Below are 115,343 nucleotides of genomic sequence, written 5' to 3' on the forward strand. Positions count from 1 at the left end.
TTCGCACAAGCTCAGAAATCGTTTCGTCAATAATTTCAAGTTTACAGTGATTTGGTAAATAAATATCAATCTCTACTCCTGCTCTTTTTAACGCCTCTAAGAGCAAGAACTGGAGCGGACTGAAGTCGTAATAACCATCTACTATAACCTTTGAAATTAGTGGGGCGTCCTGACTCTCACTCAATACATGAATCGCATGTAAAATAACATGTTCAGGGTCGAGGAGATTTCTCTTATATGTTTGTTGCTCATATGCTTCAAATAGAGAAACCAACCTGTTCAAAGATTCGGGTACTTCATTGAGTGTTAAGCCTAGACGCTTTATTTGTCCGTACGTATCGGCATACCCTCTAATTTTCCCTTGAGTGATATGCTGCTTGTCAAAAAATTGTTGAAAAAACAAGGTGCGCTCTTGCTCAGTTAATGCGATAAAGGTCTCACCTACTTGGTGAAGAAGGTAATCTGCTACGTCATCAAATGTCGTAAATAGTAGACCTGGTTGGCGATTACGTGCTGTTTGTAGCCACTTCATAGAAGGAAGCAAATAAAAAACAGGTTTTTCTGCTTGTCGTTGCCATTTAAATGCCTCGGCTAACCGATTAGGATGTGCAATCATTGTAAGTTCTGTTCCGTAAATTGCTGTCATTTCCTTTTCACCTCTCGTATCATGTCAACATGTGGAATCCCCTCATCATCATAAACACCCGAGACGGTAATAAAACCAAAAGATTGATAAAAGCGCTCTAAGTAATGCTGTGCCATAATTTTGATAGAACTCGTCCCACATTGCTCTTCTAAATAATGGATTGAGTGATTTAATAGTTCTTTTCCGTACCCTTTATTTCGTTTTGAAGCCCGAACAAGAACGCGTCCAATTGAAGCTTGTTCACACAATACCCCATGAGAAAACAAACGACTATAAGCTACCACTTGCTCTTCATCTCGCCCAATTACGTGAAAAGCCTTTTCATCAAGTCCGTCTAACTCACGATATGGACAATTTTGCTCAACTACAAATACATCGATCCGTAGTTGCGTGATCTCATAAAACTCTTTAGTCGTTAACTGTGTAAATGGCTTGATTTCCCACTTCATTTAACCCGTCCTCCCCTTTAACATTGCTTTAATTTTACCAAACTTTTTATAAAAAAAGAGAGGATGACACAAAAGGAAATTATTACCTTTTGAGTCATCCTCTGCAATTAATTATTGCTATACCCAATTACAACTACTACAATTAGCGATACAGCAAACAAAATCCAATACATACTCGCTTTCGAGCCGAGTGTACCTTTTTTCGTCCCGACAAGGATCATTTCCATCGCATACAGAAGCACTAGTGCTAGTACACCTTTGAAAACAAACAGAAGAGGGAACTGATAAATAACTAACATGCCAACCCCAGATACAATCATAATCAAATAAAATAATCGTAAAATCATTTGAATAATTTTCGCACCCTTTTCTTTTCTAGCTTTTAGCAAGAAATAGCTAACAAAGAAAAGAATGATCATTATCGCCCAAGAACCGATGTGTGACTGATAATACATACTTAACATAATAATCCCCCTGTTTCATAGTCATCCTTCCCTATTATACCCACTTAAGAGAAACAAGGGAAGTCTGACTACTGTGCAGCTCCTCCTCCTGAACTAGTAGCTGATTGATTTCGACTCTGAATCGCACTAATCCCCATTACAACAGCAACCCACTCATTTGTTGAGATCTCTTTACTATTGTTCATTAAACGAAAAGCGGGTGAGGTAAAGAACCCATTTATCTTTTCAAAGTGGACGACCAACTGACCAGATTCATCCCACACTTTATATTCGCGAGAAAATGCCTCAGATTCAATCATATAGTTGCCATTAGCAGTAGCATATTCAAATTTTTTCGTAAAAAATGAAAATCGTTGCCGGACAATACCAAGTTCGTCCTCCTCCCTATCAACAACCCTCCACTTATTTGAGAAAAATGGAAAAAAGCCTTTTACGATAGTTACCTCATTTTCATCTAGAATATCAACACTGGAAGAGAACGCGCTTTTTAAATCAAGCCACCCTAGTAATCTTTGATCTTCGTCAAAGATTTCAGTTTGCCCTGCTGAAAAAAAATTATCACGAAAATAAACAATATCATTCATCATTCTCACCTCTCCTATTTTTATACGAGTCAGTTTGGGTTTAGTTTCACCCTATTGGAAAATTTTAATAAGTATTGACAAAATAACCCTACTACACATATAGTTAATTACATAACTAACTAACCAACGAAGGATTGGGGGGTAAAAATGGATTCCCACTTAAAAGAGGATAAACCAATTTTTCAACAAATCGCAGAAGTTGTAGAAACAAGTATTTTAGATGGCTCGATAAAAGAAGGGGATAAAATTCCTTCAACCAATGAATTTGCTAAGCATTACCAAATCAATCCAGCTACTGCAGCAAAAGGCATTAATCAGTTGGTTGATCAAGAAATCATTTATAAGAAAAGAGGGATCGGGATGTTTGTATCAATTGGAGCTAAGGACATTATTCTTGCAAAACGAAAAAAAGATTTTTTTATTGATTATATTGTTCCTTTAAAAAACGAAGCGAATAAACTAGGTTTATCTTGTGAAGAAATCATTGATTTACTACAGAAAGGAGACTAAAAATGAGCATTGAATTTGTTGAAGTCACAAAAAAATTTGGAACGAATAAAGCTTTACGTAACTTAAATTTAACTCTTGAAAAAAACAAAATATACGGCTTATTAGGTAAGAATGGTGCTGGAAAAACAACGTTAATGCAAATATTAGCTGGTCATGTCCTGCCCTCAAATGGAAAAGTATTCATTGATGGAAGTAACCCATTTAACAATCGGTCTATTTTAAGTCAAATTTGTTTAGTAAACGAAAGTCAAAACTTCAAACGTCGTTTAAAAATTAAAGAAGTATTAAAAATTGCTTCCCTTTTCTATCCAAATTGGTCAGAAGAAACAGCCACTTTTTTATTAGAACAATTCCATTTAGATCGAAACATGAATACAAAAGGATTATCAAAGGGAATGGAATCGGCCCTTGGGATAACGGTAGGCCTTGCTAGCCGCGCAAATTTCACCATTTTTGATGAACCTTATATTGGCTTAGATGCATCATCACGTTATCGCTTTTATGAGTTGCTCCTTGAAGAATACGAGCAACATCCTAGAACGATCATTTTATCTACTCACCTAATAGATGAGGTCAGTAATTTGTTTGAAGAGGTTGTAATACTAAAAAAGGGAGAACTTCTCCTACAAAAAGAGCTTGATGAGCTAATAGAGCTTAACCTAAAGGTTAGTGGGAATAAAGCGGCAGTAGATCAGTTTATAAAAGGCAAACATATTCTACATGAGACAGAAATTGCCGGAAGAAAGACAGCTATTTTATTTGGGGATGTATACTCGATTGCAGATGCAAAGGCTTGTCATTTAGAAGCAGAACGGTGCCCAATTCAACAATTAATGGTTTATTTAACAGAGGAATCAGGAGGAGAAAAATATGTTTAAAGACATTCGTGCGATTCTTTATTATCTACTCGTAGATTTTAGATTTAGTTTTACCGTGTTTTGGTCGATTCTAATTTCTAGTTTGGGACTGATGTTTATACTAGCTAAATCATTCGATACACATGTTATAGCTTCACCAAGTCTTGCTATTTTTATTTATTGTGGCGTATCTGGTTTTTTATTAACAAAAGATACCTTTCCTAATTGTATCAAACTTGGTGCGACTCGAAGTCAATATATAATCGGTGCAACGATTTTTAATTTAGGGTTAGCGATGGTCATGTCTTTCGTTCTAGTTCTAGTCAATTTACTATTTGAATCAATCCTTACGTTAAATCAAGTAGAGAATGTATCACTTTTATATTCTGTTCAAGCTACATCATTACCAAACTCCTCCTTTCATCAATTTTGGTTTGACTCGTTAATCAGCTTTCTATTTATTTCAATAGGCTTTTTCATAAGTTCTGTATTTTATCGATTAGGTCTAGTTGGTGGATTAACACTTTTAGCAAGTCTTACAGTTCTATTCATCCTCCCATTAACAAGAGAGCTTATTGTTAACAACTTTGTGGAATTCAAATCTCATTCACTTGTCGTCAATTATGGAGGGCTCCTCGCTCTTTCACTCCTAGTCATTTTCCCAAATTGGGGTCTATTACATCATGCATCCACTGTCCAGAAGCACTGACATAAGCGTTAATTGTAAACAAAAAGTTAATTTTGTTAAGTTTTTATAAAATGATTTTCGACAAATTGCATCGATATTTTTGATTTGATATAATTTTTTTGAATACTTCTCATCCCAATTAGTATTCATTCGACAAACTGAAAAACGACTGGATCCCCATCCAGTCGTTTTTCTTATATTATGCTAGAAAAGAGATAAAACACTCCATCAACTGCCTCAGCGATTTAGTCTTCACCGATAACGACTTCAGCAATATTTACTGCATGATCTCCAATACGTTCTAAATTACTGACAATATCCACATAGGAAATCCCTGCAGACCCGGTACAACGATTTTCATTAAGACGTATGATGTGTTTCTTTCTAAGCTCACGCTCCATTTTGTCAATTCTATCTTCTTTCTCAAGAACCGCCCTAGCTTCCTCTACATTGCGTGTTTCTAATGCTTTAATAGCCTGTCTATAAGTGGATAATGTTAAATCAAACATTTTATCTAGATCTTCAACTGCCGAATCAGAAAATTTCACTTTATTAACTATTTTCCCTTCAACTAATTCCATAATATTTTCCATATGATCGCCAATTCTCTCTAAGTCCCTTACGGTGTCTAAAAGCGTGGAATGTAGTTTTGAATCCTCTGTAGAAAGCGAATGTGATGATAGTTGAACTAAATAATCTGTTATTTTTCTATCCAAATTATTAATTGCGTCCTCAAATTGTGGAATTAGTTCGCCATGTTTCTTCTCTTGTGTTTTCATATAAAGTCCTACTTCTTCAAGTCCCTTTTCAGCTAATTCAGCCATTCTTAATACTTCTTTCTGTCCCTGCCCAAGGGCTATTGAAGGTGATTCCCTTATAAAACGTTCATCTAAGTGTAGAGCTTTATATTCTATAGCAGACTCTTGACCTGGTATGATTTTAATTACAATCAATGCCAAAATTGCAATAAAAGGTAACTGAATAATTGTATTCGATACGTTAAATATACCGTGTGCAAATGCAATGGTCATTTCAGGATTAAGATCCATCGACACTTGAAGTTTAGAAATTAAAATAACAAAAGGTTTAAATAGAATTAGGACAATTACTGTCCCTATTAAGTTAAAGATAACATGAGTTAATGCAGCCCGTTTTGCAGTAATAGAGGCACCTATAGCGGCTAAAACAGCGGTTATCGTTGTACCAATATTATCACCAAAAAGTACTGGAAGTGCTGCATTTAAATCCATTAACCCTTGAGAAAACAAGGTTTGTAATAAACCAATTGATGCGGAAGAACTTTGTACAGCCATTGTAAAAATTGTTCCAATTAGAACACCTAATAAGGCATTTTCACTCATACTTACAGTTAAGTCTGCAAACGCTTGTACTTCTTTTAATGGCTTTAAAGCATCCCCCATTAGATTCAGTCCATAAAAAAGAGCACCAAACCCAAAGAGAACTTGTCCATAATTATTTACTTTATTATTTTTAAAGAAAAATATTAGGAACGTACCTACTGCAATAATAGGCAGTGCATACTTTGAAATTTTAATACCGATAATAAAAGCTGTGACGGTTGTACCGATATTAGCACCCATGATGACACCGATAGATTGTTTTAAGGTCATAAACCCAGCATTTACAAGACCAATTGTTAAAACTGTAGTACCAGTACTTGTTTGAAGCAGAATGGTAACAACAATTCCCGCAAGAACCCCCATAAGCGGATTTGTAGTAAAACGGTCTAAAATTTCTCTCAAACGATCTCCTGCTGTTCTTTGGAGACCATCCCCCATATACTTAATTCCAAATAGAAAAATCCCTAATCCCCCAAAAAACATAAACAATAATGTTTGTAAATCCAAAACAATCATCCCTTCAGTTCGACATTTTTCAGCACATACGTACAATGTTAAAAAAGTATTAAGAATATGTAAATATTAATATTATTAATTTTTTGTAAAGAAAATGTAAGCGCTTCTTTAAAGCCATTTAACATAAGTTTTGTTTACGTTCTGTCTAACATATCTGACAGTAGCTTTACCTCCCCTTACCGTTATTAATCTAAAATCAATAACTTATTACTTATTATGCTCAATTAACCCGCGCCTATTAATAACAAGAGGCAAATTAGGGAGTTATTATTTAAAATTTATGTTAATTTATTTTGAATCAATTGAATCAGCAAAAATATCTTGTTATGCTCGTAATATCGAATTTCGATATTGAAAAGGAGATGAACAGTTTGGAGGATAGAGTATTACGAAAGCTTTTCTTAGGCTTTATTCAAATACATATCTTACATCATGCGCTAGAACATCCTATTTTCGGATTATGGATACTAGAGGAGTTAAAGGAACATGGTTACGACATCAGTGCGGGAACCCTATATCCTATTCTTCACAACATGGAAGCAGATGGACTACTAAGTAGAGAAGAACAAAAGGTTGAAGGGAAAATTAGAAAGTATTACTCAACCACTAAAAAGGGAGAAGCTCTCTTAAGAGAAGCCAGAAAGAAAGCCTTTGACCTGTTTAAAGAAATTAAAGATTAATACAGAAAGGAAGATGATTATGAATAATACGAGCAAAAATAAGTTAATTTTATTATTCGAAATTTTAATGGTTTCAACTAGATTAGGGCTCACCTCATTCGGAGGTCCAATTGCCCATTTAGGTTATTTCCACGAAGAATATGTTCGCAGAAGAAAATGGATGGATGAAAAGAGTTATGCCGATTTAGTTGCATTATGTCAATTTCTTCCTGGTCCAGCTAGTAGCCAAGTCGGAATTGGAATTGGTGTTATGCGTGCTGGTGTTTTAGGTGGGGTTGTTTCATTTCTAGGATTTACCCTCCCATCAGTTATTGCTCTAATCGTTTTCGCTTTGCTACTTAACAGCTTTGGATTTACTGATGCAGGTTGGATTCATGGATTGAAGATTGTCGCTGTTGTCGTAGTAGCTCATGCAATATTAGGAATGGCCAAAAACTTAACACCTGATGTTAAGAGAAAAACTCTTGCACTTTTTGCAATCGTTGCAACTTTACTATGGCAAACCGCATTCACACAAGTTGGAATCATTTTATTAGCAGGTTTTATTGGCCTTCTATTATATAGAAACCAAACGATTGATTCAGAATCAGAAAAAATCAATTTCCCTATTTCGCATCGTTTTGCTATCGTTTGTTTAACACTATTTTTTGGATTACTTATTATTCTACCAATACTAAGAGAAGTCACAAATTTAACTTGGATTGCAATGTTCGATAGCTTTTATCGCTCAGGTTCTCTTGTTTTTGGTGGAGGACACGTTGTCTTACCTTTACTCGAGCGTGAATTTGTTCCAACAGGTTGGCTTACTGAAGAAGAATTTCTTGCTGGATATGGTGCTACCCAAGCAGTACCAGGACCGCTATTTACATTTGCTGCTTATATTGGTGCAGTTGTTAACGGTTGGCAAGGTGGTCTATTAGCTACGGTTTCCATCTTCCTCCCAGCATTCCTTCTAATTTTAGGAACTTTACCTTTCTGGAACTCATTGCGCCGGAACCCTAAAATAAAAGGAGCTTTAATGGGTGTTAATGCAGCAGTTGTCGGCATCTTAATTGCTGCACTTTATCATCCTATTTGGACGAGTTCAATTTTATCTACAATTGATTTTGCCTTAGCAGCTGTATTATTCAGTATGCTAGTGTTTTGGAAGCTACCACCTTGGGTGATCGTTTTAACAGGGGCCATTGGCGGTTTCTTATTAACATCCTTATAACTACTTTAACCAGGATGATTGGAGCATCCTGGTTTTTGCATTTTTCAACTTTCTTTTACATAACTTGTCAATAATTGACGAATTTTTACTAAAACTTAATAGTTCCTTAATAATCAACTGTTACTATTTAACTAATAGATATACAAATGAAATCATATGGGGGTTATTTATTTGGGAACTAATAGTTATAATTTCTTACTTCAGACCAAAAAAAATTATTTGCATTTTTTTAATAAGATAAGTTTACGTAACCGATTGTTGAGCATTTTTATCTTATTATTAGTCTTATCAAGTGTAACAGTTGGTATCAGTTCATACGAAAACGCCAAAAATATGACAGTTGAATCAATCGAAAATCGTTTACTTCGCGAAGTTGAGTTAATGGGATATATAGCTGCGAACTTAAAATTTCTTTATGTTAGTGATGATGACTATTTTAATCAACAATTAGAATTAAATGTTCGCTCACAGCATAAAAAACTCGAATCAGATGGGATGGCGGCTGACTTCTTTTATATAGTTGACAGTCAGTATCACCCTTTCAAGGTGAGTGAATCCTCTCTTCCACCTTTATCTGATTCACTCATAAATAAAATAGAGCATAAAAAGAACGGTATTTTTAAAGACACGATAAATGGACAAGACTTCACAATCACCTTTCATGAAATGGCAGAAATAAACGGAACCTATGCACTAATCGTAGAAAATAAATCATTTATGGGCCCCGTAACACAGATGGCCAATTTCACACTTATCGTGATTATTACTAGCATTGTTTTGTCTACGATTATTATCTTACTTTTCGTTCGCTCGATAACTAGACCCTTAACTTTACTTAGAAAGACGATGCGTGAAGCTCGTGAAGGAAATTTATCATCATCTGGATCACTTAATACAACGTTACCCGAAATTAACTCCTTACATAAAAGCTACGAAGCGATGATTAAACAGATGAGAATTATGCTTCAAGAACTTAAAGACACTACCGAGGAACTAGATCAAACGGGTGGTGAATTAAAAGACTCATCAGATAATGCCCTATCCTACAGTCATCAATTAATAGAAGCGATAAATGTTGTAAAGCTAGGTGCTGAAGAAACAGCCAGTAGTTCTGAAGTTAGTGTAAATAGCTTTAAAGAAATGAAACAAAAAGTTGAACGAATCATGAATAATATGGATGTTATATTTAGTCACTCTGAAGATATGACTCTTTCTGCCAACCGGGGAGAAACGAAGGTAACTGAGTTAATCGAGACCATCCGCACCTTTGAAAAAGATTTTACACACTTAACGAGCACTATTAAGCAAGTAAAAGAATACTCTCTCTCAATCACAAGTCTTGTCGGCCTCATTCAAGGAGTTGCGGAACAAACCAAGCTTTTAGCTTTAAATGCAGCTATCGAAGCGGCTCGAGCTGGTGAATCTGGTAAGGGATTTGCTGTAGTTGCAAATGAAGTCCGAAAACTAGCTGAACAGTCATCCACCGCGACTGAAGAGATTACAGTATCGATTACCAACATGGAAAATGTAACAATTGAAGCTACTCAAGAATTCGAACAAATGCTAACAAAAACAAAAACAAATTTAGGAATGGCAAATGAGTCCAAGGACTCATTTGATGAGTTAATGCAAGAAATTTCAGGAGTTAGCTCTAATCTTAAAGGAATGAAGCAAGAGTTAAACGTTTTAAAAGATATTTTACCTGAACTTGAACAGGCATCACTAAGCTTTTGTTCCGTATCACAGGAAACATCTGCTAGCGCAGAAGAAATGCTAGCCACAAGTGAAAGTCAAATACAACAAGTAGAAACAACTCATCAAATTGGTTTAAAATTAACAAGTCTTTCACGTTCACTTTCTACCATGACACAAAAGTTCAAGGTTAACTAAGCGATACAGGGTGTACCACAAAAGATTATCCTTTTTGGTACACCCTGTTTATCTTGTTTATCTGGAGTTAATATAACATTTCATTTTGTACACTATAAATTAAAATGGATAGGCTACACTTAGTTGGACAGATTTTTTAAGGTCAAGTAGACTACAATTAATACGATTGAGGAGAATCTATAATGACCAAAAGAAAACGTCGAACGTTTAGTGAAGAATTCAAAAGACAAATCGTACAACTTTATCAAAGTGGCAAACCCCGTAAAGAAATTATTCGTGAATATAACTTAACACCTTCGACTTTTGATAAGTGGGTCGCCCAAAGTCAGAATTCAGGTTCTTTCAAAGAGAAAGATAATCTTACTGCTGAACAAAAAGAGCTACTAGAGCTGCGTAAGAGAAACAAGCAGTTGGAAATGGAGAATGACATTTTAAAGCAAGCCGCGCTGATCATGGGACGAAAGTAGATGTGATTCGTAACAACAAGCACAAATACTCAGTATCAGCAATGTGTGACGTCCTACAACTCCCAAGAAGTACGTACTATTACGAAGCCAAAACAAGACCAAATGTAGATCCACTAATGAACGAAGTCACCCGTATCTTTCATGAAAGTCGTCAAACCTATGGAACTCGTAGAATCAAACAAGAGCTACAGAAACTTGGACACGTTGTGTCCAGACGACGGATTGGAATGATGATGAATGTTCAAGGACTTGTGTCCGTCTACACAGTCGCTCAATTTAGACCACACGCTTCAAAACCAAATGAATCCAATGATAGAAATGAACTAAATCGTAAATTTGGACAAGACGAGGCACTAGCTGTCGTTGTCAGCGATTTAACATATGTACGAGTCGATAAAAAATGGCATTACATATGCTTATTTATTGATCTCTTTAATCGTGAGTTAATCGGTTATAGTACGGCTGAAAAGAAAGATGCACATCTTGTTTATCGAGCATTAGCTTCGATTAAAGCGGACTTAAATCAGATACAAATGTTTCACACTGATCGTGGAAGTGAATTTAAAAATCAGTTGATTGATGATGCATTGAAGACATTCTCGATTCAACGCTCTTTAAGTATGAAAGGTTGTCCCTATGACAATGCGGTTGCAGAAGCAACGTTCAAGGTCATTAAAACCGAGTTTATTAAAGGCAGACACTATGAGAGTCTAGAAGAATTAAATCGAGAATTAAGTGATTATGTTCATTGGTTTAATCATCACCGAATTCACAGTACGCTGGGTTATACAAGCCCAGTTACTTATAAATTGAAACACCTTAAAAATATTGTCTAGTTTTGTGTTGACAGTCCAAAATGCTTCGTAAAACATTATAGACTATAAAACCATATCGATAATAGAATTTAAAGCAAGTGGTTGTTGTTCTTAGCTACTGCTATTAATATTCATGTTCATTTCAAAAAAAGAAAAGAAACCTAATTAGTAGTGTAAGTACTAATTAGGTTTCGCTTTTCCTTTAATCATATTCCTTTGCTCTAGCGCGAAAATCGTTTAATAAAGTTGAATCAATTTAAATCAAAATGCTGACCGTTCACTTCATAAACGACCCATTCCGCAATATTTGTTGCATAATCCGCTATTCGTTCGATATAACGACCAATAAACGCAAGTTGAGTCACTTGATCAACTTCTAATTGCTTGTGACTAATTTGAAAAAGAGCTCGAATAAATTCTCCATATAAATGATCTACCTTATCATCCATAGTTGCAATTTTTTGTGCCATTAAAATATCCGTGTTCTCAAATGATTCTAATGATATTCGAATCATATCTTGAGCAATTAAAAACATCGTAATAAGCTTATCTTCATATGGAATAATTGATTCTTTTTTTAAACGCATAGACTGTTTTGCAATATCAACGCTTAAATCAGCTACTCGCTCCAAATCACTTGATATTTTTAAGACAACGATTAGCTTACGTAAGTCTGTAGCGACTGGTTGTTGTTTAGATATTAGCAATGTAACTTGGTCGTGTAATTCTAACTCTTTCTGATTTATTAAATAATCCTTGTTTATTATATTTTCCATTGTTCCTTGATTCAATGAGATAAATCCCTTTATCATCTCATCTAATACACTTTCAACTCGCTTACCCATTTTGATTAAATCATTTTTGACATTTTCAAGTTGAAAATGAAAACTCCGCACAACCAAATTAGCACAGCACCTTTCTTACCCAAATCGGCCAGTAATATAATCTTCTGTACGACTGTCAGTAGGATTAGAGAAAATTGTATCTGTATTGTCAAATTCGACTACCTCACCATTTAAGAAAAAAGCAGTTTTATCAGAAATACGTGCTGCTTGCTGCATGTTATGAGTTACGATAATAATAGAGTATTCTTTCTTAAGCTCCTGTATTAATTCCTCAACTTTTAAAGTCGATTTCGGATCTAGTGCTGATGTTGGCTCATCCATTAAGATAACATCTGGCTCAATTGCTAAACAACGTGCTATACAAAGACGTTGTTGTTGACCTCCGGATAAGCCATAAGCATTCTCGTTCAGACGATCCTTAACTTCATCCCAAATAGCCGCACCACGCAAACTACGTTCAACAATTTCATCTAAAATCTTTTTATTTCTAATCCCATGAATTCTTGGACCATAGGCAATATTATCATAGATAGATTTTGGAAATGGATTTGGTTTTTGAAAAACCATGCCAACACTCGTACGTAAATCCTCTACTTTATATGATTTATCAAGAATGCTTTTTCCTCTATAAGTAATGTCCCCTGCAATTCTAACAATTGGGACTAACTCTACCATACGATTTAGTGTTTTAATATAAGTTGATTTTCCACAACCAGAAGGTCCGATAATTGCTGTCACTTCTTGTTCATGAATTGAAAGATTAATATTTTTTAACGCATGGTCCTTTCCGTACCAAAGGTTTAAATCCTTCGTATCATAGACGAGACTCTTCTCTAAAGTATTTGCTTGAACCAGTTCATCACTCTGCCTAAAAACAACATCCTTCTTTTCACTCGCTAAAAGACTCATTTTTATGCCCCCCTATAAAAATTAATATCTTCGTTGGAATTTATTTCTAATAATAATCGCCACAGAATTTAAAAGGAATAAAACAACTAATAGTACAACAATTGTAGCGGCTGCCAAGTTTGCATATTCTTCAACAAGTGCCGAGTCTATTGTCCAATAATAAATTTGCATTGGTAGAATCGTAAAACGATCCATTACACTTCCCGGAAATGGAATTAGCAAAGCAGGAATTCCTAAAACAATTAATGGTGCCGTCTCGCCAATTGCTCTTGAAAGAGACAAAATAGCACCAGTTAAAATCCCTGGAAGCGAAGCAGGTAGCACAACATTTTTTATCGTTTGCCACTTCGTTGCTCCCATTCCGTAAGATGCTTCACTTAAAAATTGAGGTACTGCTCTAATTGCTTCTTGACTAGCAACAACAACAATTGGTAGTACTAAGAGGGCCATCGTTAATCCCCCTGCTAAAACAACGTTCCCTAATTCTAATCCTCTTGCAAAAACCGTTAACCCTAATATACCGAATACAATCGAAGGCACCCCTGCTAAATTTGAGATGTTTGCTTGAATAAATGATTGAATCTTCCCTTTTTTCGCATACGATTCTAAATAGATTGCCGTACCTACTCCTAAAAAGAGTGTTACAGGCGCTACAACAATCATTAACCATAGCGTCCCTAATATAGCCCCCATAATACCCGCTCTGTCAGGAGAGTTAGAAAGCTTACCCGATAAAAAACCAAGGTCAATCCAACCAATACTTTGTGACCAAACCCGATATATTAATACAACCAGAACAACTAGACCAAAGATAGTTGAAAGTAGAAAAAGCATTTTTGCAATGTTATTTGCTAATAACCTAGTGTTCATTTTCTTCTGAACTAGATTTGTATCAACATATTTCATTTTAATATTCCTCCCTAAATTTACGAGAGATATATCTAGCAAGTAGATTCATTAAAAAAGTAAAGACGAATAACGTCATTGCTACAGCGTACAAGCTATAATATATAGTCGAACCGGCAGGCGCGTCCCCACCAGTTACTTCAACAATGTATGCAGTCATTGTTTGCATAGATTGTGTAATGTCGAAAGTAAAGTTTTTAGAGCTTCCACTTGCAATCGTAACAATCATTGTTTCTCCAATTGCCCGTGAAATTCCAAGAACGAAAGAAGCTATAATACCAGAGATTGCAGCAGGAATCACGACTTGTCTTGTTACTTCTAGACGAGTAGACCCTAATGCCAATGCCCCTTCTCTCATTGAGTTGGGTACCGAACTCATCGCATCTTCGGAAAGGGATGCGACCATCGGGATAATCATAATTCCCATTACAATTCCCGGACTTAGGATGTTGGTAGCTTCTAAACCAGGGATAAATGCTCTTAGAAGCGGAGTAACAAATGTAAACGCAAAAAATCCATAAACAATTGTTGGTATACCAGCAAGTATTTCTAATACTGGTTTTAACATTCTTCTAACTTTATCGGATGCATACTCACTTAGGTAGATTGCTGTCATAAGACCAATAGGAATCGCTACTGCCATAGCAATTATAGACGAAATAACAGTGCCCGTAATAAGTGGTAGCACACCAAATTCAGGTGTCTTACTTAACGGTTTTAAAACTGTTCCAGTAAAAAATTCAAAAATCGAAACCCTTTTAAAAAATTCAACTGTTTCAGTTAATAATGTAAATAAAATTCCAATCGTTGTAAGAATTGATATTGTTGCAATTGCAAGAAGAAGCTTTGGCATAATTGTTTCTATAACACTAGTAATGCTTTTTGATCTCTTTTTCTCTTTGATCATCCCTCTTACATTAATCGCTGTCCCTTTGTTTGAAGCACTGTTTATTTCCATCAGATGGAGCACCCCTTTCAGCCTCTAATACTGCAATAAGATGAGAACTTACAAAAGCTCTCATCTATTGCACTGATACTAACTTTTTATTTTAATCCTTCTAAAAATGCAACTGCCTCTTCAACTTCAGCCTCAGGAATAGGAGCGAACCCTGTTTCTCCTGCAAAAGTATTTACATTATTCATTGCAAACAATGCAAAGTCTAATACTTGTGGCTTTTCTTTCGCTAAATCAACATTTAAATATGTGAAAACTGGACGAGTAAATGGAGCGTACTCTCCGTCTTCTGCAATTGTATCAAGTGAAGGTTCTACTGGACCGTTTCCAAAGTCGACTTTTACTGCTTGAAGCTTATCTTGATTGTTTACATAGTAACCGAAACCGAAGAATGCAATTCCGTTCTCATCTTCAGATACAAGGTTCACAAGTGTTGAGTATTCTTGCTGAAGATTAACACCCTCAACTAAATCTGCCTCGTCAAGAATACTTTCATAGAAGAATTCATATGTTCCATGATTCTCATTTGGTCCATATGTGTTAATTTCCGTATCAGGAAACTCAGGGTTGATATCAGACCATTTAGTAATACCACTGTCTGCACGGAAGATTTTTACTACTTCCTCTTCAGTAAGCTCTGTTGCCCAATCATTTTCTTTGTTAATAACAAATGTTAATCCGTCTAATGCTACTTTAAGTTCTTTCACTTCCATACCAAGTTCATCTGCTGTAGCTTTTTCTTCGTCTTTAATTTGACGAGATGCGTCATTAAAATCTGTTCCATTTTCAACAAGGAATTTTTTAAATCCTGCACTAGTACCTGAACGACTAACTTCAACAGATACATTCTCTTGTTCGTTAATCATGTATTCTTCTGCTAGTACTGCCATTAAAGGATAAACTGTACCTGAACCATCAACAACAACGCTTCCTTCTAAAGCAGCTTCCTCTTCAGCAGCATCTTCAGTTTCTTCTGTGTCTACATTTTCAACCGGTGTCTCTTCAGTGCCTCCATTTTCGTCAGTGCTTGCATCATCTGTACCGCCGCCTCCACATGCTACTGCAACAACCATTAGTGCAGCGATTACTAAGAACATCAAATACTTTTTAAAATTCACTGAATTGTCCTCCCTTTTCTATTTAAGAAATGTTTGTGTTTTGTAGAGGTTTGTCTCCCTCTCACAATTGCTAGTATAGTAGGCTAATATTAAGAAGGTATGTTTCGAATGTAAAGCTTTTGTAAATCTATGTTGAATCTTGTTTAAAAAGAGAAAAAGGAGGCAAAAGAATCATCCTTTTGCCTCACATTGCTATGGTTTTAATATGACCTTTATACAATTATCCTCATGACCATTAAATTTTTTATAAGCATCATCTGCATCTTGAAGAGCCATCTTATGAGTAATAATATCAGTAGGGTCAAATTCATTATTTATGATTTTTTTGTACAGCTCTGGCATAAAGTGAATAATAGGAGCTTGTCCCATTTTTAACGTTATATTTCTAGCAAAAAAAGCACCTAAAGGGAATTGATTATAGTTGGACCCATATACACCGGTAATTTGAACGGTGCCGAATTTTCGGACGGCCTTCATTGAGATTTGAATGGGCCCAAGAGTACCGCCTTGAAGTTTCAGCTTTTGTTCTATAAACTCCAATGGAGACTTTTTCCCGTCCATACCTACACAATCAATGACAACATCAGCTCCACCAGACGTTATTTCTTTTAAGTGTTCACCCATATCTGGATATTCAGTAAAGTTGAACGTTTCAACTTTATTTACTTGCTTCGCTCGATTTAAACGATAAGGTACATAATCAACAGCAATTACACGTTTAGCACCTTGCATCCATGCAAATTTCTGTGCCATTAATCCGACTGGTCCACAGCCTAAAATAATGACGGTATCGCCTTTTTTCACATCTGCGTTAATAACACTCCAATAGGCCGTTGGAATTACATCCGACAAAAATAATAGTGATTCGTCCTCAAGTTCGCATGTTTCAGGGATGACAAACGGTGTAAAATTGCCAAATGGTACTTTCAAGTATTCTGCCTGACCACCTGGGTGATTCCCGAATTTTTCTGAATACCCCAAATAACCTCCTGAGTCGTAATGTGGATTGGAATTATCACATTGACTTTCCATTTCATGCTCACAATAGAAGCAACGACCACACGACACATTAAATGGTACAACAACACGGTCTCCTTTTTTTACCTTTGTTACATCAGGTCCAACCTCTTCGACAATTCCCATCGGCTCGTGGCCAATAATATAGTTATCAGGTAAAGGGAAGTTTCCTTGATATAGATGCAAATCAGATCCACAAATAGCGGTACTCGTAATTTTTACAATTATGTCTTCTTTATGCTTTAAAGCTGCGTCTGGTACCTCTTTTACCTTAACTTGGTTAGGCCCTTGGTATGTTACTGCCTTCATATTCCACCCCAATCATTCACATGTGCGTGTTCTTATTTCATTTCATTCACCTTCTATTTTTTGTTTATATCCTCTGTCCTATACACAGCTTTAAAAACAGGTTTTTTCATCCGATTTCTTACAACGTACAATGTGCATATTTCGGGTTGATTTTTGCCATGATAACATTGAAAGGAGAGATGTTATCATGGCAGAAAGCCTAAACAATCTTATGACTACTAATGTAGTTACAGTAAGTCCTGAACAAACCGTTCAAGAAGCAGCAAATTTAATGAAACAAAATGACATTGGTTCATTACCTGTCGTTGAAAATGGACAGTTAGTAGGGATTCTTACAGACCGTGACATTGCTTTGCGTTCTACTGCAGAGGGGGACGCAACGAGTGAATCCGTCCGTAATTGTATGTCTACAAATATTGCAACTGCCTCACCTTCAACAGATGCTGAGGACGCTGCTGAAATGATGGCTCAACATCAAATTCGTCGTTTACCAGTAGTAGAAAACGGACAACTTGTTGGCATGATTGCGCTTGGGGACCTAGCTCTAGATAATACAATTCAAGATGAAGCGGGCGAAGCATTAAGTGATATCTCTGAACACACACAAGCAAACCGCCGTATGTAATACGAAAGAGAGGGTGCTCCATTACGGAACACCCTCTTTCTCTTATGCTTTTTTCCATTCATGTAATTCAAGACGGCGTACACCTTCAATGACATAAGGATCTGCCTCTGCTAACTGTGTTGCCTCTTGAAGTGACTCCGCTTCATAGATGACCATTCCTCCAGCACCATCAATAAATGGTCCTTTGGCATGAACCTTTCCTTCTGATTCAAGGTTTGCTAAATAGGCTAGATGCTGAGGTCGGTACTGGTCATTTAGCTCTGGTTTTTCCATATACAAAATTGCTGCAAACAATGCCATATCTTTCTCTCCCTTACGCCTTCGATTAACCTAATTCTACCACAAAACATTAGATAAAGGTTTTCAAATGCTGATACCCAACAGAAAAATCATGTCTCCACGGAACAAGAATTGTTTTTTTCGCCAATTTCGATTGAACGAGAGAAAGCCATCTTCCTTCACCTTGTGCCCGAGCTTTTAAAATTGGGTCTGTTGTTTTTGTTGCACTAAAGCTTTGGTTAACAATCCACGCTGTCGGCTCAATCCCCGCTCGATTCAAGTCTACCTGTAATCGTTCTGCCTCATGAACTGGGGTTGCCTCTGGAAGCGTTACGATAAATACATCGGTTTCTGCAGGATTTCGTAATCGGGGCAGAAGGTTACTTACCGATGCTGGAATATCCCCCGTTGAACGTTCAAGCTCTTTATGGTACGACTCTGCAGCATCTAACAGTAAGAGCGTATGTCCAGTTGGTGCAGTATCGATAACTACAAAAGCATCATTCGCTTCTTCCACTACTTTAGCAAATGCACGAAAAACAGCAATTTCCTCTGTACACGGTGAACTTAAATCTTCCTCTAGATATGCTAAACCATTTTCATCAAGATGTTCTCGCGCCTGTTCTAGAACTTCTTTTTTGTAATGTTCAACTTCTACTTTAGGGTTAATTCGACTTATTGATAAATGGTTCTCTATAACTGAATGATTAAAAAGAGATGAAAGATGTTCTGCCGGATCGGTTGTTGTTAAATGGACAGTATGACCCATTTCCGCTAAACCAACAGCGATAATAGCCGCCATCGTCGTTTTACCGACGCCACCTTTTCCCATTGTTAAAATGACCCCTGATTTCTTTGCTCCTGCATGCTCAATCATTTCTCGAATAGTCTCAGTATCACCGAGTTTTTCGAAAAATTCAGCTTTTGTATCAATCATTTGTTCAGCTGCAAATAAAGTAGTCAAAGAATGAACCCCCGTCAATTGGTAAGGAACAAATGGTAGTTCATACGTTTTTAATTTCTTTAACTCATCAGGAAGAAGCTCTAATGCCTGTTCTTGACGATTGTAAAAGGCTACAGACGTAGGGTCATCAGCTACAAACTTCTGTAGCTTTCCATTAATAATAAGACATTGATTTTCTAAGCCGATTTCACGTAACTCAGTTGATGCTCTAGCTGCCTCACTTAGAGCAGATTCATCTGGACGAGTAACGAGGATTAGAGTAGTTAATGTATGATTTGAAAGAGCCTCTACTGCTTCACTATAAAGCTCCTTTTTATCTGCTAATCCTGAAAGCGGTCCGAGACAAGACGCCCCATGGGTACTTTCATCAAGGAAACCAGACCACGCAGTTGGAAGTTGAAGAAGGCGTAATGTATGTCCAGTTGGCGCTGTATCAAAAATAATATGATCATATTGCGCTGTACGCTCTCGGTTTGTTAGTAACGTTGCAAACTCATCAAATGCTGCAATTTCAACCGTACAAGCGCCCGACATTTGTTCCTCCATTTGAGCAACAACCGTTGCGGGGAGCTTATCTCGATAAGGGCCGACCATTTTTTCCCGATAAGCAGCCGCTGCTTCTTCCGGGTCAAGATTAATGGCTGTAACACCCGGAATGTCTTTTAGAACCGTCTCATTATATTCAATTGGTTGTTCAAATACATCTTGCAGATTTGAAGCTGGATCTGTACTTACAATTAATACTCGTTTTCCTTCATTAGCTAAAGCAACAGCGGTTGCACATGCCGTTGATGTTTTTCCGACTCCGCCTTTTCCAGTAAAAAATAAATAAGGTGTTACCTGATCTGATGTTGGTTGAAAGCGTGGATTCAATCTGAATCGCCTCTTTCTATAAATTATTAAAGTAATTTAATACCTTTTATTTTATCCGAAGTTTTCGTAAACTCTTCAATCGCTATCCCAGTCCATTTTGCTAATTCTTCGTTCGTTGGATAGCTTCCTACTTTTACAACATCTCCATTTAACATAATCGCCGGTAAGGCCTCTGTGCCTTTTTCATTTAATAAAGCACCTATTTTGGCTTCATCAATAAAGGCTTGTGGCTCTGAACTAAGATTATAACGCTTAATATCCATCCCCTTCTTTTCTAACATAAAAACGGAAGTAGCAATCCTCGTTAATTCAGGGTCAACGCTCGGACCACAAACGCCTGTCGGGCAACAAAGTGCAGGATCATAAATGCGTATGCTCGCCATTTTCTATTCCTCCTTAAAGAGATAAGCCGAGTTTCCTGAGGGCATGAAAAAAGGTGCTTTTCCCTTTTTCAGTGCCCTCGAAGCAACGTGCGGAGCCGTTGTCATCTTTTTAAAAGCCTGCTATGAGTGGATTTCTCATAGCAGGCGAGCAACGTGTGGAGCCATTGCTCCTTAATAAGAGGCACTGAAAAAGGTTGATTTTTACCTTTTTCAGTGGCTTCAGTTTCCTCGGCTTCCCTTTATCTATTTTATTATTTCCCAGTTTCTCCATATCGCTTGATTCTTTCACCAATTTCATCACGTACACGTTGGAAAAATGCCCATTTTTCTTCATCAGTTCCTTCAGCCTTCGCGGGGTCATCAAAGCCCCAATGAACGCGGTCTTTATTCGGAGGCGTTGCCGGACAAACATCGTTTGCATGACCACATAGTGTAACCACTAAATCCGCTTTTTGAAGAATGTCTCTATCAATTGTATCTGATGTTTGGTTTGAGATATCAATCCCTACTTCCGCCATCGCTTTCACAGCGTTTGGATTCACACCATGTGCTTCAATCCCTGCAGAATAAACCTCATACCGGTCACCTAATAATTTTTTTCCCCAGCCTTCAGCCATTTGGCTTCGGCAAGAATTTCCAGTACATAAAAAGTAGATAATTGGTTTTGACATTAAAAAAACCTCTTTTCATTTAATATTTTATTTGCTGTAAGTATGGAACCTACTTTACAAAAGAATGGATAACCAAACATATAAACCGATTAATGTAATGAGTAATGTTGGTATTGTTAAAATAATGCCGACTTTAAAATAATAGCCCCATGTAATTTTTACCCCTTTTTGTGATAAAACATGTAACCATAACAGCGTAGCTAGAGAACCAATTGGAGTAATTTTTGGACCTAGGTCAGAACCTATTACATTTGCATAAATAAGCGCTTCACGCATCGCTCCTGTTGTATTGGTATCCGCAATCGCCAATGCGTTTATCATCACGGTTGGCATATTATTCATAATCGATGATAAAATTGCTGCAATAAAGCCCATTGAAATGGTACTAACAAATAACCCTTGCTCTGAAACGGCTATAATTACATTTGCTAGTACATCCGTTAACCCTACGTTTCGTAGACTGTATACGACTACATACATACCAATTGAAAAGACAACAATCGTCCAAGGTGCGCCTTTAATAATTCCGGCTGCGCTCAAGTCTTCATTTTTAGCACTAATGTAACGGAAAATAAAATAAAAGATAAACGCAATAGGCATCGCTATAAACGAAACCGGCATATGCACGAATTCACTTACAAAATATCCTACGAGTAGTACAACGAGAATCCACCAAGATAAATTAAATAGTGCTTTATCCTTTATCGCTTCTACAGGTTTCTTCAGTTGACTCATATCGTATTGCTTCGGAATGTCTTTTCTAAAATAAAGATACAAAACTAAAATGCTCGCTCCAAGCGCAAAAAAGTTAGGAATCACCATTCTTGTAGCATATTCCACAAAACCAATTCCAAAAAAGTCAGCTGAAACGATATTTACTAAGTTACTAACAACAAGTGGTAAAGAGGTCGTATCAGCAATAAAACCACTTGCCATTATAAATGGTAGCACCATCACTTCTTTAAAACGTAATGCTCGTACCATCGCGAGTACAATCGGTGTTAAAATTAACGCAGCTCCATCATTTGCAAATAGCGCCGCAACTACAGCACCAAGGATGGCAACATACAGAAACATTTTCACACCATTCCCATTTGCAAAGCGCGCCATATGTAAAGCCGACCACTCAAAAAAACCAATTTCATCTAAAATTAATGAAATGATAATGATAGCTATAAAGGTAAGTGTGGCATTCCACACAATTCCTGTAACGGTTACCACATCGCCAAAGTCAACAATCCCAACAATATAAGCTAACACCGCGCCAATCGTCGCCGACCATCCAATCGATAAGCCTTTAGGTTGCCAAATAACTAAGACGAGGGTAAATAGAAAAATAAATGATGCAAGTAATACGTCAGACATACTTTCTCCTTCTCCCTCTTTGTTTAATCACAGCATACTCGCAAACCACGCTTTTCCAACTCAATTAGTCTCATTTTTTGACTCGGAATATGCTGCAGTAAGCCTTTAACAAGTGGATATGATTCATGCTCTTTGTTTACTCGATAAAAAATCCATTGACCTTTACGCTCTTCAATTACTAAACCTACATCACGAAGCTTTCTTAAATGCTGGCTAACTGATGGCTGACTCATATTAAATAATTCGACGAATTCACAGACACAACATTCGTCCTCTTCCATAAGCGCCATCATCGTCAAGCGTGTTTTATCCCCAAGCAACTTTAAAACTTTTGCTGTTGCATCAATGGTTACCGCTGCATTCATGTGAATCAATCCTTTCTTCTCTACCAAAATTATATAAGCATATACTTATATAAGCAAGTAAAAAAATATTTTAGTTACATTTTGAATGACAGTCTCTAAAATGCAAATAGTCTTTTCCCGAAAAAAAAAGAGGAGTCAGAGTGCTCCTACTTATAATTCAATTGAGAAACCTTGTTTCGCTAGATAAATCTCACCTGAAAATTGTTCGGAGGCCTCTACCTTTAGCTGTTGATGTTCCCCGTAATGTGGAAGGTGAGTTAATATGAGACTTTTTGCCTGAGCTAGTGCTGCCAGTCTGCCCGCATCTTCACTATTCATATGACCAAACTCAGAAACCGTCTCACCTGCATATGCGCTGCATTCACTAATTAATAAATCACACCCTTTTGCAAAGGAAGCCAATTCCTCACTGAAGCTAGAATCAGCTGTATAAACAAGTATTTTACCTGCTAATTCAACTTTCATCGCATAGCATGGTACGGGATGATTCGTTCTTTGAAAGAAAAACACAAATGGACCAATGAGCAAACGATCGTAATCGTTATAGGGTATCGCCTTAACAACATCGCGAAAGGGCAATTTTGAAAATTCAGCCTTATCATCATTATGACCATAAATAATTGGTGTTTTATAGCCACTTTTTTGTGCATTTAAAATTCTTGAATACTGAAAGGGAGTAATATCTGCTTTATGGTCACCATGATAATGAGAAAGAACAATACCATTCAAATCATCAAGCGAACAAAATGATTGGACATTTGATAATACACCGCTTCCACAATCTAATAGAAGTTTATACTCATCATGTTCAAGCAAGTAGCCTGATGTTGCACTATTAGCCTCAGGGTAACCATGCCAAAAACCAACGACCGTCACTTTCATTCCTTCTCACCTTTCCTACTTTTCGCGCTCCCACTAAAACGTCGATTCTTTTTCAATTGTCGTACATGAGCTCTTTCATAAATAAGCGTCATTTCTGTCACTAGTTTTTTCGTTTGTTTATCATCCTTAGCCTGCATTAATCTATCTTGTAGATTTTGGATAGCTTTCCGTTCTTCATGATTTACTTCAGTCAGGTCATTCACCTGAGATAACTCCTTTCTTTCGTGAATTTTGAATGAAGTTTTTCCTCTTCCTAAGGTTGACTACTTTTCATTTTTTAAACGGATATCCGCCAATCCCATCCATATCCTAATTCTTCTACTATTTTTATTATAAAAGCAAGGTGTTACACACTCAACAGGGGATATCCCAAAAGGTTCGTTCTTAACCTTTCGGGACACCCCCTATACAATCGATTCAACTGTTTTTTCGACTTGATCCTGTTTTTGATTAAGTAACTCTAGTCCGATAACATCACCAACCTTTAACCTTCGCTCTTGATCAACATGCACAGTAATGGTCGTGTTGTTTATTTTTATTCTGTAATGGCTTTCCTTACCTTGAAACATGACGTTTTCAATGATGCCTTTTAGTCCAAACTTATTTGTAATAGTTAACTGTTCAGGACGAGCAGGAAAAACACCGGCTCTTCTAAACGAAAGGGGAATTTCTGAGCCATTCCAGGGGACGGTTTTATTATGAAATGGAAAAAAGACTGACTCCTCCCATGTGCCCTTAATTAAATTTGCCTTTGATACAAACGTTGCGACAAATGGCGTTTTCGGATGAAAGAAAATTTCCTCGGGTGTCCCAATTTGTTCTATGCTTCCTTCCTTCATTACAACGATCTTATCGGCCATAGCTAATGCCTCACTCTGATCGTGTGTTACATACAGAATCGACGGTTTCATTAGCCTATGGATCGTTTTAATTTCGTGACGCAACTCCATTCGAAGCTCAGCATCTAAACTACTTAACGGCTCATCCATCAATAGTAATGATGGTTGTGATGCAAGCGCTCGAGCAATGGCAACTCGCTGCTTTTGTCCTCCTGATAATTCATTTGGCAAACGCGTACCAAAGTTTTCAAGACCAACGATTTTAAGCATTTCATTAATCCGTTGCTCTTGATGTAGCTTTAAAATTCGCTTTGAAGAACGGTGATGCTGTAATGGGAAACGTATATGTTCTTTGACTGTTAAATGTGGCCAAAGTGCAAACGATTGGAAAACCATTCCTATATCTCGTTTCTCAGGAGGGATGTTCATTAACTTATCAGAAACCTTGATACTTTCCATGACAATTTCACCTTCATTCGGTCGTTCAAATCCGGCTAATAGACGTAGCAATGTCGTCTTGCCACATCCAGATGGTCCTAAAATCGCAACAAACTCTCCCTCATCTATTTCCAAATCAATACCTTTTAAAGCCAGTGTTTTCGCAAATAACTTTGAGACATTTTTTAAAACTGTCGTCATACTTGACCTACTTTCTTTTGATAAATTCCTTGTAACCAAATCAGGGACAATCCACCCATTAGTAACGCTACGACAATTAAGCTAGAAAATGCTGTTGAAAATGTTGTATAACCTGCCTGTTCAAAGTTAAAAATCGTTAAACCGATCGTTTCTGAACCACTTGACCATAGAAGGGCCGATACGGTTAACTCTGTTAATGCCGTTAACATGACTAAAAAAGTTCCACTTAAGAGTCCTGGTAACAACAAAGGAAGCATTATTTTACGCCACTTGCTGAATCCTTTTGCCCCAAAAACCTGTGCCGCCTCCTCCATGGCAGGATCTATTTGTGACATTGCCGTCATGCTTCCTCTTACTTGTAAAATCATAAATCTCGTTATGTAAGCAATAAACAGGATCCAAATACTACCGTATATTCCTGGATTCCAGCCTGGGATTGGCTGCATCCATGACAAAATCATCGCAAGTGCTAAAACCATTCCTGGTAGTGCATATGGTAAACCAACACTTAACTCCATCCCTTTCCCTACACGATTTTGCCGTCTTATTCGATAGTAGGCAAGAGCTGTACCAGCAAATAAGCAAAATAACGAGGTACCTATTGCGAGCTTAATACTAGTCAGAATCGCTCCTTGTACTTTACTGTTTTCTAGCAATAAAAACTTATAATGATTAAACGTAATGTTGTCAATCGTAAACGGTAAACCATATGCGCGTATTACTGATGTTGCGAACATCGAAAACAAAGGAATGATACTAATAAAAATTAAAATAGCCCATAGAGATATTTCAATTAATATGCGTTTTTTTCCAAAGGTGACACGCGGCCGCTTATCAATCACGCTTTCACTATAATTTGCCTTTCGTAAAAAAAACCATTGCAAGACAGTACCTATTAGTGCAATGATTGCAAGTATAACGGAAAAGGTTGCTGCCCTTGCAAAAGCCGTTGGACCAAATCCAACAACTTCTTGATAAATGGCTGTGCTTAATACTGTAATCTTCGCAGGAATTCCTAAAAAAGCAGGAATACCAAAATTATCGAGGTTGGCTAAAAAAGCCAGCATCCCTCCACTCGCAATGCCAGGCAATGCTAACGGAAGAGTAATCTTCCGGAAGACCGTCCAACGATTCCCTCCTGAGGCCTGAACAGCCCATTCTAATTCTCTCGGGATTCTCCTTAACACGCTCATCGTAAGTAAAAAGACCAAAGGGTAATGAGATAAGCCTAATATGATGATAATTCCGGTATGACTATATAAATTAAAGGGCTCAAAACCAACCATTATTTGACTAAATCCTTGTGCTAACCAACCTTTCTTACTTAAAAACTGAGTCCAAGAGAGCGTGACAATATAAGATGGAATAATAAACGGGATCATTACGAGCAGTATTAACCATCGCTTCGCTCGAATGTCACTATATGATATTAACCATGCTAATAATACCCCAACGACAAGTGCAATTGTCGTTGAACCAACAACGATGATAGCCGTATTTGCGATGATTTTCCATGTCCTTGCTTCATGAAGTATTGAATAATAATTCGAAAAGATATGACCGCCCTCAACTGAAAGGCTTAATAAGAACAGACGAATAATTGGGACCAGAAAGAAAATAAATATGAGAACAAAAGATAGAGTAAGCCAGATTTGCTTTCCTGCTTTAGTCGTAATTGAAAAAAAGGAAGACTTAAAGAGCCGTCTCCCTTGTTTCATATCAGTCATCAGATTTCACACCCCAGTTTTTATTCTCCAAGAATGTTTGAGAACATTTGTTTATCATGTTCACGTGCCTCTAGTAACTCTTTTACATCGTGAGAGAGTACCTTTAGTTCATTGATTGATTTTAAACCTTCAGGGGCATCAATCCCCTCTCGAATTGGGGTATAGCCTAAGTTAGCTGCTAATTGCTGCCCCACATCTGACAAGACAAAATCAACAAAAGCTTTAGAAGCAGCTTCATTATCCGTGTTACTCATAATGCCAATTGGCTCTGTAATAACAGGGACACCTTCGTCAGGGTAGATAATATCAACGGGGGATCCTTCAGACTTTGCACGAGTAACAATAAAATCAACAACCATCGCGTAGGCCTTCTCTCCACCAGTCACAGCTTGTAAAGCTGCACCATTTCCTTGAACAACTGTCATTCCATTCTCTGAAAGCTGTTCAAAGTAATCCCATCCAAATGAGGATTGCCTTGAAAAAACACCTACATTATAGGCAGCAGCTCCTGAGTATAGCGGGCTAGGCATAATCGCTTTCCCTTTTGCTTGATCACTTGTAAGTACACTCCAAGAAGAAGGTAATGCTTTTACATCATTTGTATTAACAGCCAGTACTGTCGCCATTACCTTCGTTCCTGTATACATTTTATCTTGATCGATAAATTCAGTTGGAATGAAAGCATGTTCGGATGAATCATGCTTCAATAGAAGATCTTGCTCCTTTAATGTTTCAAACGTAACCGCATCTGCAACTAACAAAACATCTGCCTGTATGTTTCCAGCCTGCTGTTCCGCCATTACTTTACTTATTACTTCCTCCGTTCCAGACCGAAAAATGTCAACCTGAACATCAGGGTATTTTTCATTAAATGCATCTACTAACTCTTTCGCATCTGCATCAGGCTGGGACGTATAAAAATTAACCGTCCCTCGAACACCTTCTTCTCCCCCCTCTGCCTGACTTGATTGAGAAGAAGTTAAAGCTTCTCCGCAAGCAGAAAGCACCAGCATAGACGATACCATCATTGAAACTACGATTTTTTTCATAGATTATGAACTCTCCTCTATTAATATTGTTGTTTTAGAACTGAACCACTTTTCCACTTTCCTGACATGCCGTTTATAAGTACGCATTCCATCTAATGGAGTAATCGTTATATAGCCTTCCTTTAATCTCCGGTAATCACTTTCATCTATTTGTGGAACGTTTTGAGTATCACGTAACGAATAGTATAGCTGCCCATGCTGATCCTTTAAGCCAACATACCTGAAACGATTAAGTTTTAAATCCAAAGGGACAACTGCAATACCCGAACATGTTTCCTTTGTCATATAAGGCAAATTTATATTTAGAAAAACGCCTTTTGGAAATTTATTTTCCAATATTGACTCCATGACATCGTAGAATAGTCTTTTTGGGTGCTGAAAGTTTACATCCTTTGTATCTTTTCGACTAAGTGACACAGCTATAGCAGAAATACCATATAACGATGCTTCAGCTACTGCGGCCATAGCTCCAGAATAATAAACATCCCTCCCTAAAATGGGACCAAAATTAATTCCTGAAATAACGTAGTCAGGCCTTTCCTTTAACAGAACCTCTAATCCAAGCTTTACGCAGTCGGTAGGTGTTCCATTAACGACCCATGCTTGGACGTTACTGCCGAAAATCGTGACTTGTCTTGCTTCTAACAGTTCATTCTTCGTAATGGAGTGGCTAACACCACTTTTCTCCTTGTCAGGACAAACTACATGGACCTCAGCAAAATGCTGGAGGACTTCGGCAAGTGCTGCTACACCAGGAGAAAATATTCCATCATCATTTGTTACTAGTATGTTCAATAAATGATTCCTCCATTTTCAAATGTCCAAGTTTAAAGTAAGCATGTATAAAAAATTTCAAAATGAAAAATCTAGTAATCACTCTACATCTTCAATCCTACTAACTTAATTTCAACTCTGAATTAAACAAGTGTATTATTTATGTAAAATAAGTGTAAAGTACTTCACTTTACTAATATCTATCAACTGGCTTCACTCAAACAATATATAAAAGCGCCGTCCTCTATAAATAGAACGGCGCCCTCTTAAAATGATTCTTATTATACTTATAATGAAAAAGACAGATAAAAACTTGTCCCCTTTCCTAGCTGACTTTTAACGTTTATCTTCCCATTAAAATGCTGTACTAATTTATAAACCATAAATAGTCCAATTCCTTGTCCGGGGACTTCCTCATTTAGCTTCTCGTATTTCCCAAAAATCTTCTCAAGCTGCTCAGGCGTCATCCCGACACCACGGTCAATAATATGTAAATGTAAATGATTATTTTCGATAAACCCTCTTAATGTTACTACATTGTTTTCATGACTATATTTAATCGCATTACTAAGAATATTCGAGAGAATAAGCTTAAATCCCATCAAATTTCCCATTATAAGTTTATTCCGTGAAATGTCTAGCTGAGTTTCTAAATAAATATTTTGTGTTCGTGCTTTTACGGTCATCACATCAACCACTTCTTCGATCACAGGTAACGCTTGTATTAACGTCATTTTCCATAAAGAATCAATCGATAGCATTTGTTCTGTTTGAATAATATGGTGAATCTCATGATCAATTGCAACTGAATAATCCTCAATTAAGCTTAATTTTGCTTGAATATCCGGATTGTCTAGCTCGGATTTTAAAATCGTTGCAAATGATTTAATAACTGTTAATGGATTTCGAACTTCATGTGCAACCACATGGATAAAATCTAGCTTTTGTCGATAAAAATCCAGTTCAGTTTCAATTTTATCTTGTGTAGCCAAGGAAGGAAAAACAGGCTGATCCGTATGGTTATATAATGAAGATTTTACTAGTTCTTTATCTGTCATCAAATAAGCATGGGTTTTCATCATTTCCATTTGAACAGCGGCGGTAACTTCGTTTGCGTCGTAAGTGCAAACGGTCATATATCCAATCTCGTTCAACGTTAAATCCGCCATGCATTCATAATTTATCATTTCTTTCTGACTACTATGTAAATCCGTCCAAGATACTTTACCCCAAATTCTTACTGATAGTGTTTCATCAACAAAAGGTTGAACAGTTTTCTTAAAGTTATTTAATGCTCGTTCAAAATGAAAATCTCCGTACGTTTGATAAAATTCTCTATTATTAAGAAAATGCAAAAACCTACCTACATCTATTAACGGATGTTGGACTCGTAATCTATTTAAAATTTCAGCAAAACATTCATCACTTTCAATAACAATAACGTGCTGTTCCATTTTTTTAGCAGATAGAATAAATGATATTAAATTATCTAAATAGGCTTCCTCTGATTGATAGAAGTAGGCGATATGCGAACCTTCATTTACTTGGATGTTTTCCGTTAATGAAATCGATCTAGTCTTAGTTTTCATGTTCTCCCTCCCTTCTAACAGTTTAAACTTCCTACCGTTCTTTGTTAATAAATGTTCCTTTTTTGGTAATAAAAAAGATCTCTAACAGTTTCCTATTAGAGATCTAAATTATTAAGCTGGGTATACGCTCACTTGCTTACGGTCACGACCAACGCGTTCAAACTTAACAACGCCGTCTACCTTAGCAAAAAGAGTATCGTCTCCACCTTTACCTACGTTAACACCTGGATAGATGCGTGTACCACGTTGACGAACAAGGATTGATCCACCAGAAACTAGTTGACCATCAGCACGCTTTGTACCAAGACGTTTCGCTTGAGAATCACGACCGTTCTTTGTACTACCTACCCCTTTTTTCGATGCGAAAAATTGAAGGTTCATTTTTAACATGTCTTTCACCCCCCAGTTATTTAGTTATTTCAATATACGCACTGTACTCCTCTGCCATCGACTGAAGAGCCACAATCATTCCTTCAAGAAGAAGTTGTACTTTCTCATATATTCCTGACTCTAAACCTCTCGGAACAGAACAGCGGAGAAAGCCTCCTTCATCCTCCATCTCAATGTCAAGCTCTACACCACAAAGTGCAGCAATCGCATTAATGGAACCGAATGAAACAGCTGAAGCACCAGCGCAAACGAGATCGTGTCCATGCGGACCAGAGTCTGCATGTCCACTCATCGTAAAAGAGACTATGTCATTTGATTGATTACGTTCAACACTGACCGTGATCATCCGACACCTTACGCGTTAATCTTTTCGATTACAACTTTCGTATAAGGTTGACGGTGACCTTGCTTACGACGGTAGTTTTTCTTTGCTTTCATTTTCCAAACGATGATCTTCTTTTGACGACCATGCTTTTCAACTTTAGCTGTAACTGTAGCACCCTCAACAAATGGAGCACCTACCTTTACATCACTACCACCGACCATAAGAACATTGTCAAAGCTAACTGTTTCGCCAGCCTCTGCATCTAATTTTTCGATGTAGATTTCTTGACCTTCTTCAACCTTGATTTGCTTACCACCAGTTTCAATAATTGCGTACATACTTGCACCTCCTCATATACTCAGACTCGCCATCATAGGCAAAGTTTTTGATAAAACTTTTTTAAAAAAACCTAGTCTGTGCGGTTGTAGTCGTTTGGGTGCGACCAAATAACTAACAAGAGCTATTTTACCACAAATGAAAAATCACTGTCAATTGACTTTTCATTAGAATGTGGACATCCCGCTCCATTCTTGAAAACGATAAATAGCTTGATTCAATATAGATGGATCTGCAAATTCTTCGTACTCAAGCGTAAAGCGCTCATCATCCCACATCACATCAAAATAGGTGCGCACTTCTTTGCTTAGCTCATCATCTCGTTTCATTGTAATTTTAAGATTAGTTTCTAGATTAAAATCAGCCAGATTCCGCTTCGTAAAATTAGCGGAACCACCAATCAAAACTACTCGCTCTGCTTGTTCGACCAAAAGTAGCTTTGCATGATACTGCTCTCCAGATGTGCGATACCATCTTACTTGAAGGTTTCCATTCGTAGTGTTTACTAGTTCATGGGCGACAGGTCTGTTGGGAATTCCATTTTTCTCACGGCCAAAAGCGTCTTTATTTGGATCTAGAATCAAGCGAACATGAACCCCACGACCAGTAGCGCCTTTTAACGCAGAAATAATATCTCGATCCGATAAATAAAAAGCTCCCATTGTTACACTATCCCCAGAGTCCGTCATACGAATCTCCTCTAGTATATGATCTTTTATTTTTCCTTCAGTTAATAATTGCACACCATATCTATCTCCGTTTTGCTTCATTTCATTGATTTGCAAGGACTCAAATAATTCTGGGTTCGCTCCTGACATGACGGCAACAGCACGTTCACTCTTCAGCAATTCATGGAGAATCTCTCCAGAGAAAGCAAAAGCAATATTAGAATGTTCAGCACTTCCATCATGAGGATTAGCGGAAGAAACAACAGCTTGTCGTTCAGTAATTACCAGCTTTCGATGATTAGCTTTAAAATTTAAGAGCTCTAAATAAGAACGAAGTGTAACGTCTGGAGAATCTGGGCTAAATGGATTTGGCAACCAACCATTCCCTTCTGTACCAAACCACTGCAGAAATGCTCTCCATCCTCCAGAATAAACCGGGTTGGAATCTCTTGTTTTTCTCATATCGGTTAATATTACTGTAATCCCATTTTCCTCTAATTGATGTATAAGATTAGACGCATAGGAGCCGTAAAATGTATTAATTCGATCTGTAATCATTATCATTTCTATGTCTGGATTTTGTTGCTTTTTGCCAATCAATGCATTTACTAATGTTTGCGACAGAGGGGGCAACGTCATCGAACGGTCATAATCATCATTAAATAAAAACATATCAACGACAATAAACTGTTCCGCTTCCTCTATTACCTTATAGATATACTCAAATATCTCTTGCTCCTGATACTGGTCACCATCAGCTTCATACGTTCGATCTGTGAGAAATTCAATCTCATTAATATATTGAACCTCACCTTCGTAAGATAACCCCTTAGGCAACGGCTTAACATATCCATAAATGGAAGAAATACATGTGATCAAAACGACAATACAACATAAGATAAGACCTATTCGTCTTTTTCGGGTTCTTTTTGACTTTGTAATAATAGTGCTTCCTATTTTTATAATAAAAATCTCCTCCATTTACGACCCTTCTTATATTATACATTAAATGGGATGTGAATAGATTTCATTTCTTTAGATTTTATATTACTTGTCAAAAAGCGAACAAAAAAAGGCTGACTCAACAGTTGAGGGCACTGAAAAGGTGGGTTTCCTTTTTCAGTGCCCTTGCTAGGAGGAGGGTACTGAAAAAGGGTGGGTTTCCCTTTTTCAGTGCCCTTTAAGTAATGTGCGGAGCCGTTGCCTGGTTTTGAAAGCCCTGCTATGAGTGGTTTTCTCATAGCAAGGCGCGCAACGTGCGAAGCCATTACTCTTCTTTGAGTTACAAGAAGTAGTTTTTCAGTGCCCTTGCTATGAGTGAGTTTCTCAAAGCAGCCGAGCAACTAACGAAGCCATTGCGCTTCAGAGAGCTACGTGAAAGGAGTTTTTCAGTGCTCTCTCAAAAGTTTATAGATACTTTGAGTCAGCCACTCGCCTTATGTTTATTATCCATACGACTTTCAAAACATAATATGCACATCTTCTCTATACTCAGCTTCTTTTACTTGCCTTAATTCGTTCTAATTGCTCTACTGCGCCTTCCTGGCTTCCAATATAACGAACCTCAAACTTATCTTCAGCGAGTAGACGATTAGCAAATACAAAAATCCGGAACCCTAAAGCGACCTCTAATCGTTTTAAATGCTCACCCTTTGTTCCGAATAAAACTGGAGCAATACGTGAAGGGATTTCTAACACGAGTGCATCTTCATCCATCCCTTTATACTCCCAGAGAATCCGCTCAATTTTATACGCGTTTGCTTCATCGGAAAGGACGGTTCCTTTTCCTTGACAGGTCGGGCATGTCTTTGAAAGGCTTGCCTGTAGGTTTTGTCTTACTTTTTTTCGAGTCATTTCAACGAGGCCTAATCCAGTAAGCCCAACAACATTCGTTTTCGTTCGGTCATGCTTTAATGCATCTTGAAAAACTTGCAATACTTCAAGCCGATCCTCTTCACGTCTCATATCGATAAAATCAATGACAATAATCCCTGCGATATCCCTAAGTCTAAGCTGGCGAGCTATTTCTTTTGCTGCTTCTTTATTTGTACTGCGGATCGTTTCGTCCAAATCAGTTTTCCCTGTAAACTTCCCCGTATTTACATCAATCACTGTAAGCGCTTCTGTTTGATCAATCATCAAATAGGCACCGTTCTTTAACCATATTTGTCTTCTTAATGCTTTTTCTAGCTCCTTATCGACCTGATAAGCAGTAAAAATATTTTCACGCTCACGATAAAGCTTTAGCTTTTCCCGTAAAGTAGGATATGGTTCTAGAAGTTCCTTTAACACTTGATAATCACGATGACTATCGATCACAATTTCCGATACATCAGAAAAAGAAAAGTCACGTACGACTCTTTCTAATAACCCAGAATCCTGATGAATAAGCGATGGCGCTTTACGATTTTTTCCTTCTTTCCAAATTTCCTGCCAGCACTTTCGTAAGAAGTGTAGTTCCTGCTCAATTACTTCAGGATCCTGTCCTTCACAAACAGTTCGAATAATGATTCCTTCCTTATCATTAATTAGCTGTTCGCCAATCTCACGCCAACGCTCCCGCTCAATTTCTGAGGAAAATCGTCTAGAAATGCCCACATAGCCTCCCTCAGGCATATAGACGATATAGCGGCCAGGAAACGAAACGACCCCTGTTAAGCGTGGTCCCTTTGAGCCAAATCCTTCTTTTGTAACTTGTACTAGAATTTCTTCCCCTTGCGTAACAAACTCTGATACATTGCGTTGTTTCTTTCGTTCTTCATCCTCAGGAGATAAATAAAAGGATAAAAGATGATCTCGATATAAAAAACCATTTTTATCCCGACCAATATCAACGAATACTGCTTGCATGCCTGGCAACACATTAATGACACGTCCTAAGTAAATATTCCCTACAATACGGTTTTCAACTGGTCGCTCAATCATTAACTCAACGACGCGATTATGTTCAATAATTGCCGCTCGTCGTTCCCTTGTTGCCATGTTAAAGACGATTTTTTTCACATCACGCAGCCCCTTATGCCATTCTTTTTTCTATTGTACCTTAATTCGAGGCGATGATGTTTTACTCCTATTATTTTTCCTTATTAAATCGACTAAGCGTGCCTGAAGCTGTTTTTCCTCGAACAAAGAATGCAGAAGCATAGGTTCTTCAAGCGCAATTAAATGTTTATTTTCATCAAAAACCATAATACGATGAAAAAACCCCCTCTGGAATAATTTAACGGTATCCCGGACAAGCCAGGTCTTTGGAGCACGAATCGTTTTGTAACGGAATGATTGCTGTTTAAATAAAGATTGTCGTGCCATCAAAAAGCGCATAAAGCGAAAATGTCGCTGTCTCCATTCAAGATAATTAGCAAGAATTAAAAAACTTAGGACGACCCATAAATTCAAATGAAATGGAAATAGAAAGCCACTAATGATGACTAAGCTTACTAAGGTCGCTCCTGATAACCACCGTGACACCGCTAACGCCTTCTGATAAGGCCAACGATATGTACACCATAGTTGAACAAGACGGCCCCCATCTAAAGGGACGACGGGAATTAAATTAAAGAATAATATTGTGAGATTATGCCATATGAAAAGTTGATGATCCGCAACAGTCCAAAAAGACGTATCGATGAAAAGAAAAGAAAGACCAATTAACCAAAGGTGTTGAATTGGTCCGGCAATGATTATAATAAGTTCTTCGCGAAACGGTCGATTGCCATTGTCCTCTACTTCCGCTACCCCACCAAATGGGAGCAATTCAATTTTAAGAATTCTCCATTTAAAATAATGGGCCGCAAATGCATGCCCTAGTTCGTGAATAAATACGATAAAAAAAACCATGATGACTTCACGGAAGTAACCTGTTACAATACCCATTCCTAGTACAAACCAAAAAAAGGGATTGATTTTAATTTTTCTAATGAGTTTCAAGCAATCAGTCAAATGAAATCACTTCACTTGGGTCCACATACGTGTCATTTTTTTTCAGGGCAAAGTAGAAAATCCCCTTTTCAGCCTGATCGCTTGTTGAGACGACCCCGATTTTATGTCCTGATTTAATATGGTCATATATATTCACTGATACTTCTTCAAGCATGCCGTAAATCGATTCAGTTCCATCAGCATGTTGAACAACTACTGTTTTCCCTAATCCTTGCTCACCATCGCCTACTGAGATAACCTGACCTCCCTTTACTGCTTCAACCTCTGCATTCATCCCTGTTTCAACCATTACTCCTCGTCCATTTTGTTTAAAATCTTCACGTATTTTCCCACCTGATGCAGGGACAGCATACACTAGCTCCGCTTCTGGTTGCTTAGAATTTACATCACCTAAAGCAAAGTCTTCAGTTAAAGGTAAAAGCGCAAGTGGTCTTCCAAATTGATTTTCATACCAATCGGCAATGGCTGCAAATTGAAACTGTTGTTCATATGAATTTTTTATAAATTGGCGTGCCCCCTCAAGCTGAGTAGAATTATTATTAAACAAAATAGCAATGGCAAGAAACAAACTAGTAGCTAATAATGTTCGCATAAGAAAAAAATCTTGTCCTTTTGTTGATGGGGGACTTTCTTGCCGATTCAAAGGCTGATAGTAAAAGTCAGGATCCTCTCTCGCTTCCTCATGACGGTTCATTAGCATTGATACGGAACTGCGTTGCTTTATATTTTGATCAATTGACCGTCTCCTTGTTTCCAACCGTTTTCGAACCTTATTAAGATGCTTGGACATTGGCTACCCCTTCCTTTTTTTACGGACTTCTTACCCTAACTATATGACTTGTCCGTTTTTGTTATGACATAATAGTAGAAAAGGGGGAGTGGTTATGGAAAAATCCATAATTGGAATTCTTTTAGCAGGAGGACAATCGAGAAGATTTGGAAAGCCAAAAGCATTTGCTACATTTCATGGGGAACACTTCTATCAATACAGTTTGAACGCTCTTTCAGTTATATGTGAGCAAACATGGGTTGTTAGTCATCCTACTCTTTCAAAGCGATTTGAACAAAAACAAGCTCATCCTGTTGTAGAGGATCTAAAAACCTATCAAGGGTGTGGGCCACTTGCTGGAATATACACTGTGATGAAGATGACAGATGCAACATGGTATGCAACCGCTCCATGTGATAGTCCTAATATTAAAGGCAAACTCTATTCCATTTTAACGTCATATCAAAGCAACGATACGTATGCCATCGTTCCAATTGTGAATGGGCGAAGACAACCTTTAATTGCGCTTTACCATCGTTCTTGCCTTCCTTTTATTAAACAACTATTAGATGAGAAGCGTAATAAGGTTGGATTTTTATTTGAGCAAGTAAACACAAGATTTATCGAACACCCTTTTTTTGAAGAACATTCAGATTGGTTCATTAACATAAATGATGCAGGAGAACAACAACGACTTGAAGAAAACTCTAGTAATCAAAAGGAGAATAGGAGTGAGTAAAATGGAAACACGCAGACTTGGAAATTCGGATCTCGACGTAAGTGTGATAGGGTTAGGCTGTATGTCAATTGGAGCTGAACGACAACAAGCGAAAGCGATTATAGAAAGAGCGATTGATTTAGGGATCAATTATCTTGATACAGCTGATTTATATGACCAGGGACTAAATGAGGAAATGATTGGTGACGTAATTAAAGACAAACGCCAGGAAATTATTTTAGCAACAAAGGTTGGGAATCGGTTTGAAAAAGGCAAAGAAGGCTGGACTTGGGACCCATCAAAACAGCATATTATTCGTTCTGTCAAAGAAAGCCTTCTTCGCTTACAAACTGATTATATTGACTTATATCAGCTACATGGTGGGACAATCGAAGACAATATTGATGAAACAATTGACGCTTTTGAAGAATTAAAAAAAGAAGGTCTGATCCGTCAGTATGGTATTTCTTCGATTCGACCAAATGTCATTCGTGAATATGTAGAACGCTCCTCCATTGTAACTGTGATGATGCAATATAGTCTACTCGATCGTCGTCCAGAGGAGCTTTTCCCTTTATTACAGGAGAAACATGTGAGTGTTGTTGCTAGAGGCCCTCTGGCTAAAGGACTTTTAACAGAGCGACCACTTTCAGAAGCATCTTCGATAAGAGAAAAAGGCTATCTTGATTATACGTATGAAGAGCTCTATCACGTTCAGGAAGCAGTGAAGCAAGTTGGTAGTGTTCGTTCTCTTCAAGCAAATGCACTATTGTACGATTTATCCCATCCGGTCGTCGCATCAGTCGTAACAGGAGCGAGTAAACTAAGTCAGGTTGAAGCAAATGTTCAAGCTGTTGAAGAACCCGCATTATCAAATGATGAGCTATTAGCCTTGAAATCATTAACTAAAGCCTCGACATATCAACAACATCGGTAAACTAAAAAGCCTTACGATGAGAAATACCACTCATCGTAAGGCTTAGAAAAGAGCCATATCCTTAAGTACTTCTTTTGAAAGCCTCTTTATCCTTAAGATTCTTTATCTTCTTCCTTTAACTCTTCAGAAGTTTGTGCTGTTTCTGCCTTTTCGGTCTCCTTGTCAGCGGCAACCTCAGGCTTAGCGTCATAGTAATGATTATTCACACTACCCCGAGAGACAAAACTTTCAAGCATAGCCTTCAAGTCCATCCCGGTACTTTCCTTTAAGCTTTCCTGTAATCCAAGCATCGTTTTCGTAACATTGTTTGTAATTTTACTTGCAGCTCCATTTGAGTCTGAACCACCCATATCAATCACTTTCATTCCTTCAATTTTAGAAAGAGGCTGAGCAATCTCATGTGCATACTTCGGTAGCATGTCAATAAACATTTCCAAAATTGCCGCTTCGCCGTATTTTTCCATCGCAGCTGCCATAAGCTCTTTCGCCTCTGCTTCTGCACGACCACGTTCACGGATAACTTCGGCCTCGGCAAAACCTTTTTCTTTTTCGATTGCCGCTTTCGTTTCCCCATCAATTCGCGCTTTAGCTGCTTCAGCTTCTGATTTTGCCTTAATGTCATAGGCATCAGCATCGGCTTGTGTTTTACGACGCTTTTGTTCTTCTAGCTCTAACTCAACCTGTCTTTGACGCTCGATATATTGAATTTTCATTTCTTCTTCTTTCACTTGCTGTGCAAGTCTTGCTTTTTCCAATTCGTACGCTTGCTCCGACTTCGCTCTTGCTCGTTCAGTTTCTTCTTTGATTTGCGCTTCCTTCACATCTTTTTCTTTTCTTGACTCCGCAATAGCCGTTAAGCGTTTATTTTCCTCATCCTGAGCCTCTTGGTCGTTTTTCGCTTTATACATTCTTGTTTCTTTTTCAGCATCCGACTCAGCCATATCAGCCTTTTTGCGAATTTCAGCGATCCGAGGACGCCCTAAATTATCTAAGTATCCATTCTCCTCATCAGCATCTCGCAGATCATCTAAACCAAATGACGTAATCTTAAAGCCCATGTTATCTAATTCTTTTTGAGCAATATCTTGAACTTGATGATTAAATGATTCACGGTCATTATTAATTTCTTCAACCGTCATCTTAGATAAAATAGCACGAAGATTTGTTCCTAACACTTTTGAAACTTCTTCTTCAATTTCATTCTGTTTCTTCCCGAGAAATTGCTCCGCATAATTGGCAATGCCAATTAATGAATCAGAAATCTTGACGGAAGTAATCGCATCAGCTATAACTGGTACCCCTTGCGACGTGTATACTTTTGGTGTTGTTAACTTGATTTGAAAGGAATTTAAGTCAACTGGGGTGCACGTTTGAAAGAGCTTTAAGCGAACCCCACCACCACGAATGATTTTCAGGCTTCTTCCATTTTCATCTGTAAATATTCGAGTATCACTTTCTGGATTACCGAGTTTCGGACCGGTAATGATTAGCGCTTGGTTAGAGCTAGCTGTCTTATAGCGTTTTTTGAAAATAAAAAAACCAATTGAACCTACGACAAGTAAAATAAACAGAAAAATACCAAGTAAAATGAGCCAAATCAAATCTACAATAATAAAGCATCACTCCTTTATTTTAATAAACACACACTATTTCCTTGTGTGCTACTTTATGTACGTTAGTGACATAAAAAAAGTTTCACAAATAATCCCTTTTCTACAAAAAACAACACAATTCTTCCTTCAATCTTAACATATTAATACAATAAATATAAACTTATATCCTTTTTTTACTCTTTCTTGAATTTACCTACAAAAATAAAAAGAGTTGTTCCAGGTTAAAGAACGAACCTTGGAACAACTCCCACTTAAACTGGTAAATATTCGAACCAATCAAAATCAGCTACATTTTCACTTTTCTGTCCATTACTACTTGCATACATTCCAATATAGGCACCAACAAATCCTCCTGCGACATCACTACTAAGAATTCGGCCATCTACATTCTCAACTAACGTCTGCCATTGCTCTGCTTTACTCGCAAAATAATAGCTATAATCTTGCTCAAATGCTTCAACTTTTAAATACAGACGTTGCGTGTTAGCTGTAATTTCCCGTTCGGCCACGACGGTTTCCACTCCACCTTCCCGCCTTATCAGTCGGATAACCTTTCCTTCTACATTTTGTGTTATCTCCATTCGAAAATGGTAATCATTATTTTGTAAAAGCACAACTCCAGCGACTTCATTTTCGTTAGCTGCTTCAAATTCAATCGCTGTGCGAGCCGCAAAATTAATATGTTGCTGACGTCTACCTACAAAGCTAGGATTACAAAGCTCAGTTATTGATTCAGGCTTTAATTTTAACCTTAGAAAACCAGGACGTTCAGTTAATGAGCAAAACTCACCACGAGGCGTTCGGATAAAATTCCACCCATCCCCTAGATAAGGCACATCAAAATGGTCGCAAGCTGATTGCGTATCCCACCTATGCTCTGGTAAAGATGGTCGGGACATTTCCATTTCAATAAACCCTTTCCCTGGGTTAACGAGCGGCCAACCGTCCTCCCAGCAAAACGGAACAAGAAAGGTCTCTCTTCCTAAATTACGATAATAGCCACCATAAGGTCTTGATGCAAGACAAACCATCCACCATTCTCCTGCTTGTGTCTCAACGATATCTGCGTGACCTACATTAACGATAGGATAATCTCTCCCTAAATGACGATGCGTTAAAATTGGATTCCTTTTGCAATTCTCATAAGGTCCTGTAATGGTTTTGCTTCGCGCGATCGTTACAGAATGTGTATGTCCTGTTCCGCCTTCAGCTATAATCAAATAGTAATAGTTATTAATCTTATATAAATGGGGTGCTTCCTGAGCGTGAATTTGTTTCAACGCCCCGTCCCACAAACTATATGAATCTCCAACTAGCTTTCCATTTTTCAAATCTACCTCTTGCAGCCAGATTTCCATATGTTTTGGATATTCTTGCCCGCCTGGTGGACGACGATTCGCCATACAATAACAGGTTCCATCTTCATCGAAAAAGAAAGAGGAATCAATTCCGGGTGCATCCTCCAGCCAAATCGGGTCAGACCAATCACCAGCAGGATCGGTAGTCGTTACATAAAAATTTCGTCGTGCTCCTGTTGCACTTTCTACAAAGGTTGTAATCATATAAAACACACCTTGGTGATAACGAATCGTAGGAGCATAAATTCCTTTGGAACAAGGGGTTCCATCTAAATTTAATTGTGAGGTACGATCAAGCACATGTCCTAGCTGGCACCAATTCACTAAATCTCTACTATGAAAAATCGGAACACCAGGAAAATACTCAAATGTTGAGGTGACAAGATAATAATCATCTCCAACACGACAAATGGACGGATCAGGGTAAAAACCTGGAATAATTGGATTTTGAAACGTCTTCATTTCTATAATTCCTCCGTTTCTTTTACCTTTATCCCTTACAGTTTAGTATAATCATTACAAAAATACTTAGTTGTCTATGCGTTTTTTCGGATTTTTTTTAGTGATTTATGCTCTAATCAGGAGGGAGACTCATGGTTAACGAACAAAAATATAGCATTGATGAACAATTTTCGATTCAATATATGTACCAAACGGGTTATTCAACGATGGTACGACCACATACTCATTCAACGTATGAACTTTTTTATGTATTAAACGGGGGCAAAGTCTTCTTTATTAATGAAACTGTCTATATTGCACAAAAAGGAGATTTAATATTAATTCAACCAAATGATATCCATCGAACAAATAGTTCCGATGAATTAAAGTGCGAACGGATTCTTCTAAACGTATCAGATTCGTTTATCGATAAAGAACTTACTCGTTTTCATTTTCGCTTTTCTTCTTTTTCACGCTCTTTGTTTCGTTTTAGGCTTAATAAACAAGCCATTATTGAAGAATTGCTTCAAAAAATGCTAGAAGAGTGTCAAACAAAACACATAGGCTATGAAACGTATCTCCGTGCATTGCTCATGGAGCTCCTAATCCTAATGCACCGGTTTGATCAACAAGTGTCAAAGCAGCTTGAACCGCCAACACATCCGTTGTACCAAAAGATCTCTGAAATGGCCCGTTATATGAGGAAGCATTACCAATCGAAGTTAACCCTTGCTGAAATAGCACAACGCTTTTTTATTAGTCCTTCTTATTTAAGCCGAAGCTTTAAACTGATTACAGGATTCCAGTTTAAAGATTATCTTCAAATTATTCGTGTGCAAGAAGCGAAACGGCTCCTCCGTGAAACAGATAAACCGATAGGAAGAATTGCTGAGGAGGTTGGCTTTGAATACGTAGCAAATTTTAACGTAACGTTTAAAAAAATCACGGGGATAACTCCTCGTGATTATCGGAAAAGGAAACAATAGAAGATTAAAAAATGCCCCAAAAGGAATTCCTCTTGGGACATCGATTTACCCACCGCTAACAGGCGGGATAAATGCGACAATGTCACCTGTTTTGACAGGAGTATCTGGTTCAGCATACTCTTCATTTATGGCAACCATTGCCTGATCAAGCTCCATTGCGGGATATTGTTCTTGTAGCTTTGCTTTTACTTGGTCAACTGTTCCAGTTTCTAACTCAATCGATAGATCGCGCTGCCCAGCGATTTCTCCTAAGTCGGCAAATAGTAATACTCGAATCATTTTTCTTCCTCCAGTTCAGGCGCACCGCTCGGGTATGCCGTCTTTTCTAGTTGGTCACCGATCCACTTCTCACCATCTTCCCAATGCTCCTTTTTCCAAATAGGGACAATTTCCTTAATCCGCTCAATTGCATAACGACTTGCTTCATATGAATCATTACGGTGTGGAGTGGAAACAGCAATGATAACAGCAATATCAGAAATATCTAGTCTACCTATTCGATGCGAAATTGCCACTCTTGTATCAGACCAGCGTTCGTTAATTTCATCACCTATTTGTTTCAGCTTTTTTTCGGCCATTGACTCATACGCCTCGTACGCTAAGTATAATGTCCGTTTTCCCTTTGTTAGTTCCCGAACCGTACCGATAAACGTATTAATTGCTCCGGCATGTGGATGAAGAACTTTGTCAACAACTTGTTGAACCGATAATTCTTCTTTCGTAATTTCAAATAACTTCTCAGTCATGTTTTCGCTCCTCCCATTGCGCTAGCAACCATTCACCAATTGTGCGGGTATCGTTGATATCAAAAGAGCGATAGGCCTCTGATAACTCAATGCCCTTCCACAAAATGACGGCTTGTACATTTGTTAACTCCTGTAAAAGCTCGAGATGCTCTTTGTCTCGAATAACGACAATTTTTTTATAATCCTCTTGCTTATAGCCTTCTATTAATACGGCATCCAAGTTTAATTGTTCATAAAAAGAAAGAATATCGGACACTTTCCAACCGACTTCGTTTGTTAATTGAAGCTGTAACGTTTGATCAGCTACAACGGAGCATCCAACTGCGCCTGCTTGTCGGTGACGCCATGAATCTTTTCCTGTATCTAAAGCGGTTAGTCTTTTTCCATGCCCGTGGTGTTTGATAGTTGCGACCCGCTTATTATTGGCATCAGCATATTGCAAAAGCTTTTCAACAAGCGTAGTTTTTCCACTATTGCTATAGCCGACAACTTGCCAAATATGTTCATTTAGTCCCATATCCACTCACTGCCTTCTCCTTGAAGCAATAACACATTAACTTCTGCCCCTTTTTCATAGCCTCTAGTACCACCAGGGAGAACTAATAAAGCATTCGCATCAGCTAATGAGGTAACAACTCCCGATTTATCCAATCCTGTTGGAGCAACATGTAACCGTCCTTCTCTAAAAAACACTCGACTTCGTACGAAGCGTGTGAATGGATTAGGCTTTGGAAAATGACTAGCTAATATCGCTTGTTCTCGTTGTAAATGAGGGCGTTCATTTGAAAAGCTTGTTAAAATGACCGGGCGTACGAGTAACTCGCAGCCAACAAAGCAAGCCGATGGATTTCCCGATAGACCAAATAGAAGCTGACCATTTAATTCCGCCACCGTCGTCACACTTCCTGGTCGCTGAGCGATTTTATTAAAAAGCACACTTGCTCCTAACTTCTGATAGATAGCTGGTAGATAGTCATAATCGCCAACTGAGACACCACCCGTTGTAATTAAATAGTCGACTTTTTCTAATGCTGACGAAACAGCGTCGAAGCATTGGTCAAAATCATCGACTAGCTTTTCAAAATAAATCGGTTCCGCTCCCATTTGTTTCACCTGGGAAGCGACCATAAAGGCGTTACTGTTTCGAATTTTGCCCGGTTCAAGTGGCTCACTTACGTCTAGAAGCTCCGTTCCTGTTGCAAAAATCCCGACTTTTGGCTTTTTATAAACGGGGACGTTGGCATAGCCAAAGGTCGCTAAAAGCGCCTTAACACCAGCATCAATTCGACGCCCTTTCGAAACAAGAGGAGTCCCCTTTTTTGCATCCTCCCCTTGAAAAGAGATATTATCCCCAGATTTAAAGGAACGGGTAATATCGATATACGCTTGCCCATCTAGTTCGTACTCTCTTGTTAATTCAAACATGACGATAGCATCCGTTCCATTCGGAATTTGTGCACCTGTCATAATCCGAATAGCTTCCCCTTGCTCTGGAACTTTCTTCGCCACTGTTCCTGCCCCAATTTCTTCAATCACTTTTAATGAAACAGGTTGTTCACGCGTAGCACTTTCGGAATCTAATGAACGGATAGCGAACCCATCCAATGGAGATTTATCAAAAGGCGGAACATCGTGATCTGCCTTTAAATCTGTCGCTAAATAGCGTCCATCACTTTCTTCTATCGAAACATACTCCGTTTCGGTTAGCTGACTATGTTCAAGCACCGCTCTTACTGCATCGGCAACCGGAATCGGCTTTCTTCGTTCTACCATTGTAATCCACCTCAATCTTTCCAAGTGTGATCCATTATACGAAATTTCATTTTATTTAAACAGGTTTCTGTAAGGAACTATTACCATTTAAAAATATCCTTGCTTCCGTTTTCGCTAAGGATTTCATGTACCGGTTCATGCCATCTTCCAATTTGCTGGCCATTAACCGTAAAAACTTCTCCTGATAAAAATTGACCATTTTGTTCAAGTAATGCTGTGATAAAACGTGCCACATCGTCGGCTGATCCGACATTCCAATAAGAACTCATCTCTGGATGTTCTTTCATTTCATCTATAAAAGACGCCGTCATATCCGTATAAGCGGCAGGAGCTATTGCGTATACAGTAATATTTGAGCTTTTTAACTCCTTTGCCCAAGTTTTAGTCATCCCAATAATCCCTGCTTTGGCCGCACTATAATTGAGTTGCCCAATTGTTCCTTTAATTCCAGCTAAGGAGGTCATATTAATTATTGTACCAGAGCCTGTTTTATTTCTTATGTATTGTATAAACGGTTTTGCACACGCAAACGTGCCCTTAAGATGAACAGAAATCACTTCATCCCATTCCTGTTCACTCATACGATGAGACATCCGATCATGAACGATTCCGGCATTGTTAATTAGCACATTAACTGTTCCAAAAGCATCTATTGCGTTTTGAACTAGTTTTTTCCCACAGTTCATCTCATCTACTGAACCGACAACACCGATGGCTTTGTATCCTAACCTTTGTAGTTGCTGTGTCACTTCATTGACCGATGTTTGGTTACGACCATTCACAACAACCCGTGCCCCTCGTTTCGCCAATTCAAAGACAAGACTCTTCCCAATCCCTTTTGTTGAACCCGTTACAATAACAACTAAATCTAGCATACTCATGTTGTTTTCCTTTTCATTATCGTAATAATCCCGTCTAGCACCTTATTACTATCACGATTTATTCCTTCAATGATGATTTCGATAGAGTCTTTATCTTCATTCACAATGTAAGGCTCAAACCGTATCATTTCCCCTGAAAAAACTGGGGCAGTAAATCGAGCCTGATAGGAGGATAAAAACCATTCCTGCCTGTCTGTTAGCGTTAAAACTTTTTGTGCTAATGCCATTGTTAGCATACCATGTGCGATTTTTGAAGGAAACCCTGCCTTTTTCGCAGCCTCGTTATCAAAATGTATTGGATTTATATCTTGGTGAAGAGCTCCATACTCCTTAATCATCTCATCGGTTATGTTTATTGTAATAGGCTGCAACGTCACCTTTGAACTCGTCTTCATTGTATCTCAGCTCCAATGCTCCTATTTTTCACTAAAGTTGATATAGCTTGTCCAACTTTTATGCCGTTTTTCTTAATATGTAATGTATGTACATAAAACGTTAAATGACGCTTTCTTAGAATTTGCGTAATTTCAACTGAACAATGATAGGTTGTATATTCCTTTATTGGTTCTTGCAATTGGATGGATTGCTCACCGTGGATAAGCCCGTCTATTGACCATGGAATCTGAATTGATTTCCAAAACATCATGACAAATGTAATAGGAGTGCCCACTGATTCGAAACCTAGAGTTGAGAGATAGGTTTGAATCATGCCTTCTGTAACGGTTACCTTAACTTCTTCTGTCTTTAAGCCTACCCTCATTTACTCATAACTCCTTCTCCATTGTCTGAATAAGGCAGCTAAGCCGAGTCCGCCACCAATACCTAGTGTCGCTAAGCCTAGTTCCCCATTTTGTTTTCTCAATTCAGTCGCGAGACGCGTCACCAATATCGCGCCCGAAGCACCGTACGGGTGACCAAGCGCTAAAGCACCTCCTCCAATATTAACCACTTTTTCATTAATGTTTAACTCTTTTAAACAGGCTAACACTTGCGAAGCAAACGCTTCATTAAATTCTACTAAATCAATGTTTTCAATCGATAGCGCTTGGCGTTTTAATAGCTTCCTTATAGCTGGTATAGGGCCAAGTCCTAACACATTCGGATTGACACCGGCACTAGCTGCATCAACAAATTCAAGAACAGGGGTTAAACCGAGCTCGTCACTTTTCTGCTCAGACATGAGAAGTGCAATTGCTGCCCCATCATTTATCGGACAAGCATTTCCAGCTGTTACGGTTCCATTTTCGACAAAAGCGGGTGACAATTGTCCTAGCTTCTCGAGTGAGGTGTTTGCTCTTGGACATTCATCCTTCATCAAGCCGTTTACAGCAACAATTTCAGTATGAAACGAGCCTTCCTTTTGGGAACGAACAGCCTTTTTGTGGCTATGATAAGCGAATTGATCCTGCTCCTTCCTACTAATTTGACAAGATTTCGCAACCGTTTCAGCAGCAACACCCATATCAGGATCTCCTATTTGATTAGTCGAGAATCTTGCTCGTTTTAAGACTGTTGGAAACCCCGTTATATCTGCTGGCTTTTCTAGCTTCCAAGGAGCAAGACTCGTACTTTCAACACCTCCAGCTAAATACACTTCTCCGGCTCCTGCTTGAATCAAGCGTGCAGCCTGAATAATCGCCTCGAGACCTGATCCACATTGGCGGTCAACAGATACTCCTGGGACGGAAACAGGTATTCCTGCCTGTAAGGCAGACAGCCTTGCGATATTCCCACCTGGGCCAACGGCATTTCCTAGAATCACTTCATCTATCATTTGTGGGTCAAGTTTTGTTTCCTTAAAAATCTGTCGCATAACGACAGCGGCCAACTCCTCAGGATATACATCTTTCAGAATTCCACCTATTTTCCCAATAGGTGTTCTTTTTGCCATAACGATCACCGCTTTATTCACTGTGCACCTCCATTTTAAGCTGCAAGCTTTTACGATCGATTTTCCCACTCGTTGTGTAAGGAAAAGTGTTCACTTCGATTAGCTCTTTTGGGCATTTATAAGCAGATAGATACAATTTACAAAATACTGTAATCGTCTTCAAATCTAATTTATTTGCTCCGCTCCATTTAACACATAATACGAGCTTTTCACCCCAATAGGCGTCTTTTTTTCCAATTATAACCGCTTCTTCAATTTCAGGAAGTCGTTTCACTTGCTGCTCGATTTCTTCTGGATATACATTTAAACCGCCAGTAATGATCAGATTATCTTTTCTCCCAACTAGAAATAAATACCCATCCTCGTCTACATAACCAATATCCTCTACCGTTGCCATATCTCCTTGCAAAACCTTTGCTGTTTCACTTGGATTGTCTACGTAACCACAAAACACATGACTACTCTTGACAAATACTTGTCCTCTTTCATTTGGCGGGAGTTGCTCACCATTGTTGTCTTTAATTATAATCTCAATTCTTGGAAAGGCTTGTCCAACAGAACCAGCTTTATTTTTTGTTTTCTGATAATCTAAATACGAAACAAGACTTAATTCAGATGCCCCATAAAACTCGTACAAATCCGTCAGAGGAAAACATTTTTTCATCTTTTTGAGGGAGTGTTTATCCCATTTTGCTCCAGATGATAACACCATTTTCACTCTTGGTTCGCATTCAATACATGAACTAATTGCTTCAAGCATTGTTGGTACAGCATACAAAACATCAATCGCCCCTGTTTGCAAAAGCTTTGCACATTTCTCAGCGTTGAACGCATTCGTGACTAAAACCGAAGCACCTAGATGTAAGGCATGGACGGCAGCAAATAAAGATAATGAGTGGACGAAAGGACCTGGTGCGTATATAGTATCTTCTTTTGTATAAGAAAAAACTTCCTCACAGCACCGAAAGCTTTCCAGCCACGACGTATGATTCCGAATAAATCCTTTCGGTAATCCTGTACTCCCAGACGTAAACCCTAAATAAAAAAGTTTCGTTTCGTCTACTTGTAATTCTATCTCCTGATCCGAAACAGCTTGCGTCTTTAGATGCTCGACAGATACTGTTTGCCACTTTGAAAAAAGTTGCACGTCTTGTTCGTAGCAAACAACTAAGTCCGGTTTTATTAACGTAAGTGCGTGCTCTCTCTCCTTTTTTGTCCACTTAGCATCAATCGGAACAGCAGTCCAGCCTAGAGAAATAATTGAAAAAAATAATTCTAAAAAACTGGGCTCATTACTTAAAAAGAGCGCGACCCGTTTTTCTTGCCCCCCGTTTAATTTCTCATATAATCGCAGCTTCCAGTCAACGACATTTTTATAAAGCATCTCGTAAGTAAGTACGGTTTCATTAAACATAATTGCTCGCTTGTTGGCCTGAGTTACTGCATGAGAGGCTAACGATTGTCCAATATACACCTAAACCCTCTCCTTCAATATTCATGCATTTAAGTTTACCATGAGTTGTTTCCTTGCGCTTTAACAAAGACAGGGGTGTCCAAAAAGGTAGTAAACAACCTTTTGGACACCCCCATATTTTTTTAAGATGCTTGTTTAAATGTTTGAATATCTTTTACCGGTAATGCCTTTCGAATTGCCAATGCCACTGAACCGCTAACGATTGCCTTCACAGTATCTCCGGGAATATAAACTAAAGCTGTTTTAGCGGCATCCAACCATGTTAACTCTGATACAAATGACAGATAGGTAATGCCACATGCATATATAACGAGGACACCGCCGATAAGATTAAACATAACCATTTTCCATAGTTTCATTTTTTCCCAATTTGATTGAACTAAATACCCGATAACAAACGCTGCTATCGGCCAGCTTAAAATATACCCTCCACTTGGACCAAAAAGTATCGCTAAACCACCACGCCCCCCAGAAAGAACAGGTACACCAATGGCGACAAGTATGACAAACAGCCCCATACTCATAAAACCTAGTCGCGCTCCGAGGATGGCACCAGCTAACATTACTCCAAGTGTTTGGGCTGTAATTGGTACAGGTGTAAAAGGTACAAAAATCGGCGGAATGACACTAAATGCCGCCACCACAGCTGCAAACATTGATACATACATTAATTGTTTTAATTTCATAATTGTTCCTCACTTTTATATTGATGCTTCTACTATAAAAAACTACGCCTCTATTGTCAACCTTAAATAACAGATAAGTTAACAATGTATTTTTCGAAAAAAGAGGCTGAGCCGAAAGGTTAAAAACAACCTTTGGCACAGCCTTTGCAAGCTTAAAGCTTTTAGATAATCCCCTCCTACGGTCGGTCTTTTAAAATTTCACGCATTACGTGCCCTAATTCAGGCACAATAATTCGTTCCATCGCAAGTTTAACAGCACCTGTTGACCCTGGCATTGAAAAAATCGCTTTTCCATCTCGAACACCAGCTACCGCACGACTTAAAATTGCAGCTGTCCCGATATCCTCTGTAAAGCTTAAGTAACGGAAGATTTCGCCGAACCCTGGCATCTCTTTATCAAGACTATCTCGAACTGCTTCATAGGTTGTATCACGAAGGGCAATACCTGTTCCTCCGTTAATTAACACCACATCAATATCTGCACGGCTTGCCACAACTTTGAGCCAATGCTGTATGAGACTATACTCATCCTTCACAATTTGATACTCCATAACACAATGCCCCACTGCCTCTAAGAGCTCTTTAATTAGTAAGCCACTTTTATCAGTTTCATAGCTCCGAGTATCGGATACAGTTAAGATCATACAGCGTACTACCTCTGGTGCTTCTTTTTTATGGTCTAATACTGACATGCCGTCTCCCCCTCAAAATTGACAATTGACGTCCTTTTCCATTATGATAGCACAGAATTTACAGAAATTAAGTTGCTTCCTTCAATTAATGTGGAAGTTGGAAAAAGTGAGGCGAAATGTGAGTATGAGCGATTTAACCCATTTTAATGAACAAGGAAGAGCCAAAATGGTCGATATTTCGGATAAGGCGATAACAACTCGAACAGCCATTGCACATTCTAGCATCGAAGTCAGTAAAGACATTCATGAAAAAATTGAACAAGGTAAAATTGGAAAAGGTGATGTATTGTCAGTTGCGCAAGTAGCTGGAATTATGGCTGCAAAGAACACGTCGCAATGGATTCCAATGTGTCATCCGCTTCCCTTAACAGGAGTCAATATTCGATTTTCTTGGAGCAACAGTCAAGACATTTGGGTACTTGAAATTGAAGTAGAGGTAAAAACAAAGGGACAAACCGGTGTTGAAATGGAAGCTCTAACGGCTGCCTCTGCAACAGCATTAACGATTTACGATATGTGTAAAGCGCTCGATAAAGGCATGATAATCGGTCCAACCTATCTCTCTCGAAAAACAGGGGGAAAAAGTGGCGACTTTTCTAGACAAAATCTTCCTTAAAAAGACTTGAAAAACACTCCATAAAATCTTAATATAAAATTAATATTAGTTTTTGGGAGTGGGGGAACAAATTCGTATGCATATACAAGTGACCATCGTAGAAGACGAACCATCTCACGCGATTTTAATGGAATATCATCTAAAAAAGATAGAGGCTAAAAGTATTCTATATCACACAGGACAATCTTTTTTAGATAATCTTAATTCTCTCAACACGGATTTACTTATTATTAGTGATCAACTACATGATATTTCAGTGCCTAGTTTACTAGAACAACTAGAAACAAAAGTAATGAACGGTAACATGACTGTTATGATTATGTCTACGGGGAGACAAGCTGTTCTGGAATCGAGCAAATATGATATTATTTATTGTTATAAGCCTTTTTCAGTTCAAGAATTTCGTAAAAAAGTTCTCTCAGTTTTACCGAAACAATATGTTTCTAGCAATTAATATAACAAAATCAAGCTGGAGGCTGTCTATCCTATAGACAGCCTCCAGTTTTTCTTTGATTTGCTCTTTTAATGATTATTGCTCAAATAGAAAAACACCTGAAACCAGGTGTTTTAACGTACGCCAAAAAACTTTCGTATTTTTGAAAACATTCCTTTTTGCTCATCTAATGACATAAGCGGAACGGTTTCCCCTAAAATTCGTCTAGCAATGTTTCGGTAAGCAATTGATGCTTTACTCGTTGTATGCAAAGCAATTGGCTCGCCTTTATTGGAATATTTAATCACATTCTCATCATCGACGACTATACCTATTAAATCAATCGCTAGAATCGAAGCAATTTCATCTACGTCAAGCATTTCGCCACTCTTCATCATATGGCCACGAATCCGGTTCACAACTAAACGAGGAGATTCAACATCTTCCTGTTCTAATAAGCCAATAATTCGATCAGCGTCACGAACAGCAGAAACTTCTGGTGTTGTAACAACAATTGCTTTATCTGCTCCCACTACAGCATTTTTAAAGCCTTGTTCAATCCCTGCAGGACAATCGATGATGACATAATCATACTCTTGCTTTAATTCATCAATAATGACTTTGATTTGATCTGGTTCAACGCTTGTTTTATCTTTCGTTTGTGCAGCAGGTAACAAAAATAAACATTCGAATCTTTTATCCTTAATTAATGCCTGCTTTAATTTACATCGACCTTCTGTAACATCGACTAAGTCATAAATGATACGATTTTCGAGTCCCATTACGACATCTAAATTCCGCAGCCCAATATCTGTGTCAACTAGACATACCTTTTTCCCAGAAAGCGCAAGGGCTGTCCCGATGTTAGCGGATGTCGTTGTCTTTCCAACGCCACCCTTTCCACTTGTAATGACGATTGCCTCTCCCACGCTCATTACCCCTTTCTATGAACACTTCAATCAATGATTTGCTGTTGGTTCTTTGATAGTTCTGGTCTTTTATTAACTAGCTGTTGAACTCGCTCAAGAATGAGTTCTGATGATTCTTCATGTAAATAAGCACATTCCATCACTAGCTCCTCACTCTTTTCGGTAAACTGGTGAATGACTTCAGCTATTCTAAGCTGCGTAGGGGCCATAAGCGATGCACTTATTACAGCCCGCTCATTCCCTGTATACCCAGCATGAGCTAGCCCTTTTAATGAACCTAAAATAAAAATGTTTCCTGTAGCCATCACCGTACCACCTGGATTCACATCGCCTATAAGAAACAAATCTCCTTTTACTTTGAGAACTTGTCCGGAGCGAATAATCTTCGTTAATGTGACCATTTGTGATTCCTGCTTAAGCTGTTCGGCTTCTACCTTTGTTAAAACCTTTGAATCAAATTGCTGTATTGCTAGATTACGGTTCCCCGTTATTACGGACTGAATCTCTTCTCGTTGTTTTTCATCTAAATAACGAAAGCCTACATCAACCTTTACTTGAACATCTGGTCCATCCGTTTGTTGATAATGCTTCGCAGATAACTTTTCTACTAATTCATCTATTAAGCTTTCATACGAACAACGGTCATCTAATAAAAAGATAAGACCGTCCTTCGTACCCTTTATCGTAACATGTTGTTTTTTTTGCATCATTTCTGCGTTCACCTCAGACATACACACGTCCTCTCCGTACGCCTCTCCTTCATTAGACCTATTTCAGTTCGGCTTGAAAACGGTGATAGATAGTTTAATTCAACATGTAGGTGGCTAAACCCTTTTTTCAATCATAATTTAACGCTCACGTAAGCTCGCCTGTAACTTAACATAGCTCAAAAGCTTTTTAACAGGATAATAGGCTAGGATAGCAAAGGCACCGTTTAACAAGATAGTAGGTATGACCCTTGTTTGCCAAAAAAACGAACTTTCCATATCTGTGATTCCAATTAACTGAAAAAGACCATATTGATAGCATTCAAACAGAAAAACCGCTATGAGGGCAAGAAATATTTGAAAAACAATGCTATCCTGAATGCGTTTATGAGACAGAGCAAACATATAGCCTATGATTCCAAAACCAAATAAGTAGACACCTAATATCGGCGTATATACGACATCATACAATAGACCAAAACAAAGACCGTATGGAATACTTGCGGAACGACCGATATGAATGCCGATAAAGACAAGTAAGACAATTAAAAACCGAGGCACCGTCAGCGTATCCTGATTCATCATAACAGGATTAAGAAATTGAAAAATGGTTCCTTCCATCACAAGGACAAAAAGCATGAGGATTGAAATATACACTCGACTCACCTATGAATCCTCCTCTAATAAGGCTGGATCAAGAGTGGCACTGGATCTTTCAATAATATAGACGTAGTCTAAAGATGCAAAGTCAGCAGTAGGCTTTATGTATGCATTTTGCGTCAATCCATACTCATCTGGGACAACCTCAACGACCTCACCTATTAGTAGACCACTCGGGTACACATCTCCTAACCCCGAGGTTGTAACCATTTGATTTAACTCAATGTTTGCTTCAATATCAAGCTTTCTCATGATTAACAATCCCCGCTCAGTATCATAGCCTTCAATAAACCCTACTTCTGGCTCATCCATCAGAATTTGAGCTGACACACGATTGGTCCGGTCATTATCTGATAAAAGCTGAACAAAAGACGTAAATTCACTCACACGCTTAACTTTACCAATTAATCCTCCTTGTGAATCAATAACAGCCATATTTTCGTCAACACCATGTTGTGAACCACGATTCAATCCAACATGCTGCTCCCAAAGGTCTGGATTACGATGAATCACAACCGCTGGACGGATTAAATAATCATTTAAGCTCTCTTCTAATTCGAGCATTTGGCGAAGGGTTTCGTTTTCATTCCTCAATAAATTTCGTTCCACCGAGATTTGAGCGTACTCCTCAAGCCGTGCCTTCAAAAGTTGATTCTCGTTGTAAATGTCTTTTATGTCACGAACATTCTCAAAGAAACCCGCTGCGAAATGAGCGGGTTTCATAAACACGGTTTGCACCCATCCAACGGCATCTCTCATAACACGTTCTGGACCTGTTATCCGTTCACGATCACTTAAAGAGTAACCAATCAATGCCACCAAAATAATAATACTGACAAGGAGAATGATTAATTTTTTATTCGAGAAAAAGGACGGCATGCTAGACACCTACTTACAATTTTCTATCTGATCGCGATGTAATTCCTGCTTTTGAACGGAACAAGTGTAAATTTTCAAGTGCACGTCCAGTCCCAATTGCAACACAATCTAGTGGATCCTCCGCAACAATAACTGGCATATTCGTTTCATCGCTTAAGACTTTATCAAGATTCCGTAGTAAAGCTCCACCGCCGGTTAAAACAATGCCTCGATCCATAATATCAGCAGCCAATTCAGGTGGGGATTGCTCTAAAGTATTTTTTACTGACTCAATAATTGTTGATACCGTATCAGAAAGAGCCCCTGCTATTTCTTCGGCAGTAATTGAAATCGTCTTTGGTAAGCCTGTTAAAAGGTCACGTCCACGTATATCCATATCATCAACACCATCAGGTGCGCCAGCCGAACCAATTTCCAGCTTTAATGTTTCTGCTGTACGTTCACCAATCATGAGGTTATAGTTCTTTTTCACATAATTAATGATCGCATCATCCATTTCATCACCAGCTACACGTATCGACTGACTTGTTACAATACCGCCAAGTGAAATAATGGCCACTTCCGTAGTTCCTCCACCGATGTCAACAACCATACTTCCTGTCGGTTCCCAAACCGGTAAATCCGCTCCAATCGCTGCTGCAAAAGGTTCCTCAAGTGTATAAGACTCCTTTGCACCAGCTTGTTTTGTTGCATCCTCTACCGCTCGTTTTTCTACCGCTGTAATGCCAGATGGCACACACACCATTACAGAAGGTTTTCTTGTAAAGATTGACCGGTTTTTTTGTGCTTGACGAATAAAGTATTTCAGCATCGTAGCAGTCGTATCAAAATCAGCGATTACGCCATCTTTCATCGGACGAACGGCCACAATATTACCAGGTGTACGTCCAATCATATTCTTGGCATCGTTTCCTACTGCCTCAATGGAACCAGTATCTGTACGTAAGGCTACAACAGAAGGTTCACGAACAACAATTCCTTTTCCTTTAACGTAAACCAACGTATTCGCTGTACCTAAATCAATTCCTATATCTTTTGAAAAACCACCAAACATCTATGTATCTCCCTTCAAGATGATCCGAAATCATAACCTTTATTATATCGAATAATCATTTAAAAACATAGCCCTTAAGTTCCCCTAAAACAAAAATGCACCTTTCGTTCGAGTCTTACAAATCATACCACATTTTTTTGATGTTACCAGAACATTCTTTTAGGTTAAATAGCCTTGTTCCTTTAAGCTGATATATTTTCGATCACCTATAATGACATGATCAAGTACCTCGACTCCTAATACATGCCCTGATTCAAACAATCGTTTTGTTACTTCAATATCTTCCCTACTAGGGGTTGGATCTCCCGAAGGATGATTATGAAGACAAATGATCGATGCAGCGGAACGGCGGAAAGCCTCTTTAAATACTTCCCTAGGATGAACAATGCTTGCATTCAAGCTCCCAATAAAGACGGTATGACGATGGATGACTTGGTTTTTTGTGTTTAGATAAAGACAGACGAAATGCTCTTGTGTTAAAAATCGCATGTCCTCCATTACAAATTTAGAAACATCCTCGGGGGAACGAATGACAAAGCGTTCCTCAGTTATCATGCTATGAATCCTTCTACCTAATTCCATTGCCGCACATAGCTCTACTGCTTTTGCTTCACCAATTCCATTAATTTCACAAAGCTCTTCAACGGTCGCATCCTTTAAAAGAGGCAGCCCATCAAATTGTGCAAGGACACGCCCTGCTAGCTGTAAGACGGATTCCTTTTTCGTACCAGTCCTCAAAATAATTGCAAGTACCTCTTGATTTGATAAAGAACGTGGACCTTCTTGTAGCATTCGTTCACGTGGTCGCTCGCGCGGGGGAACATCACGAATGAGGAGTGATTGCTGAGGCAAAGGTCGTCCTCTCCTTTCTAACATGTACATTTAATGGAGCTTTCATGTAATTTACGAGCCATTTTTCAATTATGATTTTAACGTAGGGAATATGCCAAATGATTTTAATTCTCTCATTGTTTTTGATAAAGGCAGCCCTACAACCGAAAAGTAATCACCGATTATTTCCTTAACGAGGTAAGCACCGAATCCTTGGATTCCGTAACTGCCTGCCTTATCAAAAGGTTCCTTCGTTCGGATATACATATCGATATCCTCTTCCGAAAGCTCATAAAACGAAACATCTGTCTTTTGATAAAAGGTCGTTTTGTTTTCAGTTTTTTGAATAGAAACCCCTGTAAATACTTGATGTGTACGGCCAGAGAGCTTCCGCAATGTCTCTTTTGCATCTCGTTCATTTGTAGGCTTTCCTAATATTTCTTCATCATAAACGACGATCGTATCAGCACCTAATACAGTCGCTTCTGGATAACGCGCAAGCACATCTTTCACTTTCTGTTCTGCTAATTGAGAGACAATTTCATGTGGTTTTAATGTTGGGTTAACGACTTCTTCAATTTTACTTGTCTGGATTGTAAATGAATAAAAGGCTTGCTCTAAAAGCTCTTTTCGCCTCGGGGAACTTGAGGCTAAAATGAAAGGTTTCATGAAGGGACACCTCGCTCATAAGATTTTATCTTATTGTACAAGGTTATTTAAAGAATACCAAATTATCCATATTACAACAACCATAAATTGGAATATACGATTCGTCATTAATCTGAATATATAAAAAGGGGTTGCCCCAAAAGGTCTTAGATGACCTTATAGGACAACCTCTACTCCCAATCGTTAATGACTTGTTCATAACTAATAAGTGCATGAAGAAGTTCATTTTGCGCACTCCAAAGCTGCTGCTTATCTTCTGTTTTCACATATTTTTCTAGAGCTTTCCCGGCTTGAACGAGGGCATCCCCCATTTCAAGTGCATGAGGCTGAACTTGATCTGGGAGCTTTTCAAATGCCCCGTCACGTTTTCCTTGTAAGAGTGCTAACTGCTCATTCATTTGCTCAACTTGTCCACTCGTTAAACTTGCCCCTTCTCGTGTTAATCCATCGACTGTTAGCTGAACCATGTCTTTAAAGCTCCCAGATGCCTCGAAAAACCAATCGGTAACTTCTGAATCCACCTCATCTAATTTGTTCTCAACTCGGTACGTTTTTAAGTACATTTCTTGATTATGTCCCTCATAGAGCTGACTAATTGCTGATGATTGTGCACGGTCCCCGCCAAGACCAATAAACAAATATACTGGTTCTGTTCCCTTCGTTAAGGCAGCTGCAAAGCCCTTTTCTTGGATACGTTTTACCGTTTCTTCACCTTTAACCTGATCAGAATAGGCTCCACCTTGAACAACATCAACCGTGAAAACAGGCATGCCGACAACACCTTCTCCAAAGGTAGGAACATCAGATGCAGTTTGTACCCCCATTTCAACCTGCTGTGCATTATTTCCAGTAAATATGGTTAAGACCATAAATCCAAAGCTAACACCTACGATGACGGCAGAACAAATAATCATAAATATCATTGTCGGAAACGACCGCTTCGTTTTCTGTGACCTTGGTTTCTTCTTTCGGTTAAAAGGTAGCTTCGGGCCTTTTTCTCGAATACCATCATCCCAATAAGGTTGTCCATTCTTTTTTCGTTGTTCTTGGACTTCGCCAAGTTGGATCACGTTATCTGGTTGGGGGATAAAAGTATCTTCCACTAATTCATGGTCCGCTTCCTGTTTCGAGTCAACCTTATTTTGAACGTCATTAATCTTCTGTTCTTTTCCATTTAAACGAACAGATATTTTATGTTGCTCTTGTTCCATTTGCAAGCACCCCTTTTCATTAGCTTGTTTATTCTATTCTATTAGAATCTAAGAAGTGATAGAACTAGTTTTATTTATTTTCATAGAAAAAAGAACAAGAGATTAACGAGGGCACTGAAAAAGATTGGTTTTTACCTTTTTCAGTGCCCTCAGATTAACCTTGTTCTTCTAATGACTAGATTTGATTATAAATTTCAAACATTGGCAACATCGCTGCAAGAACAATGGTCCCTACAATCACTCCTAAAATGGCTATCATTATAGGTTCAATAATTGTACTAAGTCTCGATGCCATCTGCTCAACTTCATCCTCATAAAAATCAGCAATCTTTTCAAGCATTGTATCAAGCTGTCCTGATTCTTCGCCTACCTTAATCATATGCGTTACCATCTTCGGAAAAATCCAGCTTTTATCTAATGGGGCAGATAGACTTTCCCCACTTCGTAATGAATCCTTAGCTTCATTTAGAACTTTTGCAATCACATCATTATTAGCGATTTCAGCACTCATTGTTAAAGTCTGAAGTACCGGAACAGAGCTCTTAAACATTGATGACATTGTTCGCATTACCCGTGCAATTAAGGTTTTTTGAATTAACATTCCAAACACCGGTATTTTTAATTTCACCATATGTAGCCAAAAGCGTCCTTGAGGATTTTTATTAATCGCAATAAAGGTTATCATCATTGCAAAGATAATGAAGATGACCAAATACCATTGTAGAACAAGAAAATCAGAAACCGCCATCACAATTTTCGTTGGCGTTGGAATCTCTCCGCCTAGGCTTGTTAAATTATTTAATAGACTCGGAAGCACCTTCGTTAAAAGAATGACAACCACAACAACAGCAACAATTGAGACTACTAGTGGGTACATCAAAGCCGATTTTACTTTTTCTTTTACTTTATGGTCCTTTTCATAAAACGTTGCCATCCGTTCCAATACATTCTCTAGATCACCACTTGTTTCTCCCGAACGAACCATATTAATAAAAATTTTATCAAAAATTTTAGGAAACCGAGCACAGGCATCTGAGAAGGCTGTCCCAGAGCGTAAATCATCATAGATATCGTTTAACGCTAGTTTAAAAGGCTTCGCAGACACATGATCTGATAAAATTCGAATAGAATCTACAATCGGAGTACCTGATTTTATTAAGGTAGCAAGCTGTCTACAAAAAATGACGAAATCTTTATTTTTTACAGGCTTACCAATGGTTACATTCAAATCAATATAAAGAGCGCTCGCTTTTTGTTCCTTCAGTTCGGTCAAATATAATCCACGGCCCTTTAGCTCCACTGCCGCTGCTTCTTGATTAATAGCATTCATTCTACCTTTTATTTCTTTACCTGTTTTTGCATCAATTCCTTTATAGAGAAAAAGCATAAACTTCTCCCTTTCCGTACATATTTACTCATTCCGATTCCAATTTGGGACATACTCATCAGCATCTTCACGTGTCACTAAGCCCCGCTTCACCAAATCAATGACTGCCATATTCATAGTCTGCATTCCAATAGATTTAGATGTTTCTAAAACGGTTTGAATTTGATGAACCTTATCTGAACGGATTAAGTTAGCAACAGCCGGAGTATTAACGAGAACCTCCATTGCAGCCACTCTCCCCTGTTCCCTTGTCATAGGTAATAATCTCTGTGAAATAACTCCAGCCAACGTTGCCGCTAACTGAGTTCGAATCTGCTGTTGCTGGTCCCCCGGGAAAACGTCGATTATTCGATCAATTGTCTGGGCAGCGCCAGTAGTATGCAACGTCGCTAGGACTAGGTGACCCGTTTCAGCTGCCGTAATCGCAGTAGAAATTGTATCAATGTCACGCATTTCTCCTACAAGAATAATATCAGGATCTTGACGAAGCGCAGCACGAAGACCAACACTAAAGGATGAACTATCTTGGCCAATCTCACGTTGATTGATTAAGCTTCTTTTATGATGATGTACATATTCAATGGGGTCTTCTAACGTTAAAATATGCTTACTCATATTGTCATTCACGTAATCTAACATCGACGCAAGTGTTGTTGATTTCCCGCTCCCTGTTGGCCCAGTTACTAGCAAAAGACCTTGTGTTTGTTTTGCAAAAAAACGACATACGTCAGGGAGATTCAAATCTTCGAATGTCGGGATTTTACTATTAATTACCCGACATACAATCCCAACCGAGCCTTTTTGTTTGAAAATATTTACACGAAATCGACAAATACCAGGCATTTCATAGGAAAAATCAAGCTCGGCTTGCTTTTCGAATAGAAGGAATTGCTCCTCCGTCGTAATTTCCTTTGCCATTAATAACGTATCTTTTGATGTTAGGTGCCCATTTCCTACTTTTTTTAATTTCCCGTTGATTCGAACCATGGGAGTCGTTCCTACTGTAATATGCAAGTCAGACACGTTATTTTTATAGGAGAACTCTAGCAATTTCAACAAATTCATTTCACAACCACCTTTATTCCATTGTGACACGATATACTTCTTCTAATGATGTCTCACCTTTAGATACTTTAAGAAGCCCATCCTCAAACATTGATCTAAATCCTTGTTCTTGCGCGTATTTTAAATAAGAAGAAGATGGAAGCTTTTGTGTAATCATGTCTCTCATTTGTTCATCAATGAAAACCGTTTCATGGAGCCCCATTCTTCCTTTGTATCCTGTACTATTACAAGATGAACACCCTTCACCCTTAGCAACCATATTCGTGTTTAAACCTCTTGAAAGGAACAAATCTTCTTCCTCTTTTGAAAGTTGCTGAGGCTTCGCACATGACAAGCAAACTCGGCGAACTAGACGTTGTCCTACGACTCCTAGCAAAGCTGAAGATACAAGAAAAGGTTCTAAGCCCATATCTATCAACCGACTAATTGCACTTACTGCATCGTTCGTATGAAGGGTACTTAATACTAAATGTCCCGTTAATGCTGAACGTAGAGCGATCTCTGCTGTTTCAGTATCACGAATTTCACCAACCATAATAATATCCGGATCTTGACGTAGAATCGAACGCAGTCCTGCTGCAAATGTCATCCCGATGTTCGTATTAACCTGAACCTGATTAATCCCTTTTAATTGAAATTCCACCGGATCCTCGACAGTAATAATGTTTACTTCATCTGTATTAATTTCATTTAACGCTGTATAAAGTGTTGTTGATTTCCCTGATCCAGTTGGTCCTGTTACAAGAATAATCCCGTATGCACCGTGAATCATTTTTCGGAATATCTGTTCGTTTCTTGGAGAGAAATGAAGCTGTTCAAGTCCAAGCGTAACGTTCCCAGTATCTAAAAGACGCATCACAACCTTCTCACCAAATATAGTTGGAAGACAGGAAACACGTAGGTCGATATTCCGTAAATCAATATCCATTTTAAAGCGACCATCTTGAGGCAGACGTTTTTCAGCAATATTTAGTTTAGACATAATTTTAATTCGTGACACGAGAATGTTCTGCATTGATTTAGGCACTCTTTTCTCTGTTCGGAGAATGCCATCTACACGAAAACGAATTAAGGTCTCATGTTCTAATGGGTCAATATGGATATCGCTCGCACCTAATTCTAGCGCCTGACTAATCAGTTGATTAACCATTTTGGCTACAGGGGATTCATCCGATTGTTGCGCCTCGATAAAAGCTTCATCATTTTCATCAGTTGGCACATCTTGCATCATTTGATCAATCGACTTTTGCATTCCATAGTACCGGTTTATCGCTAGCTTAAGTTCTGCCTTTCTAGCGATCATTGGTTGAATTTCAAACCCAGTGCTTAACCGGAGATCATCCAATGCAAAATAATCAAGTGGATCTGCCATAGCAACCATTAGACGATTTCCATCACGCTTCATCGGTAAAACTTGGTACCGTCTTGCTAAATCCTCAGTGATTGCATTTATTAAATTAGGCTCTATTTTTTGTTTATATAAGTTCACATGAGGTATTCCAAGTTGAAACTCGAGTACTTCGATTATTCTCTGCTCACTTACTAAATTCATATGAGACAGTTGATCACCTAAACGATAGCCTGTTTTCTTTTGTTCAGTAAGTGCTAACGTCAAATCGTCCTCAGTAATGACTTGGGCTTCAACTAACAGATCTCCTAAACGTTTTCGTTGTTGTTTTTGAACCATTCGACGCACTCCCTTTTATCAAACTTCACTATGATTATTTTGTTTCGAGCGGTTTAAAACCATTTAACGTTAAGGCAAAATCAAGCATTAATCCTTCTGATTCTAAAAGTACAGAAGGATCCCCAGTTAAATAATAATGCTTTAACAGTTGTTCAACTCGGCTTAAAAAAGCAACTGTATCTTCTAATGCTAGTTTGCGAGGTTCACTTGTTATATTAATGATTGTTTGTACTTTCGTTTGATAGCTTTCAATTTTGGTTAAAGCTTCTTGTAGCTTTTGATCCGTTAATAGGTAGTCAGGAGTCATTAAACCGTTCGCTGTAATCTCCGTAACTACAGTCAAAGCATCTTGAGCTTCCACTAAGAAAGCCGATTCCTCTTCTTTAGTTAGTTGATACGGAATCGCTTTACTAAAAGACGTAAAACCTCGATTATCAATATAAGCGGCTTTACTCACAGCCGTTGACTCGTTTTGACCAATCGCCGTATAAATCATATTTAAGTTGCTACCCTCAACCCTTGGATAAAAGCCTTCATTTACTAATTTGTCAACAGCTTTATACAAGTAATATTCAGATGTATAGCCCCCTGTTTGAACAACATAAAAGACTTGCGCTCCCTCTCGTATCGTTCGTTCGTTATAAGGGTTTTCGTAAACATCAAACTTTGGACTTATCCCAACTAACGGTTCACCAATTTGACTAGTTGGAATCGGTGAAACAGGCTGCGACATCTGATTATTTGTTTCTTGCGTTGTCCCAATTCTATTAGGGATTACGTAGCGTTTTATTAAATCAGCATCAAATTCATAATCAAGTTCAAATACGTCGTCGTTTTCAACAAACGGAACGAAATCCTCAGAATAAAACGTACGAATGGTAATATTCGCATTCGCTCTATCCTCTTTCTCGGATTCTAACCCGAATGTATAATTCTGAACATGTATCGTTCTTTCGAGGTGCTCTAATTCTTGGACAAACCAGTGGATATTGTCTTCTAACCCATTTACATTAATCGTTAATTCGACATAGGACACGGTTAAATCCTCAATTTTAGCCATACGTTCTTGTAAGCGTTCGTACAAATCTTCGGGAAGAATATGTCGCCACTTTTCTTCTTCGTACGCATTTGGTTCAATTGAAATCGAAATATCATCTATTACTATATCGGTGGCCATTTCCGTTCGTTCCAAATCAGCTATAATCTCTTCTACGTTTGGCTTTAATGGAACACTCGTTAATAGCCGTTGTTTTTCAACCGCTGATAAGCTTTCAGACTCAAGAGAGGCAAGCGTTGAATCCAAAGCAGAAACCTCTTGCTCGATTCCAGAGAGAATCAACTCCTTATTTGCTTTTTCATGTGCAACAGGACGAACAATATTTACATAGCAGGCGACTAGCGCGAGTAATAATATAATAAAAAGATATACGATTGCTTTTTGATTATCCTTTAGCCATTCTGTCATTGTCCTTCACCTGCTATCGTTTTAAGCTTGAGCTGATATAACGACGTATAGAAAAGCTCTTCCTCTTGTGACGTATCAATCGTTTGAACCTCAGCTGCTTCAACAAAATCAGCTTGGAGCAATGAATGTAAGTAGATGGCAGCTTGCCCCTTTGATTGGAAGGTGACAATCATTGTTAGATCACCAGCGTTATCTATACTGAAATTTTCAATAACCGCTTCTTCCGGGAGCAAATCGTAAAAACGATTTTTTAATATAATTGTTTCTTCATAGGTAGTATTTAAGGCCTTTTCTAACATTTGATATTTGGTCACGAAATTATATTCCGTAACGCCAGTCATTTGTTGTTGAAACTGCTGTTGAAGATGATCCCTTGCCGAAGTTTGAGTCGCAATTGAAGCCTCTAACGCTTCAACTGATTTTGTCATTTCAATATAACTATAAATAAGGACTATTGTTGCAGCAATAGTAACAAAAAAACCAACTACCGGAATAACAGGAACCTTGGTCTTTTTCACTCGTTCTACTTTCGGTAATAAATCAATGGTAAAGTTCAACATTATCGCTCCATTCTATCAAAACAAGTGCCATTCTATTAATTACCGTTTCTTTGCCTTCTCATGCCCGCGCATCGCAAGACCAATGGCAACACTGCATGTATCTAATAATTGTTCTTGAGCAAAACCTTGATTTAATACAGCTTCATAATCAATGCGACACACGTGAGTTGGCATTTGACTAGAAAATAAATCAAAAATTCTGCTCGTATATTCCCCTGTTACAATAATTCTCGTAAATTCGGACTGACGCTCCCCTAATGAATAACGGAAAAAGTTTTGCGCCTTTTCGACTTCATTTACTAAATCGCTCACATACGCGTTTAACTGAAACGCTTCTTCCATATTTGCCGTTTGAACAGCTGCTATTTCTTCAGCGGCTTGATGAGCTTGGTTCTCTTTTGTTTCATTTAAAATCAACTCATTCATCTCATCCTCAATCCATAACGTCTCATCAGACTTTTCAACGGCTGATTCATTTTGTAATGTATCGAAGTACACATTCTGATTAATTGGCATGGTCCGCGAAAACAAAATTAATTCATCCTTGAAAATGTGTAAATCAATAGATTCCTTTGAGACTTCCACAACCATTTCCGTCTGTGTTAGCCAAGACGAATGAACAAAGTTGATCAATCTTTTGAGAGCCAGTGCACGAATTTCAGCTGATAACGGCTTGACCTCACCCTGTTCACATACCTTAATCAAATCTTCTGTTAATTCTCGAGAAGTTGCAAAAAACAAAATTTCACTTCGAGCACCAAGTAATTCCTCCTGAATGTTCGAACTCAAATCATCAACAGATAAAGTATCGTCATTATCTAGCTTACGTTGGGCAGCAAGCGAGCCAATTTTCACAAAATCGTAAATTGGGTTGTCAAAAGGCAAAAGAATGCTATCACCAATTTGAAATTGAAGCAATCGTCCAAGTTCTTTTTCCTCTAGGTCCGGAAGAGACGATATTTTCCGAACGAGCGTATGCTGTGTTGGGATTGCGAGATGAGCCTGCTTAGCCCCCCCTTTTCCCTTTACATAGTCGCGAAGAACCGACTGAATATTGGCTTGCTCAGATACCCGTCCACCTTGAATCAAAGGTTGCTCAAGATCAGAAACTAGCAACTGCTGCAACACCGGCAAACCTTTTTCCATTTTAATAGATGCAAACGTTAATTTATTTTCACGAAAATCGATGCCTGAGAATTTGTTGTTAAAAAACATCATGCTCACCTGCTGTCTTTAATAATTTGCTTCCTTTTTATCTAGATGTATAATAATCTATTACCTTTTGTGTCGAGACCCAGTCTATGTCTGAGGTATATTCGCTGCCCGGTTGTAAACGATCATCTTCATTATTACCATCGGAGCCTTCACCAGCTCCACTATTTGAAGGGAAAATGGTTGTTTGCGCATTTGACCAATAACGAAACGTATCAGCAATAATTGTTCCAGTATTATGAACAATCATTGTGTTACTACCTTGAATATTAAAATCATCAATAATCAGTGTACCTCTAATGTTTAATGTTCTTGTTTGCCCTGTCCAATTTAACTTTTTTGCATATACAACAGTACCAGCCGGTATCGTAATTGTCTGCTTATTTCTAGCAACGATGGAGTTAAAATAGGCAGGAGAACTAGTAATCGTTGTTGCAGCAGTTAAATTTGTACTTGCTAAATCCATTTCATTCTCATTTAATGAATAGTCTTGTAGCTTAGAAGCATAATTTACAGCACCACGGTAATGCCCTTCAAAAGCTGGTTTTTGATTTTGGTGAATGTTCGTATTGTTGTCCAATGTTTCAGGGGCAGAAACTTGTACTAAACTTCCTCCTCCAGAACTGCCGTTATCCGTTTCGTCTTCCAAAGATCCCTCACTAGTACTTGCTACAGGTTTTTCAGGTAGCTCAACAGTAAAGGTAATCGTTCTTCTAAGTGAAGAATCATCCACGTAGCCAGCTGAAAGAACCACTTCATAGCCCGTACTCTCAGGCATTGCCGACAAACTATAAGTAATTTCTTTAGAACCAATAGTCACATTATCCAATCTCTCACCTTGATTGATAAAAAAATAAGGACCAACTTGATTAATATAAATTGGGTCACCACTTGGAGAATATACTTGTTCGCCATCATCATCTAAAAAAGGAACAGTCCCACCGTCGTATTGTTCCATTTTGGCAAGCGCCAATTCTATTGCACCTTCCGCTCGGTAAAATTCTCCTTGTTCTTTTGCATTTACAATTATAGTTTTTTTACTGTAAGATGTCGTTTGAAGAAGAACTGTCCCTGAAATAGCTAAAAAAACAACGAGAAACAATACTAAGATAAGAGCCGCACCTTGTTGTGATTGTAGCTTTTTCATTATTCCAGCTCCTCACTCTTATCAGAATCTATCGAAGTAAATCGTACTCTTTAATTCAATCACTTGACTCGACCTTTGAATTTCAAAGGTGACCTCTTGTACTTCCAAACTGTTTACAAGTACCTCTCGTTCTCCAGTAGATAAGGACATTGAAATAGGCGCAGGTGTAAGCGTGAGGGTAACATCATTTGCCAATACGCGACTACCCTCTTCAAATCTCATTTGATTGCTAGTAGATTCATACGTTAATAATGTATTTGAGCAACGATTCGTAACGAGATCATATGAGCATAAAATCCAATTTGTTCCGTCGTCAAACCAATAATTCCCCCGGTCACGCATCTTCTCCGTAATATATTCCATCACCAATCGCGCTTCACGTTGAATGTCATTCCTTGTCGCTACTTCTCTTTCCGTTTTTAATGAATATGAAACGAGGGCAAAGATCGGAGCTGAAATAGCAGCAATGAGTATAATTATTACTAACAATTCAATAAGCGTTACACCTTTTTGATTCAGCTTACATCTCATTTTCTCACCACCGTCGCAAGCTCAATGCGATTTTCAATGTCATGCACACCGTCTTCTGGACCAGTCATTACTCGATCGTTGTTACGAACAATCACACTTACTTCATTAAATTGAGCATTTTCAGGTGAATCAATGACGATGATTTCGACGACTTGACCTTCATTCAACTGTAATTCAGCTTCGAATGTAGGATTAAGCGGTACATGTCCCGTACAGACATGTGCGTTTAGACTTGAGCAATAATATCCGTCATCGCTCGTCACTTTATAAACCCCTTCATTCATTCTTATCTTTTCGATAATTTCCTGAGCCAAATAGGCGTTTTCAGTTTCGCGCGCTTGACTCGCAGTCCGTGTCGATGTCCCCGACATAATTGTTAAAAGCGGGACTAGTACCATCGCTAAAATAACAACCGAAACTAGTAATTCTACAAGCGTAAGTCCTTTTTCGTTTTGCATTATCTACACCCTTTAAAAAAAACTACGATACCAATCCCATAGTTGTGAACCAAATAAATAAGCTGTTAATGTACCAATCAATATATAAGGTCCAAATGGAATCGGTTGCTTACGATTCACTTTTCCTGTTAGCAACAAGAAAATACCAACAATTGCCCCAACAAAGGACGCAAGGACGAAGCTCATTACCGTCAACCAAGGACCCAAAACGAGGCCAATAGCAGCGTACAACTTAATATCACCGCCACCCATGCCTCCTTTACTGGCAATTGAAATGAGAAGGAGTAGCGAAAAACCGACTATTCCCCCAATTAAATAGTACCAAAAAGCCCCTTCCCCAATAAATAGGCGAACGATTACTAGAATTCCGATAAAAGGAAAAGTAACAACATTTAAAATCAGCTTTTCACGAATATCTGTTAACACAGAAATGACAAGCAAGCTCGTTAGCAACATTGCTGGAATAAGTTCAAAAGATAAGCCAACTACTTTATAAACGGTATAAAGAGATAAAACCGTTACTAGTTCTCCCAAAGGATACAAAGGTGAAATAGACGTCTGACAATATCGGCATCTTCCCTTTAACAACACATAACTAATAATAGGTATTAAATCTTGCGGAGATAAAGGATGTTTACAGGAAGGACAATGAGATGGAGGAAAGGCAATCGATTGTTGTTTTAATAGACGAATAGCAACTACGTTAAAGAAGCTTCCTAATAGAAGTCCGAGTACAATGACAAATGCATCCATGCTGAACACAAACATGTCCCCCTCCCATAGTTTTTCATATTGTTATTTTAAAATAGCTGTCGCTGTGAAGCGACAGCTATTTTCTTTATTTTATTTCCTGACAGTAGTCTGTATCTCTAGTAATAGTTTTGTCCGTACCATGTGGAGTATAACCATCTGGACATTTTACCGTACTTTTATCAATATATTTTTCAGTATCTAACAATTCTACAGTGAGATCTTTTGGATCGGCAGGCTCTCCTTCCACAACTAAATACCGGTCAATTGCGTCTCGAACAATAGCATTTGTTTGTGTAGCAACTGCTTCTGCTGCACTTTCTCTATTCCCCATAACCATCGGAACTGCAATCGCAGCAATAATCCCTAAAATAACAATAACAACTAAAAGTTCAATTAAAGTTAAACCCTTCTGATTTTTAAGACGTTGCTTGATGAGCTTTCTCACCTAAGAATCCTCTCCTTTAAAAAGTATTTATGTGTCAAGAGTAACAGTAGTGCCTACTCATTTGACCGTGTTCGGCCCCAATACTTGAATCAATGTTGAAATAAAAAACCTTCACAAACTTTTTAATGTGTTTGCAAAGGTCGGTTGCACCACTAGCTCGCTACAACCTAAGGTGTCCAATTGCTAGTATTAGTTCTTAAATCTCTTTTTCTATATAAATAATGTAGGTATTTAGAATCATTAAGCTCGAATCCCCTTCATGAGTATTCTATCATGTTACTGTGATAACTCAAGATGTTTTTGAAAAAGTCTCACATTCCAATTATTACTTTCGACATTTTTCGTCATTGTAAAAAGTTCTTTAGACTCTCCTTTTTGGAATTATATCCCTTATTAGTTACTTTATTTCTAATGTATTCTACAAGAAACAGTATCTCATATTATAAAAGCTTATAAGTAGTTCTTATGACCTGCATATGACTACTGTGATATAATAGGATTCCTCTAAAGCCTTCTTGTTAATGAGGACTATCTAGTTTTTTAAATAGTGCCTCACTTCAGAAATAAAATAAAGAGAACCAACAATAACAATCATTTCTCCATCTCCACAAAGCACCATTTCTCTATCAATAGCTTCCTTCCAATTGCTGGCAACCTGTTTCCGTTTCACGGGTGCCTGTTCAAACAACTCCTCTGCTTTGGCAGCTCGAAAGAAGTCAAAGCTGGTAAAGGTAAAATGAGCATGACTGTCCTTAAACGGTGAGAGTAAGACAGACATGTCCTTTTCTTTCGTCGAGGCAACTAAAAATCTATACTCCTTTGATGGGTAATGATTTTGTAACGTCATATAGAGGGCTTCCCAGCCTTCCTTATTATGAGCACCGTCGAGGACCGTTAAGGGCTCTGTTCTAACCGTCTCAAAGCGACCAATCCAGGTCGTCTTCGCTAACCCTTTTCTCAAGGCTGTTTCGCTAATCATAAACGGTCCTTTGTTTAGTAATTCGACCGCTTGAATAGCAAGCGTAGCATTATCTACTTGATGACGTCCCTTCATTTGAATCATGAGTTGATCATAGTTACTTTTTACCGTCTTCACTGAAAATTGTTGTGCATCTTCCTTGACGGTATTAACTTCGGAGATAAACTCCTCTCCTAATCGATATAAAGGAGCACGTTGCTCAATCGCCTTACTTCTTATTACATTCCAAGCTGAATCCGAATGACACGCTCCGATTATTGGGACTTCATGTTTAATTATTCCTGCTTTCTCCCCTGCAATTTCTTCAAGTGAATTCCCTAAAATATGCATATGATCATTACCGATCGATGTAATAATTGAGAGAAGCGGTGTAATAACATTCGTTGAATCTAAACGACCGCCTAGTCCTACCTCTAGTAAAACAATATCTGGATTAGCTGTATTGGCAAAATAATCAAAGGCTATTGTTGTTATGACTTCAAACTCTGTCGGTGAGCCTAGTTCACTATGCTTTAACTCTTCAACAAGTGGGTAAAGTCGCTGACAGCATTCGAGTAACGCTTCATCTTGAATTGGTTGTCCATTTACGGAAATTCGCTCTTGAAACAATTCAATATATGGGGAGGTGAACGTCCCTACACTGTAACCAGCCTCTTGAAAAATATGGCGTAAATAGCTAACAGTTGACCCCTTTCCGTTTGTTCCTCCAATATGGACGAAGCGTTGTTTATTTTCAGGATTTCCTAATCGTTCAAGAAGCCATTCCATTCTCTTTAATCCAGGTTTAATACCAAAGGGTAACAAACTATGAATCCATGCAATTGCCTCATCAACATTTTTCACTTTCATTCCTCATTTCTAATTGTGCATATTAACATTATTTCATTTAAGAATTATGGTAAGGGCTTAAATGATAGATAAAAAACATATACGAACTAGTATAAATAGCATCTCTAGTAAACGACAAGCTTTTTTCAAAATAAATTAAGTCATGAACCCATAAATAAAGACGTCACATAAAATGGACGTCTTTATTTCAACGTATTACGCTTTTAATTCTGCAATTCTTGCCTTAACAGTCTCGCGTTTCGCTTGATAGTCAGCTTGCTTCGCCTTTTCTTCCTCAATAACCTTTTCTGGTGCTTTTGCAATAAATCCTTGATTGTTTAACTTCTTCTCAACGCGCTCAACTTCCTTATCCAGCTTTTCTAGCTCTTTTTCTAGACGTGCAATTTCAGCATCTAAATCGAGCAGGCCAGCTAAAGGTAAAAACAGTTCTACTCCCGATAACACTTGTGACATTGATTTTTCTGGGGCCTTCATTTCTGTAGCCATATCAAGTCGACTTGGGTTACAGAACTTCTCAATAAAGCTTCTACCACGTTCTAACTGAGCAAGAATCGACTCATCCTTCGCATGAACGAGAAGCTCAATTTGCTTACTCATTGGGACATTAAGTTCAGCTCTCGTATTCCGAACTGAGCGAATAATTTCTTTAAGTAGATCCATATCCTTTACTGCATCAGCAAACATCAATGATTCATCTTTTTCAGGCCACGACGCAACTGTAATTGATTCGCCCTCGTGCGGCAAATGCTGCCATATTTCCTCGGTAATAAATGGCATCATTGGGTGAAGAAGTCGCATTGTCTGGTCAAGAACGTAAGCAAGCACAGATCGTGTCGTTTTCTTAGCTGCTTCGTCGTCTCCATATAACGGGAGCTTTGCCATTTCAATATACCAATCACATACATCGTCCCAAATAAAGTTGTATAGTAAACGGCCTACCTCCCCAAATTCGTAAGCATCAATAAGACGGGTGACATCGGCAATTGTCTCTTGTAATCTTGTTAAAATCCACTTATCGGCAATGGACTTCTCACCTGATAAATCAATTTCCTCATACGTTATGCCTTCCATGTTCATAAGAGCAAAACGCGATGCATTCCATATCTTATTTCCGAAGTTCCAAGTCGATTCGACCTTTTCCCAATAAAAGCGCAAGTCATTTCCCGGGGAACTTCCAGTAGAAAGGAAGAATCGCAACGCATCTGCCCCATATTTGTCGATAACATCCATTGGGTCGACACCATTTCCGAGTGACTTACTCATTTTTCGCCCTTCTGAATCACGAACAAGACCATGTATAAGAACATCATTAAATGGTTTTTTACCTGTAAATTCAAGTCCTTGGAAAATCATTCGTGAAACCCAGAAAAAGATAATATCATACCCTGTTACGAGAACATCTGTCGAATAAAAACGTTGATAGTCCTCTGAATTCTCATCCGGCCACCCCATCGTTGAAAATGGCCATAATGCCGAGCTGAACCACGTATCGAGAACATCCTCATCCTGTTTCCAGTTTTCAATATCTGCTGGTGCTTCGTGTCCAACATAAACTTCACCAGTTTCCTTATGATACCAAGCTGGAATTCGGTGTCCCCACCAAAGTTGTCTTGAAATACACCAATCACGAATATTTTCCATCCAGCGTAAGTACGTTTTCTCAAATCGCTCTGGAACAAAGTTTACTTTATCTTCTTTTTGCTGTAATTCAATTGCAGCATCTGCTAGTGGCTGCATTTTCACAAACCACTGTGTCGATAAATAAGGTTCAACAACAGCACCACTACGCTCAGAGTGTCCAACCGAGTGCATATGATCCTCAATTTTGAAAAGAATTCCTTGATCCTGCAAATCTTTTACTAGCTTTTTGCGGCATTCAAAACGATCCAAACCTGTATATTTACCCGCATTGTTATTCATTGTTCCGTCTTCATTCATCACAAGAATGCGAGCTAAATTATGTCGGTTGCCAATTTCAAAGTCATTCGGATCATGAGCTGGCGTAATCTTAACTGCACCAGACCCAAACTCCATATCTACATAATCATCTGCTACAATCGGAATTTCTCGACCTGTAATCGGTAATGTAACTGTTTTTCCAATAAGGTGTTTATAACGCTCATCTTCTGGATGCACAGCTACAGCCGTATCTCCTAACATTGTTTCAGGTCTCGTTGTCGCTACTTCAATCTGTCCACTACCGTCCGTTAGCGGGTAATTCATATGATAGAATGCTCCTTGGACATCTTGGTAGATTACTTCAATATCCGATAACGCAGTCTTTGTTTTCGGATCCCAGTTAATAATGTATTCACCGCGGTAAATAAGTCCTTTCTCATAAAGCTTAACAAATACTTCACGTACAGCTTTTGATAGTCCTTCATCCAACGTAAAGCGTTCACGAGAATAATCAAGAGATAAGCCAAGCTTCGACCATTGTGAACGAATAAAACCTGCGTATTCTTCCTTCCATTCCCAAGTCTTTTCAATAAATTTCTCACGCCCTAAATCATAACGACTTAAACCTTCTTCTCGTAGCTTTCCTTCTACTTTTGCTTGAGTTGCGATGCCTGCATGGTCCATCCCAGGCAACCAAAGGGTATCAAATCCTTGCATACGCTTTACACGTGCCAAAATATCTTGCAACGTCGTATCCCATGCATGACCTAAATGTAATTTCCCGGTTACATTTGGCGGTGGAATCACGATCGAGTAAGGTGTTTTTGACTCATCTCCGGTTGCTTCAAAGTATTTTCCTTCCAACCAATAGGAGTACCATTTAGCTTCTGTTTCCTGTGGATTGTATTTAGTTGGCATCGATAGTTGTTCATTTTCCATCTCAATCACTCCTTGTTTCACGTCAATATGATCAAAAAAACCCTCCCCATCCAAAGGACGAAGAGAGTTACTTTCGCGGTACCACCTTTGTTTGCATGAAAAATAAACCTTTCATACACACTTCATTCTGATAACGGACTTGATCCGACTTTACTTACTACTTTTCAGTAAAGTTGCTCCTGGGCGACCTTCAATTCGTACATCTTAAGAAATCTCACAGCTACTGACTTCTCTCTCTGAAAGGTTCCGAACCTACTCTTCCCATTCGTTGCATTTTACTATAAACATTTCCTTACTTCTACCACATTTTATCCTGTTTCGCATTTATTCGTCAATATCAGCATCGCCTAATTATTCTCCATCTATACGTAACACGGATGCAAGTTGAAAGAGGAGGCACATGTTTAACGTGTTTGCATAGTTTAAATTAGGAGTTTTTATTTTTAGGAGGGATTATTTTGAGACGCCGAAAATTTCACCGCTTTCATCATCATCGTCCCGGACTATGGTGCAAAATCCGTGCCATCCTCGCCCAAATTTTAGTACCACTTATTTGTTTTCAATTAATCCGAACACTATTATTACCGACAACATTTGATATCATTTTATTAACACTCATGATCGTCATGTATGCTTCAATAATGCTTCGACTCATTTAAAGTAGAATGAAAAAAAAACGTCCTCTATGAATTAAGAGAACGTTAAGATTGTTCCGTTTCTTGGGCAATCAGCTTTTGCGTTAGGCGTTGGACCCTTCGTAATGTCATTAGTCTTTTTTCTAACCGCTGGACATGCTGGAGCTCACTCATCGTCTTGCGGTTATTTACATACGATTCGACTGCAAATACGACCGGATCAGGGAAATTTAAATAGCCACATAGGAGTTGCTTCTCTTCATTTAAAAGCGGTAAATGTGATTCATAACGCATGAACCAACGAAGAACTTCTTCCTCAGACCAATAAGCATATGGAAAACTTAGACGGCAAAAGCTTGCAATATCTCGAGCCGGCGTATCCAAACATGCTCGTTCAAAATTTAATATGAGCGGTTCATGCTCACCTGTAAAAACAGCATGCTTACGTGAGAGCTTTCCATGGCATAGAACACTACGGTATTTTTCTTTATCAACACAAGTGTTATACCATGCTTGCAAATGGTTTTTTGCGGATTCCGCCATTTGTTGTAGCATATGAGAATGGGTTAAAAACGTTAATTCAAACGGTGACATATATGTTTTTCGTTCAGCCTGGTCTGCAAATCGATTTAATTCTAGCTGCTTACGTTCCCATTGCAGTAGCAACTGTTGATATGATTGCTCGACTTGATCCTTTGAAAATGGTTGAACGTTTACAGTCATTCGATGAATAATTCCTAATTGATTGGCAAGCTTTTCTTCCTGCGATTCTCTACCAAGATAGTCGAATTGTTCAACCCATGGCATCAGATAATACGTATGGCTTTGTGTCGTGATCGTGTATTCCCCGTACTTTGTAGGTAAAATTGGAACAGCTTGCTTATAGCCCATTTTTGTAAGTTTACGTAACGCTTGAATAAATTCATCAGCTTGCACGGGCGACATTGTCGATTCCTTTAACGCATACTCACCTCGGTTTGTTGATACTTTTTTTATTTTCCCGTAATCCTCAACCCGCTCTAAATAAAGGTCGTAATAAAACAGGAGGGATCTATACAGTTGTTCGGTCTCCCTGTTCATGTTAACACCTTCTTTTTCTTATCTAACCAGCTACTTATTACCTTCACTAAGCGCTTTGAGTACTCCCACTCTGATAAACTTGCTTCAATCGCTTGACGTATTGCAGTTTCATCTGCGTTTTGTTCAAATTGCAATGAAATGGGAATTAATTCAGTCGGCTCAAGACACTCTGCTAAAAGGAGAAGGGCCTGCTCTCGTGTAAACCCGCCAGTCCGTTCCATAGCATCCAGCAATAATTCAAGGGAGGCTTGCCCATTTTTTGACAACCATTTCACTAAGAAAGAATGGTAGGAACGATAGCTTCTTTCAGGAGGATTTTCCGTCCCAGTCCAAACTAGAACGTGATAAACCCGCTTAGCCTGTTGAGATGAATGGATCGGGTCAAGCAAAGGCACAGCTTCGTTTTTGCACGAGCGTCGTAATTGCTCTGCTTTCTTGCTTCGTTCCTTAGCCTCTGTCAAACATTGAGCAAGAAGCATCTGTTCTCGTTTATTTAATCGAGTATGATGATCATCGATTAATCTAAGATTCGGTTTTTCATACTGTTTTTCTATATAGCGACTTTCAAACTGTTTCCCCTTTTTTACCATGGTACCAAGCATCAATCCCCACGTCTCTTCCTCGCCTCGCTGTGGAAACACATCTTTTAGTTCATCATGAATGGTTATCCAACCATCTCGCCATTTTATCGCTGTCTCATTGTCTTTTGTCCGGATCATGCGGTCTATGAGCACACAAGGCGTGATACTACATTGATCACGCCACTGTGTATGCCAATCGAGAAGTTCTTGGTCATACCAAAAACGAATTCTTTTTTCCCCATGCTCCGTCTCAATTAGATGGTTATCTATAAATTGAATATCGTTCCAATGATATTGGTCCTTGAGACAATCGAGCAATTCCATTTGTCGTCTCCTTTTTCGTTAGGATTGGCTAGTTACAGGAATGTAAAGGATTTGCCCTTCCTCTACCTGCTCTCTTTCTAAGCGGTTAATTCTAACAAGTTGTGTCGTACTAACCTCGTAACGCTCTGCAATTTGGTCAAGTGATTCATTCTCTTGAATGATGCACATTTTCCACTTTAAAAATTTCTCTTCTTCTCTTGAGAGCATTTTCGTTAAATAAAGAGCATTTTCTTCCTTTGGAGCCAGTTTTTTTTCCTCGGCTTCTGGCTCTCTTTCTTCCTCATCCTCCTCATAAACTGGTTGTTCAGGCTGAGTTGCCATTTCCTTTAATGGAGAAAGATTAATTTTCGTTTCGACTTCTTGCCTAATAGATTCAACTTCTGGTTCATCTTCTACTTGTTCTTGCTGTGCTTCTACTTCTTCCTCCCGCTCTACTTCCTCAATATCTTCAGATGCTGTTACCTCTGTTGACAGCTCCACCTCTGGACGTTCATTTTCCGATTTTTGCTGTTGTACTGGAGGAATCGCTACATGCTCTTCAGGCTGCTCTACTTCAAATTGCTTTTCTTCATGTAATGGTTCGTTCGGTCCGTCTTCCATTCGAACTTCTCGGTATGAGGATGATGGTGGGACCGTTTCTCTTTCAGCTTGCTTTTTTGCTTCAAACGAAAAAGCAGTAGGAATTGTTTCTAAAACAGGTGCTTGTTGCTCAACTTCCGCTTCTTGATGTTGGTTATGTGCCTCTGTATTCAATTCAGTTTGACTCATTCCGCTAATACTTATATCCGCTGTTAATTGAATGCAGCTTTTCTCTGGTAAATCATAATCAAAAGAATCAACCTGGACATACACATCGTCTAACTTCTGAATACGATTCATCGGAATTGTCACATCAATTGGGAAAAAATGCTTAATTTCACCAGTTCCGTTTCCATTTAACGTTACTTCTTCAACAGAGCGAAACGAAAGCTGTTCCTCAAGTGAATCATTAAGGTTAACCTCTTTATCTTGTTCCTCAGATAAGTATTCACCAAGTAAGCGAAGGCCGCCTCTAATATACACATGCTGGTCTTGTTCCTCTATAGAAATCTCAGGCTCTAAAGACATTGATAAAATTTCCTTAACTTCCTGACCTTTATTTAACCAAACCGATTCCTCAATCGAAAATGAAAGCTTAGATAAATGTTCTTGTGACATGCTATATTCCTCCTTATCATTATCAGATAACTCTTCTGTTACGTTCGTGATCAGTACAATACCACTCTATGACAAGTTACCGAGGAATATGATAAAAAGCATATAAACCTTATAAAATTTTACTTTATACACAAAATGAAAGAAGGAAGAGATAAAAGTGAAAGTAGGGGTTTATATTGAAGGTCGCAATTATGGGGGCAGGTCTTTCAGGATTAACTTGCGCAATCATGTTGGAAAGAAATGGTATCAAGCCGGTGATTTTTGAAAAGCGGCGCTGCGTTGGCGATCGGTTTATTAATAGCGAAGCTTTTTTATCAATATTAACACGCCCGGTAGCTGATCCAATTCAATATTTTTCAGATAAATACCAGCTTTATTTGAAACCAGTCAGTCCGATTACAAGCCTCCATCTATTCTCAAATAAATCGAAAACAGTCATTGAGCAACCAGTAGGCTTTATTAATATAAGAGGTCGACACCGTCAATCGTTTGAAATGCAACTAGCAGAACAAACTTCCTCCAACATTCATTTTCATTCAAAACATACATATGAGCAGCTTGCAAATGAATATAGCCATGTCATTCTTGCAACAGGAGATGCAGAATATGCGATAAGAATGAACAATTATCAAGAATCTGTTTCAGTAACCTTAAAAGGTGCAACAGTAAAAGGACACTTTGATCGTTATTCCGTTTACATTTGGCTAGATCATGATCTCGCTCCCAAAGGCTATTCTTATTTATTGCCTTTTTCAGAGAAGGAAGCTAATATTGTCACTGCTTATCCTGATTGGAGAAAAGAATCAAATGAAGAAATGAATGACCGTTGGCTTCGGTTTTATGAACGAATTCGTTCCCATTTAAATCAATCCCTTAAAATAACCGATCAATTTCAAATTACCAATTATAAAATTGGTATTTGCAAGCAGCCTCGGATTGGAAATACGCTATTTACTGGCAATTGTTTTGGTTCGATTATGCCTTTTCTAGGATTTGGTCAGTTTGATGCCATACTAACAGGTATTTATGCCGCTTATGACTTAATTGGTTATGGTTCATATCATGAATTGACAAAGCCTTTACGAAAAAGCTATCAAGATTCACTTGCCTTACGAAGAGGAATGGAGCTACTAGATAATCATCACCTCGATTTTATTGTCCGTAATTTTGACCGTTCAATCGTACAAAAATTAGTAAAACCGTCTCATTTAAATCCTTTAAGTGTATTAAGTCAAGTAATAAAACCATTTGTTAAACAATAAAAAAGCTCACAAAAGGAGGGGACTGAAAAAGGGTGAGTTTCCCTTTTCCAGTCCCCTCTTAGTCTTCTGGAACCCTAACAGTAGTTTCTACGATATTAAGACACCTCTTGCCTTGGTTATGCTTTTAATTTAGAGAATGCAACTTCTGCTGCAGCAATGGTTTTATCAATATCTTCTTCCGTATGCTTCGTTGACAGGAACATTCCTTCAAATTGTGATGGAGGTAATGAAATTCCTTGCTGAAGCATTTCTTGAAAATAGCGAGTAAAATAATCTAGATTAGCCGTAGACGCCGTATCGAAGTTCATTACCTTTTCACCCGTGAAAAAGAAACCAATCATCGATCCTGCACGATTTATATGATGTGGAATGTCATACTTTGTTGCCGCTGCCGATAATCCTTCAGCAAGTCGGGACGCTAATTGCTCGAATCGGTCGTAATCAGCTTCAGTTAATTGCGATAATGTTTCATAACCGGCTGTCATTGCTAATGGATTTCCCGATAATGTCCCAGCTTGATAAATAGGGCCACTCGGTGCAATTTGTTCCATAATCTTACGTTTTCCACCGTATGCACCTACTGGAAGACCACCACCAATGACTTTTCCTAAACAAGTTAGATCAGGAATTACTCCGAGCTTTCCTTGAGCACAGTTATACCCAACACGGAATCCAGTCATGACTTCATCAAAAATGAGCAGCGTGCCGTTTTCTTCTGTTATGCGACGCAATTCCTCTAAGAAGCCTTCTACTGGTGGAACAACACCCATATTCCCAGCAACAGGCTCAACAATGACACCTGCAATATCATCACCAAACTTGTCAAAGGCATAACGAACACTTTCCAAATCATTATACGGAACTGTTAACGTGTTTTGGGCAACTGATTCAGGTACACCAGGACTATCAGGAAGACCAAGTGTTGCTACACCCGAACCTGCTTTAATAAGTAACGAATCACCATGACCATGATAGCAGCCAACAAATTTTAAAATTTTATTCCGACCAGTATAGCCTCTAGCAAGTCGTAATGCACTCATTGTTGCTTCCGTACCAGAGTTAACCATCCGAACAACCTCGATTGATGGAACACGCTCAATGACAAGCTCTGCCAACTTGGTTTCTAGCTCATTTGGTGCCCCAAAGCTTGTTCCGAGTTCCACTGTCTTTTTAAGCTCTGTCACCACTCGCTGATCGGCATGTCCTAAAATAAGTGGTCCCCACGATAAGACATAATCAATGTATTCATTTCCATCAAGATCATAGATTTTTGAACCTATTCCCCGCTCCATGTAGACGGGGTCCATTTTCACCGACTTAAACGCACGTACTGGACTATTCACACCACCTGGCATTAATGGCTTGGCTTTTTGAAAGGCAGCACTAGACTTTTCAAAGCTTCTCATCAAATCTCTCCTCTCTTATTTTGATTCCTTTAACCAACGAGCTACGTCTTTTGCAAAGTAGGTCAAAATGATATCGGCACCTGCACGCTTCATGCTCACTAACTTTTCAAGAACTGTTTCTTTTTCGTTAATCCAACCATTTTGACTTGCGGCTTTAATCATGGCATACTCCCCGCTCACATTGTACGCAACGACCGGGTATCCAGAGAAATCTTTAACTTCTCGAATGATGTCCAAATAGGAAAGAGCCGGCTTAACAATTAAAAAGTCCGCACCTTCCTCAATATCTGATTGTGCCTCACGAATTGCTTCTAACCGATTGGCCGGGTCCATTTGGTACGTTTTGCGGTCACCAAATTTTGGTGAACTATTTGCTGCATCACGGAAAGGTCCATAAAACGCCGATGAATATTTCACAGCATAAGACATAATCGGAACATCATAATAACCTGCTTCATCGAGCCCATGGCGTATCGCCGCTACAAAGCCATCCATCATATTCGAAGGAGCGATAATATCAGCACCCGCTTTTGCTTGAGAAACAGCTGTCTTTGCTAATAAATCTAAGGAAGGGTCGTTTAACACCTTCCCCTCTTCAATCACACCACAATGTCCATGGTCAGTAAATTCACAAAGACAAGTGTCCGCTATTACCGTTAACTCTGGATGTCTAGCCTTTACTTGACGAATGGCTTTTTGTACGATTCCATGGTCATGATAAGCAAATGTTCCAACTTCATCCTTCTCGTTAGGAATACCGAAAAAAATCACAGATTGAATTCCTAAGCTAACTACCTCGTCGATTTCTTCATCTAATAAGTCCAAGGAAAATTGAAAAACATTCGGCATTGATTTTACTTCATTTTTAATATTTTCACCGTCTATCACAAAAATCGGATAAATAAAATCTTCAGTATGTAGATGTGTTTCACGAACCATGCTTCGAATTGAAGCTGATTGACGTAGGCGACGATGTCTATGAAAAGCTAAATCCTTCATTGTGTATTTCCCTCCTCTATATAGGAACCTATCGCTTCAACTAATCCCTCCACTGTGTAAGAATTAGGAATAATATCGACGTTTAACCCTAATTCCTGAGCCGTTTTAGCCGTAATCGGCCCAATACAGGCAACAGCGGTAGTATTTAATTGATGACGAATACCTAACTCATCTATTAGTTTTACAAAGTGGGAAACTGTTGATGAGCTAGTAAACGTCACAACATCCAATTGTGTCTGACTTTGCAGAAGTTGGCTCATACTTTCATATGCCGAATTCGGTAGTACTGTTTCATAAACGATAACATCGGATACGATTAAGCCAAATTGCTCTAATTCATGAGCTAATATCTCACGACCAAGATTCCCTCTTACAATAAGGATGCGTTCTCCCTTTTTCGCATAGTGTTTTAATTCCTTTGCTAAACTTTCTGCAACAAACTCATTGGGAAAAACCTCAGCATTTAATCCATATTTCCTTAACACATTTGCAGTTTTTGTTCCAACGACAGCAATCCGAGGTAGCTTCTGTTGTGTTGCTCCTTCTTGATTAAAGACCTCCATAAAGAAACGGACACCATTGGCACTTGTAAAAACTAGCCAATCATATTGTTGTATACAATCTACTTTCTTTTGAAGGCTGTCTTGCTGTTTAGAAGGTTGAAAAGCTAATAAAGGTACCTCAATTGGTATACCACCAGTATTTCTAATTGCTTGAGACAACACTTTAGCCTGTTCCTTCGCCCTCGTTACGAGAATATGCTTCCCCGCTAAGGAAGAGTGACTCATTGCTGATCAAGCTCTTTTTTTACTTTGTCTAAAATTTCCTTTGCACCTTGATTCATGAGGAGCTGAGAAATATCTTCTCCTAATTTAATAGGATCATTGCCTTGAAGGGTTTCCTTAATTATCGTTTTTCCGTCAGGGGAACCAACAAGTGCAGTAAGAGAAATTTCATCATTGTCCTGAATCGTTGCATAGGCAGCAATAGGAACTTGGCAACCGCCTTCCATTTTGTGTAAAAACGTCCGTTCTGCAGTTACTGTTCTAGCTGTAGCTTCTTCATTTAATTTCTTTAATAATTCAATAACATCCTGGTCATCTGACCGACATTCTAATCCTAGCGCCCCTTGGCCGACGGCTGGTACACACATTTCTGGATCTAAATATTCCGTAACAATCTCTTCAGGAAAACCGAGACGTTTAACCCCTGCTGCAGCTAAAATAATCGCGTCAAACTCTTCTTCTTTAAGTTTTCTCAGCCTTGTTTCGACGTTGCCGCGAATCCACTTCACTTCTAAATCAGGACGAGCTGCTAATACTTGAGCTGAACGTCTAAGACTACTCGTACCGATTATTGAACCAGCCGGTAAATCAGCTAACTTCACATGGTTATTTGAAATAAGTACATCACGTGGGTCCTCACGTTCAGTAATCGCAGCTAATGAAAAACCTTCTTGCAGTACGGATGGAACATCCTTCATACTATGCACTGCTAAATCTATTTCCTTATCGGCTAGCGCTTGTTCGATTTCCTTTACAAACAAGCCTTTTCCTCCTACCTTCGATAGCGTTACATCTAGAATACGGTCACCTTTTGTAACGATTTTTTTTACTTCAAACTCATAAGGCCCTCCAAGCTGTGTCAGCTTGTCAATTACCCAATCTGTTTGTGTAAGAGCTAAATTACTTTTACGAGAACCAATGACGATTTTTCGCATACCGTACCTCCACTTCTTTTTCTATCCTGCTTATTTCTTCCTTTAGTCTACGTTTACCTTGATCCTCCCTCTGGTCGGATGCCGGCGTACTTTCGTCCGCCTCTAAAAACCTTGATCCTCCCTCTGGTCGGATGCCGGCGTACTTTCGTCCGCCTCTAAAACCCTGAACCGCCCTCTGGTCGGATGCCGGCGTACTGCCGTCCGCCTCTGAACACCTTGATCCTCCCTCTGGTCGGCTGCCGGCGTACTTTCGTCCGCCTCTATAACCCTTGATCCTCCCTCTGGTCGGCTGCCGGCGTACTTTCGTCCGCCTCTATAACCCTTGATCCTCCCTCTGGTCGGCTGCCGGCGTACTTTCGTCCGCCTCTATAACCCTTGATCCTCCCTCTGGTCGGCTGCCGGCGTACTTTCGTCCGCCTCTATAACCCTTGATCCTCCCTCTGGTCGGCTGCCGGCGTACTTTCGTCCGCCTCTATAACCCTTGATCCTCCCTCTGGTCGGCTGCCGGCGTACTTTCGTCCGCCTCTATAACCCTTGATCCTCCCTCTGGTCGGCTGCCGGCGTACTTTCGTCCGCCTCTATAACCCTTGATCCTCCCTCTGGTCGGCTGCCGGCGTACTTTCGTCCGCCTCTATAACCCTTGATCCTCCCTCTGGTCGGCTGCCGGCGTACTTTCGTCCGCCTCTATAACCCTTGATCCTCCCTCTGGTCGGCTGCCGGCGTACTTTCGTCCGCCTCTATAACCCTTGATCCTCCCTCTGGTCGGCTGCCGGCGTACTTTCGTCCGCCTCTATAACCCTTGATCCTCCCTCTGGTCGGCTGCCGGCGTACTTTCGTCCGCCTCTATAACCCTTGATCCTCCCTCTGGTCGGCTGCCGGCGTACTTTCGTCCGCCTCTATAACCCTTGATCCTCCCTCTGGTCGGCTGCCGGCGTACTTTCGTCCGCCTCTATAACCCTTGATCCTCCCTCTGGTCGGCTGCCGGCGTACTTTCGTCCGCCTCTATAACCCTTGATCCTCCCTCTGGTCGGCTGCCGGCGTACTTTCGTCCGCCTCTATAACCCTTGATCCTCCCTCTGGTCGGCTGCCGGCGTACTTTCGTCCGCCTCTATAACCCTTGATCCTCCCTCTGGTCGGATGCCGGCGTACTTTCGTCCGCCTCTAAAACCCTGATCCTCCCTCTGGTCGGATGCCGGCGTACTTTCGTCCGCCTCTAATACCATAAATGGAATGTTGAGTAGTTGCTAGATAAAAAGTAGTTTATTAAGACGAGTAGAAAAGCAGCTATATTTAATAGAGCAATGTTATACCCTCTTACCAATTTGACAACACGTTGGTATAAGTATACCGCGTAAACGATAAGTGTAATCAATGAACTAATAATCTTTGTATCAAGCCATGGGAGTGTGCCTAATTGATTGGATCCCCAAACAAATCCTAGGATAATTCCTATTAAAAATAACGGAAACCCTACTGTTGCAGAGAAAAACGCATATTGATCAAGCTTCGTTAAGGAACCAAAGCGTAGGAGACGTTTTCCCCATGCTTTTTGCTTAAGCATTTGATGTTGAATAACATACATGATCGAAAACGCAAATGACAGCGTAAATGCTGCATATGAAAGCAAAATAATTGAAATATGAATAATCAATAATTCTGAAGCTAGTAGCGCTTTTAATGAATCTGGAACATCTCCGTCTGGTGTAAATAAACTAAATGCCATCATACTAAAACCGACCACATTTGTAAAAAGAACGAGAAAGTCAACTCGAAAGAACCAATTTATTATTAGCGAAAGCGTGACAACAACCCATGCATAAAAAAAGAGCCCTTCAAACGGGGTAATCAGCGGTAAACGATTTAATTCATAAGCTCGATAAACGAAAAAAACCGTTTGCAAAACCCAGACAATAGAAAGCAACCAGAAAGCCATTCGATTGACCTTCCGGTTGTGCTGTAAGAAATCAATAAAGTACCCAAAAACACTTAAGCTATAAAGAATAATCGTAACAGGATAAATCCAATTCATCTCAAGCGTTCTCTCCTCTCATTAGGAGCCGGAGCGAACAACAGCTTCTTGGTGTCTATGAGCTTTAGTGAATTCTTTCTTTTGCTGTTCCCATTGTTGTTCAGCTGCATTTACTTGATGAAGTCGCTCATCAGCCTTTAGCTCTTCCTCAAGAGCAAAGATCTTCGTAAAAAGCTCTAGTGCTTCTTCTGAACCTGGCTCTCCTGCCAATTCCTTAACACGAGTAATTGGGTCACGAAGTAATTGATTTACAATGCTTTTTGTATGCTTGTTCAATACTTTTTTATCACGGTCACTTAAATCTGGTAGTTTACGTTCAAGGCTTTCCATCGTTTCAGCTTGAACAGCCAATGCCTTTGTTCGTAAGGCTGTAATAATTGGAACAACCCCAAGCATATTCAACCATGTTTTGAATTCATCAATCTCAGCTTCAACCATAATTTCAATCTTTTCTGCTTCGCGCTTACGCTCTGCTAAGTTTGCCTCGACGATATTTTGCAAGTCATCAATATCGTACAAATAGACATCATCAAATTGAGCTAATGCAGGATCTAAGTCACGTGGAACGGCGATGTCGACCATGAAGAGTGGACGTCCTTTTCTCTTCTTTAAAACGGAAGACATCATATCCTTTGTGACAACATAATCTCTTGCACCAGTTGAGCTAATTAGAATATCAGCTTCTGCTAAAGTTTGCTGTAGTTTTTCATATGGACGAGCATCACCTAGGAAACGAGCCGCTAATTCAGCTGCCTTTGCTTCTGTTCGGTTAATAACGGTAATATGTGTTGCTCCGTTCGCATGTAAATGCTTTGCAGTGAGCTCGCTCATTTTTCCTGCACCAAGAATTAAAATGTGTTTTCCTGAAAACTCACCAAAAATTTTCTTTCCAAGTTCAACAGCTGCATAACTAACAGAAACAGCATGCTGGCCAATTTCTGTTCCTGAATGCGCACGCTTAGCAAGAGTCACAGCCTGTTTAAATAATTGATTAAAAATCGTTCCTGTCGCATGTTCTTGCTGAGCTAGTAAAAAGCTGTCACGAACTTGACCAAGAATCTGTGTTTCTCCAAGAATCATTGAATCTAATCCACATGCAACTTTAAATAAATGCTCAATTGCATGATGGTCTTCTCTCAAATCTAAATATGGAGTAAAGTCATCCTTTGGAAGCTGAAACCACTCTGCTAAAAAGGCTTTCGTATAATGACGCCCTGTATGAAGCTGGTCAGCCACAACATAGATTTCAGTCCGATTACAGGTTGAAATGATTGTACATTCCAAAATGCTCTTCATCTTTCGCAATTGCTTTAGCGCGACCGGAAGCTCTGCTTCCTGAAACGAAAATTTCTCTCTTATTTCCACAGGGGCCGTTTTATAATTTAATCCTAAGACGATAATATGCATGTTCACGCTCACCCCTTACACTCTCTATCCAACATCTATATTAGCGTACTAAGCTACGCCCTAACTTCTGTCCAAAACATGCCTCTATTATAACATGTCTTTTCCACCACTCAAAAAAAAATTGTGAACAGGTTATGAAGCCTATGCTATCATGATGGTAAACCTTCTGTATCCTGTTATGCAAGTTATTTGCTTCCTTTTTAGGATAACCACTGAAGTTTTTCTTATGAAGATGATTGAAGGAGATTATTATGAGACGTCAAAGCATTTACCCAGGATTCATGCTTATAGGGATAGGAGGATATTTTCTACTTCAAGCCTATCCACTTCCCTTTTCGAAACAGCTTTTAACATGGCCGACTCTTTTTTTATTAATCGGTATAGCCCTTCTTTTTCAAGCTTATACCAGACGAGATTATTCATTACTTTTACCAGGCTGGCTTTTATTCGGACTTGGAATCCACTTTCACGGCCGCCATCTCTTAAACACTTGGCCTTCACATTGGGCCGTTTTCACTTTTATACTTGGCTGTTCATTTCTGCTTCTTTACCTTAAAACAAAAAAAGAAGGGCTTGTTCTTGGACTCATTTTTGTATTCATCTCTTTAATTATGTTTACATCTCTTAATCCTTTTCTGTACTTCCAAAAGATTTCTTCTTTTTTAGGGAATCTTTGGCCGTTGCTGTTTATTGCCATTGGTATTTTCTTTATGACAAAGCATAAATAGAGGGATGTCCCAAAAGGTCGGTTTTTTACCTTTTGGGACATCCCCCGAAGCAATGAGTGGAGTCGCTACATCTTTTAAAAGCCTTATGAGGAGCGCTTTTCTCCTCATAAGCGCGTAGCGAAAGGAGCCATTGCCTTTGGTTCATTGACTTTTAAGACACCAGCCTATTTATTTCAGAAAATCTAGAATTGTTTTCCAAGCTGTATCTTTTCCATAACCAGTCTCAGATGAGAAGAGCACAATTGGATCTTGCTCATCTTTTTCTAGCTCTTTTTGAATGATGCTAACATGCTTTTGCCATTTTCCCTTCGGTACCTTATCGCATTTTGTAGCGATAATAATAACAGGAAGGTCAAAATGCTTTAACCAATGGTACATTAGCCTATCATCTTCAGTTGGTTTATGTCGCACATCAATGAGCTGAATAACCGCCCGAAGCTGTTCCCTTGTTTGAATAAAGGTTTCTATCATTTTCCCCCAAGCTTCTCGCTCAGATTTTGACACTTTAGCAAATCCATATCCTGGAACATCGACAAAATGAATTTGCTCGTTAATTTGATAGAAATTCAAGGTTTGTGTTTTTCCCGGACGCTGTGACGTTCTTGCTAAACTTTTACGGTTAATCATCTTATTAATAAAAGAAGATTTACCAACATTTGAACGACCTGCTAAAGCCACTTCGGGTAATTGCGTGTTTGGGTATTGCTCAGGTTTAACAGCTACATGTGCGAGCTCTGCTTTTGTTACTTTCATTTACTTCTCTCCCAGTGCATGTTTCAATACTTCGTCTAAGTGTGATACAAGAATGTAGTTAAGCTCATTACGGACGCTCTCTGGTACATCCTCTAAGTCCTTTTCATTGTCTTTAGGGATAATGATCGTCTTCAAACCCGCTCGGTGAGCACTCATTGATTTTTCTTTTAACCCACCAATCGGCAAGACTCGACCACGTAATGTTATTTCTCCTGTCATCCCGACTTCTCTTTTCACCTTTCGGCCAGTTAGAGCAGAGACAAGTGCAGTCGCCATTGTGATCCCGGCAGATGGACCGTCTTTAGGTGTAGCCCCTTCAGGAACATGAATATGAATATCATTTTCTTCATGGAAACTTGGATTAATATCCAATTCATTCGAACGTGATCGGATATAACTAAACGCCGCTTGTGCTGATTCTTTCATAACATCTCCAAGTTTACCTGTTAACGTCAGCTTTCCTTTACCAGGTGCAATCGATACTTCAATAGCTAAAGTATCTCCACCAGCAGATGTATAGGCTAAACCAGTTGCCGTACCAACCTGATCTTCCACCTCTGCAAGCCCATAACGGAAGCGTGGTTTACCTAACATTTCTTCAACCGTTTTTTCCGTTAATATGACTCGTTTCTTATCTCCTGATACAATCATTTTAGCGGCTTTCCGACATAGCGTCGCCATTTGACGTTCAAGATTACGAACACCTGCTTCACGTGTATGAAAGCGAATGACTTTTAATATCGCTTCGTCTTTTACTTGAAGCATCCCTTTTGTCAGCCCATGATCTTTCATTTGCTTTGGAAGCAAGTAATCTTTTGAAATATGCAGTTTCTCAACTTCAGTATAACCAGCAATTGAGATAATTTCCATTCTATCTAATAACGGTCCTGGAATCGTTCCAATGTTATTAGCCGTTGTAACGAACATTACTTTCGATAAATCATAAGGCTCTTCGATATAGTGATCGCTAAACGAATTATTTTGTTCAGGGTCCAATACCTCCAATAGTGCCGCCGAAGGATCACCTCGGAAATCATGTGCCATTTTATCAATTTCATCTAGAAGAAATACTGGATTTATTGAGCCTGCCTTCTTCATCCCTTGAATGACTCGACCAGGCATCGCTCCAACGTATGTACGGCGATGCCCACGAATTTCAGCCTCATCACGTACACCACCAAGTGAAATTCGAACGAACTTTCGATTGAGTGAACGTGCAATCGACCTAGCTAACGATGTTTTACCAACCCCAGGAGGACCTGCTAAACATAAAATTGGCCCTTTCAGTTCTCGAGTTAACTGCTGAACAGCTAAGTACTCGAGCACACGTTCTTTCACCTTTTCTAAACCGTAATGATCTTCATTTAAAATTGTTTCCGCACGATTTACATCTAATTGGTCTTCCGTTTCAAAGGTCCAAGGTAATTGAACAAGCCAGTCTAAATAATTACGTAGCACGGAGCTCTCAGCTGAGTTAGCAGGCATTTTCTCATAGCGATCTAATTCTTTTAGGGCTTTTTCTTTTACGGACTCCGGCATATTTGCTTCTTCTATTTTTTCACGTAAGCTTGAAACCTCACCAGAACGTCCTTCTTTATCACCAAGCTCTTTTTGAATGGCTTTCATTTGTTCACGCAAATAGTATTCCTTTTGCGTCTTTTCCATTGACTTCTTTACACGCTGACCAATTTTTTTCTCTAGTCCAAGTACTTCCTGTTCATTATTCAGAATTTCAATTAACTTAATCAATCGCTCATGAACTGAATTCATCTCAAGAAGTTCCTGCTTTTCAGCAAGTTTTAATGGCAAATTGGTTGCAATAACATCTGCAAGTCGTGCAGGTTCTGTAATATCAGCTACAGAAGCTAGTGTTTCTGCAGAGATTTTTTTTGAGATTTTTGCATACTGTTCAAACATTTTAAGAAGGTTTCGAATAATTGCTTGAATCTCAGGCGTTTTGTATCCATCGATTTCATCTAAAAGTGAGATCTCGACTTCCAAATACTCTTCATTCGATACATAACGTTCTATCTTAGCACGGTGTAACCCTTCTACATGTATACGAACAGTTCCGTTCGGAAGCTTTAACAGCTGTTTAACTTTTGCAAGCGTACCAATTTGAAAAATTTCATCTTCCTTTGGGTCATCTATTGAGATTTCCTTTTGCGTAGACAAAAGGATTTCATGATCTTCATTCATCGCTTGCTCTAATGCCAATACAGACTTTGTGCGCCCTACATCCAAATGAAGCAGCATTGTTGGGAACACAAGTAGCCCACGTAATGGCAAAAGCGGAATTAGTCGGTTATTCGATTTTTCGACCATCCGCAAACACCTCCATACATCCTAATTCCATTTTTGTTACCCTTCTTTTACGTCTATCTAATGGTGCCATTTCTGTATCCTTTAATTTACTAATCTGAACGGGTGAGTGGACATTGGTGATTAATTCGGAAAGATTGTTGTTGAACCTTTCTCAATTCTATCTTATCACCATTTCTTTGTCTAATATTATACAGGGGTAACAGAGGAATCCAGTCCTGTCGTAGCTGGAATACTCTCTTCATTTAGTTCTTCCGTCTCAATTGCGAGATCAAGAACTTCATCTAAATGCCGAACAGCAACAATTTCAATCCCCTTAACTTCCTGCAATATGGATTGTTCATTCTCCTTAGGAATGATTACCTGTGTTGCACCTGCTAGCTTTGCCGCCTCTACTTTTGCAACAACGCCGCCAATTGGTTTTACAGCACCGTGAATTCCTAACTCACCAGTCATTGCAACTGTATTCTTTACTTTTTGCTTATGAATAGCTGAGTAGATTCCAGTTGCAATCGCTGTTCCTGCAGAAGGTCCATCGACAGGAGTACCTCCAGGGAAGTTTACATGAATGTCGTAATCATAAGTTGGAATCCCCATTCGACGTAAAACGGTTACAACATTCTCAACTGAACCCTTTGCCATACTTTTACGACGGATCGAACGCATTTGATTCCCTGTACTTTCTTCTTCTGCAATACCAGTTATATTCACTGTGCCTTTACCAGGGTTTTCAATAACATTCACTTCAATTTCAAGTAAAGCCCCCATATTTGGACCAAAAACCGCTAAGCCATTTACTAATCCGACCGTTGGTTGTTCATGAATTTTCCGTTCTGGGCGTGGTGATAACTGACTCGAGTGAAGTACCCATTCAACATCATTTAACGTGATCACTTCTCGATTTTCTGATGTTGCAATTCCTGCTGCAATTTGAACAATGTTTACAGCTTCTCTACCATTTGTCGCATATTTAGCAATCCGTTCAATTGCTCCTTGTTCCGCCTCAAATTTAAGCTTCTTGGTTGCTTTCTGAGCAATCTCAATGACTTCCTCAGGCTTTAATGCATGGAAATAAACCTCTAGACATCTTGAACGAATTGCTGGTGGAATTTCCTCTGGATTACGTGTTGTCGCACCAATTAAACGAAAATCTGCTGGAAGACCCTTTTGGAATATTTCATGAATATGCCGAGGAATTTGTTGGTTTTCTTCACTATAGTATGCACTTTCTAGAAATACTTTTCGATCCTCTAATACTTTTAACAGTTTATTTTGTTGGATGGAATGAAGCTCCCCAATCTCGTCAATAAATAGTACACCACCATGTGCCTTCGTGACAGCACCAGGTTTCGGCTGAGGAATACCTGCTTGCCCCATTGCTCCTGCCCCTTGATAAATCGGATCATGAACAGAGCCAATTAAGGGATCTGCAATACCACGCTCATCAAAACGGGCTGTCGTTCCATCAAGTTCAACAAAGACAGCATCCTTTGAAAAAGGAGAATTTAAATTTTTCTTCGCCTCTTGTAAAACAAGACGTGCAGCAGCTGTTTTCCCTACACCCGGAGGACCATATATAATTACATGTTGAGGGTTTGGACCACAAAGAGCTGCACGTAAAGAACGTATTCCTTCTTTTTGACCAACAATGTCATCAAAGCTAATTGGTCTTACTTTTTCAGCTAATGGTTTAGTTAATGAAATGGCATTCATCTTATGAAGATTATCCATTTCCTTTCTAGATTCTCTGTCAATGGTTACCTTCTGGTTCCGTTGGTTCTTCAACAGATTCCAAAAATAAACTCCGATGACGACACCGAAGAATAGTTGAACAATTAAAGCAATCGCTGTCCAATTCATGTTATAGCCTCCCAATTATATTGTCATCTGTTTTTCTTAGTATGACCGACAAACCCAACACTAACCAAAGAAATCAAGAGAAATATTAGAAAGGTTTAGAAATACTTGGACGTTACGAAAGGAAGATAAACAGTATATATCCATGATTAAAAGAAAAATTCCTATAAATTAAAGGCCACTGAAAAGGTGACAATCAACCTTTTTCAGTGGCCTCAACATGAGTAGTCTTACTGTTATGCACTTTCTTTTGGTTCTTTTTTGGAAAGAGTAATTTCTGTACCGTCTTTCGTCTTCAATATCGGCGTTTCTTCATCGGTTACGCACTTATCATGAATGATACATGTTGCAACATCTTCACGAGAAGGAAGGTCGAACATTACTTCAAGCATTAATCCTTCTATTATAGAGCGCAAACCACGTGCCCCTGTTTTACGTTCGATCGCTTTATTTGCAATTTCACGCAATGCTTCTTCTGTAAATTGTAGTTCAACATCATCAAGCTCTAATAATTTCTGGTATTGCTTTACTAACGCATTTTTCGGTTTTGTTAATATTTCAACTAGTGCATCCGCATCTAGAGGCTCAAGGCTTGAAATTACAGGAAGACGCCCGATAAATTCCGGAATTAATCCAAAACGAAGTAAATCTTCAGGAAGGACTTTTCCTAAATATTCACCCGGCTTTAATTCTTCCTTCTCACTTACCTCTGATCCAAAGCCAATGACCTTCTTACCTAAACGACGTTTAATAATTTGCTCGATTCCGTCAAATGCTCCACCACAAATAAATAAAACATTTGTCGTGTCAATTTGTATGAACTCTTGGTGAGGATGCTTACGTCCGCCTTGTGGTGGCACGCTTGCTGTTGTTCCTTCAAGAATTTTCAAAAGAGCCTGTTGTACCCCTTCCCCTGATACATCACGTGTAATGGATGGGTTTTCAGATTTACGAGCGACTTTGTCAATTTCGTCAATATAAATAATCCCTTTTTCAGCTTTTTCAACATCGTAATCGGCAGCTTGGATTAATTTTAATAGGATGTTTTCAACATCTTCCCCAACATAACCTGCTTCAGTTAAAGACGTTGCATCGGCAATCGCAAAAGGTACATTTAAAATACGTGCAAGCGTTTGAGCAAGTAAGGTTTTACCACTACCTGTTGGTCCAATCATACATATGTTACTCTTCGAAAGCTCAACATCCTCAGAACGATTCAAGGAATTAATACGTTTATAATGATTATAGACGGCAACCGAAAGCGACTTCTTCGCGCGGTCTTGACCAATGACATAATCATTAAGAATTTCTCTAATCTCTTGAGGTTTCGGGATTTCCTGGAACTCAACTTCTTCTTCCGTTCCTAATTCCTCTTCAACGATCTCCGTACAAAGCTCGATACACTCATCACATATATACACACCAGGTCCAGCAACTAATTTGCGGACTTGATCTTGAGTTTTCCCACAAAAAGAACATTTCAGCTGTCCTTTTTCATCACTAAACTTAAACATGTAAATCACCCCTCTAAATGAATTGTACCACCTCAAACCGTTCTTTGCCTAATTGAACAGCCAGTATCAATCGAATGGTATGTTCAGACATTGTAACATAAGAACTGAGTTAACCCTAACAAAAACCATTGCATATGCCCATATGTATCCTACATTACAGTGACTCAGAATCTATATTCTATATGTTTATGTGTGGTTTAACTATACATTCAAGATTAACACCTAAAAATCCTTTTTTTCAGTTTGTAAGGGTATTCTTTATCTATTACCACTCAGTTCTTACCACTTCTCTGTTACTTCATTAAGCTTGTTCAAAATAGACCTTTGTCATACCTGTAAAACAACAAACATCTTGATAAATTATTAGTATGGAAAAACAAGGCACGATAATTCGCACCTTGTTTTTAACGATACTCTTATAGTTTATGCGTTAGCAGCTACTTTTGAACTGTTTTCTACTAAATATTCAACGGCTTTTTGAATCTTCAAATCAGCTTTAATGCCGTCAAATCCACCTTGAGCAGCGAAAATAGATTTAATTTCTTCAACAGAACGTTGATACATTTCCGCCATTTTTTCAAGCTCATTATCGACATCTTCATCTGAGACTTCAAGTCCTTCAGTCTCAGCAATAGCTTCAAGCGTTAAGTTAATACGCACACGCTTTTCACCATCTGTTTTGAACTGTTCACGCATTGCATCAGCATCTTGACCAGAAAATTGATAATACATGTCAAGGTTCATTCCTTGCATTTGTAAACGTTGCTCAAATTCTTGCAACATACGGTCTACTTCCGTATTTACCATAGCCTCTGGAATATCAATTGTTGCATTTTCAGCTGCTTTTTCTACTAATGTATCACGAATTTCATGGTCCGCTTCATGCTCTTTATCCTTTTGAAGCTTATCCTTTAATTCTTTCTTTAGCTCGTCTAAAGTTTCTACATTTTCATTAACATCTTTTGCAAACTCATCATCAAGCTCAGGAAGTTCTTTACGCTTAATATCGTGTAGTTTCACTTTAAACGTTGCAGGCTTTCCAGCTAATTCTTCCGCATGGTACTCTTCTGGGAAATTAACTTCAACGTCTTTTTCTTCACCTGTTTTTAAACCAACAAGTTGTTCCTCGAAACCAGGAATAAATTGATTTGAACCAATTTCTAGAGAATAGTTTTCTGCTTTTCCACCTTCAAAAGCTTCACCCTCAACAAAGCCTTCGAAATCAATAACAGCTGTATCTCCTTGCTCAACAGCGCCATCTTCAACAACAACAAGCTCAGCTTGACGCTCTTGAAGCTTTTTCAATTCTGCTTCAACATCATCGTCTGTAACAGTTGTGTCCTTTTCCTCTACTTCTAAGCCTTTATAATCACCAAGTGTTACTTCTGGTTTTACGACTACTTTTGCTGTGAAAACTAGGTTGCTTCCTTTTTCCATAGTTTCAATATCAATTTCTGGACGGTCTACTGGCTCAATGCCTGTCTCGTCAATAGCACCTGCATATGCTTCAGGAAGAAGAATATCTAGAGCATCTTGATAAAGAGATTCTACACCGAATTGTTTTTCAAAAATTGAGCGTGGCACCTTCCCTTTTCTGAATCCAGGAACATTTACCTTTTTAACAACTTTTTTAAATGCAGCGTCTAATGCTGCATCCACTTTCTCAGAGTCAACATCAATTGTTAATACGCCTTCGTTACCTTCTAATTTTTCCCACTTTGCAGTCATTACTCTTTCCCTCCAACTATACACATCTTCGTTTCCGAACGATAATTTTCTACATTTATCATTGACAACCACTCTATTATAACATAATGCCTGTCCATTTCAAATGGAACTTCTATAAGGCACCGAATCTATCTACTTAATGACATTGGTAAAATCAAAGCCGCGAAACACGTTTTTCTCGGCTTCGACAACCTCCTGACTCTTTTCAAGCAATAGCTTAAAAGAGCATTGATATAAATCTGCAATCTCCTCTTCGTGATCTTCATAGCCAAGTCGCTCAGAAGCTATAAGTTGAAATACAGCCGCCCAAAGATTTGGATCACTTGGCTGTGGCAAAAATGGATATAAAATCGTTAAATGTGTCCAACACAACTGGTTTGCTAAATCGTATAAGATAGGGTTTTCATGTTCAAGATTTGCACTTAATACACGATTAATTTCCTGACCAAATGTTATTTCATATATTTCTTCTAGTTGTTTTGGAATAACTTCTTTTTTCTGACCAAACTTCTCAATTATTACGGGACTGGTTATTTCTTTTTTATGTAATCCTTGTAAAGCAATGCTTCTCAATAAGGGGTCATGCTTATTATTTTCAATATATGTAATCATCGCACGTATTGCATCAGGATGGTTGCTATTCTTTAAATCCTCTATCCCTTTCCACTGTAAGTGCATTGATGAACTTTGTAGTAGCTTAATGGCATCCTCATGAATTGGTTCGTGTTCAACCTCTATATTCTCAAGTAGTTCATTATCATCTACCATTTGCCGACTAAAATGCAGCATTTGGTAGAACGACTCCGCAAATTGTGCTGGTATTCGATTTTCTGCTAAAACAGCATCTAATATATCAACGACTTCTTGATAATAACCAAGTTGAACTAGTAGAGATATATGAACTTGTAGGTTATCGTAGTAATCGCCAATTCCTTCATTTAATAGTGCTCTCGTTAACTCAACCGCTTCTTTTAACCTTCCGAGTTCAACGAGACTTAACACAACCCCAAAACGGACTTGAGAATTATTCGGCTCATGCTCTTGTGCTGAGATAAAATATTGATAAGCATTCTCTGCTTCTTTGTTTTTTAATGCATCCATTCCTTTTTCAATTAATCGTTTAACAAGGCCTGGATATAATACGACATTCGTCTCTTTTTTCCTTTCACGTTTATCACTCATTGTTATACTCCACTCTTTTTGACCTTATCCTTCCCTCTCATTTCAATAAATATATTCGAATTCCTCCTAGTGTATCAGTTAAAATGTGTAAATTCAATTTTGTTCAGTTGGCAACGCTTTCAAAGTTGATTATTAAAAAGGATCCGGTGATGAACCGAATCCTAAAAAATTCGTACTTAACGGCTATTTTCAAAAGCCTTAATTTCATCCTCATAACGAAGCGTTAGACCAATTTCATCCCATCCGTTAAGGAGCATTTCCTTCCAATATGGATCGATTTCAAATGTTGCTTTAAAATCAGGCCCTGTAATTTTTTGTTGTTTTAAATCAACGGTTAATTCAAAAGCTTCAGCGCCTTTTGCTAGAAGTTCGTTCACTTTATCTTCCTCTAAACGAATTGGCAGCATTCCATTTTTTACACAATTGTTATAGAAAATATCAGCAAAGCTTGGTGCAATAATGACTTTAAATCCATAGTCATGCAAAGCCCAAGGTGCATGTTCACGAGAAGAACCACAACCAAAGTTTTCTCCAGCAACAAGAATGCTTGAGCCTTGCGTATGCTCTTGATTCAATTCAAATTTTGGGTCTGGATCCCCATTCGCTAAAAAGCGCCAGTCGAAAAATAAAAACTTACCAAAGCCAGTACGCTCTACTCGCTTCAGAAACTGCTTTGGGATGATTTGATCCGTGTCAACATTTACACGATCCATTGCCGCTACTTTCCCTTGATGAATAACAATAGGTTCCATTGCTGTCCCTCCTATTTCGATACTTTATCTTCTTTCCAGTTACGAATATCAACAAAATGACCCGCGATTGCTGCTGCTGCCGCCATCTCTGGACTAACAAGATGCGTTCTTGCCCCTTTACCTTGACGCCCTTCAAAATTACGGTTTGAAGTGGAAGCACAACGTTCCCCCTCTGGAATGATATCAGGGTTCATCCCTAGGCAAGCACTACAACCAGAATGGCGCCATTCAAAACCAGCTTCTTCAAAGATTTTATCTAACCCTTCTTCTTCAGCTAACTTCTTCACTTTTTGTGAACCAGGAACAACGAACGCACTAACACCTTTAGCTACCTTATTCCCCTCGGCAATTTTTGCCGCTGCTCGAAGGTCACTAATACGAGAGTTTGTACAGGAACCAATAAACACATGCTGAATGCTAACATCTTTCATCAACGTTCCTGGTTGCAGATCCATATATTCAAGTGCTTGTTTAATCGCACGTTTATCTGTTTCTGTTTTTCCATCTTCAGGATGTGGAACAGGTTGAGAAACACCGATTCCATGTGAAGGGTTCGTTCCCCAAGTCACCATTGGCTCAATCTCAGAAGCGTCAATCGTGACAACGCGATCATAACTAGCACCTTCATCTGTAGCTAGTGCTTTCCATTCTTCCACTAACTTTACAAATTCTTCACCTTTCGGAACATTCGCACGCCCTTCTAAATAATCAAAAGTTACTTGATCTGGACTAATTAGACCAGCCTTCGCACCTGCCTCGATAGACATGTTACAAATCGTCATTCTCTCTTCCATCGTTAACCCACGAATCGCTTCTCCGGTAAATTCAGCAACCGAACCATTTCCGACATTCACACCGAATTTAGCAATAATCGCTAGAATAATATCCTTCGCCGATAGCATTGGGTTAAGTTTTCCTGTCACACGAATTTCGAGTGTTTGAGGCTTGGATTGCCAAAGAGTTTGCGTAGCAAGTACATGTTCTACCTCACTTGTACCAATACCAAATGCTAATGCACCAAATGCTCCATGTGTAGACGTATGACTGTCTCCACATACAATCGTTTTACCTGGTTGCGTTAAACCGAGTTCTGGTCCAATGACGTGAACAATCCCATTTTCCGGATGCTCTAAATCAGCAAGTTCTACCCCAAATTCTTTACAGTTTTTTGCTAATGTTTCAATTTGAGTACGAGAAATTTGATCCGCAATGTTGTACCGATCTACGGTTGGGACATTGTGATCCATCGTTGCAAATGTCAAGTCTGGTCGGCGTACTTTTCTTCCAGCAAGTCTTAAACCTTCAAAAGCTTGTGGCGACGTCACTTCATGGACCATGTGAAGGTCAATGTATAGAAGACTAGGCTTACCCTCTTCCGCTAATACTTCATGTGCGTTCCAAATTTTTTCGATGATTGTTTTAGGTGCCATCCGATTTCCCTCCTATTATACTTTTATCTATTTCATAGCCTGCCATAATAGAAAGCTAGATTTTTTGGTTTAAAGAGAGAGCAATGGATTTGGTTCCATTGCTCTCCGAGTTGTACTCTACACGGTTACTTTTGCGAGTACTTCAATGATTTTTTCTGTCATTTCCTCAGTAGATAGAGCTTTTTCACCATCTGCTGCTAAATCAGCTGTACGGTAACCATCGTTTAATACTGTATCAATCGCATGCTGAACGGCTTCTGCTTCCTTTTCAAACGAGAATTCATATTTTAGCATCATTGCAACTGAAGCAATCGTTGCAAGTGGATTTGCTAAACCTTTACCTGCAATGTCTGGTGCTGAGCCGTGGATAGGTTCATATAAACCAGGACCACCGTCACTCAAGCTAGATGAAGGAAGCATTCCAAGTGAACCTGTAAGCATGGAAGCTTCATCACTTAAAATATCCCCAAACATATTTTCCGTCACCATTACGTCAAATTGTCGCGGATTACGAATGAGCTGCATTGCAGCATTGTCAACGAGCATATGCTCAAGTTCAACGTTCGGAAATTCTTTCGATATGGCTTCAGCTACTTCACGCCAAACACGACTAGATTCAAGAACATTTGCTTTATCAACAGATGTCACTTTCCCACGACGAACGGCTGCCAACTCGAACCCTTTTCGAATAATTCGCTCAATTTCAGAACGAGTGTAGCTTAGTGTATCAACAACGACTTCCTCACCATTCTCTTGACGACGCTCTCTTGGCTCGCCAAAATAAATGCCACCAGTCAATTCACGGACAATGAGTAAATCGACACCTTTAATAACTTCATTTTTCAATGTTGATGCTTCGGATAAACTTTCATACACCGTTACAGGACGTAAGTTTGCAAAAAGCTGTAATGCTTTTCGAATTCCTAAAAGGCCTTTTTCAGGTCTAAGATGTCCCGGCAATGTATCCCATTTCGGTCCTCCAACAGCACCTAATAAAATTGCATCACTTTGTTTACATATATCAATTGTCGCATCTGGTAGTGGTGTATTTTCTTCATCAATCGCTACACCGCCAATTTTTGCATAGTTATACGTAAACTCATGATTAAAAATTCGACCAATCTCGTCTAAAACACGAATCCCTGCTTGAACAACTTCTGGACCAATCCCATCACCAGGGAGAACAGCGATGTTCTTTTTCATTAAATCTCCCCCAAACGTTCACGAGTTGCTTACGTTCACAATTATATGAGGAGGCTGGTAGCCCAGCCTCCCATCAATCAACATGTTTAAAATCCACTAATTTTTAGTTTCGCTAGGTTCAACCTTAATTAGATTTTAGACTTTGCTTTTACAAATGGCATCATTTCACGAAGCTCGCGTCCAACAACTTCAATTGGGTGTTGGCTTTCAGCTCTTGTGATTGCAGTAAATTCAGGACGGTTTGCTTGGTTTTCAAGAATCCAACCTTTTGCAAATTTACCAGTTTGGATATCAGTAAGTACTTTTTTCATAGCCTTCTTCGTATCTTCTGTTACGATTTGTGGTCCAGCTACATAATCTCCCCACTGTGCTGTGTCAGAGATAGAATAACGCATCGTTTCAAGTCCACCTTCATACATAAGGTCAACGATTAATTTCAATTCGTGTAAACACTCAAAGTAAGCAACTTCTGGTTGGTAACCAGCTTCAACAAGTGTTTCAAATCCTGCTTTAACAAGAGCAGAAGCACCACCACAAAGAACCGCTTGCTCACCGAAAAGATCTGTTTCTGTTTCTTCTTGGAATGTTGTTTCAAGAACACCAGCACGTGCAGAACCGATTTGCTTCGCATAAGCAAGAGCGATATCTTTTGCGTTACCTGTTGCATCTTGGTATACAGCGATAAGTCCTGGTACACCGCCACCTTCTTCAAATACACGACGAACTAAGTGACCTGGTCCTTTAGGTGCTGCAAGGAATACGTCAACATTGCTCGGTGGTACGATTTGGTTAAAGTGAATGTTAAAACCATGAGCGAATGCAAGAGTCTTACCTTCAGTTAGCTCAGGCTCAATTTCGTTTTTGTAAACAGTTGGTTGAAGCTCATCTGGAAGAAGAATCATGATAAGATCCGCTTTTGCTGCAGCTTCGCGTACAGATAGTACTTCAAAACCATCTTCCACTGCCTTGTCCCAAGACTTCCCTGGGCGAAGACCAATAATAACGTCTTGACCACTTTCACGCATGTTTAGTGAATGTGCATGTCCCTGTGAACCGTAACCGATAACGGCTACTTTCTTCCCTTTTAAAACACCTTCGTTTACATCTGAGTTATAATAAACCTTTGCCATAATAAAAATCTCTCCCTTTTCCTAATAGTAAGTAAAGAATATATTTTAATTTTTAAAATTAAAATTTTAGTTAATAAGACTCAAACGATATGGGTCTGTTGCTGACTTTTTATTGCCTCGATTAAATGCAGTAATCCCTGTACGAGCAAGCTCTTTTATTCCATAAGGACGTAGTAAGTCGATAAACGCTTCAACCTTTGGATGATCACCCGTAATTTGAATTGTCATGCTCTCTCGACCAACATCAAGAATTGACGCACGGAACGGATTAACAAGAGCGGCAATTTCGCCTCGTTGTTGCGGAGTTGCAACAATTTTAATTAATGCTAATTCTCTTGCAACAATCGATTCATCCGTAATATCTTTAACCTTCAAAACATCAACTTGCTTATTTAATTGCTTTGTAACTTGTTCAATGTTTTCCATACTATCAACGAGTACAACAAATGTCATACGAGAGATTGCTGGGTTTTCAGTGACACCAACAGTAATACTCTCAATGTTAAAGTGTCTTCTCGCAAACAATCCAGTAATTCTATTTAATACACCAGCTGTATTGTTTACAAGTGCTGTAATGGTTCTCTTCATGGCTTAATCCCCTCCATTTGATGATGACCTTTTCCAGGAGCGATCATAGGATAAACATTCTCTTCTTTCGCAACACGGAAATCAACAAGTACTGGTCCAGGATGTTCGAGCATTTCTTTAATAGCCCCACGTACCTCGGATAGTTTTTCAACCTTCATTCCTTTAATGTCATAAGCTTCAGCTAGCTTAATGAAATTTGGTTGAATTGGGAATAACGAGTTCGAATATCTCTCGCCATGGAACAATTGCTGCCATTGGCGAACCATTCCAAGAGACGCGTTATTAACAATGACGATTTTGACAGGAAGATTTAATTCTTGTAAAATCGATAGTTCTTGTGCAGTCATTTGGAACCCTGCATCTCCAATAACTGCAATAACTGGAGATTCTGGCTCAGCAAATTGAGCGCCGATAGCAGCTGGGAACCCAAAGCCCATTGTTCCTAATCCACCAGAAGTTACCCAGCGGTTCGGTTTATTAAATTTATAAAATTGAGCAGACCACATTTGGTGCTGACCTACATCCGTTGTAACAATCGCTTCACCTTTTGTTTCTTCATAGATTAATTCAAGAAGTTGCTGAGGCTTAATCGTCTCGCCATCCTCCTGATACCAAAGTGGATATTCCTGTACCATTTCTTGTAGATAAGCTTTCCATTCCGCACATTCACTTTGTTTACCATTTTCAGCTATAAGCATTTTAAGAGCTTCTTTTGCACAACCAACAACTGGGATTTCTGTTTTAACATTTTTTCCAATTTCAGCAGGATCAATGTCGATATGAACAACTTTTGCCTCTGGTGCAAAATAAGCTAAATTACCAGTTAAACGATCATCAAAACGCGCACCAATATTAATTAATAAATCCGCTCCATGTAACGCCATGTTTGCAGGGTACGTTCCATGCATTCCCCCCATCCCAAGATGAAGTTCGTGCTCACCAGGGAAACTACCTAAACCAAGTAAAGTATTAACTACTGGTATTTGCTGCTGCTCAACATATTCGATTAATTCATCAGATGCTTTTGCATGCAGAACCCCTGCTCCTGCTAGAATTACTGGCTTCTTAGCTTCGGTTACAGCATCAACAACTTTACGAATTTGCAGTTTGTTAGGTACGATTGTCGGTTGATACCCTGGTAAATCAACTTCTTTATCATAGTTAAACAAGCCAGTACTTAAAGATATATCCTTTGGTAAGTCAATAACTACTGGACCTGGTCGTCCTGTTGTCGCAATATGAAACGCTTCTTTTACAATTCGTGGAAGCTCTTCTAATGAGCGTACTTGGTAGTTATGCTTCGTAATCGGCATTGTAATTCCAATAATATCAGCTTCTTGGAAAGCATCTGTACCAATTAAATTTGTCGCTACTTGACCTGTAATAACAACAAGAGGTAATGAGTCGATCATCGCATCAGCAATACCTGTAATTACATTAGTGGCACCTGGTCCGGACGTAACGATACATACTCCTGGCCTTCCCGAAACACGAGCATAGCCTTCCGCAGCATGAATAGCTCCTTGCTCGTGTCGTGCTAAAATGTGGCGAACACCCATTTTATAAATTTCGTCATACGTAGGTAGGATTGCTCCACCTGGATAACCAAAAATAACATCAACACCCTCATGCGCAAGAGCCTCAAGTAACATTCCTGAACCAGTTAATTCCTTTGGCTCATTAGCTTGCTGCTGCTCTTTGTTTCTCAATTTTGTATTCATCCTTTCTTCCTCCTTACAAAATCGCTCTTTTTTTAGACATTCTATAGCACAAAACAATGCGAACATTCTGTAAAAAAAGAAACAAAAAAATCTTTTCACCCCATAGGAAGCCGCTACTAGCGACCGAAGGGGCGAAAAGATTAACTTTCCACGGTACCACCCTTATTCATCGAATGTAACATTCGATCTTACGGATAAGTCTGTGCTTATCACTTTTTGGTAACGAGTGCTGTGTACACTCGACCAGCCTTAATAAATGGATTCATCGTTCAGACTGATACTCGGAGGTGAGTTTCCCTGTTAGGATAACACCGTATCTCAGCAACTACGGCTCTCTGTGGAAATCACGTAACAGGTACTTTTCCTCTTCATCGTTTTTACTATTAGATTTTCATTACCCCACCAGTATTAGCTGATGTTACAAGTTTAGAATATCTAGCGAGATAACCTTTTTTCACTTTTGGTTCTGGCTCAACCCATCCTTCAGAGCGCTTTTCAATCGTCTCATCAGATACGAGCCACTCTATAGTACGATTCGGCAAATCGATTCTTATCTTATCTCCATTTTCTACGAAAGCAATTGGACCACCTTCTGCAGCTTCAGGTGAAATATGTCCAATTGAGATTCCACGAGATGCACCTGAAAAACGACCGTCTGTAATTAGGGCAACCTTCGTCCCTAACCCTCTACCAGCAATAGCTGATGTCGGCGCTAGCATCTCTGGCATTCCAGGGCCGCCTTTTGGACCTTCATAACGGATAACAACAACGTGTCCTTCCTTAACTAAACCATCATTGATTCCCTTTTGTGCTTCTTCTTGAGAGTTGAAGACGATCGCTTCCCCTTCAAACACTTTAATCGATGGATCAACAGCTCCAACTTTGATAACACAGCCGTCTGGTGCAATATTTCCGAAAAGAACGGATAATCCACCAACTGGACTATATGGGTTATCTTTGCGGCGAATAACATCATCATTTAAAATTTCTGCATCTTTTACATTTTCGTAAAGGCTTTTACCTGTAATGGTAATTCTTTCTGGATGAATAGCACCTTCAATTGAGCAAAGCTCTTTGATAATGGCACTCACACCACCCGCCTTATGAACATCATCCATTGAATAATCTGATGCTGGACTAATTTTACTTAAATATGGTACACGTTCTGCAACTTCATTGATTCGATTTAAATCATAATCAATCTCAGCTTCATTTGCAATAGCTAGTGTATGCAAAACTGTGTTTGTTGAACCGCCCATTGCCATATCTAAAGCAAAAGCGTCATCAATTGTATCTTTTGTCACGATATCTCGTGGACGAATATCTTTTTCAATAAGATTCATTAAATGCTTCGCAGCGTCCTTAATTAGTTGATGGCGATCTTCTGACGTCGCTACTAATGTCCCATTTCCTGGCAATGCTAATCCAAGCATCTCCATTAATGAATTCATAGAGTTTGCTGTGAACATCCCAGAACAAGATCCACATGTTGGACAGGCTGATTGTTCAATTTCGAGAAGTTCTTCCCTTGTCATTTTTCCTGAAGAAAATGCACCGACACCTTCAAAAACAGAAACTAGCGACAAGCTCTTACCATCTTTTGTCCTACCAGCTTCCATCGGTCCGCCTGAAACAAATACAGCTGGTACATTCGTACGAACTGAGGCCATTAGCATCCCCGGCGTAATTTTATCACAGTTTGGAATATAAAAGACTCCATCAAACCAGTGAGCATTGATAACCGTTTCAGCTGCATCACAGATAATTTCACGACTTGGTAAGGAATAACGCATTCCGATGTGCCCCATTGCAATACCATCATCAACACCAATTGTGTTGAATTCAAACGGAATCCCACCAGCTTCGCGAATTGCTTCTTTCGCAACTTCAGCAAATTTATTTAAATGCATGTGACCTGGAATAATATCAATATAAGAGTTACAAACACCGATAAACGGTTTGTCCATATCCTCTTCTTTTACTCCAGCCGCACGAAGTAAGCTTCGATGTGGCGCACGGTCTATCCCTTTTTTAATCATATCACTTCTCATCGAATCTCTCCCAGCCTTGCTTTAATTCTCTCTAAATGCACATATTTTTAAACTTTTAAACTATTCCCTCAAAAATATCATAAAATGAAAAAATACATTTTTCAATACATTCTTTGGACAGGGGTTAAATTACCAATCTCGTAGAATTTTTAACAAAATATGTTAGAAAATCTACAGATTTTTATTGCGCATTTTTAAGATTTACCTTATACGTTTGAACTATATCTTACGCTCATTCCCTGGTTTGGTCAACCACTTTTGCAAAAATAATTAGACAATTTTGACTAAGCCCTAAAAGAATACGCTTTCAATCTTCTATAACGTTAATCATAAAAAAATCTTTACTTTTTCTTCCTCTCTTCGTACATATATAAAGGAAAATTTGGGCAACCTTTTTGATAGGTGATGTTAGATGAGACGCATGAAAAAAATAATAAAAAAGTTCACAATTATGCCACGTTTTCCGTTTATCCATATGAAACCAAATAGAAAGGCTTCACTTGTCCTCGTAAAAGATAACTGGGAGGCCTGCAAAAATGAAGCAGAGCTAAAGCTATATAAATATTTACGAGAAGGCAATTATTATCCGACCCCCCATTATAAGGTAGAGGGTTATCACGTTAACGTAGCGCTTGTCCCTTATCGTTTAGCCTTTATCGAACGAAACCACTCTTTGGATGAAAAAAAAATCACGCGTAGCTTTCGTAAAAAACAATGGCATGTCTTGTTTTATGATTCTGAAAAGCTCATAAAGGATACACATGAATATCTGCAAATGGTGCAACAACACACTGACAACACAAAAAACGTCCCCATATAAATGGAGACGTTTTAACTATGTATAAATGGCGTCCCAGGAGAGATTCGAACTCCCGACCGACGGCTTAGAAGGCCGTTGCTCTATCCTGCTGAGCTACTGGGACAAAAAGCGGGTGATGAGAATCGAACTCACGACATCAGCTTGGAAGGCTGAGGTTTTACCACTAAACTACACCCGCATGTTTTTCAACTGTTACCCTCATTCATCTTACGCACATTCATGTCTCTTCCTCTTCTAGCAACTCTTCGTAGCTTGCTGTGTCGAGACAACTCGTTGCCGTTTCGACGATGTAATCGCTCGTGGCTGAGGTTTTACCACTAAACTACACCCGCATGTTTTTTTGTAAAAATTATTTTACTTACGCACCAAACAAATTTCTTAGCTTTTATTTATTCGGCGACGTAAATAATCATAGCAAAATTAACATCTGATGTCAACCATTTTCCTTTGAGAATTTCAACCAAAAAGTATTTCCTACCAGTAATACGTACTACCGGTAGGAACGTTATCTATCTAATGAAGGTTTTTTTAAAGTCTGAAACCTCTATTCCTTCACGGTTAAAATACTGAACGGTAATTGATTCATTTGTTACATCACAAATACAATACGTCTGTTCCTTCGGTCTGACTGGGAGACGTAAGCTACCAGGGTTAATATAGACAACACCATTTTGCTGAAAGCACGTCGCTATATGAGTGTGACCAAAGCAAACGATTGTAGCATTTTTTTCCTCACCTCGATAAGTGATCCGCTCAAGAGTCATTTTTACATTATATAAATGCCCGTGCGTTACATAAAATGAAACATCATCTATTGTCTCATAAACTTCTTCCGGAAAGTCCCCACCGAAATCGCAGTTCCCTTTTACAACTAGTACATTTCGGAATACAGATGAATCTCTATCAAGTTCAGAATCACCACAATGTATGATCATATCAACTTCTGAATTTATTTCTATCACATCACGTACTTCATCTTCCCAGCCGTGACTATCACTCATAATCAAAACTTTCACTATTGCTATTCTCCTCTCTCTATTACGAGGTTGAAATGGTTATACATTACGACCGAAATATTTCTTCTCTCTCAGAGAGTAGTGCCTTTAATGCTTTTGAGCGATGACTGATTTTATTTTTTTCATCAGCTGCTAGCTCGGCCATTGTTTTTTCCTTTTCAGGTATGTACATGATAGGGTCATAACCAAATCCGTTCTTTCCTCTCGGTTCACGCGTTATATATCCTTCACATGCCCCTTCGTATATTCTTGTTTCACTATTTGGTATTGCTACAGCTATTGCGCAATAAAAACGAGCAGTTCGATCAGAATCCGGTAAATCTAATAGCTGGTTTAAAACTTTTTCCATATTCGCTATGTCATCTTTTTCTTCACCAGCATATCTGGCGGAGAAAACACCAGGTTTTCCACCAAGTGCGTCAACTATTAAACCCGAATCATCAGCAATGACTGTGGAGTTAAATTTCTCTGCAATCGTTTCTGCTTTTTTTGCTGCATTTTCAGTAAATGTCTGACCGTCTTCTATAATATCTGGAATTTCGGGATAGTCAAGTAACGATTTTACAACAACTCCTTCTTTTGATAGAAGCTGTGAAAATTCCTTTACCTTACCTTTATTCTTCGTTGCTACAATTACTTCTTTCTCCATTTACTCAGCCTCCCCTTTACTCACTTCCATATAGCTTTTAATATCACCTATTGCATGTTGTTGTTCCTGGATCAATTGACGAATCCCTTCTTCAGCTAAGTCCAATAGTTTATTAAGCTGGTTCCGTGAGAAGGTTGCTTCTTCACCCGTCCCTTGTAATTCAACAAATTGCCCATTTCCTGTCATGACAACATTTAAATCAACATCTGCTGCTGCATCTTCAACATAACATAAATCAAGGATTTCACCATGTATTTGGTCGACACCGACTGATACCGCAGCAAGATAATCGTTAATTGGCCACTCCTTTATTGATTTGTTTTTTAACGCCTTATCCATCGCTAGGGCTAGGGCGACAAACGCTCCTGTAATTGATGCAGTCCTAGTACCTCCGTCAGCTTGAATAACATCACAATCAATCCAAACTGTTCGCTCCCCTAGCTTCTGAAGATCCAATACGGCTCTTAATGCTCGACCAATAAGTCTTTGAATTTCCATCGTTCTTCCTGCTACTTTCCCCTTAGATGATTCTCGAATATTTCTTTGTTCCGTTGCACGTGGAAGCATTGAATATTCTGCCGTTATCCATCCCTTCCCTTGACCACGCATAAATGGTGGAACACGTTCTTCTATACTCGCAGTACAAATTACCTTTGTTTCCCCCATTGATATTAGCACCGATCCCTCTGGATGCTTTGTAAAATGTAAATCCAGATTAACTGGTCTTATTTCATTTAACGCTCTACCGTCTTTTCTCATTTACAATATCCTCCTAAGGTTTCCATTTGTCCCATTCTATCATCACACAAAATTATACAGATTATCCTCTTCCATTATAAATAGGACAATAAAAAGGAGGTAGCTCGTCGCTCCTCCTTCATTTATAGCTTTATTATAATCAAAAGATTCAAGACGTCCAAGTTCTTTTCCTGCTCTTTTTAAAAACTTCCTTTATTTATCTTAGTCGGCCTTGAAACAGGTTCAGCAACTTCACCTGATTCGCTAAGAATATTTCCTTCACCATTTACTTGAACAGCTACTTTTTCAATCCCCTCTTGTTCAGTCAACGTTAGTGCTAGCATATTCATCACTTCTTGTGAAACTGCACTTCCCTGTAATTGATTTAACAGAGCTTCATTAAAATTTAATGTAACAACACCATTTTCATACATCGGTTCATCGATAAGGGCAACACCTTTACTAAATTCCGTTAACAAGTTGGAATGATAAGATGGTCCCTTTAGTAATTCTTCAACAGCAACTTTGACTGTGTCCGTTTCGTTACTCACTCTACGGGTTACAGGAACATAATATGTGTTATCTCCATTTTGAGCAAGGAAGTAAAGGTTAACACCTTTACTATTTACAACATCGACAACATTATCTGCTTCGATGTTAATTCCATTTGCTCGACTTACACCTTTTCCAATTGGTGTGCCATTCACTGGCATTGTCTCTTGGTTATGACCATTAATGCGTATCTGTACCTGTTCTACATTATCAAACTGAGTTAATGTCCATGTGATTGCCTGTAAAATTTGTTGTTCTTGCTCAGGATTATATTCTTTAAACTCCTTTGAAAAATCGGCAATAGCTGTCCCGTCCTTTAAATTGACATCAACCGTTGTACCTGCAGGAATAACTGCTTGAAAACCGTTTGGTAACATATCACTCACTGGTCCATCTTGTACAAGGTATTCAAGTGATTGTCTTAATGTCCCTTCTGTTTTTGGTAGTGCAAGGGTTTGTGGAACAACCAAACCATTTGAATCGATCAAATAAAGCTCCCTCTCTACTTTATCTTTAACGGCTTCTTCATCAACTTCACCTTCATCTTGCGCATTCTCCTCACTAATTTCTTCACCTAACTCTTCGATATCTAATGAATCTCCTTCTTCTACGTAGCTTACTGGAGGTGTATCCATTTCCTTCATTGCTTCATCTGAACCGAAAGAGCATGCTGTGACCGTTAATGTTGTAAATAGTAGCACAGGAACTCCCTTAAAAAACACTTTGCGCATTGTTTTCCCTCCTAAGATAGTTTGTACTACATGTATACGAGCTTTCTGATAGAATAGACCAACTTTGTCTATATTTTTTTATTATGTTCAATTAATTGAAAGCCTGAAAAAAATGAAACGACTAAGATAAATCGCAGCAACACGAGTACAAAAAAAACCGATTAAGCATCAGCTCAATCGGTTTTGACTCCAAGGTTTATTGTTCTCACTCGTTCGACATTCATTTCAAGCCAATTATCAGCTAAACGCTTGAATTTATCTGCATCTCCGGTAGTAAAAAACGTATGTTGAGGTGTTCTATCCTTAGTGAATAGAAGATTTTTATGGTATAATAATCCACTTACTTCTCTTGCTGTCTCATCACCAGACGAAATAAGATGAATGTCATCACCAACTGCTTGTTGAATCACATCACGAAGTAAGGGATAATGCGTACACCCGAGAATAAGCGTATCAAATCCCTTCCCTTTTAACGGACGGAGTGTTTCTTCAACAACAGTCGTCGCTTCCATCCCTTCAAATATCCCACGCTCAACTAAAGGAACAAATGGAGGGCAAGCCAAACTTTCTACTTTTACTTGACTATTAATCGTTTTGAGCGCTTTTTCATAGGCACGGCTTTGAATCGTACCTGATGTTCCAATAACAGCTACATGGTCTGACTTAGTAACCTTTAATGCACTAATAGCCCCTGGGTGAACAACACCTACCACAGGAATCGATAGCTCTCGCTTTACTTCATCTAATACAACCGCTGCAGCTGTATTGCAAGCAATGACGAGCATTTTCATTTGTTCTTCCATCAATCGTTCAATCATTTCCCACGTAAAAGCACGCACTTCCTCAGGAGTACGTGGACCATAAGGACAACGCGCTGAGTCTCCTATATAAACAATTTCTTCTTTCGGTAACTGACGAAGAAGCTCCTTCGCAACCGTCAAACCACCTAATCCCGAATCAATAACACCAATTGGTCTATCCAACGATACTCCCTCAATTTCTATGTTGTTCTATTACGATTGATTGACTCGAGTTGCTTTCATTTCACTGTGTAAAACGTGTAAATTTCGTTCGAGACCATCAACCTCATCTTTAGAAAAGTTTTTTAAAATCCCCTCAAGATACTGCTGTCTTTTCTTTATCACTTCATTAATAATAATTTTCCCTTTATTTAGTAAATGAATCCGAACGACACGACGATCCTGTCCATCCCTTACTCGCTCGACTAGTTCATTTTTTTCCATTCTATCAATTAAATCAGTCGTTGTACTACAAGCTAAGTACATTTTGGTTGAGAGTTCACCTATCGTCATATCACCATATTCATTTAACCATTGTAATGCTACAAACTGCGGTGGTGTGATTGGAAACTGCGTTAGGATCTCACGTCCCTTTTGCTTCACGATATCGGCAACCATCCTTAATGAACGTTCGATTTGTTCTACTTGCTCGTGACTCACTTCCACCCCTCCTGTAAAGCCCACTTCGGTTATTTCCAGCTATAATATAACAGTTGATCTTGTTTGAATCTACCAATATATTGTCTCTGTTTTTTATGAGAAATGCAAGCAAATATCTAGTAAACTCACCTCCGCATAAGAAAATAGGGCTTTGGTAGCCAAGAAATTCTACTTGTCATTTCCCACAAAAAAAGCAATCGTCAAGGACAATTGCTTTTTTAATCTATCCATTTAAAAAATGTTCACGAACTTTCTGTTCAACTTCATCAGCCGTACTTAATTGTAGCATTTCAAGTGCGAAAGAAGATAATTCCTCTTTTGAGAGATTATGAATTTGACTTCGTGAAGGCAATATCGATGTTGCACTCATGCTAAATTCATCTAAACCAAGTCCAAGGAGAAGAGGAATCGCGATTTCGTCACCAGCCATTTCACCACACATGCCGGCCCATTTTCCATGTTTATGCGCAGCATCAATTACCATTTTAACTAATCTTAAAATCGCAGGGTGGTATGGTTGATATAAATATGACACACGCTCATTCATCCGATCGGCTGCCATTGTGTATTGAATCAGATCATTTGTTCCGATACTAAAAAAGTCAACCTCTTTGGCAAAAAGATCAGCTGCTATAGCGGTTGATGGGATTTCTACCATAATTCCAACTTCCATACTATCAGAGACCTTCGTTCCTTCTTTTTGAAGCTGCGCTTTCTCCTCTTGTAAAAGAGCTTTTGCTTGACGTAACTCCTCAAGCGTAGCAATCATCGGAAACATAATCTTTAAATTCCCATATGCACTTGCTCTTAACAAAGCACGCAATTGTGTTCGGAAAATCGTTTGCTCCTCTAAGCATAGACGAACAGCTCTAAAGCCTAAAAATGGGTTGAGCTCCTTAGGTAAATCTAAGTATGGTAATTCTTTATCCCCGCCGATATCAAGTGTTCTAATAACAACTGGCTTACCGTCCATTCGTTCAACAACTTCTTTATACGCTTCAAACTGCTCTTCCTCACTCGGAAGACGATCGCGGCCCATATAAAGAAACTCAGTACGGTATAGTCCTACACCTTCTGCACCATTGTTTAAAACACCATCTACATCCTTAGGTGTCCCAATATTTGCAGCAAGTTCTACATGTTTACCATCTTTTGTCGTAGTTGGCTCATTAACAAGCTTGGCCCATTCTTCCTTTTGCCTTTCAAACTTCTCTTTCTTTGTTTGATAATGTGCCAATTGCTCAGCCGAAGGGTCAATAATAACGTCACCATCTAACCCATCGACAATCATTAATGTTCCTGTTTCAACTTGCTTTGTCACTTCCTTCGTCCCAACAACAGCTGGAATTTCTAAAGATCGTGACATAATCGCCGAGTGAGATGTACGACCACCAATATCTGTGGCAAACCCTTTAATAAAGACTGGGTTAAGTTGAGCCGTATCGGATGGTGTTAAATCCTCAGCTATAACAATGGTCTCTTCTGAAATTGTCGCGAGAGATTGAGCTTTAATCCCAAGAAGGTGACCAAGTACTCTCTTTGTTACATCGCGGATATCCGCTGCTCTTTCCTTCATATACTCGTTATCCATATTTTCAAACATAGAGATAAACATCGTTGCCACTTCATTCAAAGCGTACTCAGCATTTTGTTTATCCTGATTGATCTTTTCTTTAACAGCATCAATTAATTCAGGATCATTAAGTACAAGGAGATGAGCTGAAAAGATTTCAGCTTTATCTGCGCCAAGTTCTGTTTCAGCTTTATCACGAATCACACGCAATTCTTCCTGTGAAGTCGCTAACGCATCTAAAAAGAGCTGAATTTCTTGGTCTGCATTCTCTACATTACGTAATTCTATGTTGAAGTCAGGCTCTTCGTGGACAAAAGCCTTAGCAATTGCAACACCTGCTGATGCTGCTATGCCTGAGAGTTTTTGTTGCATGCTAGTTACTCACCTAACCCGTCTTTAATAATCTCTTCAATACCTTTTAAAGCTTCGTTTGCGTCTGCTCCTTCTGCTTTTACTACTACCTCTGCACCTTGGCCAACACCTAGTGACATAACCCCCATAATTGACTTAAGGTTAACAGACTTTCCTTTGTACTCAAGTGTAATATCAGATGAATATTGTCCTGCCTTGTTTACTAATTGTGTAGCTGGACGTGCGTGAATTCCTGTTTCTGCTGTAATTTTAAATGTTTTTTCTGCCATTAATAATCAACCTCTCTCAATTAAAAATTTTGGGTGAAACAACTTTTACTAACTCCTATGCAAGTATGCCCAATTTGTTCTTTCTTTTACTCGTTTGAAAATATGAATGAAAACGTTTTATCCTTCAAGCATACTAAAAACAGGCACCAGCAAAGAAACGCACATGACAGATTGAAGTGCACATATTTAGAGTACCCCTTCAAACCCTCATATACACTTTCCTTACTCATGCCTGATCGAGTCAGTAACACGTAAATTTAAGTGTAACTACTTATGTATGCTTAAAAGCTTTTTTAAGAAAAGAACAACATCAGGCATTTGGCCAATTGAATAAGAACTAGAAAAACGATTATTCAATAGGTCAACAATAAGATTAGTAACATTATAGCATAACTGAAATTCTTCTTTCAATACATGTGTTAGATTATTAGAACGATAAATATCTCCGTCCACTTTAAAGCGGTCGACTACATCACACAAATAACTAACAATTCGCATATATTGTACCGATTGTTTATCAATGTGAATGTTTAATTCCTTTTCAATTAATTCAACCAATTCGTGAATTAATTGAGGATGCACACTTGTTTCTGCAATTGTTTTTTTAGAGTATGCACGGTTAATATGCAATGTAATAAAGCCGATTTCCGCTTCAGGAAGCTCGACATCTAAACCTATATTTAGTTGTTCGACTACTTTACGTGCAACAGCAAACTCCTGTGGAAACATTATCTCTGTTTCCATTAAAAAAGGGTTGGGTATTTCAATTCCTTGTTCAATACGACGAATTGCAAACTGGATATGGTCGGTTAACGCCAAATGAATTCGTTCATCTAATTTAATCTGTAGCTGCGCCTGAATAAATTGAACCATTTCTTCGATAAGCAAAATAAGAGACTCATCAACATCTGATAAAAGCTGCTTATATCGCTCTTGTTCAGAACCATCAACTAACAGGAAAAGCTTATCCACATCTTGTTCGCTTATTAATTCTCCTTGATTACGCCCAAATCCGATCCCTTTCCCGATTAGAATTACTTCTTGATTCCCAGAACGTTCAGCTATGACGACATTATTATTTAATATTTTTTTTATTAAAAACGAGCTAATCATTGGCTAAACCTCTCTTAAGTCAGCTTGTAGTTGTCTTCTTACTTACGTGAGTGAACACCTTCATCTTATCTGAATAGATTAAAAAACGTCAATACTGGTTTACATTGATAAATTAGTTTTTGTCAACTACTTGAATCACAAGAGTTCGTAGTTGCACATATACTATGATGACTAAACCCCTTCAAACCGGGAACCTTCCCAGCATTGCTCTCAGCCTGAGCAAGAAGGAGTGAACTCATT

General features: G+C 38.8%; 114 protein-coding genes, 2 tRNA genes and 3 other annotated features (2 of these 119 cut by a window edge). Of the genes, 18 read left to right on the forward strand and 98 right to left on the reverse strand.

All coding sequences use genetic code 11. The annotated features are described in order from the left end of the window. From B1R93_RS08985 to B1R93_RS09000, 4 genes are all read right to left on the reverse strand, one after another. Positions 1–646, reverse strand: partial view of a PD-(D/E)XK nuclease family protein gene (locus B1R93_RS08985; RefSeq protein WP_088103647.1) — the 5' end (the start) only. It extends 2,204 nt beyond the left edge of the window; 646 of the gene's 2,850 nt are visible here — the first part of the coding sequence; the start codon lies at positions 644–646; the stop codon falls past the left edge of the window. Beyond that, positions 643–1,095, reverse strand: coding sequence for a GNAT family N-acetyltransferase (locus B1R93_RS08990; protein WP_088103648.1), 453 nt, complete (start codon positions 1,093–1,095; stop codon positions 643–645). Before B1R93_RS08990 ends, B1R93_RS08985 begins: the two co-directional genes overlap by 4 nt. Before the next feature lie 107 nt (positions 1,096–1,202). Next, the gene (locus B1R93_RS08995) at positions 1,203–1,559 is read right to left on the reverse strand and encodes a YisL family protein (RefSeq protein ID WP_088103649.1); all 357 of its coding nucleotides are present in this window, start codon (positions 1,557–1,559) and stop codon (positions 1,203–1,205) included. Positions 1,560–1,627: 68 nt separating this feature from the next. Beyond that, entirely contained in the window at positions 1,628–2,146 is a 519-nt protein-coding gene (locus B1R93_RS09000) for an LURP-one-related family protein (RefSeq protein WP_245308249.1), read from the reverse strand. A gap of 144 nt (positions 2,147–2,290) precedes the next feature. Between B1R93_RS09000 and B1R93_RS09005 the strand changes: the two genes are divergently transcribed. From B1R93_RS09005 to B1R93_RS09015, 3 genes are read left to right on the forward strand one after another with little or no spacing between them, the layout of a single operon-like run. Next, positions 2,291–2,653, forward strand: a complete 363-nt coding sequence (locus tag B1R93_RS09005) for a GntR family transcriptional regulator (protein WP_088103650.1) — start codon at positions 2,291–2,293, stop codon at positions 2,651–2,653. 2 nt (positions 2,654–2,655) lie between these two features. Then, positions 2,656–3,531 carry an ABC transporter ATP-binding protein gene (locus tag B1R93_RS09010; protein ID WP_088103651.1) on the forward strand — a complete coding sequence of 292 codons (876 nt, stop codon included), beginning with the start codon at positions 2,656–2,658 and terminating at the stop codon, positions 3,529–3,531. Further along, on the forward strand, positions 3,524–4,219 hold the full coding sequence (locus tag B1R93_RS09015; RefSeq protein WP_088103652.1) for a hypothetical protein: 696 nt from the start codon (positions 3,524–3,526) through the stop codon (positions 4,217–4,219). Before B1R93_RS09010 ends, B1R93_RS09015 begins: the two co-directional genes overlap by 8 nt. A gap of 224 nt (positions 4,220–4,443) precedes the next feature. On the opposite strand, the gene B1R93_RS09020 is transcribed toward B1R93_RS09015, so the two are convergent. Next, on the reverse strand, positions 4,444–6,075 hold the full coding sequence (locus tag B1R93_RS09020) for a Na/Pi cotransporter family protein (protein WP_425348944.1): 1,632 nt from the start codon (positions 6,073–6,075) through the stop codon (positions 4,444–4,446). A gap of 371 nt (positions 6,076–6,446) precedes the next feature. Between B1R93_RS09020 and B1R93_RS09025 the strand changes: the two genes are divergently transcribed. The 4 genes from B1R93_RS09025 to B1R93_RS09040 all read left to right on the forward strand — a co-directional run bounded on the left by B1R93_RS09025 (position 6,447) and on the right by B1R93_RS09040 (position 11,161). Beyond that, positions 6,447–6,755: a PadR family transcriptional regulator gene (locus B1R93_RS09025; RefSeq protein WP_088103654.1), complete on the forward strand. Its 309-nt coding sequence runs from the start codon at positions 6,447–6,449 to the stop codon at positions 6,753–6,755. Between the two features lie 19 nt (positions 6,756–6,774). Next, positions 6,775–7,968 carry a chromate transporter gene (locus B1R93_RS09030; RefSeq protein ID WP_088103655.1) on the forward strand — a complete coding sequence of 398 codons (1,194 nt, stop codon included), beginning with the start codon at positions 6,775–6,777 and terminating at the stop codon, positions 7,966–7,968. A gap of 171 nt (positions 7,969–8,139) precedes the next feature. Continuing rightward, positions 8,140–9,858, forward strand: coding sequence for a methyl-accepting chemotaxis protein (locus B1R93_RS09035; RefSeq protein WP_245308250.1), 1,719 nt, complete (start codon positions 8,140–8,142; stop codon positions 9,856–9,858). Positions 9,859–10,040: 182 nt separating this feature from the next. Then, positions 10,041–11,161, forward strand: a protein-coding gene (locus tag B1R93_RS09040; protein WP_088103657.1) for an IS3 family transposase whose coding sequence is annotated in 2 segments (ribosomal slippage) — positions 10,041–10,290 and positions 10,290–11,161 — 1,122 coding nt in all. Because the reading frame shifts where the segments join, the coding sequence is not laid out codon by codon here. A 230-nt stretch (positions 11,162–11,391) separates the two neighbouring features. On the opposite strand, the gene phoU is transcribed toward B1R93_RS09040, so the two are convergent. The 6 genes from phoU to B1R93_RS09070 form a co-directional block, all read right to left on the reverse strand. Next, on the reverse strand, positions 11,392–12,036 hold the full coding sequence (gene phoU, locus B1R93_RS09045) for a phosphate signaling complex protein PhoU (protein WP_245308289.1): 645 nt from the start codon (positions 12,034–12,036) through the stop codon (positions 11,392–11,394). Positions 12,037–12,060: 24 nt separating this feature from the next. After that, on the reverse strand, positions 12,061–12,894 hold the full coding sequence (gene pstB, locus B1R93_RS09050) for a phosphate ABC transporter ATP-binding protein PstB (RefSeq protein WP_088103659.1): 834 nt from the start codon (positions 12,892–12,894) through the stop codon (positions 12,061–12,063). Positions 12,895–12,915: 21 nt separating this feature from the next. Further along, complete coding sequence (gene pstA, locus B1R93_RS09055) at positions 12,916–13,800, reverse strand: phosphate ABC transporter permease PstA (RefSeq protein WP_088103660.1); 885 nt, start codon at positions 13,798–13,800, stop codon at positions 12,916–12,918. Position 13,801: 1 nt separating this feature from the next. Continuing rightward, positions 13,802–14,758, reverse strand: coding sequence for a phosphate ABC transporter permease subunit PstC (gene pstC, locus B1R93_RS09060; protein ID WP_088103661.1), 957 nt, complete (start codon positions 14,756–14,758; stop codon positions 13,802–13,804). 86 nt (positions 14,759–14,844) lie between these two features. Then, entirely contained in the window at positions 14,845–15,873 is a 1,029-nt protein-coding gene (locus B1R93_RS09065) for a PstS family phosphate ABC transporter substrate-binding protein (protein ID WP_088103662.1), read from the reverse strand. A 192-nt stretch (positions 15,874–16,065) separates the two neighbouring features. After that, positions 16,066–17,199 carry a zinc-dependent alcohol dehydrogenase gene (locus B1R93_RS09070; RefSeq protein ID WP_088103663.1) on the reverse strand — a complete coding sequence of 378 codons (1,134 nt, stop codon included), beginning with the start codon at positions 17,197–17,199 and terminating at the stop codon, positions 16,066–16,068. Between the two features lie 187 nt (positions 17,200–17,386). Between B1R93_RS09070 and B1R93_RS09075 the strand changes: the two genes are divergently transcribed. Further along, the gene (locus B1R93_RS09075; protein WP_088103664.1) at positions 17,387–17,824 is read left to right on the forward strand and encodes a CBS domain-containing protein; all 438 of its coding nucleotides are present in this window, start codon (positions 17,387–17,389) and stop codon (positions 17,822–17,824) included. Between the two features lie 42 nt (positions 17,825–17,866). Here the strand turns inward: B1R93_RS09075 and B1R93_RS09080 are convergent, their stop codons facing one another. The 20 genes from B1R93_RS09080 to B1R93_RS09180 form a co-directional block, all read right to left on the reverse strand. After that, on the reverse strand, positions 17,867–18,124 hold the full coding sequence (locus B1R93_RS09080; RefSeq protein WP_088103665.1) for a YciI family protein: 258 nt from the start codon (positions 18,122–18,124) through the stop codon (positions 17,867–17,869). A 49-nt stretch (positions 18,125–18,173) separates the two neighbouring features. Continuing rightward, the gene (arsA, locus tag B1R93_RS09085) at positions 18,174–19,940 is read right to left on the reverse strand and encodes an arsenical pump-driving ATPase (protein ID WP_088103666.1); all 1,767 of its coding nucleotides are present in this window, start codon (positions 19,938–19,940) and stop codon (positions 18,174–18,176) included. A gap of 26 nt (positions 19,941–19,966) precedes the next feature. Next, the gene (arsD, locus tag B1R93_RS09090; protein WP_088103667.1) at positions 19,967–20,323 is read right to left on the reverse strand and encodes an arsenite efflux transporter metallochaperone ArsD; all 357 of its coding nucleotides are present in this window, start codon (positions 20,321–20,323) and stop codon (positions 19,967–19,969) included. A 251-nt stretch (positions 20,324–20,574) separates the two neighbouring features. After that, entirely contained in the window at positions 20,575–20,994 is a 420-nt protein-coding gene (arsC, locus tag B1R93_RS09095; protein ID WP_088103668.1) for an arsenate reductase (thioredoxin), read from the reverse strand. A gap of 54 nt (positions 20,995–21,048) precedes the next feature. Further along, a complete protein-coding gene (locus B1R93_RS09100; RefSeq protein ID WP_088103669.1) occupies positions 21,049–22,359 on the reverse strand; it encodes an arsenic transporter in 1,311 nt (436 codons plus the stop codon). 23 nt (positions 22,360–22,382) lie between these two features. Further along, complete coding sequence (locus tag B1R93_RS09105) at positions 22,383–22,724, reverse strand: ArsR/SmtB family transcription factor (RefSeq protein WP_088103670.1); 342 nt, start codon at positions 22,722–22,724, stop codon at positions 22,383–22,385. Between the two features lie 150 nt (positions 22,725–22,874). Continuing rightward, positions 22,875–23,606: an MBL fold metallo-hydrolase gene (locus B1R93_RS09110; RefSeq protein ID WP_088103671.1), complete on the reverse strand. Its 732-nt coding sequence runs from the start codon at positions 23,604–23,606 to the stop codon at positions 22,875–22,877. Next, a complete protein-coding gene (locus tag B1R93_RS09115; protein ID WP_088103672.1) occupies positions 23,603–23,809 on the reverse strand; it encodes a hypothetical protein in 207 nt (68 codons plus the stop codon). The genes B1R93_RS09110 and B1R93_RS09115 overlap by 4 nt, the downstream gene beginning before the upstream one ends. A gap of 201 nt (positions 23,810–24,010) precedes the next feature. Continuing rightward, positions 24,011–25,084, reverse strand: coding sequence for an ABC transporter ATP-binding protein (locus B1R93_RS09120; protein WP_088103673.1), 1,074 nt, complete (start codon positions 25,082–25,084; stop codon positions 24,011–24,013). Then, complete coding sequence (locus B1R93_RS09125; protein WP_088103674.1) at positions 25,081–26,811, reverse strand: ABC transporter permease; 1,731 nt, start codon at positions 26,809–26,811, stop codon at positions 25,081–25,083. Before B1R93_RS09125 ends, B1R93_RS09120 begins: the two co-directional genes overlap by 4 nt. Positions 26,812–26,831: 20 nt before the next feature. Next, a complete protein-coding gene (locus B1R93_RS09130) occupies positions 26,832–27,860 on the reverse strand; it encodes an ABC transporter substrate-binding protein (RefSeq protein WP_088103675.1) in 1,029 nt (342 codons plus the stop codon). Positions 27,861–27,863: 3 nt separating this feature from the next. Beyond that, positions 27,864–28,655, reverse strand: coding sequence for a 5'/3'-nucleotidase SurE (gene surE, locus B1R93_RS09135; RefSeq protein WP_088103676.1), 792 nt, complete (start codon positions 28,653–28,655; stop codon positions 27,864–27,866). A gap of 266 nt (positions 28,656–28,921) precedes the next feature. Beyond that, positions 28,922–30,223, reverse strand: a complete 1,302-nt coding sequence (locus B1R93_RS09140) for an MEDS domain-containing protein (RefSeq protein ID WP_088103677.1) — start codon at positions 30,221–30,223, stop codon at positions 28,922–28,924. Positions 30,224–30,334: 111 nt separating this feature from the next. After that, entirely contained in the window at positions 30,335–30,613 is a 279-nt protein-coding gene (gene rpmA, locus B1R93_RS09145; RefSeq protein WP_088103678.1) for a 50S ribosomal protein L27, read from the reverse strand. A gap of 16 nt (positions 30,614–30,629) precedes the next feature. Continuing rightward, positions 30,630–30,959, reverse strand: coding sequence for a ribosomal-processing cysteine protease Prp (locus tag B1R93_RS09150; protein ID WP_088103679.1), 330 nt, complete (start codon positions 30,957–30,959; stop codon positions 30,630–30,632). Positions 30,960–30,967: 8 nt separating this feature from the next. After that, positions 30,968–31,276, reverse strand: a complete 309-nt coding sequence (gene rplU / locus B1R93_RS09155) for a 50S ribosomal protein L21 (RefSeq protein WP_088103680.1) — start codon at positions 31,274–31,276, stop codon at positions 30,968–30,970. A gap of 12 nt (positions 31,277–31,288) precedes the next feature. Further along, positions 31,289–31,372, reverse strand: a sequence feature (ribosomal protein L21 leader region). A 69-nt stretch (positions 31,373–31,441) separates the two neighbouring features. Next, the gene (locus tag B1R93_RS09160; RefSeq protein ID WP_088103681.1) at positions 31,442–32,923 is read right to left on the reverse strand and encodes a phospholipase D family protein; all 1,482 of its coding nucleotides are present in this window, start codon (positions 32,921–32,923) and stop codon (positions 31,442–31,444) included. 510 nt (positions 32,924–33,433) lie between these two features. Continuing rightward, complete coding sequence (locus B1R93_RS09170) at positions 33,434–34,945, reverse strand: Rne/Rng family ribonuclease (protein WP_245308251.1); 1,512 nt, start codon at positions 34,943–34,945, stop codon at positions 33,434–33,436. Between the two features lie 30 nt (positions 34,946–34,975). Next, complete coding sequence (locus tag B1R93_RS09175) at positions 34,976–35,815, reverse strand: M50 family metallopeptidase (protein WP_245308252.1); 840 nt, start codon at positions 35,813–35,815, stop codon at positions 34,976–34,978. 58 nt (positions 35,816–35,873) lie between these two features. Then, entirely contained in the window at positions 35,874–36,671 is a 798-nt protein-coding gene (locus tag B1R93_RS09180; RefSeq protein ID WP_088103684.1) for a M23 family metallopeptidase, read from the reverse strand. Positions 36,672–36,765: 94 nt separating this feature from the next. On the opposite strand from B1R93_RS09180, the gene B1R93_RS09185 reads away from it, so the two are divergent. Continuing rightward, positions 36,766–37,389, forward strand: a complete 624-nt coding sequence (locus tag B1R93_RS09185; RefSeq protein ID WP_088103685.1) for a molybdenum cofactor guanylyltransferase — start codon at positions 36,766–36,768, stop codon at positions 37,387–37,389. 1 nt (position 37,390) lies between these two features. Next, complete coding sequence (locus tag B1R93_RS09190; RefSeq protein ID WP_088103686.1) at positions 37,391–38,305, forward strand: aldo/keto reductase; 915 nt, start codon at positions 37,391–37,393, stop codon at positions 38,303–38,305. Between the two features lie 92 nt (positions 38,306–38,397). Here B1R93_RS09190 and B1R93_RS09195 read toward each other — a convergent pair whose 3' ends face one another. Then, positions 38,398–39,903, reverse strand: coding sequence for a flotillin family protein (locus B1R93_RS09195; protein WP_425348956.1), 1,506 nt, complete (start codon positions 39,901–39,903; stop codon positions 38,398–38,400). Positions 39,904–40,169: 266 nt separating this feature from the next. After that, positions 40,170–41,738: a glycoside hydrolase family 43 protein gene (locus B1R93_RS09200; protein ID WP_088103688.1), complete on the reverse strand. Its 1,569-nt coding sequence runs from the start codon at positions 41,736–41,738 to the stop codon at positions 40,170–40,172. 131 nt (positions 41,739–41,869) lie between these two features. On the opposite strand from B1R93_RS09200, the gene B1R93_RS09205 reads away from it, so the two are divergent. Further along, positions 41,870–42,703 (forward strand): helix-turn-helix domain-containing protein, encoded by an 834-nt coding sequence (locus B1R93_RS09205; RefSeq protein WP_088103689.1) that lies wholly within the window; start codon positions 41,870–41,872, stop codon positions 42,701–42,703. 45 nt (positions 42,704–42,748) lie between these two features. Here the strand turns inward: B1R93_RS09205 and moaD are convergent, their stop codons facing one another. The 11 genes from moaD to B1R93_RS09260 all read right to left on the reverse strand — a co-directional run bounded on the left by moaD (position 42,749) and on the right by B1R93_RS09260 (position 50,846). Beyond that, positions 42,749–42,982 carry a molybdopterin converting factor subunit 1 gene (moaD, locus tag B1R93_RS09210; RefSeq protein ID WP_088103690.1) on the reverse strand — a complete coding sequence of 78 codons (234 nt, stop codon included), beginning with the start codon at positions 42,980–42,982 and terminating at the stop codon, positions 42,749–42,751. Next, positions 42,979–43,449 (reverse strand): molybdenum cofactor biosynthesis protein MoaE, encoded by a 471-nt coding sequence (locus tag B1R93_RS09215; protein ID WP_088103691.1) that lies wholly within the window; start codon positions 43,447–43,449, stop codon positions 42,979–42,981. The genes moaD and B1R93_RS09215 overlap by 4 nt, the downstream gene beginning before the upstream one ends. Then, complete coding sequence (gene mobB / locus B1R93_RS09220) at positions 43,442–43,966, reverse strand: molybdopterin-guanine dinucleotide biosynthesis protein B (RefSeq protein WP_245308290.1); 525 nt, start codon at positions 43,964–43,966, stop codon at positions 43,442–43,444. The genes B1R93_RS09215 and mobB overlap by 8 nt, the downstream gene beginning before the upstream one ends. After that, entirely contained in the window at positions 43,957–45,222 is a 1,266-nt protein-coding gene (locus tag B1R93_RS09225; RefSeq protein ID WP_088103693.1) for a molybdopterin molybdotransferase MoeA, read from the reverse strand. Before B1R93_RS09225 ends, mobB begins: the two co-directional genes overlap by 10 nt. A gap of 80 nt (positions 45,223–45,302) precedes the next feature. Then, a complete protein-coding gene (locus B1R93_RS09230; RefSeq protein WP_088103694.1) occupies positions 45,303–46,103 on the reverse strand; it encodes an SDR family NAD(P)-dependent oxidoreductase in 801 nt (266 codons plus the stop codon). Next, positions 46,100–46,498 carry a MaoC family dehydratase gene (locus B1R93_RS09235; protein ID WP_088103695.1) on the reverse strand — a complete coding sequence of 133 codons (399 nt, stop codon included), beginning with the start codon at positions 46,496–46,498 and terminating at the stop codon, positions 46,100–46,102. Before B1R93_RS09235 ends, B1R93_RS09230 begins: the two co-directional genes overlap by 4 nt. Further along, positions 46,495–46,863, reverse strand: coding sequence for a hypothetical protein (locus tag B1R93_RS09240; protein WP_088103696.1), 369 nt, complete (start codon positions 46,861–46,863; stop codon positions 46,495–46,497). Before B1R93_RS09240 ends, B1R93_RS09235 begins: the two co-directional genes overlap by 4 nt. Beyond that, positions 46,864–48,015: a thiolase family protein gene (locus B1R93_RS09245; protein WP_207634143.1), complete on the reverse strand. Its 1,152-nt coding sequence runs from the start codon at positions 48,013–48,015 to the stop codon at positions 46,864–46,866. After that, positions 48,008–49,468 (reverse strand): AMP-binding protein, encoded by a 1,461-nt coding sequence (locus tag B1R93_RS09250; protein ID WP_088103697.1) that lies wholly within the window; start codon positions 49,466–49,468, stop codon positions 48,008–48,010. The genes B1R93_RS09245 and B1R93_RS09250 overlap by 8 nt, the downstream gene beginning before the upstream one ends. 122 nt (positions 49,469–49,590) lie before the next feature. Further along, positions 49,591–50,154 carry a biotin transporter BioY gene (locus tag B1R93_RS09255; RefSeq protein WP_088103698.1) on the reverse strand — a complete coding sequence of 188 codons (564 nt, stop codon included), beginning with the start codon at positions 50,152–50,154 and terminating at the stop codon, positions 49,591–49,593. 176 nt (positions 50,155–50,330) lie between these two features. Beyond that, positions 50,331–50,846 (reverse strand): MogA/MoaB family molybdenum cofactor biosynthesis protein, encoded by a 516-nt coding sequence (locus B1R93_RS09260; RefSeq protein WP_088103699.1) that lies wholly within the window; start codon positions 50,844–50,846, stop codon positions 50,331–50,333. A 124-nt stretch (positions 50,847–50,970) separates the two neighbouring features. On the opposite strand from B1R93_RS09260, the gene moaC reads away from it, so the two are divergent. Continuing rightward, positions 50,971–51,462 (forward strand): cyclic pyranopterin monophosphate synthase MoaC, encoded by a 492-nt coding sequence (gene moaC / locus B1R93_RS09265; RefSeq protein WP_088103700.1) that lies wholly within the window; start codon positions 50,971–50,973, stop codon positions 51,460–51,462. A gap of 76 nt (positions 51,463–51,538) precedes the next feature. Continuing rightward, complete coding sequence (locus B1R93_RS09270; RefSeq protein WP_088103701.1) at positions 51,539–51,916, forward strand: response regulator; 378 nt, start codon at positions 51,539–51,541, stop codon at positions 51,914–51,916. A 113-nt stretch (positions 51,917–52,029) separates the two neighbouring features. Here B1R93_RS09270 and minD read toward each other — a convergent pair whose 3' ends face one another. The 21 genes from minD to B1R93_RS09375 form a co-directional block, all read right to left on the reverse strand. Beyond that, the gene (gene minD, locus B1R93_RS09275; protein WP_088103702.1) at positions 52,030–52,824 is read right to left on the reverse strand and encodes a septum site-determining protein MinD; all 795 of its coding nucleotides are present in this window, start codon (positions 52,822–52,824) and stop codon (positions 52,030–52,032) included. A 26-nt stretch (positions 52,825–52,850) separates the two neighbouring features. Then, positions 52,851–53,534, reverse strand: a complete 684-nt coding sequence (minC, locus tag B1R93_RS09280; protein WP_088104635.1) for a septum site-determining protein MinC — start codon at positions 53,532–53,534, stop codon at positions 52,851–52,853. A gap of 138 nt (positions 53,535–53,672) precedes the next feature. Further along, entirely contained in the window at positions 53,673–54,197 is a 525-nt protein-coding gene (gene mreD / locus B1R93_RS09285) for a rod shape-determining protein MreD (RefSeq protein WP_088103703.1), read from the reverse strand. Continuing rightward, a complete protein-coding gene (gene mreC, locus B1R93_RS09290; protein ID WP_088103704.1) occupies positions 54,198–55,070 on the reverse strand; it encodes a rod shape-determining protein MreC in 873 nt (290 codons plus the stop codon). A gap of 13 nt (positions 55,071–55,083) precedes the next feature. Beyond that, positions 55,084–56,124 (reverse strand): rod shape-determining protein, encoded by a 1,041-nt coding sequence (locus B1R93_RS09295; RefSeq protein ID WP_088103705.1) that lies wholly within the window; start codon positions 56,122–56,124, stop codon positions 55,084–55,086. Positions 56,125–56,283: 159 nt separating this feature from the next. Further along, on the reverse strand, positions 56,284–56,976 hold the full coding sequence (gene radC, locus B1R93_RS09300; protein ID WP_088103706.1) for a RadC family protein: 693 nt from the start codon (positions 56,974–56,976) through the stop codon (positions 56,284–56,286). Between the two features lie 69 nt (positions 56,977–57,045). Next, positions 57,046–57,624, reverse strand: coding sequence for a Maf family protein (locus tag B1R93_RS09305; protein ID WP_088103707.1), 579 nt, complete (start codon positions 57,622–57,624; stop codon positions 57,046–57,048). 170 nt (positions 57,625–57,794) lie between these two features. After that, a complete protein-coding gene (locus tag B1R93_RS09310) occupies positions 57,795–58,835 on the reverse strand; it encodes a hypothetical protein (RefSeq protein WP_088103708.1) in 1,041 nt (346 codons plus the stop codon). Between the two features lie 175 nt (positions 58,836–59,010). Further along, the gene (locus B1R93_RS09315) at positions 59,011–60,222 is read right to left on the reverse strand and encodes a type II secretion system F family protein (protein WP_088103709.1); all 1,212 of its coding nucleotides are present in this window, start codon (positions 60,220–60,222) and stop codon (positions 59,011–59,013) included. 24 nt (positions 60,223–60,246) lie between these two features. Further along, the gene (locus tag B1R93_RS09320) at positions 60,247–61,287 is read right to left on the reverse strand and encodes a type IV pilus twitching motility protein PilT (protein WP_088103710.1); all 1,041 of its coding nucleotides are present in this window, start codon (positions 61,285–61,287) and stop codon (positions 60,247–60,249) included. 13 nt (positions 61,288–61,300) lie between these two features. Beyond that, the gene (locus B1R93_RS09325) at positions 61,301–62,974 is read right to left on the reverse strand and encodes a GspE/PulE family protein (protein ID WP_088103711.1); all 1,674 of its coding nucleotides are present in this window, start codon (positions 62,972–62,974) and stop codon (positions 61,301–61,303) included. A gap of 34 nt (positions 62,975–63,008) precedes the next feature. Continuing rightward, on the reverse strand, positions 63,009–64,439 hold the full coding sequence (locus B1R93_RS09330) for a hypothetical protein (RefSeq protein WP_088103712.1): 1,431 nt from the start codon (positions 64,437–64,439) through the stop codon (positions 63,009–63,011). Beyond that, a complete protein-coding gene (locus B1R93_RS09335) occupies positions 64,436–64,996 on the reverse strand; it encodes a hypothetical protein (protein WP_133058630.1) in 561 nt (186 codons plus the stop codon). Before B1R93_RS09335 ends, B1R93_RS09330 begins: the two co-directional genes overlap by 4 nt. 42 nt (positions 64,997–65,038) lie before the next feature. Continuing rightward, on the reverse strand, positions 65,039–66,217 hold the full coding sequence (gene pilM, locus B1R93_RS09340; RefSeq protein WP_133058631.1) for a type IV pilus biogenesis protein PilM: 1,179 nt from the start codon (positions 66,215–66,217) through the stop codon (positions 65,039–65,041). A 34-nt stretch (positions 66,218–66,251) separates the two neighbouring features. Then, on the reverse strand, positions 66,252–67,358 hold the full coding sequence (locus B1R93_RS09345) for a type II secretion system protein (protein ID WP_088103715.1): 1,107 nt from the start codon (positions 67,356–67,358) through the stop codon (positions 66,252–66,254). Between the two features lie 21 nt (positions 67,359–67,379). Continuing rightward, complete coding sequence (locus B1R93_RS09350; protein WP_088103716.1) at positions 67,380–67,889, reverse strand: prepilin-type N-terminal cleavage/methylation domain-containing protein; 510 nt, start codon at positions 67,887–67,889, stop codon at positions 67,380–67,382. Continuing rightward, a complete protein-coding gene (locus tag B1R93_RS09355) occupies positions 67,886–68,347 on the reverse strand; it encodes a type IV pilus modification PilV family protein (protein WP_088103717.1) in 462 nt (153 codons plus the stop codon). The genes B1R93_RS09350 and B1R93_RS09355 overlap by 4 nt, the downstream gene beginning before the upstream one ends. Positions 68,348–68,359: 12 nt before the next feature. Next, positions 68,360–69,100 (reverse strand): prepilin peptidase, encoded by a 741-nt coding sequence (locus tag B1R93_RS09360; protein ID WP_088104636.1) that lies wholly within the window; start codon positions 69,098–69,100, stop codon positions 68,360–68,362. A gap of 85 nt (positions 69,101–69,185) precedes the next feature. Next, positions 69,186–69,545: a type II secretion system protein gene (locus B1R93_RS09365; RefSeq protein ID WP_088103718.1), complete on the reverse strand. Its 360-nt coding sequence runs from the start codon at positions 69,543–69,545 to the stop codon at positions 69,186–69,188. A 532-nt stretch (positions 69,546–70,077) separates the two neighbouring features. Continuing rightward, the gene (locus B1R93_RS09370) at positions 70,078–71,373 is read right to left on the reverse strand and encodes a bifunctional folylpolyglutamate synthase/dihydrofolate synthase (protein WP_088103719.1); all 1,296 of its coding nucleotides are present in this window, start codon (positions 71,371–71,373) and stop codon (positions 70,078–70,080) included. A 195-nt stretch (positions 71,374–71,568) separates the two neighbouring features. Next, positions 71,569–74,211, reverse strand: coding sequence for a valine--tRNA ligase (locus B1R93_RS09375; RefSeq protein WP_088104637.1), 2,643 nt, complete (start codon positions 74,209–74,211; stop codon positions 71,569–71,571). Between the two features lie 50 nt (positions 74,212–74,261). After that, positions 74,262–74,489, reverse strand: a binding site (T-box leader). 180 nt (positions 74,490–74,669) lie between these two features. Between B1R93_RS09375 and B1R93_RS09380 the strand changes: the two genes are divergently transcribed. Then, the gene (locus B1R93_RS09380) at positions 74,670–74,870 is read left to right on the forward strand and encodes a hypothetical protein (RefSeq protein ID WP_088103720.1); all 201 of its coding nucleotides are present in this window, start codon (positions 74,670–74,672) and stop codon (positions 74,868–74,870) included. A gap of 42 nt (positions 74,871–74,912) precedes the next feature. Here B1R93_RS09380 and ysxE read toward each other — a convergent pair whose 3' ends face one another. From ysxE to spoVID, 3 genes are read right to left on the reverse strand one after another with little or no spacing between them, the layout of a single operon-like run. After that, positions 74,913–75,926 carry a spore coat protein YsxE gene (gene ysxE / locus B1R93_RS09385; protein WP_088103721.1) on the reverse strand — a complete coding sequence of 338 codons (1,014 nt, stop codon included), beginning with the start codon at positions 75,924–75,926 and terminating at the stop codon, positions 74,913–74,915. After that, on the reverse strand, positions 75,923–76,831 hold the full coding sequence (locus B1R93_RS09390) for a hypothetical protein (protein ID WP_088103722.1): 909 nt from the start codon (positions 76,829–76,831) through the stop codon (positions 75,923–75,925). The genes ysxE and B1R93_RS09390 overlap by 4 nt, the downstream gene beginning before the upstream one ends. An 18-nt stretch (positions 76,832–76,849) precedes the next feature. Further along, complete coding sequence (spoVID, locus tag B1R93_RS09395) at positions 76,850–78,028, reverse strand: stage VI sporulation protein D (protein ID WP_088103723.1); 1,179 nt, start codon at positions 78,026–78,028, stop codon at positions 76,850–76,852. Between the two features lie 176 nt (positions 78,029–78,204). On the opposite strand from spoVID, the gene B1R93_RS09400 reads away from it, so the two are divergent. Further along, positions 78,205–79,290 (forward strand): NAD(P)/FAD-dependent oxidoreductase, encoded by a 1,086-nt coding sequence (locus B1R93_RS09400; RefSeq protein ID WP_088103724.1) that lies wholly within the window; start codon positions 78,205–78,207, stop codon positions 79,288–79,290. Positions 79,291–79,406: 116 nt separating this feature from the next. Here B1R93_RS09400 and hemL read toward each other — a convergent pair whose 3' ends face one another. The 6 genes from hemL to hemA form a co-directional block, all read right to left on the reverse strand. Further along, entirely contained in the window at positions 79,407–80,696 is a 1,290-nt protein-coding gene (hemL, locus tag B1R93_RS09405; protein ID WP_088103725.1) for a glutamate-1-semialdehyde 2,1-aminomutase, read from the reverse strand. 15 nt (positions 80,697–80,711) lie between these two features. Continuing rightward, complete coding sequence (hemB, locus tag B1R93_RS09410) at positions 80,712–81,695, reverse strand: porphobilinogen synthase (RefSeq protein ID WP_088103726.1); 984 nt, start codon at positions 81,693–81,695, stop codon at positions 80,712–80,714. Beyond that, positions 81,692–82,483 (reverse strand): uroporphyrinogen-III synthase, encoded by a 792-nt coding sequence (locus B1R93_RS09415; RefSeq protein WP_088103727.1) that lies wholly within the window; start codon positions 82,481–82,483, stop codon positions 81,692–81,694. The genes hemB and B1R93_RS09415 overlap by 4 nt, the downstream gene beginning before the upstream one ends. Continuing rightward, positions 82,480–83,415, reverse strand: coding sequence for a hydroxymethylbilane synthase (gene hemC, locus B1R93_RS09420; protein ID WP_088103728.1), 936 nt, complete (start codon positions 83,413–83,415; stop codon positions 82,480–82,482). The genes B1R93_RS09415 and hemC overlap by 4 nt, the downstream gene beginning before the upstream one ends. A gap of 1,213 nt (positions 83,416–84,628) precedes the next feature. Continuing rightward, entirely contained in the window at positions 84,629–85,444 is an 816-nt protein-coding gene (locus B1R93_RS09425; protein ID WP_088103729.1) for a cytochrome C assembly family protein, read from the reverse strand. A 21-nt stretch (positions 85,445–85,465) separates the two neighbouring features. After that, the gene (gene hemA / locus B1R93_RS09430) at positions 85,466–86,851 is read right to left on the reverse strand and encodes a glutamyl-tRNA reductase (protein ID WP_088103730.1); all 1,386 of its coding nucleotides are present in this window, start codon (positions 86,849–86,851) and stop codon (positions 85,466–85,468) included. A gap of 251 nt (positions 86,852–87,102) precedes the next feature. On the opposite strand from hemA, the gene B1R93_RS09435 reads away from it, so the two are divergent. After that, the gene (locus B1R93_RS09435; RefSeq protein ID WP_088103731.1) at positions 87,103–87,579 is read left to right on the forward strand and encodes a LiaI-LiaF-like domain-containing protein; all 477 of its coding nucleotides are present in this window, start codon (positions 87,103–87,105) and stop codon (positions 87,577–87,579) included. 168 nt (positions 87,580–87,747) lie between these two features. On the opposite strand, the gene yihA is transcribed toward B1R93_RS09435, so the two are convergent. The 13 genes from yihA to ilvD form a co-directional block, all read right to left on the reverse strand. After that, entirely contained in the window at positions 87,748–88,332 is a 585-nt protein-coding gene (gene yihA / locus B1R93_RS09440; RefSeq protein WP_088103732.1) for a ribosome biogenesis GTP-binding protein YihA/YsxC, read from the reverse strand. Then, on the reverse strand, positions 88,333–90,657 hold the full coding sequence (lon, locus tag B1R93_RS09445) for an endopeptidase La (protein ID WP_088103733.1): 2,325 nt from the start codon (positions 90,655–90,657) through the stop codon (positions 88,333–88,335). 186 nt (positions 90,658–90,843) lie between these two features. Continuing rightward, the gene (gene lonB / locus B1R93_RS09450) at positions 90,844–92,514 is read right to left on the reverse strand and encodes an ATP-dependent protease LonB (protein ID WP_088103734.1); all 1,671 of its coding nucleotides are present in this window, start codon (positions 92,512–92,514) and stop codon (positions 90,844–90,846) included. A gap of 233 nt (positions 92,515–92,747) precedes the next feature. After that, on the reverse strand, positions 92,748–94,025 hold the full coding sequence (gene clpX, locus B1R93_RS09455) for an ATP-dependent protease ATP-binding subunit ClpX (RefSeq protein ID WP_088103735.1): 1,278 nt from the start codon (positions 94,023–94,025) through the stop codon (positions 92,748–92,750). Positions 94,026–94,448: 423 nt separating this feature from the next. Continuing rightward, the gene (gene tig, locus B1R93_RS09460) at positions 94,449–95,753 is read right to left on the reverse strand and encodes a trigger factor (protein ID WP_088103736.1); all 1,305 of its coding nucleotides are present in this window, start codon (positions 95,751–95,753) and stop codon (positions 94,449–94,451) included. 132 nt (positions 95,754–95,885) lie between these two features. Next, a complete protein-coding gene (locus B1R93_RS09465) occupies positions 95,886–96,935 on the reverse strand; it encodes a tetratricopeptide repeat protein (RefSeq protein ID WP_088103737.1) in 1,050 nt (349 codons plus the stop codon). Positions 96,936–97,111: 176 nt separating this feature from the next. Beyond that, positions 97,112–97,687, reverse strand: coding sequence for a 3-isopropylmalate dehydratase small subunit (leuD, locus tag B1R93_RS09470; RefSeq protein ID WP_088103738.1), 576 nt, complete (start codon positions 97,685–97,687; stop codon positions 97,112–97,114). Between the two features lie 11 nt (positions 97,688–97,698). Beyond that, positions 97,699–99,117, reverse strand: coding sequence for a 3-isopropylmalate dehydratase large subunit (gene leuC / locus B1R93_RS09475; protein WP_088103739.1), 1,419 nt, complete (start codon positions 99,115–99,117; stop codon positions 97,699–97,701). Between the two features lie 117 nt (positions 99,118–99,234). Continuing rightward, the gene (gene leuB / locus B1R93_RS09480; protein WP_088103740.1) at positions 99,235–100,320 is read right to left on the reverse strand and encodes a 3-isopropylmalate dehydrogenase; all 1,086 of its coding nucleotides are present in this window, start codon (positions 100,318–100,320) and stop codon (positions 99,235–99,237) included. Between the two features lie 128 nt (positions 100,321–100,448). Next, positions 100,449–101,450, reverse strand: a complete 1,002-nt coding sequence (ilvC, locus tag B1R93_RS09485; RefSeq protein WP_088103741.1) for a ketol-acid reductoisomerase — start codon at positions 101,448–101,450, stop codon at positions 100,449–100,451. Positions 101,451–101,516: 66 nt separating this feature from the next. Next, on the reverse strand, positions 101,517–102,038 hold the full coding sequence (gene ilvN / locus B1R93_RS09490) for an acetolactate synthase small subunit (RefSeq protein WP_088103742.1): 522 nt from the start codon (positions 102,036–102,038) through the stop codon (positions 101,517–101,519). Then, positions 102,035–103,759: an acetolactate synthase large subunit gene (gene ilvB, locus B1R93_RS09495; protein ID WP_088103743.1), complete on the reverse strand. Its 1,725-nt coding sequence runs from the start codon at positions 103,757–103,759 to the stop codon at positions 102,035–102,037. The genes ilvN and ilvB overlap by 4 nt, the downstream gene beginning before the upstream one ends. Before the next feature lie 124 nt (positions 103,760–103,883). Then, positions 103,884–104,140: a binding site (T-box leader), on the reverse strand. 2 nt (positions 104,141–104,142) lie between these two features. After that, positions 104,143–105,810: a dihydroxy-acid dehydratase gene (gene ilvD / locus B1R93_RS09500; RefSeq protein WP_088103744.1), complete on the reverse strand. Its 1,668-nt coding sequence runs from the start codon at positions 105,808–105,810 to the stop codon at positions 104,143–104,145. A 421-nt stretch (positions 105,811–106,231) separates the two neighbouring features. Between ilvD and B1R93_RS09505 the strand changes: the two genes are divergently transcribed. Further along, a complete protein-coding gene (locus B1R93_RS09505) occupies positions 106,232–106,630 on the forward strand; it encodes a hypothetical protein (protein ID WP_088104638.1) in 399 nt (132 codons plus the stop codon). Positions 106,631–106,656: 26 nt separating this feature from the next. Here the strand turns inward: B1R93_RS09505 and B1R93_RS09510 are convergent. From B1R93_RS09510 to B1R93_RS09560, 11 genes are all read right to left on the reverse strand, one after another. After that, positions 106,657–106,733, reverse strand: a tRNA-Arg gene (locus tag B1R93_RS09510). Between the two features lie 4 nt (positions 106,734–106,737). After that, positions 106,738–106,808: transfer RNA gene (locus B1R93_RS09515), tRNA-Gly, on the reverse strand. A 331-nt stretch (positions 106,809–107,139) separates the two neighbouring features. Further along, the gene (locus tag B1R93_RS09520) at positions 107,140–107,646 is read right to left on the reverse strand and encodes a metallophosphoesterase family protein (protein ID WP_088103745.1); all 507 of its coding nucleotides are present in this window, start codon (positions 107,644–107,646) and stop codon (positions 107,140–107,142) included. 46 nt (positions 107,647–107,692) lie between these two features. Then, positions 107,693–108,295, reverse strand: coding sequence for an XTP/dITP diphosphatase (locus tag B1R93_RS09525; protein WP_088103746.1), 603 nt, complete (start codon positions 108,293–108,295; stop codon positions 107,693–107,695). Then, positions 108,296–109,054 carry a ribonuclease PH gene (gene rph, locus B1R93_RS09530; protein WP_088103747.1) on the reverse strand — a complete coding sequence of 253 codons (759 nt, stop codon included), beginning with the start codon at positions 109,052–109,054 and terminating at the stop codon, positions 108,296–108,298. A 179-nt stretch (positions 109,055–109,233) separates the two neighbouring features. Then, positions 109,234–110,316: a GerMN domain-containing protein gene (locus B1R93_RS09535; protein ID WP_088103748.1), complete on the reverse strand. Its 1,083-nt coding sequence runs from the start codon at positions 110,314–110,316 to the stop codon at positions 109,234–109,236. A gap of 173 nt (positions 110,317–110,489) precedes the next feature. Beyond that, positions 110,490–111,299 carry a glutamate racemase gene (gene racE / locus B1R93_RS09540; protein WP_088103749.1) on the reverse strand — a complete coding sequence of 270 codons (810 nt, stop codon included), beginning with the start codon at positions 111,297–111,299 and terminating at the stop codon, positions 110,490–110,492. A 30-nt stretch (positions 111,300–111,329) separates the two neighbouring features. Further along, positions 111,330–111,776 carry a MarR family winged helix-turn-helix transcriptional regulator gene (locus B1R93_RS09545; RefSeq protein WP_088103750.1) on the reverse strand — a complete coding sequence of 149 codons (447 nt, stop codon included), beginning with the start codon at positions 111,774–111,776 and terminating at the stop codon, positions 111,330–111,332. 223 nt (positions 111,777–111,999) lie between these two features. After that, positions 112,000–113,721 carry a phosphoenolpyruvate--protein phosphotransferase gene (gene ptsP / locus B1R93_RS09550; protein ID WP_088103751.1) on the reverse strand — a complete coding sequence of 574 codons (1,722 nt, stop codon included), beginning with the start codon at positions 113,719–113,721 and terminating at the stop codon, positions 112,000–112,002. Positions 113,722–113,726: 5 nt separating this feature from the next. Then, positions 113,727–113,990, reverse strand: coding sequence for a phosphocarrier protein HPr (locus B1R93_RS09555; RefSeq protein WP_088103752.1), 264 nt, complete (start codon positions 113,988–113,990; stop codon positions 113,727–113,729). 267 nt (positions 113,991–114,257) lie between these two features. After that, positions 114,258–115,103 (reverse strand): PRD domain-containing protein, encoded by an 846-nt coding sequence (locus B1R93_RS09560; protein WP_088103753.1) that lies wholly within the window; start codon positions 115,101–115,103, stop codon positions 114,258–114,260. A 238-nt stretch (positions 115,104–115,341) separates the two neighbouring features. Between B1R93_RS09560 and B1R93_RS09565 the strand changes: the two genes are divergently transcribed. After that, positions 115,342–115,343, forward strand: a 2-nt sliver of a protein-coding gene (locus tag B1R93_RS09565; protein ID WP_088103754.1) for a helix-turn-helix domain-containing protein. Its footprint extends 223 nt past the window's final position; a 2-nt sliver of its 225-nt coding sequence is all that appears in the window; only part of the start codon is in view: it crosses the right edge, with 2 bases visible at positions 115,342–115,343; its stop codon lies beyond the right edge, outside the window.

Origin of the sequence: Halalkalibacter urbisdiaboli, assembly GCF_002156385.1 — a bacterium.
In the GTDB taxonomy this organism is placed as follows: Bacteria; Bacillota; Bacilli; order Bacillales; family Bacillaceae_D; genus Halalkalibacter_A; species Halalkalibacter_A urbisdiaboli.

Excerpts from the sequence above, each read along its gene's own strand:
- B1R93_RS08990 (WP_088103648.1), bottom strand. The coding sequence starts at position 1,095 with ATGAAGTGGGAAATCAAGCCATTTACACAGTTAACGACTAAAGAGTTT.
- B1R93_RS08995 (WP_088103649.1), bottom strand. The coding sequence starts at position 1,559 with ATGTTAAGTATGTATTATCAGTCACACATCGGTTCTTGGGCGATAATG.
- B1R93_RS09000 (WP_245308249.1), bottom strand. The coding sequence starts at position 2,146 with ATGATGAATGATATTGTTTATTTTCGTGATAATTTTTTTTCAGCAGGG.
- B1R93_RS09005 (WP_088103650.1), top strand. The coding sequence starts at position 2,291 with ATGGATTCCCACTTAAAAGAGGATAAACCAATTTTTCAACAAATCGCA.
- B1R93_RS09010 (WP_088103651.1), top strand. The coding sequence starts at position 2,656 with ATGAGCATTGAATTTGTTGAAGTCACAAAAAAATTTGGAACGAATAAA.
- B1R93_RS09015 (WP_088103652.1), top strand. The coding sequence starts at position 3,524 with ATGTTTAAAGACATTCGTGCGATTCTTTATTATCTACTCGTAGATTTT.
- B1R93_RS09020 (WP_425348944.1), bottom strand. The coding sequence starts at position 6,075 with ATGATTGTTTTGGATTTACAAACATTATTGTTTATGTTTTTTGGGGGA.
- B1R93_RS09030 (WP_088103655.1), top strand. The coding sequence starts at position 6,775 with ATGAATAATACGAGCAAAAATAAGTTAATTTTATTATTCGAAATTTTA.
- pstB (WP_088103659.1), bottom strand. The coding sequence starts at position 12,894 with ATGAGTCTTTTAGCGAGTGAAAAGAAGGATGTTGTTTTTAGGCAGAGT.
- pstA (WP_088103660.1), bottom strand. The coding sequence starts at position 13,800 with ATGAAATATGTTGATACAAATCTAGTTCAGAAGAAAATGAACACTAGG.
- pstC (WP_088103661.1), bottom strand. The coding sequence starts at position 14,758 with ATGGAAATAAACAGTGCTTCAAACAAAGGGACAGCGATTAATGTAAGA.
- B1R93_RS09070 (WP_088103663.1), bottom strand. The coding sequence starts at position 17,199 with ATGAAGGCAGTAACATACCAAGGGCCTAACCAAGTTAAGGTAAAAGAG.
- B1R93_RS09075 (WP_088103664.1), top strand. The coding sequence starts at position 17,387 with ATGGCAGAAAGCCTAAACAATCTTATGACTACTAATGTAGTTACAGTA.
- B1R93_RS09080 (WP_088103665.1), bottom strand. The coding sequence starts at position 18,124 with ATGGCATTGTTTGCAGCAATTTTGTATATGGAAAAACCAGAGCTAAAT.
- arsD (WP_088103667.1), bottom strand. The coding sequence starts at position 20,323 with ATGGCGAGCATACGCATTTATGATCCTGCACTTTGTTGCCCGACAGGC.
- arsC (WP_088103668.1), bottom strand. The coding sequence starts at position 20,994 with ATGTCAAAACCAATTATCTACTTTTTATGTACTGGAAATTCTTGCCGA.
- B1R93_RS09100 (WP_088103669.1), bottom strand. The coding sequence starts at position 22,359 with ATGTCTGACGTATTACTTGCATCATTTATTTTTCTATTTACCCTCGTC.
- B1R93_RS09105 (WP_088103670.1), bottom strand. The coding sequence starts at position 22,724 with ATGAATGCAGCGGTAACCATTGATGCAACAGCAAAAGTTTTAAAGTTG.
- B1R93_RS09110 (WP_088103671.1), bottom strand. The coding sequence starts at position 23,606 with ATGAAAGTGACGGTCGTTGGTTTTTGGCATGGTTACCCTGAGGCTAAT.
- B1R93_RS09120 (WP_088103673.1), bottom strand. The coding sequence starts at position 25,084 with ATGACGACAGTTTTAAAAAATGTCTCAAAGTTATTTGCGAAAACACTG.
- B1R93_RS09125 (WP_088103674.1), bottom strand. The coding sequence starts at position 26,811 with ATGACTGATATGAAACAAGGGAGACGGCTCTTTAAGTCTTCCTTTTTT.
- B1R93_RS09130 (WP_088103675.1), bottom strand. The coding sequence starts at position 27,860 with ATGAAAAAAATCGTAGTTTCAATGATGGTATCGTCTATGCTGGTGCTT.
- B1R93_RS09140 (WP_088103677.1), bottom strand. The coding sequence starts at position 30,223 with ATGAAAACTAAGACTAGATCGATTTCATTAACGGAAAACATCCAAGTA.
- rpmA (WP_088103678.1), bottom strand. The coding sequence starts at position 30,613 with ATGTTAAAAATGAACCTTCAATTTTTCGCATCGAAAAAAGGGGTAGGT.
- B1R93_RS09150 (WP_088103679.1), bottom strand. The coding sequence starts at position 30,959 with ATGATCACGGTCAGTGTTGAACGTAATCAATCAAATGACATAGTCTCT.
- rplU (WP_088103680.1), bottom strand. The coding sequence starts at position 31,276 with ATGTACGCAATTATTGAAACTGGTGGTAAGCAAATCAAGGTTGAAGAA.
- B1R93_RS09160 (WP_088103681.1), bottom strand. The coding sequence starts at position 32,923 with ATGGAGGAGATTTTTATTATAAAAATAGGAAGCACTATTATTACAAAG.
- B1R93_RS09175 (WP_245308252.1), bottom strand. The coding sequence starts at position 35,815 with ATGGGTATTGTAACAGGTTACTTCCGTGAAGTCATCATGGTTTTTTTT.
- B1R93_RS09180 (WP_088103684.1), bottom strand. The coding sequence starts at position 36,671 with ATGTCCAAGCATCTTAATAAGGTTCGAAAACGGTTGGAAACAAGGAGA.
- B1R93_RS09185 (WP_088103685.1), top strand. The coding sequence starts at position 36,766 with ATGGAAAAATCCATAATTGGAATTCTTTTAGCAGGAGGACAATCGAGA.
- B1R93_RS09190 (WP_088103686.1), top strand. The coding sequence starts at position 37,391 with ATGGAAACACGCAGACTTGGAAATTCGGATCTCGACGTAAGTGTGATA.
- B1R93_RS09200 (WP_088103688.1), bottom strand. The coding sequence starts at position 41,738 with ATGAAGACGTTTCAAAATCCAATTATTCCAGGTTTTTACCCTGATCCG.
- B1R93_RS09205 (WP_088103689.1), top strand. The coding sequence starts at position 41,870 with ATGGTTAACGAACAAAAATATAGCATTGATGAACAATTTTCGATTCAA.
- moaD (WP_088103690.1), bottom strand. The coding sequence starts at position 42,982 with ATGATTCGAGTATTACTATTTGCCGACTTAGGAGAAATCGCTGGGCAG.
- B1R93_RS09215 (WP_088103691.1), bottom strand. The coding sequence starts at position 43,449 with ATGACTGAGAAGTTATTTGAAATTACGAAAGAAGAATTATCGGTTCAA.
- mobB (WP_245308290.1), bottom strand. The coding sequence starts at position 43,966 with ATGGGACTAAATGAACATATTTGGCAAGTTGTCGGCTATAGCAATAGT.
- B1R93_RS09225 (WP_088103693.1), bottom strand. The coding sequence starts at position 45,222 with ATGGTAGAACGAAGAAAGCCGATTCCGGTTGCCGATGCAGTAAGAGCG.
- B1R93_RS09230 (WP_088103694.1), bottom strand. The coding sequence starts at position 46,103 with ATGAGTATGCTAGATTTAGTTGTTATTGTAACGGGTTCAACAAAAGGG.
- B1R93_RS09235 (WP_088103695.1), bottom strand. The coding sequence starts at position 46,498 with ATGAAGACGAGTTCAAAGGTGACGTTGCAGCCTATTACAATAAACATA.
- B1R93_RS09240 (WP_088103696.1), bottom strand. The coding sequence starts at position 46,863 with ATGAGGGTAGGCTTAAAGACAGAAGAAGTTAAGGTAACCGTTACAGAA.
- B1R93_RS09255 (WP_088103698.1), bottom strand. The coding sequence starts at position 50,154 with ATGAAATTAAAACAATTAATGTATGTATCAATGTTTGCAGCTGTGGTG.
- B1R93_RS09260 (WP_088103699.1), bottom strand. The coding sequence starts at position 50,846 with ATGTCAGTATTAGACCATAAAAAAGAAGCACCAGAGGTAGTACGCTGT.
- moaC (WP_088103700.1), top strand. The coding sequence starts at position 50,971 with ATGAGCGATTTAACCCATTTTAATGAACAAGGAAGAGCCAAAATGGTC.
- B1R93_RS09270 (WP_088103701.1), top strand. The coding sequence starts at position 51,539 with ATGCATATACAAGTGACCATCGTAGAAGACGAACCATCTCACGCGATT.
- minC (WP_088104635.1), bottom strand. The coding sequence starts at position 53,534 with ATGATGCAAAAAAAACAACATGTTACGATAAAGGGTACGAAGGACGGT.
- mreC (WP_088103704.1), bottom strand. The coding sequence starts at position 55,070 with ATGCCGTCCTTTTTCTCGAATAAAAAATTAATCATTCTCCTTGTCAGT.
- B1R93_RS09295 (WP_088103705.1), bottom strand. The coding sequence starts at position 56,124 with ATGTTTGGTGGTTTTTCAAAAGATATAGGAATTGATTTAGGTACAGCG.
- B1R93_RS09305 (WP_088103707.1), bottom strand. The coding sequence starts at position 57,624 with ATGAAACCTTTCATTTTAGCCTCAAGTTCCCCGAGGCGAAAAGAGCTT.
- B1R93_RS09310 (WP_088103708.1), bottom strand. The coding sequence starts at position 58,835 with ATGGAACAAGAGCAACATAAAATATCTGTTCGTTTAAATGGAAAAGAA.
- B1R93_RS09315 (WP_088103709.1), bottom strand. The coding sequence starts at position 60,222 with ATGCTTTTTCTCTATAAAGGAATTGATGCAAAAACAGGTAAAGAAATA.
- B1R93_RS09320 (WP_088103710.1), bottom strand. The coding sequence starts at position 61,287 with ATGAATTTGTTGAAATTGCTAGAGTTCTCCTATAAAAATAACGTGTCT.
- B1R93_RS09325 (WP_088103711.1), bottom strand. The coding sequence starts at position 62,974 with ATGGTTCAAAAACAACAACGAAAACGTTTAGGAGATCTGTTAGTTGAA.
- B1R93_RS09330 (WP_088103712.1), bottom strand. The coding sequence starts at position 64,439 with ATGACAGAATGGCTAAAGGATAATCAAAAAGCAATCGTATATCTTTTT.
- pilM (WP_133058631.1), bottom strand. The coding sequence starts at position 66,217 with ATGATGTTTTTTAACAACAAATTCTCAGGCATCGATTTTCGTGAAAAT.
- B1R93_RS09345 (WP_088103715.1), bottom strand. The coding sequence starts at position 67,358 with ATGAAAAAGCTACAATCACAACAAGGTGCGGCTCTTATCTTAGTATTG.
- B1R93_RS09350 (WP_088103716.1), bottom strand. The coding sequence starts at position 67,889 with ATGAGATGTAAGCTGAATCAAAAAGGTGTAACGCTTATTGAATTGTTA.
- B1R93_RS09355 (WP_088103717.1), bottom strand. The coding sequence starts at position 68,347 with ATGCAAAACGAAAAAGGACTTACGCTTGTAGAATTACTAGTTTCGGTT.
- B1R93_RS09360 (WP_088104636.1), bottom strand. The coding sequence starts at position 69,100 with ATGGATGCATTTGTCATTGTACTCGGACTTCTATTAGGAAGCTTCTTT.
- B1R93_RS09370 (WP_088103719.1), bottom strand. The coding sequence starts at position 71,373 with ATGAAAGTGAAAAATGTTGATGAGGCAATTGCATGGATTCATAGTTTG.
- B1R93_RS09375 (WP_088104637.1), bottom strand. The coding sequence starts at position 74,211 with ATGGAAAATGAACAACTATCGATGCCAACTAAATACAATCCACAGGAA.
- ysxE (WP_088103721.1), bottom strand. The coding sequence starts at position 75,926 with ATGAACAGGGAGACCGAACAACTGTATAGATCCCTCCTGTTTTATTAC.
- B1R93_RS09390 (WP_088103722.1), bottom strand. The coding sequence starts at position 76,831 with ATGGAATTGCTCGATTGTCTCAAGGACCAATATCATTGGAACGATATT.
- spoVID (WP_088103723.1), bottom strand. The coding sequence starts at position 78,028 with ATGTCACAAGAACATTTATCTAAGCTTTCATTTTCGATTGAGGAATCG.
- hemL (WP_088103725.1), bottom strand. The coding sequence starts at position 80,696 with ATGAGAAGCTTTGAAAAGTCTAGTGCTGCCTTTCAAAAAGCCAAGCCA.
- hemB (WP_088103726.1), bottom strand. The coding sequence starts at position 81,695 with ATGAAGGATTTAGCTTTTCATAGACATCGTCGCCTACGTCAATCAGCT.
- B1R93_RS09415 (WP_088103727.1), bottom strand. The coding sequence starts at position 82,483 with ATGAGTCACTCTTCCTTAGCGGGGAAGCATATTCTCGTAACGAGGGCG.
- hemC (WP_088103728.1), bottom strand. The coding sequence starts at position 83,415 with ATGCGAAAAATCGTCATTGGTTCTCGTAAAAGTAATTTAGCTCTTACA.
- B1R93_RS09425 (WP_088103729.1), bottom strand. The coding sequence starts at position 85,444 with ATGAATTGGATTTATCCTGTTACGATTATTCTTTATAGCTTAAGTGTT.
- hemA (WP_088103730.1), bottom strand. The coding sequence starts at position 86,851 with ATGCATATTATCGTCTTAGGATTAAATTATAAAACGGCCCCTGTGGAA.
- B1R93_RS09435 (WP_088103731.1), top strand. The coding sequence starts at position 87,103 with ATGAGACGTCAAAGCATTTACCCAGGATTCATGCTTATAGGGATAGGA.
- yihA (WP_088103732.1), bottom strand. The coding sequence starts at position 88,332 with ATGAAAGTAACAAAAGCAGAGCTCGCACATGTAGCTGTTAAACCTGAG.
- lon (WP_088103733.1), bottom strand. The coding sequence starts at position 90,657 with ATGGTCGAAAAATCGAATAACCGACTAATTCCGCTTTTGCCATTACGT.
- lonB (WP_088103734.1), bottom strand. The coding sequence starts at position 92,514 with ATGAATTGGACAGCGATTGCTTTAATTGTTCAACTATTCTTCGGTGTC.
- clpX (WP_088103735.1), bottom strand. The coding sequence starts at position 94,025 with ATGTTTAAGTTTAGTGATGAAAAAGGACAGCTGAAATGTTCTTTTTGT.
- tig (WP_088103736.1), bottom strand. The coding sequence starts at position 95,753 with ATGACTGCAAAGTGGGAAAAATTAGAAGGTAACGAAGGCGTATTAACA.
- B1R93_RS09465 (WP_088103737.1), bottom strand. The coding sequence starts at position 96,935 with ATGAGTGATAAACGTGAAAGGAAAAAAGAGACGAATGTCGTATTATAT.
- leuD (WP_088103738.1), bottom strand. The coding sequence starts at position 97,687 with ATGGAACCTATTGTTATTCATCAAGGGAAAGTAGCGGCAATGGATCGT.
- leuC (WP_088103739.1), bottom strand. The coding sequence starts at position 99,117 with ATGGCACCTAAAACAATCATCGAAAAAATTTGGAACGCACATGAAGTA.
- leuB (WP_088103740.1), bottom strand. The coding sequence starts at position 100,320 with ATGAAAAAGAACATCGCTGTTCTCCCTGGTGATGGGATTGGTCCAGAA.
- ilvC (WP_088103741.1), bottom strand. The coding sequence starts at position 101,450 with ATGGCAAAGGTTTATTATAACTCAGATGTAAACGAAGGTGTTTTAAAA.
- ilvN (WP_088103742.1), bottom strand. The coding sequence starts at position 102,038 with ATGAAGAGAACCATTACAGCACTTGTAAACAATACAGCTGGTGTATTA.
- ilvB (WP_088103743.1), bottom strand. The coding sequence starts at position 103,759 with ATGAATACAAAATTGAGAAACAAAGAGCAGCAGCAAGCTAATGAGCCA.
- ilvD (WP_088103744.1), bottom strand. The coding sequence starts at position 105,810 with ATGAGAAGTGATATGATTAAAAAAGGGATAGACCGTGCGCCACATCGA.
- B1R93_RS09505 (WP_088104638.1), top strand. The coding sequence starts at position 106,232 with ATGAAAAAAATAATAAAAAAGTTCACAATTATGCCACGTTTTCCGTTT.
- B1R93_RS09525 (WP_088103746.1), bottom strand. The coding sequence starts at position 108,295 with ATGGAGAAAGAAGTAATTGTAGCAACGAAGAATAAAGGTAAGGTAAAG.
- rph (WP_088103747.1), bottom strand. The coding sequence starts at position 109,054 with ATGAGAAAAGACGGTAGAGCGTTAAATGAAATAAGACCAGTTAATCTG.
- B1R93_RS09535 (WP_088103748.1), bottom strand. The coding sequence starts at position 110,316 with ATGCGCAAAGTGTTTTTTAAGGGAGTTCCTGTGCTACTATTTACAACA.
- ptsP (WP_088103751.1), bottom strand. The coding sequence starts at position 113,721 with ATGCAACAAAAACTCTCAGGCATAGCAGCATCAGCAGGTGTTGCAATT.
- B1R93_RS09555 (WP_088103752.1), bottom strand. The coding sequence starts at position 113,990 with ATGGCAGAAAAAACATTTAAAATTACAGCAGAAACAGGAATTCACGCA.
- B1R93_RS09560 (WP_088103753.1), bottom strand. The coding sequence starts at position 115,103 with ATGATTAGCTCGTTTTTAATAAAAAAAATATTAAATAATAATGTCGTC.